The sequence below is a fragment of the Salinibacterium amurskyense genome (assembly GCF_002797685.1).
In the GTDB taxonomy this organism is placed as follows: domain Bacteria; phylum Actinomycetota; class Actinomycetes; order Actinomycetales; family Microbacteriaceae; genus Rhodoglobus; species Rhodoglobus amurskyensis.
Genome location: NZ_PGFH01000001.1, coordinates 228089 through 341336 on the forward strand (window position 1 = coordinate 228089; position 113248 = coordinate 341336).

The following is a 113248-nucleotide window of genomic DNA, read 5'->3' on the forward strand; positions in this document are numbered from 1 at the left end:
GCCTGTCGCCTCACTCGGCAGCTGGAACATTCTTGTTGGCTTCGGCATCCTCTTCATCGGATTCCTCATGACAACACGGTGGCGTTAGAAATTACACGCGTGTAGTTATACCCAGTGTTAATAAACCTGTGGATAACTTTTAGTCACCTATAGAACGAAGATCCGCACGAGGGTCAGGCTGATGAGAGCCGCGACGACGAGCGCGACTAGAGCGATCTCCGGGTTGGCGGAGGGCTTGTTGCGCTGTCGCAGGAACACGAGTGCGAGCACGGCTCCCGTGATGAGCCCGCCGAGGTGAGCTTGCCAGGAAATACCGGAACCGGGGATGAACCCGATTACTAGGTTCGCGGCCAGCACGATAAGCAGCAGGCGGTTATTCACACCCATGCGGCGCTGAATGACAAAGAACGCCGCGGCCAAGCCGAACACCGCACCGGATGCTCCGATTACGACCGATTGCGGCGCAAGCAGCAGAACGGCGACCGAGCCACCGAGCGCGCTGATCAGATAGAGCGCAATAAACCTCGCTCTGCCGAGAGGCAGCTCCAGTGCGCGCCCAAAGATGAAGAGGGTGAACATATTGAACAGCAAATGAAAGATGCTGCTCTGAGAGTGCAGGAACGCAGAGGTAATCATGCGCCACGGCTGCTCAGCCGTGAACGGCGGGTAATACGCGAGAGCTTGGTACACCCGACCGTCAGACACCAGCTGCAATAAATACATCAGGACAGTTATCCCGATGAGGGTGTAAGTGACTACTGGCTTTCCCCGCGAGGCGCGGGATGCGCGAACCAAGACTGGTTTGCGCTTTGGCCCATTGGCTCGAGCCTCTTTGATGCATTCGGGGCAATGTACGCCCACAGCTGCCTGCGTTTGGCAGCTGGGGCATACAGTGCGCCCACATCGCTGGCAGAGAGTGAAACTTTGCCGGTCAGGATGCCGGTAGCAGTAGTTACCGCTGGCATCCGGCGATGTGGTCACGAAGGTTAGACCTCGTCGATCGTGACGCTCTCGATGACAACGTCGGTGAGGGGCTTGTCGCTACCGTCGGTGTCGACTGCCTCGATGGCGTCGACGACCTTCTTCGACTCGTCGTCAGCAACCGCACCGAAGATGGTGTGCTTGCCCTGGAGCCAAGGAGTAGCGACTGTGGTGATGAAGAACTGCGAACCGTTGGTTCCCTTACCCGCGCGCGTGCCGGCGTTTGCCATGGCGAGGATGTAGGGGGCCGAGAAGTCGAGCTCGGGGTGGATTTCGTCGTCGAAGTTGTAGCCGGGGCCGCCGATGCCCTTACCCAGGGGATCTCCACCCTGAAGCATGAACTGCTTGATGATGCGGTGGAAGATTACGCCGTCGTAAAGAGGCGCGGTGGTCTTCTGACCGGTGGCGGGGTGGGTCCATTCGATATCGCCCTTGGCGAGACCGACGAAGTTAGCAACGGTCTTCGGCGCGTGGTTGCCGAAGAGGTTGAGACGGATTTCTCCGAGGTTTGTCTTGATCGTGGCAACTGCGGTGTGTTGAGACATAGCGTCAATTCTTACATAGCCAACCTGAGCCTCAGATACCAGTTATTCAGCCTGCTCACAGGCAAAGCAGTGCGGACTCGGAAGGCACCGTGGCAGTATGGAGTCACCGTTCGACCATCTTTGGAGGTTTCCCGTGGCACTAACTCGCAAACGCCGGAAAGAACTCAAGCGCTTGAAAGGTCAAGCTGAAGACCTTTGGCATGACCAGAAAGAGCTGCTCGACCACGCATCTGCCGTAGTACGTGAGGCAAGCCAACAGGCTGCCAACTACGCGCGTGAAGAAGTCAGCCCCAAGATTCACAACACAATCGACTCTCGGGTGAAGCCCGTTGTCTCCTCGTCAGTCGCTGGCGCGCGCTCAGCGGCTGAAAGCACCAAGTCGAAGATCAAGGGCGACGTACTGCCTGCGGTCACCTCGGCGCTCGGTACAGCTCTCGCAGCGCTCGAAGTAGCTAAGAACCAGCAGGTTCGGGATGCCTTCGCTCGCGTCTCCGGACTCGCGGCAACCGCGGGCGAAAAGACTGGCCTTGTTAAGCCTCAGCCGAAGTCGGCTGGCTTTGGCCGCTACATCCTCATCGGTGTCGGCGTGGTAGCTGCAGTCGGCGTTGCGTACGCCGCCTGGCAGACCCTTCGCGCAGACGATGACCTGTGGATTGACGACGAAGCAGAGACTGCTTAACTTCTCTCTGCTGCTCACCGCCAGCGGTGTAGCCACAACCTCTTAAACAGTTCTGGCCCGGTTCTTGCGAATCGGGCCAGAACTGTTTCGTCGTTGAAGGACGGGGCTAGGCAAGCCCGCCGTTAGCGAAAACTACCTGCCCGTTCATCCACCGCGCAGGGCCCGCCAGGAATGCCACAACCTCAGCGATGTCCTCAGGCCTCCCGAGTCGCTCGAGCGGAGTCGCCTTCGCGAGCCGTTCGATCGTCGCGTCATCCTTGCCGTCAAGAAAGAGGCTGGTTGCCGTCGGCCCGGGAGCCACCGCATTAACCGTCACGTCTCGGCCGCGAAGCTCCCGTGCCAGCGTCAAGGTCAGGCTTTCCACCGCCGCCTTGCTCGCCGAGTATGCCCCGTAGTTGGGAAACTGCGTGCGGGTGACCGAGGTAGAAAAGTTGATGATGGCTCCCCCGGCGCGAACTCGACGGGCGGCCTGCTGCGAGACGACGAACGTTCCGCGAACATTTGTGCGGTGCATCCGATCGAAGTCATCAAGGCTGAGCTCGGCAATTGGCGCCAGGGTCATGATGCCGGCAGTGTTCACGACCACGTCGACTCCGCCGAATTCCGCTTCGACGGCAGTGAACGCGCCAGCTACGTCGCGGTCGTCTGCGACGTCACCGCTTACCGCGAGAGCGCGACCACCCGAAGCAATGATCTCTTTCACCATGTCGAGGGCTCCGATCTCATTCCCGCTGTAATGAACGGCCACTGCCATGCCATCGTGCGCAAGACGCAACGCCACCGCGCGACCGATACCGCCGGAACCACCGAACACGAGCGCAACCCGCTCCGAGGACTCCCGGTCGGTCTGGAGAGCATCCGCTGTCGCGTGCTCCCGGCTGTGCCTGTTTTCCGCGTTGTATGTCATGAGTGTGCTCCTTCGACTGTCGAAACGGTGTCGTCTGTGTTGAATCGGGCGAGCCACTCATCGAGGAGCGTTTGCTCGGCGCCGGTAAAGATCGGCGCATCCAGCCGGGCTAGCGCCGCACGCAGCGTGATCGCCGCGGCCACGACCGCCTCTGAGTTGGAGCCAGATGCACCCTCAGCCTTCGCAGCCAGCGCAGCGGTGGTCGATGGCTCACCCGCTCCCCCACCGACAAGGATCGAATGGATGACGCTCTCCCGCATCCGCTCGGAGAGCCGCGGGTCGTCGCTCTGCTCCGGTCGCAGAATCATGGCAAGCGCTACACCGCTGTTTGCGGCCATCACGTGCTGCGCGGCGACCTCGGGTGTCACCCGCAGGCGTCCTTGGGCCGCCAGACGCTCTAGGACGCCCTGCAGGAGCCGAACAGCCTCGGTGCCAGACTCTGCCCGCGCAACCGCGTTTGAGCCGAAGAGCAGCCTGTAGGCGTTCGGATTGGCGAGCGCAAAGGCGGTGTGGCCATCCCAGCCCCGGCGAAGATCGGCAAGCGGGTCACTCGAGGCCTCCGCTGCCCGCTTCATGCTCAGATATTTGTTCCACACGTGATCAACAGTTGCTTCAAGCAGGGCGGCTTTATCGCCGAAGATTCGATACAAGGCGGGTTGTTGAATCCCGGATGCCTCACACACCGCCCGTGTGGAGATATCGCCGTCGGCAGACTGAGCCAGCAATCGCGCTGCGGCCTCGATGATCGTGAGTTTCGCATCCATGATAGCGACGCTAACATTAATATGTAATCAACGCTATCGCGGAGTTGGCTCAGAGCTCGGTGCAAGGGCTTGGCGAACGCGACGGCGGAGCGCGGATACGCAAAAACCCCGACCAGAAAACTGGCCGGGGTTTTTGTTGTCGTGCTGTGGAGCCTAGGGGAATCGAACCCCTGACCTCCTGCTTGCAAAGCAGGCGCTCTACCAATTGAGCTAAGGCCCCGTTTAAGGAATTTCTTGTGGAAATTCCAGTGGGGGTACGTGGACTTGAACCACGGACCTCTTCGTTATCAGCGAAGCGCTCTAACCGCCTGAGCTATACCCCCGTTGGGCAGATACGAGAGTACCGCATTCTGCCCGTTTGGCGTAATCGACTAGTTGTTAGTGAAACCCACGAGGATTCCACCGGTCAGTCGCACGCTGAAGTTATAAAGCATACTCGCAATTGCGCCGAGTGCAGTACCCACCAAAACGTTGAGAATTGCCACGACAAACGAGAATCCTGCGACCTGTCCCAGCGAGAAACTTGTCGCAACGCTGAAGGACTCGTCGCTCAAAACATCGCGCAAAATCTCATCGAGCTTTCCAAAGATTCCCGTGGAGTTAAGCACGATCCAGATCAGGAGCGATGCCACCACCAGAACGATTCCGAGCGACACTGCCACGAGGAACGAGAACTTAACGGCCGACCAGAAGTCGATGTACACCAGCTTGAGGCGAACCTGTTTGACTGATGTTTGGCGCTGCGACTTGCGCTGCAGCTTCTCTGCGACACTACTCATCTACCGACTCGTCCTTCCCAGCAGGGGCATCTTCACTCGGAACACTATCGTCCCCAGCTTCAAGTTCTTTGTTGTCTAGATTTCGTTCGCTATTTCGTGCGATTGCAATGATCTTGTCTTCCGCTGCAAAACGGGCGAAAACTACGCCCATCGTGTCACGGCCCTTGGCCGGAACCTCAGCGACAGAAGAGCGTACCACCTTGCCACTGGCAAGAACCACAAGAACTTCGTCCTCATCCCCGACCATCAAAGCACCCGCCAAATCGCCGCGAGTTCCGTCGAGTTTGGCGACCTTGATACCCAAACCACCACGTCCCTGGACGCGGTACTGATCAGCGGCAGTGCGCTTCGCGAAGCCACCCTCGGTGACTACAAAGACGAAGCCGCTCTCGGGTACAACGCTGGCACTCAGCAACTGGTCGTCTTCACGGAAGCTCATGCCCATCACACCCGAGGTCGAACGCCCCATAGGACGCAGGGCCTCATCGGATGCCGTAAAGCGAATCGACATTCCCTTGCGAGATACGAGCAAGACATCGTCTGTGTTCTCCACGAGCATTGCCGAAACGAGTTCGTCGCCCTCGCGCAGGTTCACGGCGATGATTCCACCGCTGCGGTTGGTGTCGTACTCCGCCATCGCGGTCTTCTTGACGAGACCGTTACGGGTAGCGAGTACCAAGTAGGTGGACTGCTCGTAGTCACGAATGTCGAGAATCTGAGCGATTTCTTCACCCGGCTGCAGTGCCAAGAAGTTGGCAACGTGCTGCCCCTTCGCGTCGCGGCCACCCTCTTGCAGCTCGTAAGCCTTGGCACGGTACACGCGACCCGTGTTGGTGAAGAACAGCAACCAGTGATGAGTGGTGGTGACGAACAAGTGGTCGACCACGTCATCCGCACGCAGCTGGGCACCCTTGACGCCCTTGCCGCCGCGGTGCTGGCTGCGGTAGTTGTCGCTGCGCGTGCGCTTGACGTAACCGCCGCGCGTGACTGTGACCACCATCTCCTCTTCGGGGATGAGGTCTTCCATGCTCATGTCGCCGTCGAAACCCATCATGATTTCGGTGCGGCGGTCATCGCCATACTTAGCGAGGAGTTCGGTCAGTTCTTCACTGACGATGTTGCTCTGACGCTCCTTGCTTGCAATGATCGCCTTGAAATCAACGATCTCGCGCTCGATCTCGTCGTGCTCGTCAATGATCTTCTGGCGCTCAAGAGCGGCAAGTCGACGCAACTGCATATCGAGAATCGCGCGAGCTTGAATTTCGTCGATGTCGAGCAGCTCGATGAGGCCGTTGCGGGCATCTTCGACGGTGGGCGAACGACGGATGAGCGCGATGACCTCGTCGAGAGCATCCAGAGCCTTAAGGTAACCACGCAAAATGTGGGCACGCTCTTCGGCCTTGCGCAAACGGAACTCGGTGCGGCGAACGATAACTTCGATCTGGTGGGTAGCCCACTCGGTGATGAAACCGTCGATCGAGAGCGTGCGAGGAATGCCGTCAACGATCGCGAGCATGTTTGCGCCGAAGTTTTCCTGCAGCTGCGTGTGCTTGTACAGGTTGTTGAGAACAACCTTGGCAACGGCGTCGCGCTTGAGCACGATGACGAGGCGCTGGCCGGTACGACCCGACGTCTCATCACGGATGTCGGCAATGCCGGCAAGCTTGCCATCCTTAACGAGGTCGGCAATTTTCAACGCCAGATTGTCGGGGTTGACTTGGTACGGCAGCTCGGTGACGACGAGGCACGTACGCCCCTGCAGCTCTTCGACGTTAACCACGGCACGCATTGTGATCGAGCCACGACCCGTGCGGTACGCATCCTGAATTCCCTTAACGCCGAGAATCTGGGCGCCGGTCGGAAAGTCCGGCCCCTTGATGCGCTGAATGAGCGCCTCAACAAGTTCTTCCTTCGACGCGTCAGGGTTGGCGAGGTGCCAGAGGGCACCCTCTCCCACTTCACGCAGGTTGTGCGGCGGAATGTTCGTGGCCATACCGACCGCGATACCGACCGAACCGTTGACGAGAAGGTTGGGGAAACGGCTCGGCAGAACCGTGGGTTCCTGCGTGCGACCGTCGTAGTTGTCTTGGAAGTCGACGGTGTCTTCTTCAATGTCCCGAACCATTTCCATGGCGAGCTGAGCCATTTTGGTTTCGGTGTAACGGTGGGCAGCAGCGCCGTCGTTTCCGGGAGAACCGAAGTTTCCCTGGCCCAGAGCCAGTGGGTAGCGAAGGCTCCACGGCTGAACCAAACGAACAAGAGCGTCGTAGACCGACGAGTCACCGTGCGGGTGGAACTGGCCCATCACGTCACCGATGACTCGGGTGCACTTGGAGAACCCCTTGTCGGGACGGTAGCCACCGTCATACATCGCGTAGATCACGCGACGGTGCACGGGCTTGAGACCATCACGCACTTCAGGAAGCGCACGCCCCACGATGACGCTCATGGCGTAGTCGAGGTAGGAGCGCTGCATCTCCAGTTGAAGATCAACCTGGTTGATCTTGTCGTGACGGTCGTCTACGGGTGCGTCTTCGAAGGTCTTCTTCGGAGTTTCTTCGTCAGCCATTAAATTTCAGTTCCAGTCTGTATCTGTCGCGAGTGCGGGCGCCGAGAGCTCGGTGAGAGCTAGATGTCCAAGAAGCGGACGTCTTTGGCGTTGCGCTGGATGAAGTTTCGGCGAGACTCAACGTCTTCACCCATGAGAGTCGAGAAGATTTCGTCGGCCGCGGCAGCGTCATCCAAGGTGACTTGAAGCAGCGTGCGAGTGGCGGGGTCCATCGTGGTTTCCCACAACTCCTTGTAGTCCATCTCACCAAGACCCTTGTAGCGCTGGATGCCGTTGTCCTTGGGCATGCGCTTACCTTCTGAAAGTCCCAGTTCGGTTAGCGCATCGCGCTCAGCGTCGCTGTAGACGTATTGGTGCTGCGCGTTGCTCCACTTCAGGCGGTACAGCGGCGGCTGAGCCAAGTAGACGTAACCGAGATCGATAAGCGGACGCATGTAGCGGAACAGCAGGGTCAGCAGCAGCGTGGTGATGTGCTGGCCGTCGACATCAGCATCGGCCATCAAGACGATCTTGTGGTACCGAGCCTTCTCGGGGTCGAAGTCTTCGCCGACTCCCGCACCGAAGGCGGTGATCATGGCTTGAACTTCGGCATTGCCGAGGGCACGGTCAAGACGCGCCTTCTCGACGTTGAGGATCTTGCCCCGCAGCGGAAGAATTGCCTGGAACTCAGGGTTACGGCCCTGAACGGCGGAGCCGCCAGCCGAGTCACCCTCAACCATGAAGATCTCGGAGAGCGAAGGATCCTTGCTCGAGCAGTCCCGCAGCTTTCCGGGCATTCCGCTCGACTCAAGGAGTCCCTTGCGTCGGGTCTGCTCGCGAGCCTTGCGAGCAGCGAGTCGAGCTTGCGATGCCTGGATCGCCTTGCGAATTACGTCGCGGGCCTGAGTGGGGTTGCGATCGAACCAGTCACCGAGCTGCTGACCGGCGATGCGCTGAACAAAGGCCTTCGCTTCGGTGTTACCGAGCTTGGTCTTGGTCTGGCCTTCGAACTGAGGTTCACCGAGCTTGATGGAAATAACGGCGGTCAAACCCTCGCGAACGTCGTCGCCGGAGAGGTTGTCGTCCTTCTCCTTGATGATGTTCTTTTCGCGGGCGTAGCGGTTGACGAGAGTGGTTAATGCAGCCCGGAAGCCCTCTTCATGGGTTCCACCCTCGTGAGTGTTGATGGTGTTTGCGTAGGTGTGAACACTCTCGGAGTATCCACCGGTCCACTGCATCGCTACTTCGAGTGAGATCTTCTTCTCGGTGTCTTCAGATTCGAAAGCGATGACATCCGGATGAATGAGCTCGTTCTTCTTGGTCTTGTTCAAGTACTCGACGTAGTCAACAAGGCCACGCTCGTACATGTAGCTCTCAGTGACTTCTTCTTCGCCACGCTCATCGGAGATCGTGATGCGCAGACCCTTGTTGAGGAAGGCCATCTGCTGGAAGCGGGCGCGGAGCGTCTCGAAATCGAACTCGACAGTTTCGAAAGTTTCTTTGCTCGGCCAGAAAGTTTGTTGGGTTCCGGTTTCTTCAGAGCTTTCGCCCTGTGCCAGCGGTCCTGTCGGAACACCGTTTTCGAATCCGATGCGCCACACGTGGCCCTGGCGGTGAACTTCGGTTTCAACTTTCTCCGACAGCGCGTTAACAACAGAGATACCCACACCGTGGAGTCCACCCGATACGGCGTAGCCGCCACCGCCGAATTTTCCACCAGCGTGCAGAATTGTCATGACGACTTCAACCGTCGACTTCTGCTCTTGTTGGTTCAGGTCGACGGGGATGCCGCGGCCGTTGTCACGGACTCGTACGGAACCATCTTTGCGAATCCACACATTGATGGTGTCGCAGTAGCCGGCGAGGGCTTCATCAACAGAGTTGTCGACGACTTCATAAACCAGGTGGTGCAAACCGCGAGGACCGGTGGAACCGATGTACATACCGGGGCGCTTGCGCACAGCTTCAAGACCCTCAAGGATCTGAATCTGATCGGCGCCATAACTATCAGCGGCAACATGACCGTTGGCAATGATCTGGCTCTCGGGCACGTCGTTTTCGGGCGTCGATGTCATCTGAAGTTAGGCTCCTGCCGCTAGTTCACACAGGCCATTCAGAGCGGATAACTCCATAAGGAGGTGCGTCCGACGGCTCTTGAGATTCTAACAAATTCCGAGCGGTCGCGGCGGTCAAATCGCGTTCTACGGGAGTTTCTTTAGCGGCGTGACCTATTTTGTCTCCCTAACCGTAAGTATCGCGCGGGCCCCTACCTGGAATTGATCTGGGGCCTCTTTTCCACGAAGGGGCGTTGGGGCCTTCAAAGCGCACAGTTTCCACACCCGCTTCTGGATGCTGCTGAGCAATCGTCGTGGTGATGTGTCCGCGCATAAGTCGCAGCTGTGTTGCCCACGCTGTGGAATCGCAACGAATGGTGAGCACGCCTTCTTCAATTCCCACCGGCTCGGAGTGTTCGGCTGTTTCAGCGCCGACGATCGTGGTCCACGCCAGAATGAGTTCCGAGCGAGCGAGCGGGGACTTCCATCCCATATTGGAAGTGAGGCTGTCCATCACATCGCCCAATCCGTGCGGATCACGGCCTGGGGCAAAGGGAACGCTGGTCCCCGGCTCTTTCTTGTTCCGCTTTCGCGCCATGTACGAACGTTTCGTGGCGTCGCCAAAGACATCGCGAAATCGCAGATACACGGCAACGTGTTCGTCAACGTTGGGATCACGATCATTCACCGACGATCACCTCGCCAGCTTTGATGCGCACGACGTTCGCTGCAAGTTCCTCCGGAACATCTCCAAATACCGCGGCTGTAATCAAAACTTGCTCGAACCCGGAGATCGAACTCGCTAACCGCTCGCGGCGTGACTGGTCGAGTTCGGCGAAAACATCATCCAGAATCAGCACCGGGTCGCCTGCTGATGAATCACGACGCAGCAGCTCAGCGGATGCCAATTTGAGCGCCAGCGCAAACGACCACGATTCACCATGGCTGGCGTAGCCTCGCGCCGGCAACCCGTTGAGCCCGAAAATCAAGTCATCGCGGTGCGGGCCGACCAGCGTAATCGCACGATCGCGTTCAGCTTTTCGCACGGAAGCGAGGGCCGCCGTGAATGCTGTCGTCGCGTCAGCGACCGAAATTATTTCGCCGACGGCATTGGTGGCAACAGCGTTGTCCGGGTCATCCTGTCGCGAAATAATGCTCAATGAATTAGCAAGCGATGCACCATGATCTGCGCCGACGATCTGTTCGTACGCACGAGCCACTTCAGGGGTGAGATCGGCGATGAGCGCGCTTCGAGCACTGATGATCTCTGCACCAAAAGCCACGAGCCGTTCATCCCACACATCGAGCGTGCTCAATTGAGTGTCACGGACCCCGGATGCGCGAGCCGATTTAAGCAGCATGTTGCGTTGTTTCACAACGCGCTCGTAGTCACTCATTACTCCGCTAAAGCGCGGCGACCGCAACACCAGTAAGTCATCGATGAAACGTCGGCGTCCAGACGGTTCGCCGCGAACGAGAGCGAGATCTTCGGGAGCGAAGAGAACGCTGGAGAAGTACCGTGGCAGTTCTCGAGTGCGGATGACGGAACGATTAATCTGAGCACGATTGGCCCCGGAGCGATTGATCTGCACTTCCGCCAAAAACTTACGATCATTGTGCTCAAGACGCACCCGCACGATCGCGGCATCCATTGCCTGGCGCACCATCGCATGATCGGTGGAGACTCGATGCGATCCGAGGGTGCTCAGAAACCCGAGCGCCTCGACCAAATTTGTTTTGCCCTGACCATTCGATCCGACAATCAGAGTCGGCCCAGCACCGAGCTCGAGAGTGAGCTCCTTGTAATTGCGAAAATCTTTAAGTTCGACGTGAGTTACGCGCATTGCGGCAGAGCTTAGCTCTTGCGGACGCTATGCCCGCCGAACTGATTACGGAGAGCAGCGACAGCCTTCATTGAGGGCGAGTCTTCTTGACGAGAGACAAAGCGCGCGAAGATTGCTGCGCTGATAGTGGGAACCGCAACCGCCTGGTTGAGCGCTTCGTGCACCGTCCACCGGCCCTCCCCCGAATCTTCGACGTAGCCGGCGATGTCAGCAAACTCGGGATCTTCTTCCAGTGCTTTCACGAGGAGTTCAAGCAGCCATGATCGAACGACTGTTCCGCGTTGCCATGCCTTGAATGTTCCGGGAACATCTTCAATGAGATCTTTGCGGCTAACGAGCAGTTCAAATCCTTCGGCCCAGGCCTGCATCAACGCATATTCGATGCCGTTGTGGACCATTTTCGCGTAATGTCCGGCACCTACAGGGCCAGCATGCACGAATCCTTCATCGCGAGGACCTTCAGGACGAAGCGCGTCGAATATCGGCATCGCGCGCTCAATGTCACTTTTTTCGCCGCCGGCCATCAGCCCGTAACCGTTTTCGAGGCCCCAAATTCCCCCCGAAACTCCAACATCAACGAAGTCAAGCTTCAATTCAGCTAGCTGGTCTCGGTGAAGTTGGTCATCGGTGAAGCGCGTGTTTCCGCCATCGATGACGAGGTCGCCCGGCTCAAGAAGTGCTGCAACGTCGCTAATCACCGAGTCGGTAATTGGCCCCGAGGGAACCATGACCCACACGATTCGCGGGGTGGGCAATGCATCCACTAAGTCAGATAGTTCGGCAACATCGGAGACCTCGGCGTTCGGGTCATAGCCGGTGACCGTAAGACCGGCAGCTCGCATGCGCTCGCGCATGTTGCCGCCCATTTTTCCGAGTCCGATGATTCCGACGTGCGTGGTGTCTGCCATGAACTACCTCAACAACAGGTTGGGCTGGAGAAGGTACTTGTAGTTGTCGCTGCCCGGCTGGTCTTTTGACGATTGGCTAGTGATCAACACGGGGCCTGGCTTGTTCGGGTTTTCCGTCTTGGTAAACGAAATGCGCACGAACTCGGAGTGCACGGAACTCAATCCATCGATGAGGAACTGTGGCTTCAGCGAAACCACAGTGTCGTCACCGGTCAAGAACGCATCGATGGTCTCGGATGCCTGAGCCTGCTCAGATCCGATCGCCTCAAGAGTGACTCCCTCTTCGGTGAATGTGAAGCGCAATGCGGCTTCGCGTTCGAGCACCAGAGAGACACGACGAACAGCTTCGATCAACTCTCCCGTGTTCATGACTGCGAAGTTATCCACAGTCTCGGGAAAAAGTCGGCGAACCGGTGGAAAATTGCCCTTGATGAGCAACGACGTCACAGTTTTCTTGTCCGCTTGGAAGGCGATGAGCTCGCGCTCATCGGTGCTCGTGATGGCCACGGAAATTTCTCCGCTGTTCCCGAAGGTCTTTCCGACTTCCATCAGCGTCTTCGCCGGCACGAGAGCGGTCGCGGTTTCAACACCCGAGGCGCCGGCATCCCATTCGATGTCGCGAACGGCAACGCGGTAGCGGTCAGTGGCGACGAGCGAAATGTTGTTTTCAGAAACTTCGAGCTGCACACCGGTGATGACCGGAGTGACATCGTCACGCGAAGCCGCAACGGCGACCTGCGAAATGGCGGCCGAGAACAGATCCGCTTTCAGAGTTCCCACCTTGTCGGAAATCTGGGGAAGGCTTGGATACTCCTCGACGGGCATGCTCGACAATGTGAAATGACCGGTGCCACAGGCAACGATGATCTTGTTCTCTTCAGTGCTAAAACGCACGGGAGCATTGGGAAGTCGGCTTGCAATGTCGGCGAGAAGCTTGCCCGAAACGAGGATGCGACCAGGCTCTTCAACCTCAGCAACGATCTGAGTGCGAGCCGAAACCTCGTAGTCAAATGACGACAGTGTCAGACCCTCATCGGTGGCTTCAATCAAGACTCCACTCAAAATGGGCAGCGTTGTGCGCTGCGGCAGCAGTTTGACCGCAAACGAAACCGCCTCGCTGAAGACGTCACGATTGACCTGAAACTTCATGAACTACCCCTAACCGGATCACGCTCTGGCCGTTAATACTGGCACAGCCGATCCACTTGCGAACTACAGGTTATTTGGGATTCAAATTTCATTCTTTAAAGGTCACACTCTTAACCGCTGTGGATTGTGTGTATAACTCGTCGAAATTCTTGTAATTGCTGGAAACTACATCCGTGTGACTTGTTGACGAGCCGTGGAGAACAGTCGCACTCTCCGTGGAAACTCGAGTTACAAGAATTTCCAATTCCACAGAAAGATTCTTGTGATCAACAATCTTTCCGGCGAGTTGGAGAGGTTATCCCCAAGTTATCCCCAAGTGGGAAAACCTACTTTTGAGTGAATCGGTGGTTTTGTTTGATGCGACTGGTCAGTTCAGTGACCTGGTTATAGATCGAACGACGCTCTTTCATTAGCTCCGTGATCTTCTTATTCGCGTACATCACGGTGGTGTGGTCCCGGTTGCCGAAGAGCTGACCGATCTTCGGCAGCGACAGATTCGTCATTTCACGGCAGAGATACATTGCGATCTGCCGAGCAGTTGCTACCGCCTGGGAACGGGAAGACCCGTAGAGGTCGTCGACCGTGAGCTTGAAGTAGTCGGCAGTGTGATTAATGATGTCGACCGGTGCGATGACGTTGTCTTCATCCAGAGTGATGAGATCCTTCAGCACTGTTTGAACCAGTGCCATATCTACCTCGGTGCGATTGAGGCTCGCAAAAGCGGTAACGCGGATTAGCGTGCCTTCGAGCTCGCGGATGTTCGACGACACCTTCGACGCCATGAACTCCAGGATGTCGTTGCCCACTTGCATCTTCTCGCTCTGCGCTTTCTTGCGAAGAATGGCGATGCGCGTCTCGAGATCAGGCGCCTGCACGTCGGTAATCAGACCCCACTCGAAGCGTGACCGCATCCGGTCTTCGAAACCGGTGAGGTGCTTCGGAGGTAGGTCGCTCGTGATGACCACTTGCTTGTTGTGGTCGTGAAGAGTGTTGAAGGTGTGGAAGAACGCCTCTTGAGTGGAGTCCTTGCCCTGCAAGAACTGGATGTCATCGATGAGCAGAATGTCGATCTCGCGATAGCGCGACTGAAATACCGAGGCGCGGTTGTTAGCGATCGAGTTGATGAAGTCGTTCGTGAATTCTTCTGAACTCACATAGCGAACACGGATCCCGGGATAGAGGCTCTCGGCGTAGTGGCCGATTGCGTGCAAGAGGTGAGTTTTACCGAGACCCGATCCTCCATAGATGAAGAGCGGGTTGTAAGCCTTGGCGGGAGCTTCGGCTACGGCAACTGCTGCAGCATGGGCGAACCGGTTTGAGCCACCGATAACGAAGTTGTCGAAGCTGTATTTGGGGTTGAGCCGTGAGTCACTGCGGCGAGGGGAGGACGCTTTTTCCACGGGAGCCGGAGGAGTGGGCTCAATGTAGGGCTGCTCGGTATGAGGAAGATCCTGGGAAAGGGCATCCTGTTGGATCTCTGGATTCACGACTGTCGCAAAGTTGGTGACCCCGTGCGAATCGTCGAGGGCAGCGATTGCATCAATGAAGGGTTGTCGGAGTCGCTGTTCCAGCATGCCGCGGGTGAGTTCATTCGGAACCTCGAGATAGAGGGTTCCAGCCATCACACCTTTAGGTTCAACCAGATTCACGAAGCCCTGCAATTGCGGGGTAATTCGCTCGTCTCCGTTGAGGTGCGTCAGAACTACTTGCCATAGTCCCTTAGTCGGGTCGGGTGTTTCCGACATTCTTTTCCCATCCCTCTGCAGTAATTACTCACAGGCTTATCCACTGGTGAGTACAGCTATTCTCGCTGAAATACTGTGATCTTTTGGCCGTTATGCACCGATAGTCACCTTAGTTGTCCACAGCATGTCGTTACCAATACCGATGTATTCTGTGTGGATAATGCGGCGTTGTTCACATTGCGGTTTGACCGCATCCGTTTAACGCCGTAGTTTTAATCAGTTGACTTCCGGCCTTAGGGCCTACCAATTCTTCCCGGCTGCTAGAGCTGGGCCTTGGAGATATAGCTATGAGCAAGAGAACTTTTCAGCCGAACAACCGTCGCCGCGCGAAGGTTCACGGTTTCCGCCTTCGCATGCGTACCCGTGCCGGCCGCGCGATCTTGAGCGCGCGTCGTCGTAAGGGACGCACCGAACTCTCCGCGTAATCTCGTCCGGTGCTGTCTAAGGCGAACCGCGTCGCGTTACCAAGCGATTTTCGTTTGGCTGTTCGTCGGGGTCGCCGTTTTACAGCACCGCACTGCGTTGTCCACATTGTGAACAACGAGAGGTCTCAGGGCGTGCGCTTTGGATTCATTGTTTCCAAGGCAGTAGGCAACGCGGTTGTACGTAACCGGGTTCGTCGTCGACTCCGGGCGGCGGCAGCTCAGTTGCTCCCGGATGTGCACGCGAATGCGGATATCGTTGTTCGGGCTCTGGCAGGTTCCGCGCAAGCGGAGTGGACTACGCTACAGGCTGAGATCTCAGAAGGGATTGACCGCATCGTGGTGAAGGTATGAACGCCGTCGTTACGTTCGCGCTGCTCATTCCGCGAAACCTCTGTGTGTTTATCCTGCGCATTTATCGTGCAGTAATTTCTCCGCTGTATGGAGATGTTTGCCGGTATTACCCGTCGTGCTCTCACTACACTCTTCAAGCTATTCAGCAGCACGGTGTTATCCGTGGTGTGTGGCTTGGCTCTCGTCGACTCCTTCGCTGCCACCCTTGGGCAGAGGGCGGTATCGATGACATCCCGGCTCGCCGGCATGACCGCTACCAGATCACCCGGTTCGGCTTTGTTATAGCCGCAAGCCACGAAAGGGGCTAACCACTTCATGGATCTTTTTGCTTTCTTTGGCAATCTGCTTTGGCCAATCAAGTGGGTAATCGAGGCAATCCTCGTCGCCTTTCACGAAATCCTTACCTTCTTCGGTATGGATGCGGATGCTGGCCTGACCTGGGTTCTTTCGATCGTCGGCCTCGTCCTCGTTGTGCGCGCAGCCTTGATTCCAGTCTTCGTGCGCCAGATCAAGAGCCAGCGTCGCATGATGGAAGTCGCGCCTCAGCTCAAGAAGATCCAGGACAAGTACAAGGGCAAGAAAGATCAGTTCTCTCGTGAGGCAATGTCTCGCGAAACGATGGCGATGTACAAGAACGCGGGTACCAACCCGTTTAGTTCCTGCCTTCCTCTTCTTCTGCAGATGCCGATCTTCTTCGGTCTCTTTTCAGTACTGCGTAACGCACAGCTCGAGGGAAATGCCCCGGGTGTTGGACTCCTCAACGCCGAGCTCTCAGAATCCTTCGGTACCTCGTCGCTGTTTGACATCGCTCCCCTGCACCTCGCGATCAGCACGGCAGAGGGCAACGTAGCGGTCATCATTACTGCGGTCATCATGGTCATCCTGATGACTGGATCGCAGTTCATCACGCAACTTCAGATCATGTCGAAGAATCAGTCGGCAGAGATGAAGGCTAGCCCCATGTACCGCCAGCAGCGGATCATGTTGTACCTACTCCCCCTCGTCTTCGCCTTCTCGGGATTCACGTTCCCACTTGGCGTGATGTTCTACTGGCTGGTGTCGAACTTCTGGACCATGGGTCAGCAGTTCCTCGTTATTCGCAACATGCCCACCCCTGGCAGTGAAGCAGCACTCGCTCGAGAAGCGCGCCTTGCTAAGCGCAACCAGCGCAAGGGCATCGTCGAAGAAACTCCCGATGCCGGCACGATCGTGATCGAAGAACCTAAGAACCCGCAGCGGGAACAACCCGTTAGCAAAAACCGTGCGAAGAAGAAGCAGGGAAAGAAGAAATGACGAACGTTTCTGACACCGAGACCACCGCTGTCGAGTCCGCTCCCGTGGACGATCGCGAAGACCGTACTACCGCGCAACTCGAAGAAGAGGGCGATATTGCGGCTGACTACATCGAGGAGCTGCTCGATATTGCAGACCTCGATGGCGACATCGAGATCGATGCGCGGGCCGGTCGCTCCTATGTATCGGTAACGTCGAGCGAAGACACTAACCTTCGTCTGCTTTCCAAGCCTGACACTGTCACAGCACTTCAGGAGCTCACCCGAATTGCGGTTCAGAACAAGACCGGAGCGTTCTCGCGTCTCATTTTGGACATCGGTGGCTCGCGTGAAGCTCGTGCTGCGGAACTCTCGAAGCTTGTCGATGCGGCAGTTGCGCGCATCGAAGCGGGATCTGATTCTGCCGCACTCCCCCCGATGTCATCGTACGAGCGCAAGCTCGTTCACGATGTTGTGGCTGAGCGCGGTTTCGTGTCGCAGTCCAGCGGTGAAGGCCGCGACCGTCACACCGTCATTACTCGTTCATAGTTTCACGTGAAACATTGACCGACGGAGTAGTGCTCGAACAAGAGCCTGAGATTGCGGCTGAGCTATTTGGCTCGCGTATTGACCTGGCGCGCGCGTACACCGAGAGCTTGGCTCTTCGAGGTGAAGAGCTTGGTCTTATCGGTCCCCTAGAGGTTCCCCGTCTGTGGTCGCGTCATATTGTGAATTGCGTGCTTGTCGCTCCCCTGCTTCGACCGGGGCTCGTTGGTGACATTGGCAGTGGCGCGGGTCTTCCTGGTCTAGTTCTAGCAATCGCTCGCCCCGATGTGAACTTCGTTCTTATCGAACCCATGGAACGCCGAGTTGACTGGCTCAATGCTGAAGTTGATCGCCTCGGGTTGTCGAATGTCGTTGTCGACCGCTCTCGTTCACAGGATGCTCCTTATGCTGAGGCTCTCACGCAGATCACTGCGCGTGCTGTCACTGCGCTTTCTAAGTTGATCCCCTCCACAGAGCACCTCCTTGCCCCCGGCGGCGAGATGGTGTTTATGAAGGGTGCGCGCATCGATGAAGAGATAGAGGCCGCTGCGAAGGTCATTCGCAAGGCCCGCCTCAAGGATGTGGAGTCTCTCGTTCTAGGTGAAGGCATCACGCCGGAGATCACAAGGGTCTTTCGGGCTAGAGTGGACTAATTCGGCAGTCACTATCGCCGCTACCAGTCTTCCCCGTTTTTACAGCAGTCTGAGAGAAAGTTTCACGTGAAACATCCCGAAAGCGAAGTCAACGAACAAGGTAAGTCGTTCGATGAAACCACGCCGCTTGCGCGGGAGATTGCGGATCTCACTCGTCGTCGACAGGCTGTTGCATCAGCCTCCCTACCCCTTCCCTCTTCGCCACGCGTTTTCACGGTTGCTAACCAAAAGGGCGGGGTTGGAAAGACCACATCCACGGTTAACTTGGCTGCTGCTCTTGCACGCACAGGTGCCCGCGTTCTTGTGATCGATCTCGATCCTCAGGGAAATGCGTCCACTGCCGTGGGTGTCGAGCATCGTTCGGAGACGTCAAGCGTCTACGACGTCATGATCAACGACGTGCCGATGGCAGATGTCGTACAGAAGAGTCCTGAATTCGACGCACTGTACTGCGTGCCGGCTACGATCCACCTGGCTGGTGCCGAGATCGAGCTCGTTTCTCTCGTTGCCCGCGAACAACGGCTTCGCTCAGCGCTCGATACGTTCCTTTCGGAGACTCCCGAGCCGTTCCATTATGTCTTCATCGACTGCCCGCCGTCACTGGGCCTTCTCACCATCAACGCTTTCGTTGCGGCTCAAGAAGTTCTCATTCCAATTCAGTGCGAGTACTACGCGCTTGAGGGTCTGAGTCAACTTCTCAACAACATCAAACTGATCGAGCGTCATCTGAACCCGCGACTGCGAGTGTCCACGATCTTAATGACCATGTACGACTCTCGCACTAATCTTGCTAATCAGGTGGTCGATGATGTGCGTGCTCACTTCCCCAAGCAGGTGCTGACTACTCTCATCCCCCGCTCGGTTCGGATTTCTGAGGCACCTAGCTACGGCCAGAGTGTGATCAGCTACGACCAGAACTCCCCTGGATCGCTTTCCTATCTTGAAGCGGCAGCGGAGATCGCACATCGAGGAGCACCCAAATAATGGCAGCACCAAAACGAACTGGTTTGGGTCGGGGAATTGGCGCGCTGATTCCCTCCGCGGATGAGAACCAAGAGCGTCCTGTCGACGTATTCTTTCCCGGCGGCGAGATCGCTCCCGAGCGGCTGCGCTCCGTTCCGGGTGCGCGCCTCGCGAGCCTGTCCCCTCTCGACATCGTTCCCAACTCGCGTCAACCGCGTAGTGAGTTCCGTCAGGAAGAGCTAGAGGAACTGATTGTTTCCATCCGCGAGATCGGTGTTCTTCAGCCGATCGTGGTTCGCCCTCTTGTCGGTGCGGTCGAAGGTGGGCCGCAGTATGAACTGATCATGGGTGAACGTCGCCTTCGCGCGACCAAGCACCTCGGGCTTGCAAGCATTCCGGCTGTCATCAAGAGCACTGCTGATGAAGACATGCTTCGCGACGCTCTTCTCGAGAACCTCCACCGCGCTAACCTGAATCCTTTGGAAGAAGCATCCGCCTACCAGCAGCTTCTCGCCGATTTTGGGATCACCCAGGAACAGCTTGCGGAGCGAATTGGCCGTTCTCGCCCGCAAATTACGAACACAATGCGTCTTTTGCGCCTTCCAGAAAGCGTTCAGCGCCGAGTAGCGGCTGGAGTTCTCACCGCAGGACACGCTCGAGCGCTCCTATCGCTTCCTGACAGCGCCGGAATGGAGCGTTTGGCGGAGAAAATCGTCAATGAAGAGCTCTCCGTGCGCGCAGCCGAAGCCGCGGCAGGATCGCTTTCAACCAAGCCCCCTCGCGCTAAGCCGTCACGCGGCAAGAAGCAGGGCCATCTCGATGAGATTGCTGAGCGCTTAGGCGACCGACTGAACACCCGGGTGAAAGTAACCCTCGGAGCCAGTAAGGGCCAAGTCGTCATCGACTTCGCTACCGTGGCTGACCTCAACCGCATCCTCGAAGAACTGGGCGACACGGGCTTCAGCTCCTAGAGAGCATTCAGGACCACTCCCCCGTGGGAGTGCGTTAGCTAAGTGCACTGCTGTCCAGGATGGCGGTGAGCCGTGGGGCGAGGAATGCGTGCGGTCTGCGGATTGTGATCGCAGCGAACCTTAGCGCCAGCACGAGAAACGGTGAACGCACGGCTTACGCGCGACTCAAAGCCTCGCTCCCTGTATTGGTAGATGGGTCTCGTCGTGGCAGCCACGTTGAACGCCCCGGCAATCTGTGTCGTGGGATTTCGTCGACCTGGATGTCACTGAGAGAGTCGCGGCTGACTCCCCGGGCTCAGTGGTTGGCACCGCTTGTATTTGCACAGGCGCTCGCACTGGTAGACGGCAGGCGGCAGCCGGCACTTTCACTGGCAGCTGGGAGCGACCGCTCGCGGTTGGTTGTGTGGAATGTCGAGCATGCGCCTGTCTGCAAACGAGGTTTGCATCGAGCATGTTTCACGTGAAACTTCGCTAGTCGCTAGTCGCTAGTCGCTAGTCGCTAGTCGCTAGTCGCTAGTCGCTAGTCGCTAGTCGCTAGTCGCTAGTCGCTAGTCGCGAGACGCGAGACGCGAGACGCGAGACGCGAGACGCGAGACGCGAGACGCGAGACGCGGCGCACTGAAGTCGGCGCGGCCGAGTGTGCGCAGGGTGTGCACTACCTGTGGATAACGGGGCCTCACCCTTGCTATGTTCCACGTGAAACATGGCATCTACCGCTGTGGATAGGCCTGTGTATAACAGCGCGCTAGCATGCGGACGAGTCTTCAACGAGGAGCGCCGCTGGAAGCCAACTCTGCAATGCTGCTTGCTCCGTGGGGCTTGCTGAGGTGCTCTAGTTCTCCATCGCGATGTCGGCAAGGGCAGCGTAAACCCAGCCGAGATCGTGGCCTGCCGCCACCAAAGCCTGCGGCAGAATCGAAGTTTCGGTGAGGCCGGGCAGCACGTTTGCCTCGAGAAACCAGGGCGTTCCGGCGCGATCCACGATGAGGTCTACGCGCGACAAGTGACGAAGTCCGAGAGCGGAATGTGCTGCGAGTGCTGCTTCAGCGGCGCGATCCGCGTGCTCCTGCGATATACGAGCCGGGGTGTAAAAGCGTGTCTGACCAGCGTTATACCGAGCCTCGAAAGTGTAGGCCCCTTCGACCGGATCGATCTCCACGGCGGGAAGCGCGACTGGACCCATTCCGCTGTCGAGGATGCCGATAGCGATCTCGACTCCGGTAATGCGTTGTTCGATGAGAGCTACGTCGCAATAGTTGTAAGCGTTGACCATGGCGCTCGGAAGATCGGCACGGTCCGTCACGATGGAAACGCCCTGCGCTGATCCACCCTGCGCTGGCTTCACAACCAACTCCCCCGACAATTCATCGGCAAGCTCGTCCAAGATGCTGTGAGCACCCAGTTCGCGGAAGGAATCGCGAGACAAAGCGATCGACAATGGGGTGCGAACTCCAACACGAGAGACAAGCGACTTGGCGGTGGGCTTATCCCATGCCAAACGCGCTGCGTCCGCTCGCGATCCTACGTAGGGAATGCCGATCAGGTCGAGGAGTCCGCGCAGGGCGCCGTCTTCTCCACTTGCGCCGTGGAGTGCAGGCCAGACAACGTCCGGCTTAGCCTCACGCAGGTAGGGCAGCAACGACGCATCCGGGTCTCGGAGTTCGACGATCTTGCCTTGAGCGCGGAGGCCATCAGCGACACGGCGACCGGAACGCAGCGAAACGTCCCGTTCATGCGAGATTCCGCCAGCTAGAACGAGTACGCGGGTGGGTGAATCGTTCATGATGTTCCTAGCTGAGGTTGGCTGGAGGGTTGATCATCGATGGCGCAGGGGGCGACACCGTCAAAGGAGCTGTCTGCGAGAAGGTGTTGAGAAGCTCGAGTTCACCGTTGATCACAGTAGAAAGCCGGCGAATGCCCTCGCGAATGAAATCGGGGGTCGGATAGCAGAACGACAGACGCATATTGCTGCGCCCATTTCCATCCGCGTAGAAGGCGGTGCCAGGGGTGTAGGCGACGAGTTCCTTCACGGCACGAGGCAACATCGCCTTGGAATCAAGGTTGTCGGGCAGCGTGACCCAGATGTAGAACCCACCGTTGGGCACTGTCCACTCAAGATCGGGGAGGTAATCGCCGAGGGCGCCCAACATGGCGTCACGACGTTCGCGGTAGACGCCGCGGAAGGTATCGATCTGACCCTTCCAGTCGGCGACGCTCATGTACTCGCTAATGATGTTCTGGGTGAACGAACTCGGCGACAACACCGCAGCCTCATTCGCTAAAATGAGTTTCTCTCTAATTGCGTGGGGCGCGAGGACCCAGCCCACGCGGAAGCCCGGGGCGAGAGTCTTGGAGAACGTGCCGAGGTAGATGACGCCATCTTCTTCGACGGAACGCATTGCGTGGGGCGGAGGACCATCGAAATAGAGGAGTCCATAAGGGTTATCTTCGAGAACGAGGATGCCGTTTTCACGCGCGATCTCGAGAACTTCGAGCCGACGTTGCCAGCTCAAGGTGACACCGGCAGGGTTGCTAAAGGTGGGAACCGTATAGAGGAATTTGATCGTCTTACCCGCGGCACGTACCGAGGCGATGTGAGCGCGGAGTGAATCGGGAACGAGCCCGAATTCATCCATCTCCACGTGGGTGATCTCCGCCTGGAACGACTTGAAGACAACCATGGCCGTGACGTAGCTCGGCCCCTCGGCGATGACGACGTCACCGGGGTTGATGAAAAGCTTTGTGACGAGCTCAAGAGCGTGCTGAGAGCCCGTAGTGACAACGACATCATCGACGCTGGCACGGATGCCCTCGAGTGCCATCACGTCGAGGATCTGCTCACGTAGCGCGGGGAGACCCTGCCCTGAGCCGTACTGGAGAGCGGCCGGCCCACGATCGCGCATCACGCGGTCGATTGACTCTGTGACGAGGTCCTGGGGCAGCGCTGAGACGTACGGCATGCCGCCAGCAAGCGAGACAACTTCGGGTCGTGAGGCCACGGCAAACAACGCTCGTACTTCAGAGGCGGCGAGTCCTGAGGCGCGATCGGCGTAGTGGTCGAACCACTGGTCGAGGTTGTTTGGCTGTGTTGTCATGGGTAGTCCCGTTCGGTTGACTTTAAACAATAGGCGTTCGAGGGTTCTGACCCGAAACTGAGCCTTCGTTTCGAAGTGCGCGCGCACAATCTATGGCGGCCGCGGCTCCGAATCACCTTCGCAGCACCATCCACGGAATTCGTTGACGAGCTCCGCGGTTCTACAGTGAGCAGAGCGGCAAATTGTCTACGGCCTCCCCTGTCTCACTCCTCTATATCCCTACGAAAGTTGACGATGAACGCTCGCACCAACTGGACCGAAGCCGACCTCGGAGATCTCTCTGGAAAAGTAGCGATTGTGACGGGTGCCAACTCGGGGCTCGGGCTAGAGACGAGTCGTGCGTTGCTCAAAGCCGGCGCCCATGTCGTGATGACTATGCGCAGCGAGGCTAAGGCTCAATCGACTGTGGCCACATTGCAGGCGGACCTGGGCGACGTCTCCCTCGAGACCATGCTTCTCGATCTTGCAGACTTGGAATCGGTGCGACGTTTTAGCGAGATGTTTCACGGGAAACATTCACGTCTTGACCTGCTGATCAACAACGCCGGAATCATGATGACGGATGCCCAGCTCACGATCGATGGCTTCGAATCGCAGCTCGGCACCAACCATCTCGGGCACTTCGCTCTCACCGGGCACCTGCTCGACCTCATCCGAGCCACCCCCGGCGCACGTGTCGTGAGTCTGTCGAGCGTTGCCCACCGCTGGGGATTCATGGAGTTCGGGAACCTGATGTTTCAGAACGGCTCCTACACTCCCCGTGCTGCGTACGGCCGTTCTAAACTCGCCAATCTGCTCTTCGCCTACGAGCTGCAGCGCCTCTTCGAGGCAGCCGATGTCGACGCGATTTCGGTAGCCGCGCATCCGGGAACCGCCGGAACCGGGCTCGCCGACCACTTGTTCAACCGCTGGTATTTGCGCCCGCTGAAGCCGTTGGTATTCCTGGGGATCCAGACCCCCAAGCAGGGCGCTCGCCCGTCGCTGCGGGCTGCGACAGACCCGCAGGCGAAGGGTGGCGACTACTTCGGCCCCGGTGGCCGCAAGGAATACCGCGGCGCCCCTGTGCTGGTCGAGTCGAACGCTGCTTCGCACTCGGAGGTCGACGCTCGTAAGCTCTGGGTTGAATCCGAACGCTTGACTGGCGTTAACTACGAAAGCCTCCGTACACCCACCGAATAGTGGATGCCGGAGGCTCTCGGCGGAGACTGAGCTTTACGCCAGGAACTCTGCGAGGTCTGCTTCAATCGCGGGCTTCGGCTTGGCGCCGATAACCGTCTTGACAACCTCGCCACCCTTGAAGACCTTCATCGCGGGGATGGAGGTGATCTGGTACTTCATGGCCATCTGCGGGTTGTCGTCAACGTTGAGCTTGACGATCTTGATCTTGTCGGAGTTTTCCGCAGCGATCTGATCGAGGATGGGGCCAACCTGGCGACAGGGACCACACCACTCGGCCCAGAAGTCGACCATGATGGTCTCCCCTGAGTTGATGACGATCTCTTCGAAGTTAGCGTCGGTTACATCTGTTGCTGAAGACATGTTGTGTTCCTTTGTTCGGTGAAACGATTAGACGGTGGCGGCGACGGGCGCTGCGGGTTCTGGGGGCTGTACTGCGCTGGCGACGAGTTCGCGCGGCAGCGATGCGAGGTAGTGCTCCGCATCGAGCGCAGCAACAGTGCCGGAACCGGCGGCTGTGACTGCTTGACGGTAAGTCGGGTCGATGACGTCGCCGGCTGCGAAAACTCCGGTGATGTTGGTGCGAGAGGAACGACCATCCACGGCCACTGTTCCGTCAGCGTTGATGTCGAGCTGACCGTGCACGAGGTGTGTGCGGGGGTCGGCGCCGATAGCAATGAAAAGACCGCTGACATCGAGGTGAGAAGTGGAACCATCAACGGTGTCCGTGAGGTCGATACCGTCCACGAGGTCGGAACCGGTAATGCCGGTTACAGCCTTGTTCCAGACGAATTCGATCTTCGGATCGCTGAAGGCACGCTCCTGCATGGCCTTGGAGGCACGCAGCTCATCCTTGCGGTGAACAACGTAAACCTTCTCGGCAAATTTGGTGAGGAAGGTTGCTTCTTCCATGGCCGAGTCTCCCCCGCCGACAACCGCAATCGTCTTCTGGCGGAAGAAGAAGCCGTCGCACGTGGCGCACCACGACACTCCATAGCCGCTGAGGCGCTCTTCGTCAGCAAGGCCGAGCTTGCGGTAGGCAGAACCGGTCGCGAACACGACAGCAAGCGCTTCGTGGACGTCGCCGTTGCCGAGGGTGACCTTCTTGACCTGGCCTTCGAGCTGGAGGTCGGTCACGTCGTCGAGAACGATCTCGGCGCCGAAGCGTTCGGCCTGCTTCTGCATTTCGAGCATGAGGTCAGGGCCCTGGATGCCGTTGGCGAATCCGGGGTAGTTCTCGATCTCGGTGGTCTTCATGAGCTCACCACCGGCCTCGACTGAACTAGCAATCACCAGCGGCGCGAGGTTTGCGCGCGCCGCATAGATCGCAGCGGTGTAGCCGGCCGGGCCGGATCCGATGATGATGAGTTGGCGCACTTTTCGTGTCTCCTTGGGATTGTGATTACCCGGTTCAACACATCCTAGCTACGGAGTATTCCGAGTGGCTGTGGCGTGCGGGCTAGCTACAGAATGTTCGTAGCCGAGACACTTTTAGTTCGCTTTCGTTCGCTAGGAGGCTGCGTTACGCGAAGCGGAGCGGAGCCGTCTGCGCGCCCGTTAGCGACGAGTGAGTCGCGCCATGATCGGGCGCACGAAGGCAAAGAACTCATCGTTCTTGGTGAGAGCGAGTACCGCTGCGTATACAGCGAGCATTGCTGTACCCGTAATGGCGATGGAAGCGAAGCCGCCTGCGAAGCCGGAGACGACGAACGAGCCCTCACCGAATCCGCCCAGCAGCATCAGGATGCCGTAGCCGACTCCGGCGGCCGGAATCATGGCTGCGGCAAACCACAGAATGCGACGCAGCAGAGGAAGCAGCTCGAAGCCAGGTACGCGTTTGCGAATCACGAAGAGAGCCACCGTGGTCTGGATTGTTCCGGAAATCGTGATCGCTGTCGCGAGCCCCATCGCAATGCGCTCCACGGGGAGTGTGGAGACGAACAGGGCACCACAAATGTAGAGAACCACTTGGAAGCTCTGTAGAAAGAAGGGAGTGCGGGTGTCTTCGAAGGAGTAGAACACGCGCTGTAGCACGTACATCATGCTGAATGGCACGAGACCGACGAGGTAGATCATGAGCACGCCAGAGAGCGAGACGACCTGATCGTGATCGTTGCCGAAGAGGGCGCTGAACGGGAAAGCAATAACGATCAGACCAATTGCGGCAAACACGAGCAACATCAGGATGGAGCGGAGTGCTCCTGACACGTCGGTACGCATCGCAACGAGGTCTTGATCTCTCGCATGCCCGCTCATCCGCGTGAAGTAAGCCATGCCGATTGAGACGGCGATGACCGAATGCGGGAGCATGAAAATGAGCCATGCAGTACTCATGGCAAACACCGAAGCGTTGTCAGACGCTGAGGCCAGTGACGCGACATTTGTTTCCACGACCGCACCGACCTGGGTGACCAAGATCATGCCGAAGGTCCACGCTGCCGCCTTGCCTGCATTGCCGAGGCCTACGCCTCGCCACTGGAACTCGGGGCGGTAGCGCAGGCCGGCGCGGTGCCAGAAGTACCCCAGCAGGGTGGCCTGTACAACGATGCCGAGCGTGGCACTGCCGGCGAGCAGCGCAATCATGTCGGGGGTCCACTCGGTCGAGGCGAGACCGTCGGCACTGCCAAAAATGAATTGGAAGATGACCAGGCCGGTAACCATGACCACGTTGTTGGCGACAGGAGCCCAGGTAAATGGCCCGAACTTGCCACGGGCGTTCAGTACCTCACCGAGAAGCGAATACAACGCGTAAAAGAGGATCTGAGGCAGGCACCAATAGGCAAACGCCGTGGCGAGGGCCATTTCTTCAGCACCAAAAGTTTCGCTGCTTTGGGTGTAGAGGTCGACCAACAGCGGAGCGCTGAAAGTTGCTGCGATAGTCACTGCGACGAAAATGACAATGCCGAGAGTTACGAGACGGTTGATAAATTTTTGGCCGCCATCTTTGTGGATGGCCGCGCGAACGATCTGCGGCACGATAACCGCGCTCAACATGCCCCCCGCAACGATCGCGTAGACGCTCTTGGGCAACTGGTTGGCAATGCCGTAAGCGTCTGCACCCGTACCGGTGATGCCCAGTGTGCGGGCAAGCAGCAGTGCGCTCAGAAACCCCAGAATTCGCGAGACGAAAGTTCCCGAGGCAAGCAGAGCGCTCGCCCGGCCGATCGTCGACGGCTTCTGATCAGGGAGTCCCACCGAGGCGGAGGGCACGCCTGGTTCTGGCTCGGCTTCGGGACCGGGCTGATTAGTCATCTTCTGGCTTTCTGCGGCGAACGATGCTGCGAACAAGGCCGACAGCAAAGATCACGACGACTATCGCGGCGAACGAGAGCACAATGGGTGTCTCCCAACCGGCTTGCACGTTGATCTCACTGACCGTGGTCGACCCGATGGTTGTGCCATTGCTGCTAGTCAGGCTGATCTCGACATCCACGACACCGTTGGAGAGCGATTGAACCGGGATCTCACCTTTGGCTTGGGAGTTCGCTTCGATGCGGAGTTCTACAAGCTCATCTCCCACCGCGAGGAGTCCGGTGCGGGGATCAACCGTGATGTAGACGGTGACAGCTTGGTTGAGGTCGTTGCTCACGGAGACAGGCAGGTAGCCGTTGTCAGCGACGAGCAGGAAGTTGCTGGCCTCCACCACGGTCACCGCGTTGCGAAGGTCACGGGAGTCGACCAGAAAGCGGTTCACTTGAGTGAGCCAGTCAGAAGGGTCCTCCGTGGGCATAGTGCCCAAGACGTCCAGCAGAGCGAGGCGACGTTCGGCTGCGAGCGAGTCGGGGTCTTCGGCGACAGAGAAGAAGGAGCGTTCGGCTCGGGCCGCATTGAACAAGCGAGTCACATCGCCGATGCGTGATTCCGACTGCGGCATGTCCGCGATCGTGGCTGCCGTTGGCGTTCCGCTGGCCAACTCCGTTAGGGAGATCATCGTGATGGAGGGGCTTGCCGTGAGGGTGGCGAGTGCCGCGTCGAGACGCGCAGAGCTCACTTCGAGCGAGTGATCGATGGCGATGAGGACGGATGCCGTTCCCGCCGTTTGAGCCGCACCAGCATCCAGTACAGCTTCACTGAGCGCTGTGTCTGCGGCGGTGACATCGCGGTCGAGAGTGGAACCGAGGGCGTTGTCCATTGCCGCGGATGCGGTGGCGTCGGAAATGAGCGCCGTGACACCGTCGATGGTGGTTACAGCGCCAGCGCCTGTTTTTCGTGAAACATTCGTGGACGACAACACGATGGTGCTGAAGCCACTTTCAGTGAAGGCGGTGAGGTCGCTTGCGATGACAGTGTCTGTGCGTGGGCGAAGGAAACCATCGATCGCGTAGTCCCAGTCGAGAAGCTGTTCGGTCGTGGGGTAACCGGTAATCGTGGTTACAGCGGCATCCGCTTCAGCCTCGGCGAAATTCGCTTCATCGAGCGCAAAGTCGAAGGAAATGGGGTCGGGAGTTGACTCGAGACCACTCTGAGTAGCGAGCGTGACATCCGCATGCGCATAGGGCAGCGGAACGACGTCGTTGCTGATGAGCGAGAGGCGCTCCAACCAAGAACGAGCTGACTCAGGAGCACTCGTGCCCAGGACGCGAATGGAGGCCAGAATCATCGGATCAATAGCGATCGCAACGGGCTTACCGGCTACGGCATCCAATTGACGAGTGAGTAAGCCAAGAGGTTCGGTGTACTCGGCGAGAGTTTCCGCATCGAGGATGCCACCATTGCCCGCGGGCACCGTCATCGGCGCCATGACCGCGACGTTGGTCTCCGCGGATGCCGTAGTAACCGCCGCAACGTCGCTGACGGCGGGTGCGGCACTGGCTCCGCTCGCGGCGAGCGTGAGCCCGAGACCGAGCGCGATGGCGGCGCTAAAGACTCTTATAGGCAAGGGGAAACCCCGTACTCTCGCTCGGCCAGCATGGTGTGAGTTTATTCGTCCTTGCCTGAGTGGTGGGTGCTTTGATGTTAACCGAGCAAACTTCACCCGATGTCCGTGCAAAACTAGTCGCACCATGGAGAGTGTTGCCCACGCGATTAAGAGTCTCGACAAACTTGCCGACTCTAAGCCAGTAGCCACCCTAGCGGCGCGATTCGCTGCTGAGGGTTTTGAACTCGCGCTTGTGGGCGGACCGGTTCGGGATGCGTTCCTGGGCCGTAAGGTCACCGACCTTGATTTCGCCACGAATGCCAACCCGGACGACATCATGCGGTTGGTAAAGCCGATCTCGGATGCCCAGTGGGACATCGGACGGGATTTCGGCACCATCGCCGCGCGTATTCATGGCGAGACCGTGGAGATCACGACGTATCGTGCGGATAGCTACGACGGCGCAACCCGCAAGCCGGTCGTTGTGTTCGGCGACTCGCTTGAGAAAGATCTTGAGCGCCGCGACTTCAGCGTCAACGCCATGGCATTGCGCCTACCGGAACGTGTTCTCGTCGACCCCTGGGGAGGAGTAGAGCACCTTCTTACTAAAACGATCAGCACACCGGGCTCCCCCGAGGTGTCGTTCGGCGATGACCCGCTGCGGATGATGCGGGCTGCACGTTTCACCTCGCAGCTGGGTTTCACCGTTGACCCCGCGACGGTGGCGGCGATGACGGAACTGGCTCCGCGCCTCAGCATCGTGAGTGTTGAGCGCGTGAGCGATGAGTTGACGAAACTCTTGAAGACAGACGACCCGGTTCCGGGCATCCGCCTCATGGTGGAGACGGGGCTCGCCGAGCAGGTTCTCCCCGAGATTCCTGCCCTGAAGCTTGAAGTGGATGAGCACGCTCACCATAAGGACGTCTACGAGCACTCCCTGACGGTGTTGCGTCAGGCGATCGATCTCGAGAAGAGTCGGCCAGGCATTGAGGGCCCCGACCTCATCCTGCGCATCGCGGCGCTGCTGCACGACATTGGTAAGCCATCCACGCGCAAGATCGAACGCGGTGGAGTGGTGACCTTCCACCACCACGATGTTGTGGGCGCCAAGCTCGCGACCAAGCGACTGCGGGCTCTGCGCTTCGACAAGGAAACCATTAACTCTGTTGCGCGCCTGGTGGAGCTTCACCTGCGCTTCTTCGGCTACACCGAGGGCGCGTGGACTGACTCGGCCGTACGTCGCTATGTTCGGGATGCCGGCGATCAGCTCGAGCGCCTGCACATCATTACCCGGGCGGATGTCACTACGCGCAACGTACGCAAGGCCGATCGGTTGGCTTTTGCCTACGACGACCTCGAAGACCGCATCGCTGCCATCGCCGAGGCCGAAGGTATCGCGGCAGTACGCCCCGACCTCGATGGCGAAGAGATCATGGCGATCTTGGACCTCAAGCCGAGTCGTGAGGTAGGAGAGGCCTACAAGTTCTTGCTCGACCTGCGCCTCGACGAAGGCCCGCTGGGCGCCGACGAAGCCGAAAGACGGCTACGGATGTGGTGGGCCGAGCGCTCCTGAGCCTCGCTTTAATCTCCACCTTGAGTATTGCCCCGCGTAACAACTACACTAGGCAGGTTGTCTGACTGCTTTCGTGTGGTCGGATGAACGTCAACACCCTCCTGTTACAGACCGTCTGTAACCGTTTAAGTCCGAAGGAGGTGGGTTTGTGACGCATCAGTACGAACTCATGGTTATCCTCGATCCAGAGATCGACGAACGTACCGTGGCTCCCAGTCTCGACAAGTTCCTCAATGTCATCCGCAATGACGGTGGCACCATCGATAACATCGATATTTGGGGTCGCCGTCGTTTGGCCTACGAGATCAACAAGAAGACCGAAGGCATCTACGCCGTCGTCAACTTCACCGCAGAGAGCAAGTCGACAGACGAGCTCGACCGCCAACTCTCACTCAGCGAAGCTGTCATGCGCACCAAGGTGCTGCGTGCAGAAGCTGGGTTCGCTCAGGTAGCTGCTGCCAAGAAGGTTGCTGAAGAGAAGGCTGCTCGCAAGGCTGCTGCTCCGGCAAAGACTCCTGCTGCAGACGCTAAGGCTCCTGCAGCTCCTGCTGCTCCCGCTGCTGAAACTAAGGCTCCCGCGGCTCCTGCTGCAGAAGCCAAGGCTGAAGCGGAAGCTAAGTAACCGTGGCCGGCGAAACAGTCATTACGGTCGTGGGAAACCTCACGGCAGATCCCGAACTGCGTTACACGCAGGGTGGACTTGCCGTAGCTAACTTCACCATTGCCTCTACGCCGCGCACCTTCGATCGAGCATCCAACGAGTGGAAAGACGGAGAAGCACTATTCCTCCGCGCTTCCTGCTGGCGTGAATTCGCCGAGCACGTTGCCAGCTCACTGACTAAGGGAACCCGCGTTGTTGCGCAGGGTCGCCTCCGTCAGCGTTCCTACGAAACCAAAGAGGGCGAAAAGCGCACGAGCATGGAACTGGAGATCGACGAGATCGGTCCCAGCCTCCGCTATGCAACGACGCAGATCACCCGCGCCCCCCGTGACAGCTCAGCTCCTCGTGGAGTTCAGCAGAACAACGGCGGCGGCCAGTCAAACGAAGAGCCGTGGGCAGCTAGCGCTCCTGCAGCATCCTCGGGCGACGTGTGGAACACCCCTGGCAACTACTCCGACGAGACGCCTTTCTAGGCCCTCGGCGCTCAGTCTTAAATACAGAAAGAAGTAACACTCATGGCAGGAAAGAGCAGCGGCGACCGCCGCAAGCCCATCCGCAAAGGCAAGGACGGCAAGAACGCCGCACCCGCCAAGTCGATCCGCGTAGGCGTCATCGACTACAAGGATGTCGCAACGCTTCGTAAGTTCATCTCCGAGCGTGGAAAGATCCGCGCCCGTCGTATCACCGGTGTTTCCGTTCAGGAGCAGCGTCTCATCGCCACGGCCGTCAAGAACGCCCGTGAGATGGCATTGCTGCCCTACGCCGGCGCAGGCCGTTAAGGAGCCACCGACATGTCAAAGCTCATCCTCACTCACGAAGTGACCGGTCTCGGCGCGCCTGGCGACGTTGTAGACGTAAAGAACGGCTTCGCTCGTAACTACCTCATCCCCCAGGGCTTCGCCGTGGCGTGGACTCGCGGTGGCGAAAAGCAGGTTGAATCCATCAAGGCAGCACGCGCATCGCGCGAGCACGCCACTCTCGAAGAAGCGCAGGACCTCAAGGCTCGCCTCCAGGCGACCAAGGTCAAGCTCACCGTGACCGCTGGTCAGGGTGGACGTCTGTTCGGTTCGGTCAAGCCCGCACACGTAGCAGATGCTGTTGCCGCTGCAGGACTTGGCGACATCGACAAGCGCAAGATCGAGATCACCTCGGCAATCAAGATTGTTGGAGATCACGAAGCTACGATCCGTCTGCGTGACGACATTGTTGCCACGATCACCCTTCAGGTGGTTGCTAGCAAGTAACTGTTTTAGAACAAGGACGACGGGCCGTTTGGCTCGTCGTCCTTGTGGTTTAAGGGCCGTTGTCAAGGGTTTTGTACACAGGATTTGGAAAAATGCGGAACCCTCAAGCACGACTTTAGGTATGTTTCTACACACCGTGTGTGAAAAGTAAAAGTGCTGGTCAAGCGTCTATTTCAGTCATTACTCACTGTTGTTTCCACAGGAGTTTCCACAGCTTGTTCACACGGTCCCCGGCGTTTCGCCGGAGTTGTGCACAACGTTATCCACAGCCCCAGTTGTGGGTAGTTGATTCTGGTTCGTAAGGTGAAGCAGCCTTGAAGCGGGACTCGCTCTGAAGCTAGCCCGAGTGTCGGGGGTTGCCCGTATAACTAGGGCTGCCCCACTAGGAGGAAAACTATGTCGATTGCGCATCTAGGCCTTGCTGGCGACGATCGCCAATCCGGCGAATCTCGCGGCGGCTCGCGAGGAGACCGCGTTCCTCCCCACGACCTTCTCGCTGAACAGAGCGCCATCGGTGGAATGCTCCTGAGCAAGGATGCCGTAGCCGACGTCATCGAAACCGTGCGCGGTGTGGACTTCTATGTCCCCAAGCACGAAACGATCTTCAACGCGGTGCTCACCCTCTACTCGCACGGTGAACCGACGGATGTCATTGCCGTCACCGACGAACTCACCAAAACGGGTGAACTCTCTCGCGCGGGTGGAGTCGAATACCTCCACACGCTGACAGGACTTGTTCCTACCGCGGCCAACGCCGGCTTCTACGCGACCATCGTTACGGAGAAAGCTGTACTGCGTCGCCTTGTCGAGGCAGGTACCCGCATCGTTCAGATGGGCTATGCCAGCGAAGGTGAAGTTCTCGACCTCGTCAACAACGCCCAGGCCGAGATCTACTCGGTGACCGGCGGCGTCGAAACCGAAGACTACGTTCCCCTCACGATGGCCGTCGAAAGCGCCATCGACGAGATCGAAGCAGCGCGCGGCCGCGACGGGCAGATGATCGGTGTTCCCACCGGCTTCGCTGAGCTCGATGAACTCACCAACGGACTACACCCCGGTCAGCTGATCATTTTGGCCGCGCGACCAGCTATCGGTAAGTCGACTCTTGGTTTGGACTTTGCTCGCGCAGCATCCATCCACAATGACCTGCCCTCGATCGTGTTCTCGCTCGAAATGGGTCGAAGCGAAATCGCTATGCGTTTGTTGTCGGCAGAAGCCAGTGTTCCTCTGCAGCACATGCGTAAGGGCTCGGTGCATGCGAACGACTGGACCACGATCGCTCAGACCCGTGGTCGCATCAACGATGCACCGCTCTATATCGACGACAGCCCCAACATGACCCTGGTTGAGATTCGCGCCAAGTGCCGTCGACTCAAGCAAAAGGTTGGCCTGCGCATGGTCATCATCGACTACCTGCAGCTCATGACGAGCGGTAAGAAAGTTGAATCGCGTCAGCAAGAGGTTAGTGAGTTCTCGCGTGCTCTCAAGCTTCTCGCTAAGGAGCTCGAAGTTCCCGTTATTGCTATCTCTCAGCTGAACCGTGGTCCTGAGCAGCGAGCCGACAAGAAGCCTGCGCTCTCCGACCTTCGTGAATCAGGATCGCTCGAGCAAGACGCCGACATGGTGATCCTGCTGCACCGTGAGAGCGCCTACGAAGCAGATAGCCCGCGCGCCGGTGAAGCTGACCTGATCATTGCCAAGCACCGTAACGGACCGACACGCACCGTCACCGTGGGCTTCCACGGTCACTTCTCGCGCTTCGTCGACCTTCCGCCCGGCTCCTAAGCACCAGGGCAAGAGATCGTTGCAAGCGGCCTAGACTAGAAGCACCCGCTTGTTCAGAAAGAAGGCGATCGCTTGACTAGTGCTCACACCGAGCCGCTGCCTGCATCTACTGCGTGGTACGTGCCCTTAGCTCGCGCCATCCCCGCGCTGATTCTCGCTGTTGTCATCACGTTCTCGGCTGACCACTCGTCGCGCCTTGGGCTTGTCACGCTGGCCAGCTACACGCTTATCGTCGGCGCCGTGCTGTTGACTGCGAGCGTGCTCTCCACGCACCGTGGAATCGGGCGCAACCTCACGATTGCTCAGGGCGTGCTTTCGATCGCTACCGCCATCGCCGCCTTCATCGCGTCGAACGGTGGGCAAGCCTACTTCGTCTTCCTGCTGACTGCGTTCGCCGCGATCACCGGATTCATCGAGCTCTATCTCGGGCTGCGCAGCCGCGGCCGCGACGCATCATCGCGCGACTGGGTATTTGTTGGCAGCCTCACCGCGCTGCTCGCCCTCGTAGTGCTGCTCGTGCCGCCGGGATTCAGCCAACCCTTTACTGGGCCGGATGGAATCGACCGTGAACTCACGGCATCCATCGTGGTGGTCGGACTTCTCGGAGCCTATTGGGCCATCCTTGGTGTGTACCTAGTGATTGCTGCACTCTCGCTCAAGTGGAGCACAACCGATCATGATGCTGTTACGGCAGCCGTGCAAGAGAAAGAGGACCAGTGACTACCCCAGACAAGCGTGACCGCACGCGCCCCGCAGAGATGCTCGGCCTCTCCGCAGTTTTCGGGCTGTTCACGGGACTGGTGGTTTTCATGGCTACCCGCGACCTGATGCTCGGCCTCATCTTTGCTGGTGTTGCATTCATCGTGTCGCTGGTCGTTATTGCGATGCTCACGCTCGCGGTGCGCCCCGACAAGAACGAGCTCCTCGATCTCGATGAGCAAGATCGCGAAGCCGGGCACTAGCCTCCTCCCGTTCTGACCAGCCGCCGAGAGGTGGCCCAGCGCGGCAATAATTGCGGCGCGCCCGGGGTTCACAATTTCGCCCGAGGCTCTTTGACTCTCAGTCTTTATTAAGGTTAGGCTTACCTAAGCAACGCTCGCTGCAGCGGGTGTTGCGTTTTTACGCCCGACCGCTTTCGGTCATCCGAAATAACTAAGGACACCATGAACTTTTCACGAACCCGGCACGGAGTACTCGTTGGAGTGCTGGCGCTCGCTCTTGCTGCCTGCAGCACTGCGACGCCTGAAACTGCAGATTCAGACGGAGCTGAAGCATCCGTTCAGTTCGAGGACAACAACGGCAGCCAGACCGTAGCGACTCCGTTCACTTCGGTCGTTGCCACTGACAACCTCACTTTCGAGACGCTCGACTCGTGGGGTATCGAACTCAGCGCCGCCGCTGTCGCCCTAATGCCCAGCACGATTTCGTACACGCAGGACGACTCGATAATCGACCTCGGCAACCACGGCGAGCCCGACCTCGAGGCTGTCGTTGCAGTTCAGCCCGACCTGATCATCAACGGCCAGCGCTTCACGCAGTACTACGATGACTTCGCCAAGCTCGTTCCCGATGCTGTGATTGTGTCGCTGGACCCGCGCGAGGGTGAGCCCTTCGACGCCGAGCTCAAGCGCCAGATCACTGTTCTCGGTGAGATCTTCGGCAAGCAGGCAGAGGCCGAGCAGTTGAATGCTGACTTCGACGCCTCCATCGAGCGAGTGAACGCGGCTTACAACGGCGAAGACTCCGTGATGGCCGTCATCACCTCCGGCGGAGAGATCGGATACTCGGCTCCGAGCGTCGGTCGTACCCTCGGTCCGCTCTTCGACATCTTCGACTTCACCGCCGCACTGGCTGTCGATGACAGCAGCGAAGACCACCAGGGTGACGACATCTCGGTAGAGGCAATCGCTGATTCCAACCCCGACTGGATTCTGGTCATGGACCGTGACGCCGCAATTCTCGCTGACGACCCCACCTACGTACCGGGCAGCGAAGTTCTTGAGAACTCCGAAGCACTCTCGGGCGTTACCGCGGTTCAGGAAAGCAACCTCGTATACATGCCGGCTGACACGTACCTGAACGAAGGTATCCAGACGTACACCGAGTTCTTCAACGCACTCGCTGACGCGCTAGAAGCCAAGAACTAGCGTTACTCACGCCGTTCGGTGCTGAAGCTTGCCCCCGGGCGAGTTCCAGCACCGAACGGTTCTGGCCTTCAATCAGAAACCCTCACTCACGGATGACGTCAACACTGGCCCGACGGCGGCCCGCCAACACGACCACCCTCTTCGACTGGAAACTCCTACTCGCGACGGTGGGCGTTGTTCTGCTGCTGATCGCCTCCCTGTTCACGGGTGTTTACGACATTTTCGGGGCGGATGACGGCCAAAGAATGTTCGGCATCACGCGTGTTCCGCGAACGATCGCCCTGGTGCTCGCGGGCGCCGCGATGGCGATGAGCGGCTTGGTCATGCAGCTGTTGACGCAAAACCGTTTCGTGGAACCGACCACGACGGGCACCACCGAGTGGGCAGGTCTTGGCCTGCTCACCGTCATGATCCTCTTTCCGGGAGCCAGCATCCTCGCCCGCATGAGCGGTGCGGTCGTAGCCGCGTTCATTGGAACCGGAATCTTCTTCCTCTTCTTGCGCCGCGTCACGCTGCGTTCCTCGCTGATCGTGCCGATCGTCGGCATCATGCTCGGCTCGGTGGTCGGCGCCATCTCCACCTACATCGCTCTCTCGACGGACATGCTTCAAAGCCTCTCCGTGTGGTTCGCCGGCAGCTTCACCTCGGTGATGCGCGGGCAATACGAATTGCTCTGGATCGTTGCGCTCGTGGTCGTCGTGATCTTCTTGTTCGCCGATCGACTCACCGTGGCGGGACTCGGCCAAGACATTGCGACGAACGTCGGCGTGAACTACAACCAGATTTTGCTCATTGGCACCGCGCTCATCGCCGTGGCGACCGGAGTGGTGACGGTTGTCGTGGGTAATCTGCCGTTCCTCGGCCTGATCGTTCCCAACATCGTGTCGATGTTCCGTGGCGACGACCTGCGCAGCAACCTGCCCTGGGTGTGTTTACTGGGCATCGCGATTGTGACGGTGTGCGACATCGTCGGCCGCACGATCATCATGCCGTTCGAAGTTCCCGTGTCGCTCATCTTGGGTGTCGTGGGCGCGATCGTCTTCATTGCCCTTCTGTTGAAGCAGCGCCGTCGTGCATAGCCCCGTGGATGCGCAGGAGACGCCGATCGTCGCGGTCGGGTCGGCGGCAAACTCGGAGACGAGTATTCAGAGCCCGAAGAAACCCAGGTTTGTGAAGCTGTCGAAGGCGCCCAAGAAGCCGAAGCCCGCGAAAGCCGCAAAGACGGCGGCTGGCTCGCCCGGCGTGACGGGGCCGTTCCCCACGGTGCAGGCGCGACGCCGCTACTGGACGCTCCTCAGCATCCTGAGTGTGCTCGCTGTGGCGATCGGGTTCGGCCTGCTCGCCTGGAACAACCCGATGCCGGTGGGCACAGAAGGGTTCTGGCTCATCGCTGAGCTGCGCGCCACCAACGTGATCGTGATTGCCGTCGTGGCCTTCTGCCAGGCGATTGCAACCGTGAGTTTTCAGACGGTGACAAATAACCGGATTCTCACGCCATCCATCATGGGTTTCGAGTCGCTGTACGTGGCCGTTCAAACCTCTGCGGTGTACTTCTTGGGCATCAGCGGCATCGTCGCCCTGCAGGGCCTCCCCCAGTTCTTGCTTCAGATCGCCCTGATGGTCGGGCTCTCACTGCTGCTGTACGGCTGGTTGCTTTCCGGAAAGTACGGCAACCTGCAGATCATGCTGCTCGTGGGCATCATCATCGGCGGCGGGCTGGGAGCAGTGTCGACGTTCATGCAGCGCCTGCTTACGCCCAGTGAGTTCGACATCCTGACGGCCCGCCTGTTCGGCTCCATCTCCAATGCGGATGCCAGCTACCTGCCCATCTCGCTCGTGCTCTGTCTGGTGGCCGGCACCGTGCTGCTCGCACAGGGCCGGCGCCTCAACATCATTGCGCTGGGTTCAGACACCGCCACGAATCTAGGAATCAGCTACCGCTTCGAGATCATGCGCGTGCTGTTCTTCGTATCGATTCTGATGGCTGTCTCGACGTCGCTCGTCGGCCCGATGACCTTCTTCGGGTTCTTGGTCGCCACGCTCGCCTACCAATTCGCGGACACCTACGACCATCGCCACATCTTCCCGATCGCGGTATTGGCCGGGTTTGTGGTGCTGGGCGGAGCGTACTTCGTGATGAAGAACCTGTTCTACGCGCAAGGAGTCGTCTCGATCATCGTTGAACTTGTCGGAGGAACCGTCTTCCTCATCGTCATTCTGAGAAAGGGACGACTGTGATCACCCTGAGCAATGTGGGCAAAAGCTATGGGCACGACGTGACCATCGGGCCCGTCGATCTTACGATCCCCGAGGGCGGCATCACCGCGCTCGTAGGGCCGAACGGTGCGGGCAAATCCACGCTGCTGACCATGATTGGCCGCCTGCTTGGGATCGACTCCGGCCACATCGAAGTCGCAGGCTACGACGTCGCGAAGACTAAGTCGAAAGACCTCGCCAAGATCATCGCGATCCTGCGGCAAGAAAACCACTTCATCGCCCGCCTCACGGTGCGTCAACTCGTGGGATTCAGCCGCTTTCCGTATTCGCAAGGTCGACTGACCGAAGCGGATGAGGTGGCGATCAACAACTCCATCACCTTTCTGAACCTTGAAGGCCTGCAAGACCGCTATCTTGACGAGCTCTCAGGCGGACAGCGCCAACGCGCCTACGTTGCCATGGTGCTCGCGCAAGACACCGAATATGTGCTTCTGGATGAGCCCCTCAACAACCTCGACATGAAGCACTCGGTTCAGATGATGCGCCACCTGAAGCGCGCCGCCCAAGAACTCGGTCGCACCATCATCATCGTGCTCCACGACATCAACTTTGCCGGGCACTACGCCGACCACATCTGCGCCGTCAAAGACGGCCAAGTCACCGAGTTCGGAACGCCCGCTGAGATCTTGACCGATGACGTGCTCACCCGAATCTTTGACACACCCGTTCACGTCATCGACGGCCCTAACGGTGCCCTCGCTGTGTACTACTAGCGCTGCCTCACGGCGACACCGTTAGCTCCGGCGGCCGTCCCGTCCCAGCGGGCCGCACCCCTGCAGGTAATGTCGTGAGTATTCATCGCCTGCAACGACGAGAAGGGGTTCCGATGTTTCAAACGAACGGTTCGTCGACGGAAATGGCAGACTCCGAGCGGGGGCTCAGCTGGCGGGTGGTCGGTCGGATAGAGCAAGGCTTAGTGATAATCGTTGCGATCACCGTCAATGGGTTAGAGATTCCCTATGAGTACTCCGTGCGAGAGAAGCGAACAGAATCCGGGTCTTGGTTCGATATAGAAATCGGAGCTTTCGGAACCAGCCCGATAGGGCAGCTGAAATTGGGCCTGAGCCCGGTCTACTTTGATTCTGCGCAAGACCGTGATCCGGTAGTCCTGCTTGCGATTGAGGCGGTTCTCGCTTGGGAGCCCCATGGAGCTGGGATGCGCAGGGGCGACGGCTACAACCGCTGCACCTTTAAAGGCGTGCAGTACCGATTGAGTGACTTTGGTCCGTATTTTGACGATGAGGGGCGCTGATGTTTCAGCTGAGTGAGTCAGATACGAGGATGACGGACCCTGATAGGAGAATCACCTGGCGCCATGTAGGCAACATCGAGCAGGGTTTGGTGAGTATTGCCGCGATAACGGTCAACGGAGTGGAGATTCCTTACGAATACCGGGTCGAGCAGGAGCTCGACAAATCTGACCCTTGGTACAACATTCAGCTTGGAGCTTTTGGTACAAGCCCGATAGGTCAGCTCGAGATGGGCCTGAGCCCGGTCTACTTTGATTCTGCGCAAGACCGTGATCCGATAGTGCTTTTAGCGATTGAAGCGGTTCTCGCGTGGAGCCCGTACGGGCTTGGCATGCGCAGGGGCGACGGTTACAACCGCTGCACGTTCAAGGGCGTGCAGTACCGATTGAGTGACTTTGGTCCGTATTTTGACGATGAGGGGCGCTGATGTTTCAGACAAATGGGTCAAAGACGGAAATGACGGACTCCGAAAGGGGGCTCAGCTGGCGACTTGTCGGAGTAATCGACCAAAATACAGTGACTATCGCTGCGATCACCGTCGATGGGGTGGAGATTCCCTATGAGTACTACGTGCAAGAGAAGCGGAACGAGTCCGAGCCTTGGTTTGACATAGAAATCGGAGCTTTTGGCACTAGTCCTACTGGCCAACTCACACTGGGCCTCAGCCCGGTCTACTTTGGTTCTGCAACAGAACGCGATCCTGTAGTTCTCCTCGCGATTGAAGCGGTTCTCGCTTGGGAGCCCCATGGAGCTGGGATGCGCAGGGGCGACGGTTACAACCGCTGCACGTTCAAGGGCGTGCAGTACCGATTGAGTGACTTTGGTCCGTATTTTTCAGAGGCGCCCGATGCGCTGTAGGGCATCCACCGCCTGAATGGTGTGGCCCAATCGCACCTGTCGAACAGAATGATCACGGGTGGAAACACTAAAGGCCGGCCTCACGAAGAGACCGGCCTTCCATAGAGCGTGAACTACTTGGTGTCGCCGAGGTAGTCGACGAGCGAGCTGGCAAGGCCGACATAGGTGGCCGGCGTCAGCGCCTGCAAACGGGCTTTGGCATCCGCACCAATGTCGAGCCCTGAGATGAACTCGGTGAGGTCGACGGAGTTGATGCGCTTGCCGCGCGTGAGTTCCTTGAGGATGGCGTAGGGGTCGCTGATGGTGCTGCGGCCCGCGGTGACCTCGGCGCGAATGACCGTCTGGATGGCCTCGCCGAGGATCTCCCAGTTGCTGTCGAGATCAGCGTCGAGAGCCACCGGGTCAAGGGCGATCTCCTTGAGGCCGCGCTCGATGTTGTCGAGAGCGAGCAGCGAGTGACCGTAGGCGACGCCCACGTTGCGCTGCGTCGTGGAGTCGGTGAGGTCGCGCTGGAGTCGTGAAGTCACGAGAGTCTGAGCGAGCGACTCGAGAAGAGCGCTCGAGAGCTCGAGGTTGGCCTCAGCGTTTTCGAAGCGGATCGGGTTGATCTTGTGCGGCATTGTCGACGAACCGGTTGCGCCCGCCTGCGGAATCTGGCGGAAGTAGCCCATCGAAATGTATGACCACACGTCGGTGCAGAGGTTGTGCAGCACGCGGTTCGCGTGACTGGTGGCCTGGTACAGCTCGACTTGCCAGTCGTGCGATTCGATTTGCGTGGTCAGCGGGTTCCAGTCGAGCCCGAGGGACTCCACGAACTCCTTCGAGAGGGCTGGCCAGTTCTGCTCGGGGTCTGCAGCGAGGTGGGCGGCGAACGTGCCAGTCGCTCCGCTGAACTTGCCGAGGTAGCTAATGCCCTCAACGCGAGTCAGGATGCGGTCAAGACGGTACACGAAGACCGCGAATTCCTTACCCATGGTGGTCGGCGTCGCCGGCTGACCGTGGGTGTGAGCGAGCATCGCGTTGTCGCGCATGAGCTCGGACTGCGCGCGAAGCGCAGCCAGCACGGTACGGAACTTGGGCAGCCAGACTTCGCGTACGGCATCCGAAATGGTGAGCGCGTAGGAGAGGTTGTTGATGTCTTCGCTCGTGGCGGCGAAGTGAGTGAGTTCAGCGATTGCGGTGAGGCCGAGCTCGTCGAGCTTGGCGCGCACGAGGTACTCGACGGCCTTGACGTCGTGGCGGGTGGTGGCTTCGAGGCGAGCGAGCTCATCGATCTGCTCTTGGCCAAAATCGGTGGCGAAGGCGCGCAGGGCGGTGACCTGTTCGGCGCTCATCGGGCTCGAACCAAACAGGCTCTTGCTCGTGAGGAAAATCAGCCATTCGACTTCAACGTGCACGCGGGCCCGGTTGAGGCCTGCCTCGGAGAGGTGCTCGCCCAGAGCCGAAACGGCGGGACGGTAGCGACCATCGAGGGGACTCAGTGGTTGAACGGGCAACGGGCTCATGGGGCTCCCTAGTTGTTTGCGGTGGATGCCGAGATACCTGGCGTGATCTGACGAAATAGTGAGCCGCAAGCCTGCTCAATCATGCCGAGGACATGATCAAAAAGTGCGGCATCCGAATAGTAGGGGTCTGGCACGTCAATGAGCGGAGCGAGTTCGCTGTCAAAGCTCAACATGGGCTGCACTTTCGATCGGTCTTGATCGTTGGGTGCCCACGTGCGCAGAATTCGTTCCTGTCCTCGATCGAACGCGACAATGAGGTCGAACTTGTCAAACCATTCGGGGTCGAACTGGCGGGCGCGATGCCCAGAACCATTGTAGCCGCGTGCTGCAAGGGCGTTAATGGTGCGGTCGTCGGCAGCTTCACCCACATGCCAATCGCCGGTTCCTGCTGACGTGACGGCGATGTAGTGCTCGAGACCGGCCTGAGCGACGAGGTCTCGGAAGACCGCTTCGGCCATCGGCGACCGGCAGATGTTTCCGGTGCACACGAAACAGATCCGGAAGGCAGTCGAGTCAGAGAGTGCTCGCTCGAAGGTCATGCCTCATTGTGTCGCAGTTTCGCCTCCTCAACAGCGACGGTCGCGGGATTCTCATCCCCGATACCTGTCGGTCACCGATCTGTGGGGCGCTGTTTAGCGAGAGTTGGAGCCGCGAAAGGTAGAACATGACAACTCCCCCGAATGCGATGGCTCGTGATGCCCTCGACTTTCAAGCGCAACAACTCCGCATGATTCTCGAACGACTGACCTATGTGAGGAGCCTCTTGCCCGAGGCCAGCATCGACTGGCGTGGCCCTGCCCAGCAGCTCTTCGACGCCGGGGTTGGAGAGTTGCATCGCGACCTTGCCTGCGTTCGCAGGTTGATCGAGGCTGCGGAAAATCGAACCGTGATGGCCGCCAGTCAGATGGGTTCCTATGTCGGATAGTCTCACCATCTCGGGAGGCGGCAGTGTCTCCGTCGCCACCACTGAAATGCTCGTCAGCGCGAGTGCGCTTCACCGCGCTGCGAGTATGTCGCGAGACATCGCGGGCGCGGTTTCGATGGTGGATGCTCGGCTCACAACGAATCAGCTCGTGACGTTGGGCATCCCCACCGCTGCCGCACTCGCGGAGAACGATCTCGATTGCGCGTTCGCTGAGCTTCAGTCGGTCGCGCAGCGCGCGGAGAGGCTGAGCAGCTTGGTGCGATTTGCCGCGGAAAGCTACGGCATGGCGGAGGCCGTTGCCGAGGGGCTGAGTCGGAGGTTCACCGCCGAAGCCGCTGCGCTGTTCGGATTCTTGTTCCCGAAACACCTTCTGGTGTGGGGGGCCACCCTTGTTGGCTTGCCGATACTGTTCGGCTTCACAGCAGCAGCGTTGGTGACAGGGCGCCAACCCGCAGAGTTGCTGGGTGATAAGGAACTCATGGCGGGGCTCAACGCCCTGATTTCTGACCCACTCTTCGTGCAAACTGTGCGCTTGGGCGTGATGAATGTCGATGAGATTGTTGCCGGGGCAAGCGGGTTACCGCCGTCGCTCGTGGCGTTGCTGAGCGCTGCAGGACTGATTGGGTTGTCGTCATCAGCGGCGGGCGTCGGACGCTTGGCAGGAGTAGCGGGGATGATGGCCGAAACTCCCGTAGCGCTCGTGAGTAGAACCGACACGACACCAGTGAAGCCAGCACAGACCGTGGGCGAGCGGGCCGAGCGAATTCCGCAGCACACCGAAGAGAGTCCCTTTCAAGTGCGCGTCGAAAAGACCTCGCGCCCCGGAGAGGAAGACACCTTCGAGGTCTATATCGGCGGCACTGTGGACTTCGCATTTGGAGACTCCGCGCAGCCTTTTGATGGTTCAAGCAACGTCAACCTCGCTGCCGGTCAGGAGGCGGCGGCGATGAAGGCCGTGCTGATGGCGATGGAGGAGGCTGGGATCACGGCCGAAAGCGAGGTGATGCTCAACGGTTACTCGCAGGGTGGTGCCGTTGCCGCGATGATCGCGGCGACCGGCGACTACAACGTCACGGGAGTTCTGTCATTCGGGGGTAATACCGGCCAAATTCCTATTCCGGTCGGCGTGGATGCCGTACTTGTCGAGCATGAGGACGACATCGTTCCCGCTGCAGGCGGCGCCCAAGACAACCAGCACGCAACGATCGTGACCCGCGAAGCCTTCGGAGGAAGACAGTTACCCGAGGGGGTTCTTGCTCCCGCGCATCAATTGAACGAATACCGCGACACGGCACAACTCATGGATGTCGACGCGAGCGATGAACTTCGGGCGGCGATCGCACGCATTACGCCGAAGACTTACGACGATGCCTCGACGACGGTCACGAGCTACGAGTTCGAGCGGGTGCAGCCCTAGCGGTTCTTGCCGACAATCGGGCGAACCAAGATGCCGATGAACCAGCTGATGAGACCGAGCACGAGAGCGCCGAGAACGCCCCACCAGAAGCCATTGACGACGAGCCCGAAGCCGAACAGGCTCGAGATCCAGCTCGTGAGCAGAAGGAGAAGACCATTCACCACGAGGGCAAGCAGGCCGAGGGTCAGAACATACAGCGGGAAGGCAACGATACGAATGAGGTTGCCCAGCACGCCATTGACGATTCCAAAGACAGCCGCGACGAGCAAGAAGGTCAGCACGACCTCAAGAGTTCCCCCAGGGGAGAAAGGAACAATCTCAACCCCGGCGACAACCACCGTAGTAAGCCACAAAGCAAGAGCATTGATCAGCAAGCGCACGATGATTCTCATGCGTTAACTATGCACCCCGAATTTAGGAAGCCGCAATGGTTGCTCGCCTCTAGGCTGGTGACGTGACCAGCAACCGAGTACAGCTCCGCCCCGAAATCGCCGCCATCGTGCCCTACCGTCAGGGCGCGCCCGCCGCAGCGGATGCCTTCAAGCTGTCCTCCAACGAAAACCCCTACGAGCCATTGCCCTCGGTGCTGGCGCAATTGTCGACGCACTCGATCAACCGCTACCCCGACGCATCCGCCCTCGAATTGCGCACGCAACTGGCAGAACGCTTCGGCGTCACCGCCGACAGCGTTCAAGTAGGAGCCGGTTCCGTTGCCGTGCTCGCCCAACTCGTCAGCGCCGCCGCCGCCCCCGGTGACGAAGTCATCTACGCCTGGCGTAGCTTCGAGGCCTACCCGCTGCTGGTTTCCTCGGCAGGCGCCACGAGCGTGCAGGTCGCGGACCAGGCCGACCACCGGCACGACCTTGCGGCTATGAGTGCCGCAATTACGGCATCCACTCGCGTGGTGATCGTGTGCAGCCCCAATAACCCCACCAGCACCGTCGTCACGGATGCCGAATTCCGTGACTTCATGGCCACCGTTCCCGAGAACGTCCTTGTAGTTCTCGACGAGGCCTACCGCGAGTTCGTGACAGACCCCGAGGCCGTGCGGGGGGAAACCCTGGTGGACCAGTACCCCAACCTCGTATTGCTGCGCACCTTCTCCAAGGCTTACGGCCTGGCCGGCCTGCGCATTGGGTACGCCATTGGCCCCGAATACGTGATGGATGCGGCGCGAGCGGTAGCGATTCCGCTCTCGGTCACGGAGCTTGCTCAGAAAGCTGCCACCGCATCCCTCGAACATGAAAATGAATTGTTAGAGCGAGTCAGCCGTATTAACGAGGTACGCGAGCAGATCGTGGCAGGGCTTCGCGAGCAGGGCTGGGCGGTACCAACGCCCAACGGCAACTTCGTCTGGTTGCCCACCGGGGCAGCAACCGACTGGGCTGCCGAGGTTTTCCGCAGCCACGGCATCGTCGTTCGAGCCCTAGGCGAGGGCCTGCGAATCAGTGTTGGCGAAGCCGAATCTGTGGAGAAACTCCTAAGGGCAGCCCAAGAGGTTGTCGCTTCACGGAAAACGAACTGACCCGAGCCGCGTTAGATTAGTCGAATGTCTTATACCGCCGCGACGGTTCAGCTGCTGTCTCCCGAGGGCACGCTCGTTCACAGCGATGCCAGCGAACAGTACCTCCCGCATGTAGACAAGCTCAGTGACGATGCTCTTCAGGAGTTCCACCGCCACATGGTGGTGATGCGCCGCTTCGATATCGAAGCCGCCAACCTGCAGCGTCAAGGTCAACTTGCCCTCTGGGTGCCGAGTCACGGCCAAGAAGCTGCTCAAGTGGGTTCGGCACTGGCCGCGAGGCCGCAAGATCACCTCTTTCCCTCGTACCGTGAACACGTCATCGCTCTCATGCGCGGCGTTGACCCGATCACGATCCTCTCGATGTTCCGCGGCCTCAGCCACGGTGGCTGGGATCCGAAAGAGCACGACAACTTCCACCTCTACACGCTCGTCATCGGCTCGCAGACTCTGCACGCCACGGGCTACGCAATGGGAATGGGCCTCGACGGCCGCAGCGGAACCGGTGACCCCGAGAAGGACGCCGCCGTGATGGTCTACTTCGGCGACGGCTCAACGAGCCAGGGTGATGTGAGCGAAGCAATGGTCTTCGCCGCCAGCTACCAAACCCCGCAAGTCTTCTTCTTGCAGAACAACCACTGGGCAATCTCGGTTCCCGTGTCACGCCAGTCGCGCACCCCGCTGTACCTGCGCGGCGAAGGCTTCGGCATCCCGAGCGTTCAAATCGACGGCAACGACGTTCTTGCGAGCTTCGCCGTAACCCAAGCCAACTTGGATGCCGCCCGCGCAGGCGAGGGACCCCGCTTCATTGAGGCCCTCACCTACCGCATGGGTGCCCACACCACGAGCGACGACCCCTCGAAGTACCGCGACAACAGCGAGCTCGAGTTCTGGGCCCAACGTGACCCCATCACTCGATTCGAGACGTATCTGCGGGCCCGCGGCGCGAGCCAAAGCTTCTTTGACGAACTCGCAACGGAAGGCGACGACCTCGCCGCCGACATCCGCAAGCGCATTCTCGAGCTGCCCACCCCGGCTACCTCCACCCTCTTTGACCACGTCTATTCCGACCCTCACCCCGTAATGGATGCGCAGCGTCAAGCGCTCGCCGACTTCGAGGCATCGTTTGAGGAGGGCAACTAATGACTGAAACCATGACAATGGCGAAGGCTCTCAACGAGGGTCTGCGTGCCGCCATGGGCGCCAACGACCGCGTTCTCCTGATGGGTGAAGACATTGGTCCGCTCGGCGGCGTCTTCCGTGTCACCGAGGGACTGCAGTCCGAATTCGGCGACAAGCGCGTTCTTGATACTCCGCTGGCTGAGTCCGGCATCGTGGGTACCGCGATCGGGCTGGCGATGGGCGGATTCCGTCCCGTGTGCGAGATTCAGTTCGACGGTTTTATTTTTCCCGGCTTCGACCAGATCACGTCGCAACTGGCCAAGCTGACTGCGCGCCACGAGGGCACGCTGCAAATGCCCGTCGTGATTCGTGTTCCCTACGGCGGTCACATCGGCGCGGTTGAGCATCACCAGGAAAGCCCGGAGGCGTACTTTGCGCACACTCCGGGTCTGCGCCTGCTGAGCCCGGCCACCCCGCACGATGCGTACTGGCTCATTCAAGAAGCCATCGCCAGCAATGACCCCGTCATGTTCTTCGAGCCCAAGTCGCGTTACTGGCAGAAGGGCGAGGTCGACCGCGATTCGAGCGGCATCGCCACTCACGCCAGCCGTGTGGTTCGCGAAGGCACCGAAGTGACGCTCGTGGGTCACGGCGCTATCGTCTCCACCCTGCTGCAGGCGGCAGAACTCGCTGCTGAAGAAGGCACGAGCGTCGAGGTTGTTGACCTTCGATCGCTCTCCCCCATCGACTACGACCCGATTGTGGCATCCGCCCAAAAAACGGGCCGCGTCGTTGTTGTTCAAGAGGCACCCGGGAATGTCAGCGTGGGCTCAGAGGTTGCCGCCACGGTAACCGAGCGCGCGTTCTACTCACTCGAAGCACCTGTGCTGCGCGTGAGCGGCTACGACCTCCCGTTCCCTCCCGCCAAGCTGGAATCCGTGTACTTGCCCAGTGTTGACCGCATCTTGGATGCTGTCGACCGGGCATTGGCCTACTGACGAAGGAGGCCCCCGTGGCCGTATCTGAATTTCCTCTCCCCGATGTGGGCGAGGGGCTGACTGAAGCCGAGATCGTCTCCTGGAAGGTTGCGCCCGGTGACGAGATCACCGTCAACCAGGTTCTCGTCGAGATCGAGACCGCGAAGTCGCTCGTAGAACTGCCATCGCCGTTCGCCGGCACCGTGCAGAAGCTTCTGGTGGAGGAGGGCGCGACCGTTGAGGTCGGCACCCCGATCATCAGCGTGCAGTCCGTCGGGGGCTCGGTTGAGCTGACCGCACCGGGCTCGGGCGAAGACGAGAGCCACGGCATGATGTCCGACGTCGGTACTGAGAGCAGTGCAGCGGATGACGCTGCCGCTGCTGTCGCTGACACGGCATCCACCATTGCTAACGAAGACGACAAGCCCGGAGCCGTGCTCGTGGGCTACGGCACTGGCGGACACGTGAGCTCGCGTCGCCGCAAGGGTGGGCAACCGGCCAAGGCTGAGACTGCCGCCGCTGCAGCGAAGCCGCGCCCGGCATCCGTGCCCGCGTCGTTCGCTAGCCCGATCATTGCCAAGCCGCCGATTCGCAAGCTGGCCAAGGACCTCGGGGTTGAACTCGCTGAGGTTGCTGCCACCGGGCTCGCTGGAGAGACCACGCGCGAAGATGTGATTCGTCATGCTTCGCAGGCGAGCGTCTTCCGCAACATCGAAACTCCCGCGTGGGGCGACGAGCGCGAAGAGCGCATTCCCGTAAAGGGCGTGCGCAAGGCCATCGCTAAGGCCATGGTGCACAGTGCTTTCACTGCGCCGCACGTGAGCGTCTTTACCGACGTGGATGCCACGCGAACCATGGAGTTCGTGAAGCGCCTCAAGAACTCCCCCGACTTCGCTGGCGTGCGCGTGAGCCCGCTGCTGATCATGGCCAAGGCCGTGAACTGGGCCGTGCGCCGCAACCCCACCGTGAACTCCAGCTGGACCGACAAAGAGATCATCGTTCACCACTACGTGAACCTCGGTATCGCCGCGGCAACCCCGCGCGGCCTTATCGTGCCGAACATCAAGGACGCTCAAGACTTGAGCCTCTTCGATCTCGCCAAAGCCCTTGAACAGCTCACGCTCACCGCGCGCGACGGCAAGACGCAGCCCGCCGAAATGTCGAACGGCACGATCACGATTACCAACATCGGTTCGTACGGCATGGATACGGGTACGCCGATCATCAACCCGGGCGAGGCTGCGATTGTGGCTCTTGGCTCGATCAAGCAGAAGCCGTGGGTTGTCGATGGAGAAGTACGCGCCCGCTACGTGACGACCGTGAGCGCAAGCTTCGACCACCGCATCGTCGATGGGGATGTCGCTAGCCGCTTCGTCGCCGACCTCGCGAGTGTGCTCGAAGAGCCTGCGCTGCTGCTCGACTAACAACCGAGCATTCGCCACTAACACCCCGACGTTGCACCGCTTTCGGCGCAACGGTGGGTAATGTGGCCGCATGGTCACGAAGAAGAAATCGTCTGCAGCGGCGTCTGCATCCGAAGCGAAGCGCCCCGGAATCCACGAACTGTGGACCGACCGCTTAGGCGCCTGGTCCATTCGGGCGCTGCAAGTTCTCTTGCTGCTGACGCTTGTTTCGGTGATCGTTTTTGCTCTTACGCAGATCAAGCTCGTCGTCATTCCGGTACTGATCGCGCTGATCTTCGCCGCGGCCGCGAGCCCGATCGTGGTGTGGATGCGCCGCCGCGGGGTGGGCCGAGCGCTGTCGACTTGGATCGCACTACTGGGCGGAATCGCCCTGTTCGGTGGCTTGGTCACTGCCGTGGTGTTCGCGGTAGAAGACCAGTGGTCCGAGCTATCTGACTCGGCTGTTGAAGGCTTCGAACAGCTCAAGAACTTCGCACTCGATGGCCCCTTCCCCATTGACCAGACCGCCCTCGACGATGCCTGGAACGCGGTAATCGACTTTGTCACGAGCGCGACCTTCGGTCTCGGCGCTATTCAGGGAGTCTCGGCAGCAGCTCAGGTCGTCACCGGAATCTTGCTCGGCCTGGTCATCCTGTTCTTCTTCCTCAAGGATGGCGACCGCATTTGGGAGTTCTTCCTTCGCCCGATGTCAGGCGAACGTCTAGCGCGAGGCCACCGCATCGGTCACACCGCCGTTCGCACTCTCGGCGGCTATGTTCGCGGAACCGCAACGGTGGCTGCCGTTGACGCCCTCGGCATCGGCATCGGACTCGCGATCTTGCAGGTGCCGCTTGCGTTGCCCCTCTCGGTAATCGTCTTCTTGGGCGCCTTCATCCCGCTCGTCGGTGCGACCGTCGCCGGCATCCTCGCCGCCGTTGTCGCTCTCGTGACGAACGGCTGGGTCGTAGCTCTCATCGTTCTCGGCATCGTCGTGTTGGTCAACCAGCTCGAGGGCAACTTCCTCCAGCCCGTCGTGATGGCTCAGTCCCTGAGCATCCACCCGCTCGTGATCTTGGTGGCATTGACCGCCGGAACGATTCTGGGCGGCATCGTCGGTGCCGTACTGGCCGTGCCGATCGCCGCCGTGGGCTGGTCGATTCTCAAGACCTGGAACGAAAAGGGCCACAAGCCCGACCTCGACCCTGCTCCCGAGAAGGCCAAGAAGAAATAGCGCGCTAGCGGGGCCCGAGGGTTCGTTCGAGGAACGGATTCCAGAACTTGCCGTGCGGGTCGTACTCTCGCTGCAGCGCGACGAACTCGGTGCTCCGCGGGAAGCGTTCACGGATGACGTCAGCCCCGTAGTGAAACAGCTTGCCCCAGTGCTGGCGCGGCGCGAAAGGCGCCAGAGCCTCTTCGATGATGGGCAGTAGCGCTGCGACCTCGGCCTGATGCTTAGCCCACGTAAAGCCAATGCAGAGAACGTCGCGCTCGTACGCGGGGCTCATCCACAGCGCGTCGGCGGCGGCAGTGCGGATCTCGGAGATCAGCAGGTGGGGCGAGATGTGGGCGCCCAGGGTTCGCAGCGCCTCCAGCGCCTCAACGCCGTGCTCCCGCGCCACGTAGTACTCGCTCTGCAACTCGTCACCGCCGTTGGAGGGCTGGCCGTCGAGGCGAAAGTGCGGCATCCGCTCTGACCACGGGCCGGGCACGCTTGCACGCGGGTTCACATTCTCGGGATTGAGCTCGTCAGCGTCGTCATACCAGGAACCACCGAACAGAGCGGATGCCAAGGGCGGCTCAGCGCCGTCAGCGAGGCGCGTCTTGAGCCAAATCTGCGCCACGGTGGGGCTCGCGAAGTCAGCAAGAAGGCTCACGCTGTAGGCGCTCGCCATCACCTCATCCAGTTGAGCCAGCACGGTCTCCCACGGGGCGAACCGGTACACGTCTTGACGAACGACATAACTGGGTTGGATGTCGAGGCTCACGCGCGTGATGATGCCAAACGCACCGAGGCCCACAGCCAGCGCTGGCAGGTCGTCGCTGGAGCGATCGACCCTCACGAGCGTGCCGTCGGCCGTGACGAGTTCGACCTCAGCGATGGCCGTGGAGAGGATGCCGTTGCCGTCTCCGGAGCCGTGGGTGCCCGTTGCGGTCGCGCCGGCGACCGAGATGTGCGGCAGCGACCCCGTGTTGTGGAGGGCGAACCCGTGGCGTTGCAATTCATCGATCAGGATGCCGAAGCTGGTGCCCCCGGTGACGCTGACGGTCATCGATGCCGCATCGATTCGGATGTCAGGGTCAAGCCCAGCCAGGCTAACGAGCGCTCCGGGCGTATCCGCAATATCGGTGAAGGAGTGCCGGGTGCCGAGCGCTCGCACGCGCGGCCAGCGGGCCACAAGTTCTTGCACTTCGGCCGCTGTGGTCGGCTGCAGGATCGCTTCGGCGCCGTAGGCGAGGTTGCCCGCCCAATTGGTGGTGGTCGACATGGTGGTCCTCTCGCGGCAAGACCCCGCCCACGGCAGCGCAGTGTTAGTTGCGCTTGGGCATGGCCCACTTCGCGGAAAGCGTCACGATGATGACGAGAAAAGCCAGCTCGACCCCGCTCGCAAGCACATAGTATCCCCACTCTCCGATAGCGGCCCCGACGATCGTCAGGGCAAAGAGGGGCGCCACGATGAGGTTCGTGAGGCGGTTTGAGCGGTGGGGCAGCAGCACGCTCAGCGCGATCATCAGTGTTGGGATCGTCACGTACATGATGATCCCGAGCATGAAGGGTTGACCGATGTCGAACACGAAGACCCGCCCGGCCTCGATCTGTTCGCGATAGTCGGGCCGGTAGAAGCCGAAAATGTCGACGAAGGCCACGAGCACCATCGTTGCGGTCCAGAGAGCAGCGAGCCGGATGCGCACATCGAGCGGTGTGAGGGGTGAAGTGTCAGTGGTCACGGTGAGTGCCTTTCGGGTGTTGTTGGTTCTGTGATCATTCGGAGTATAGGCTTACACCTGTAAGGGGCGCAACAATAGGGACATGAGCGTACGAGGAACGTTGAGTCGTGAGCGGATCGTGGATGCTGCTGCTGCGGTTGCAGATCGAGACGGTCTCGCAAGCGTCAGCATGCGCACCGTCGGGGCGGAACTGAAGGTTCAGGCCATGTCGCTGTACCATCACGTCTCCAACAAGGAAGCACTGCTCAATGAGCTTGCGGAGTGGGTGTTCTCGCAAATTGAACTGCCCGAGATCGATGCACCCTGGCGTGAGCAAATGGTGCGACGAGCGCAGTCTGCGCGGCAGGTGTTGCGCGCTCACCCCTGGGGTTTGGGGATGCTCGAATCTCGGCCGGTTCCCGGTCCAGCGCTGTTGCGTCACCACGATCGGGTCATGGGGTGCCTCATGGCGCATGGCTTTTCGGCGGCCCTCGCGACGCACGCGTTTTCGACGATTGATGCGTTCGTCTATGGCTTCGTGCTGACGGAATCCGGCCTTCCCTTCGCTCCTGGCGAGGGCGCGGAGGCTGAATTTGCGGCCGAGGTCGCGCCGTCAGCCGAGGAGTATCCGCACCTTGCTCGCGCGCTCGCCGAACTCTTCGGCGCCGGTGAGTATGCCTTTGAGAACGAGTTTGGCGACGGCCTCACGCTCATTCTGGATGGCCTGGAGTTGCAGCTCTCCGGTACGAACATTCGCTAGGGAACGACCGTCTCGTCGCAAGGCCGCCCATCATCATGTACTCTATTGATAACGAATCTCATTACCGGTATCACTCACAGTCTTAGAAGGACAGCTCGATGTCTCGCTTTACCGCTCCACTTTTTGCCCGTCACCGCCCCCGCACTCTCACAGCCGGAGCCGTGCTCGCGGTCTCCGCGCTCACCCTCGCCGGCTGCTCCACGAGCGAGCCCGCCGAGGAGGATGGCACCCTTTCCGTTGTTGCCTCCACGATCGTTTACGGAAACATCGCTGCAACTCTCGGCGGTGACGCTGTCACTGTCACGAGCCTCATCGATAATCCAGCGCAAGACCCGCACAGCTACGAAGCGTCTGCCCGCGACCAGCTCGCAGTCTCTGAAGCAGACCTCGTCATTATCAATGGCGGAGGCTACGACCCCTTCGCCGAAGCCCTCTACGAAGCGGCAGGCGCCGACGCTATCCTCCTCAATGCCGTCGAAGCATCCGGCCTTCTCGAAGACGCCGACGAGCACGCTGACGAAGACCATGCTGATGAAGATCACGCGGATGAAGATCACGCGGATGAAGACCATGCTGAAGACGAGGCCGACGATGACCACGCCGACCACGACCATATCGAAGGCTTTAACGAGCACATTTGGTACAGCTTCCACGCGATCGAACATGTCGCTGAGCACATCGCGGAGGAGCTCACGGAATTGAGCCCTGAGAACAGCGATGCCTTTGAAACGAACCTCGACACTTTCCTGGGCGAGCTCGAAGGCCTCGAAGAGCAGGCTGACACGATCGCAGAGACAACTGAGGGCCAAGGCGCTGCCGTAACGGAGCCTGTGGCCGTATACCTGCTCGAAGCAGTGGGCCTGCACGATGACACTTCGCCAGAGTTCACCGAAGCGATCGAAGAAGGTTCTGACGTTCCTCCGGCAGCTCTCCTCGAGGTTCTTGAGTTGGTTGCGTCGGATCATGCGGCACTCTTGGCCTACAACGAGCAGACCTCGAGCCCCGAGACTGAGCGTGTGCGTGAAGCCGCCGAAGAGGCAGGTCTCCCCGTGGTGTCATTTACTGAGACGCTGCCCGAGGGTGCAGACTACATCGAATGGATGTCTTCAAACTTGGATGCACTCGCGGTCGTTCTTGTCCCGTAGTGGGGCGAACCCTGTGAGCGCTTCACCCGCAACTGCTGCGGACGCTTCGGCGTCCGCAGCAGTTCCCGTGCTCAGCATCCGTGATGGGGTGCTGGGCTTCGGCGCGCGCACCCTCTGGTCGGGGCTCGACCTCAATGTTGCGCCCGGCGAGTTCGTGGCGGTGCTTGGCTCGAATGGTTCCGGAAAGTCGAGCCTGCTGAAAGCGATACTGGGGCAACAGAAGCTTGACTCGGGCACGATCACGGTGGCCGGGCATCCGGTTCGCCGGGGTGATCGCTGCATCGGCTACATTCCGCAGCAGAAGCTCGCGGCGCCAGGAACACCCTTGCGGGGCCGCGATCTCGTGACCCTCGGCGTGAACGGACATCGCTTCGGTGTGCCAACTCTCCCCCGCGCTGTAAAGACGCGGGTGGATGAACTCATCGCAGACGTGGGCGCCACCGACTACGCCAGCCAACCGCTCGGTTCGCTGTCCGGTGGTGAGCAACAACGCTTGCGGGTCGCGCAATCTCTGGCCGCAGATCCTGTTCTATTGCTCTGCGATGAGCCGCTTCTCAGCCTCGACCTGCAGCATCAGCGCGGAGTCTCTGAACTCATCGACCGGCGACGACGCGAACACAACACCGCCGTACTTTTTGTGACCCACGATGTGAACCCCATCCTGAGCATGGTCGACCGAGTGCTCTACCTGGCCGGGGGCAAGTTCACGATCGGCACACCGGACGAAGTCTTGCGCAGCGATGTGCTGACCGAGCTCTACGGCACTCCCGTCGAAGTTGTGCGAGTGGGTGGTCGCGTAATCGTGGCCGGCACGCCGCACGGCGATCACCACCACGAAGAGGAGATCGCGTGACTTTCGACGAATTTTGGGGCCAGGTCGTGAACTTCAGCGACTATGGCGAATTGCTTAACCTTGTGCGCTTCTCCCTCATCGCGGCCGCGGTGCTCGGCATCGCGGGCGGCCTCATTGGCGTCTTCGTCATGCAACGAGACATGGCGTTCGCGGTGCACGGCATCAGCGAACTCTCCTTTGCCGGAGCCGCTGCTGCGCTGCTGTTCGGTGCCAACGTGGTGGCGGGCTCAATCGTCGGTTCGCTCGTGGCAGCGATCTTGATCGGGATGCTCGGGGCGAAGGCTCGCGATCGAAACTCGATAATTGGCGTGCTCATGCCGTTCGGTATGGGTTTGGGCATCCTGTTTCTGGCCCTCTACCCCGGACGCAGCGGAAACAAGTTCGGGCTCCTCACCGGCCAAATCATTTCGGTGGATGGCGAACAGCTCGGCCTATTGATAGTGATCAGTGTCGTCGTACTGGCCGCTCTGTTCGTGGTCTGGCGCCCCCTCACCTTCGACAGCCTCGACCCCGAGGTCGCTGCCGCGCGCGGCGTTCCCTCACGCGCACTCTCGCTCGGCTTCATGGTGCTGCTGGGCCTCATGGTCGCCGTTGCTGTGCAAATCATTGGCGCCCTGCTCGTGATGGCCCTGCTGGTGACACCGGCCGCGGCCGCAATGCGAGTGTCGTCGTCACCGCGGCTTGTGCCCGTGCTCAGCATGATCTTCGGGTTTGTCTCGGCGACGGGTGGCGTCTTGCTCGCGATCGGCGGCTCGTTGCCGATCAGTCCGTACATCACAACGATTTCGTTCCTGATCTACTTGGTCTGCCGGGTGATCGGCGCGCGGCGCGGGAGTAGCCGCAAGCCCAGCGTGAGCCGCGCATCCACAACTGAACTCACCCCTGTTTCACGGGCGGGTAAAAGTTAGAATGGTGACCATGAAGCGCAATACGTGGCAGCGAGAAGCGGTGCGGGATGCTCTGACTCAGTCAGAGGGCTTCGTGAGCGCTCAATCGCTGCACAGTGCGTTGCGCGATGCCGGCAGCTCCATCGGTCTCGCCACTGTCTATCGCGCCCTGGGCGACCTCGCCGGAGCGGGCGACGCCGACTCGCTGCAGCAAGACGGCGAGAGCCTGTTTCGGGCCTGCACGCCAGACTCGCACCACCACCATTTGATCTGCCGCGAATGCGGAACAACCGTGGAAATCAAAGCGGATGCCGTTGAACAGTGGGCCAAAAGTGTGGCTGCAGAACATGGCTTTACTGACCCGCACCACATTGTTGACGTCTTCGGCTTGTGCCGAGCGTGCTCTAGCACGTAATATATACCGTTGATCGAGCGGTATCTTCCGCTCTCGCAGACACATCCCACCCTGATTGAAACCGCGTGAAAATGCGGCTCGAGAAGAATGCAGTGTGTGTGCCGACAAGTGATCTTGGGTAAGGCTTAGTCCTTACGGTAACTAGAACAGGAGTATCACCATGGCAGCAACCTGCCAAGTGACCGGCGCCATTCCCGGCTTCGGACACAACATCTCGCACTCGCACCGTCGCACCAAGCGCCGCTTCGACCCGAACATCCAGAAGAAGACGTACTACGTACCGTCGCTTCGCCGCAACGTAACTCTTCAGTTGTCCGCAAAGGGCATCAAGGTAATTGACGCTCGTGGCATCGAATCCGTTGTCAAGGACCTCCTTGCACGTGGGGAGAAAATCTAATGGCAAAGGCACAGGACGTACGTCCGATCATCAAGCTCCGTTCAACTGCTGGAACGGGCTACACCTATGTGACGCGCAAGAACCGTCGCAACAACCCCGACCGCCTCGTACTCAAGAAGTACGACCCGGTGGTTCGCAAGCACGTTGAATTCCGCGAGGAGCGCTAAACATGGCTAAGAAGAGCAAGATTGCAAAGAACGAACAGCGCAAAGTTATCGTTGCGCGTTACGCTGAGCGTCGTCTCGAGCTGAAGAAGGCTCTCGTCGACCCCAACGGAACTGACGAGTCGCGCGAGGCTGCACGCCTCGGACTTCAGAAGCTCCCCCGCGATGCTTCGCCGATCCGTGTACGCGGTCGCGACGCCATCGATGGACGTCCCCGTGGATTCCTCAACCAGTTTGGTGTTTCCCGTGTTCGCTTCCGTGAAATGGCTCACCGGGGCGAGTTGCCCGGAATTACCAAGTCAAGCTGGTAGATTCCAAGCGGTTCCGACGTTTTCTAACGTTTCGGAACAACTAACTGCACTACGTCCGAGGAGGACCACCTTATGGCTGACAAGTCGCTAAACCGTACTGAATTCGTAGCGGCGGTTGCCGCAGAGTCTGGCCAGAGCCAGGCTGCCGTTTCCGGCGTCGTTGACGCTTTCTTCTCCGTTCTGTCCAAGTCGGTCGGCGAAGGAACCAAGGTTTCGATCCCCGGATGGATGGCTGCAGAGCGTACCTTCCGCGAGGCTCGCACCGGCCGTAACCCGCAGACGGGTGAAGCTATCGAGATCAAGGCCAGCCACGGCGTCAAGCTCAGTGCAGGCAGCAAGCTCAAGGCAGCAGCCAAGGGCTAAGTAGCAACTTTGAAAAGGGCGGCATCCTCCGGGATGTCGCCCTTTTTGCATTCCCGGTCGGCGAACGCCGTCGCCACGGCCGCTGGGCACACTCCCGGATAACCGCGAGTACTCTTGAGGAGTGTTACGAATCAGCCGGATAGCCGGTCCCGCGCTGCTGATCGTCATTGCCTTTGTTGTGGTCGTGACGGGCCTGCGCTTCGGTGGCGGAGCAGAAGCTCCGATCTTGCTCGACCCCGGTGCCGTCGTGCGGTGGGGCTTGCCCATCTCCAAGCTGTTCGTAAACCTCGGCCTCTCTGCCACGATCGGCGCGCTCATGATCGCGATCTTTGCGATGAGCCCCAAGCGGGACGAATTCACCCTCACTCTCGACTTCGCTGCCGCCGGTGCCGCCGTGTGGGCTGTGGCATCCGCCTTTACGGGCTTTTTCACCTTCCTGGCCGTGCGCAACCAGCCGATCGACCTCTCTAGCGCCTTCGGCGACGTTCTCGCCAGCTTTCTGACGGTCACCGAACTCGGTCAAGCCTGGCTCGCCACGGTGCTCATAGCGGCCGCTGTGACCGTTCTGTGCTTCGCGGTGCGCAAAATGAGCGCCCTCGTGTTCGTTCTTGTTCTCGCCGTTGCCGGTCTCATCCCCATGGCGCTTCAAGGGCACAGCGGTGGAACCGAAGACCACGACGCCGCCACGAGCGCCATCTACCTGCACCTCGTATTCGCTGCCCTCTGGCTTGGCGGGCTTCTCGCGATCGCGATCGCCCGCTCCGCCCTCGGCAAGGAGCGCCTCGCAATCGTGCTGCGCCGCTATTCCAGCATCGCGCTCGTGAGCTTTATCGTGGTGGCGGCCTCGGGCTATGTGAGTGCAGAAATTCGTGTCGAAAACCTGACGAACCTGCTGTCGCCGTACGGCATCCTCGTGCTCGTCAAAGTCTTTGCCTTGATCGTGATGGGCCTCTTCGGGGCTGTGTACCGCAACTATGCGATCGGCCGGCTCGAAGCCAGTCCTCGCAAGGAACGCGGATGGTTCTGGTGGATTGTCACCGCCGAGCTCGGTTTCATGGGCCTAGCTTCGGGCGCCGCTGCCGCTCTGGCTGCGACCCCCACTCCCGTTCCCGAGATCGTGGCAGCCGATTTGCCCGACTCCTCCCCCGCTGCCTACCTCACGGGCTCGCCCTTGCCGCCGCCCGTCACCGCCGGCAACCTCTTCACGATGTGGAGCTTCGACCTCATTTGGGTACTCATTTGTGCCTTCGCGATCTTCTTCTACCTCGCGGGCGTCTGGCGCTTGCACAAGCGCGGCGACAGCTGGCCCGTGCACCGCACTGTGTTCTGGGTGCTCGGGATGCTGCTGCTGTTCTACATCACCAACGGTGGCGTCAACGTGTACGAGGGCTACCTTTTCTCGATGCACATGCTCGGGCACATGACGCTCGGCATGATGATCCCCGTGCTGCTGGTTCCGGGAGCTCCTGTCACGCTCGCGATGCGCGCGATCGCCAAGCGCACCGACGGCAGCCGCGGAGCGCGCGAGTGGATTCTGCTGATCGTGCACTCGCGGTATCTGGCCGTGATCGGGCATCCGCTCATCGCCGCAGGCATCTTCGTGGTCTCGCTCTGGGTGTTCTACTACACCCCGCTGTTCCGCTGGGCGACGACCGACCATGTGGGGCACGAGTGGATGATCATCCACTTCCTCGCCTCGGGCTACCTGTTCGTGCAGGCCCTCATCGGCGTCGACCCGACTCCGCACCGCACGTCGTATCCGATTCGCTTGTTGCTCTTGCTGGGCACGATGGCCTTCCACGCGTTCTTCGGCCTGGCGCTCATGACCGGCTCCGGGCTGCTGCTGGCCGACTGGTACGGGGCGATGGGCTGGGACACCGGCGTAAGTGCGCTCGAGGACCAGCGCATCGGAGGCGGGATTGCCTGGAGCGTGGGAGAGATCCCCACGATTGCTCTCGCGATTGCAGTTGCCATTATGTGGCGCCGCAGCGATGGCCGTGCCTCAGTGCGTTACGACCGCAAGGCCGAGCGCGACGGGGATGCCGAACTCGACGCCTACAACGACATGCTCGCTAAGCGCTAGAAGCGCAATCGTCGCGGCTAGCCACCCGCTACGCCGTAGCGTCGCTCGCCTCTGCGATCGGCAAGCTCACGGTGAACGTGCTCCCCTCGCCGACGACTGACGTTACAGCCACCGAACCCAAGTGCTTGTTCACGAGCCCTTGCACCAGGGGGAGGCCGAGGCCGGTTCCAGTGATTCCGCGCTCTTCGGCATCCGGTGCACGGTAGAAGCGCTCGAAAATGTGCTCGATTGTCTCGGGGCTCATCCCGAAGCCGGTGTCAGCAATGTTGATCACCGCCTGCGTTTCTGTGCGGGCGAACGACACCGCTACGCTTCCACCCGCAGGGGTGAACTTGATGGCGTTGTTGATGACGTTCGTGAGGATTCGATCAAGCTCAATGGCCGGTAACGCTGCCAGCAGCGGTTCACTCTGTTCGACCTGGAGCTCTACGCCGCTGCTCTCGGCAGAGGGGGAAAGGCTGCGCACCACATCGTCGGCGGTGTGAACGACATCGGTGGAGGCTACAACGGTCGAGGGGTCGCGCGGGCGCCCCAGCTCCAAGAGACTCTCGACGAGGTCTGCAAGTCGACGCGCATTGCGGGCAATGGTCTCGACCGACTTTCGCTGGAAGTCATCCAATTCCTCTTCTTCGAGGAGTTCGACGTAGCCGATGATGCTCGTGATTGGCGTGCGCAGTTCGTGGCTGGCCGAGGCCACGAATTCCTCTTTCTGCCGGTTCAATTCCGTTACCCGTGCGGTGGCCTTTTGCTCGTTCTCTAGTGCGAGCTGCTGTGCTTCGGCGGTGCGGCGGGCGGCAGAAACATCCACGAATTGGATGCTGTAGCGCTGCAGCGAGGCGGGTTTCTGTGCCGTGATGAGAACATCAATATCGGAGCGAACCCCGTTGACTCCGGCCTGCCAGCTGACGTGGTCAACACGTTGCCGTACGGCTACTTTGATCTTTTGAGCGAGCGGGCCGTGCCAGAGAACCACTGAGCTGCCATCGTCGCCCTGACGTTCTTCGCGTTCTGGCGCAATGACCGCGGAGGCGATCTCATTGGATTCCAACACAACGAACCCTTGCGGGTACGTCTCGACGATGAGGAGACCGACTCGTGAACCCACGAAACCGCCTCGAAGCACACTCTCACGGTCTCTGAGCTGTGCTGCAACCAAACGGTTCTCGTTTTGAGACGAGGTCGCCAACAGCACGAACGACGCCACGGAAAGCAAGAAGATCTGAATCAGCGTGGACGGATCCCCGCCAAGGTTCACCGCTTGGTCAAACGGTCCGCCGCCAGCGGTCGTCAACCACGACACTGCTAGCGCGATGCCGACGATCTCGAAAAGTACGACGCGCGTGGGAAAGCGAAAGGCCGCCCACGCAATGACGGGTAGCGGCAGGAAGGACAGGGGCAGTTCGCCGCCTGGTCCGAACACGTAGAGCAGGGCCGCGCCGAGAATGACAACTTGAGCCGCAATCTCCCCCGGGTAAACGCGCGTAAGGCGAGTGGAAGGCAGCAGCGCGAAAGGAACGATGATGAGCACTGCGGTAGCGTGTGCGGCGCTCACCCCGATCAGAGTGTCGATGAGCGAACCGCCGTCGAACACAGCAACGGTGACGCCGGCAAGAAAACCAATCAGAATGGCGCCAGCCGCTACCGAAGCGCAGAGTCGATAGGCGAAGGCGAGGCTGTCGAGAACGGGTCGAGTGCGGCCGCCTTTCGTCAGAATGAAAGCCACAAGCCAGGCTTCGGCACTATTGGCGATACCGAAGCAAATAGCCACCAGTAATTCGCGCCCGCCAACCATGTTCGACAAGGTCGTGACCACAATCACGGCCAGAGCCCCCCACAGACGTTGTGAGCGATGGAGCCTCAGCACCAGCAATACGCTCACTCCAGCGGCAGGCCACCACGCCGCTACGTGAGAGCCCGGCGGTGAGAATGCTACGAAGCCCCACCCCAGGAGGAATACAAGCGCGAGCAAGATGAGGGTGGATGGCGAGGTCACCGTGACCCGTCGAACATCCCCCGGATTAGTCAACTGCGATCCTGCCATTGCGGCCCCCAGACTCCGACTAATGACAGACTAGTGCCGGGGGTCGGTGTAAACCGATCATGATTGTGGCCTTTCGGGAGGCAGAGCTATGGCAATTGTGTTGATCGTCGAAGACGACGAAGACGTACGTGCGCTCGTTGTGCACCGCCTCAAACAAGCCGGCCACGACGTGCTAGTCGAAGCTGACGGTGAGGCTGGCCTCGCGGCTGCACGGCAGTCAGTGCCCGACCTCGTCATTCTCGACTGGATGATGCCTCGGCGCAACGGACTCGAAGTCTGCTTCGAGTTGCGAGCAGATGAAGCGTTTGCCAACACGCGCATCCTTATGCTCACAGCCAAGGCGCAGGAGCAAGACATCGAACGCGCGCTCTCTGCAGGAGCAGACGATTACGTTGTGAAGCCATTCTCTTCTCGCGAATTAATAGCGAGAGCCACGGCTCTGCTTTCGCGATGATCGGAACGATTGAGGCGCTGCCTTCAATTCCCGGGCTGATGATGGCGCTCTTGCTCACTTCGGCCACCGTCTGTGCGCTCATCGGAGTCACGGTGGTGCTCACCCGCGTAGCTCGCACGATCGCGCATGCTCGCGAGCACAAGCAGCGAGAGAAGGTGCGCCCGCTGCTGCTCGATATATTCGACGGGAACGCGAACTTCACACTCCCACGCGCTGAACTGCGGGCGCTCATCCGCCTCGCCGCAGAAAGTGCCACTCAGGTTCGGGGAGAAGACCGGGACGCGTTGACAAGCTGGCTGACAGCCCAACAGTTTCACCGTGAGTGCCTCAGGCGCATGAAGTCTCCGTTCGCCCTGACGAGAGCGCGAGCGCTCGATCGCTTCGCTCCGATCGCGTCGCTCGCTCCCGGAGCAATTGAGCGAATGCTCTCTGATCGAGATCCGCGTGTGCGTAGTCTCGCAGCGCAAGTCGCGGGCCGTTCAGGAATGAAGTCACTCGTGCCTGCCCTGTTGCACAGTGCAGAGGCGCCGCGAAGTATCCCGGCCCGCATCGTATTGATGGCGGTGCTGAGAGCTGCACCCTCGACCATCGCCGATTTCGGCGGCACCCCCGTCGATGGCAACGACAGAGTGCGCGCGATGGCTCTCGACCTTGCCGGGCAACTCAACCTGGTGGATGCGCGGCGCGCGATCGAGGCGGGGCTCGACTCCCCCAGCGAATTTGTGCGCTTGGCTAGCATCCGCTCGATTCAACGCCTTGGTTCTCCCCTCTCCCTGCCGGCCTTGCAGAAAATGTCGACCTACAGCGCCTACGAGCACTCGCACGCTCAAGTAGCGATCTATGAATTGCAGGTCGGTTGATGATCGAAGTTCTCACGCATGTCACGTACTGGGTTACCTGGATGTTGATCGTCTATTACTCGATCTACAACGGCATTTTCCTCGTCGTCTTACTTCGCGGGGCGCTCGAAGTCTCCCGCGAAGTCAACTGGCCGTCGTCGATGTCACTCTCCGAGATCTTCGCGAACCCGCTCACTCCTGGCATTTCTGTGATCGTGCCGGCGCATAACGAAGAGTCGGGCATCGTGGATGCGGTGCTCGCGCTGCGCAATCTTCGCTACCCCCTGACGCGCATCATCGTCGTCGACGACGGTTCAACGGACTCCACCTTCGAGAAGCTCAAAGACAACTTTGATCTGCGGCCCTCTACCCGAGAGATCGCCAATGCCCCACATCACGAAGGCAAGATCATCGACATGTGGGCATCTCGCAGCGGCGATCTCACTGTGGTGCGTAAAGAGAGCGTGCGATTGCGCTCGGATGCGGTCAATGTAGGGCTTCGCGTTGCCGATCAAGAAATCGTCTGCATGATCGATGCCGATTCGCTGCTCGAGAGGGACGCCCTGCTGCACATCGCGGCCCCCTTCGTTGCCGACCCGACAGTGCTCGGTGTGGGTGGCGTCATTCGTCCCGCCAACGGAGTGAGCGTGTCCCGCGGGGCCGTGACCAAGGTGGAGATGCCCAAAAAGTGGGTCGAGCGCATCCAAGTTGTGGAGTACTTGCGAGCGTTTCTCGTAGGGCGCACCGGGTGGGCATCCATCAAGGGGCTCATGATCATTTCAGGGGCGTTCGGAGCATTTCGGCGTGATGCTGTTCTTGAAGTCGGCGGCCTTGACATCACGTCACTTGCCGAGGATGCCGACCTCGTGGTCTCGATCACCAAGAAGGCTCGAGACGAGAAGCGGCCCTATCGCATCGCTTTCGTTGCCGAACCCGTGTGCTGGACCGAGGTGCCGAACACCTTTAAGGCGCTCAGTACCCAGCGCCGCCGCTGGTCTCAGGGGCTGGGCGAACTCATCGCTAAGCAACGAAAGATGATCCTGAACCCACGGTACGGAGTGCTGGGGATGCTCACCCTCCCCTACTTCGTGCTCTTCGAGTTCTACGGTCCCATCTTCGGCATCATTGGAGCGTTCATTGCGCTCGCTGGCGCCATCACCGGGCTCATCACGTGGCAACTCTTTGCGCTCGCGTTCTTCGTCTCCGTGGGTCTGTCGCTCATCTCGTCGCTGGCCTCGGTGCTCATCGAAGAGAACGCTTACCACCGCTACTCGCGGCTGCGCGATGTCATCACGCTATTGCTCACCACCATCGCGGAACTCCTGGGCTTCCACGTCGTGCACACCTGGTGGCGGCTGCAGGGCGTTTATCGCGCGCTGTTCAATCGACCGAGTGAGTGGGGAACCATTGCTCGATCTGGCTTCGACCAAGAGCAGAGTGAGCAACCGAGTGGTCACGTTAGCGGTCAGCCCCGAACGCAGTCCTAGCCACAGCTGAAGCGGGCGGATGCTCGCTAGTTGGGGTACTGCGCGGTGATGAGCAACTCATCCTCCGGCATAAACGTCACGAGGTAGCTCGCGGTGAAGTCGACGTCTTTATCAAAGGTGGAGACCGAGCCATCGAAAATGGAACGGACATCGACCTTGAGGTGTGCCGCGGCATCCGTAGCGGGCATAAGCCAACTTCCGGCAGAAGCACCGGGAACGAGCGTGACCTCGGGGTAGGTTGCCATGCTCCACTCGGGCGTCGTGACGATGCGGTTAGCCATGGGCTGGCCGAACGGGCATCCGGTGGGCAAGAGAACCACCTGAGTGGCGCACTCGTCGAGGTAGTCGTTCACTTCGCGCTGAACCTGCGCGACCATGGCGTCGTTGGCGACAACCTCGAGGCGCGCACGCACGGTATCGCCGGGGGTGACGGCGGAAACCCGGATGGGGTCTGCAGTGAGGAACGTTGAGGTGTGGCTGATCTCGAAGCTGCTGGGGGTGAGAACGACGTACGGCGCGGGAGTGTCTTGCGCCGGAGCCACAAACTCGGCGCCATTGGCGGTGAAGCTCTGGGCGTTGGCGACGGTGAGGCGCACGATGGTCAGCGGAGTACTGACGAACTTCCAGTCGGCGAAGACTCCGAAGCGGGTGCCGTCGCGTTCCACCGTGAAAGCTGAGCTGGTGGTGTTGCCGTCGAGGTCATAGACGAAGGTGACCGTCTCGGTACCGTTTGCGTTGACCTTGCGGTCGGCGAGTGCGATGTTTTCGATCGTGCTGAGCGCGGACGGGCGAAGCAAGTCGTGGGATCCGGCCAGCAGCATCGACCCTGCACCGGTGGTGTCGATCGGGGTTGCACCCGAGCCGTCGTCAGAGGCGACAGCGTGATCGTCAGCCAAGTGGATGTCGGCAATCTGCAGTGCCGATGCCATGTCGTGGCGGGCGAGAGCGCCGAGATAGCTGCGCACGAAACCATTGGCACTGAAGAGCGTGGAATTCACGATCAAGACAGTCGTGATGAAGGCAGCAATGATCAGCCCGAGCACGATAGACCAGGTGACAAGCTCGCGACGCATTCACACATCCTAAACCGCTGAGGTGAGAGATACGCCGCACACAGAATGCGGCGCGCAGGCACAGTCGAGACCACGAGCAGCATTAGGGTGATTGAGTGTCCGAAATAACCCTCTCGCCCGAGCAAGCAGCCGTCTTCGCTGCGATCGAGACGACGCGCGAGAACCTGTTCGTTACGGGGCGAGCCGGCACGGGTAAATCGACGCTCCTCAATCACTTGGCGCACAACACGTCGAAGCAGATTGTGATCTGTGCGCCCACCGGTGTTGCCGCTCTCAACGTGGGCGGGCAAACCATCCATTCGCTGTTTCGGCTGCCGATCGGCGTTATTGCCGACCACGAGCTCGAGCAGACCGACCAACTGCGCAAACTACTCAACACAATCGAGACCCTCGTTATCGACGAAGTATCGATGGTCAACGCCGACCTTCTCGATGCGATTGACCGCAGTCTGCGTCAGGCTCGGCAGCGCAAGAAAGAGCCCTTCGGTGGCGTGCAGGTCGTGCTGTTTGGCGACCCGTACCAGCTTGCTCCGGTTCCGGGAGATCCGGATGAGCGGGCGTACTTCGAAGACCGCTACCGCTCTATCTGGTTCTTCGATGCCCTCGTGTGGCAAGAGACCGACCTGACGATTTACGAACTCACGAGCATCCATCGCCAGCATGAGGATGAGTTCAAATACATGCTCAACGCCGTTCGTCACAACGGTGTCACCGCTGAGATCGCGGGCCGCCTCAATGCGGTAGGTGCTCGCCCCGCGCCCAACGACGGCACCATCACGCTCGCGACGACGAACAGCACTGTGACGCGCATCAACGCTTCGGCACTCGCCCGGCTGCCCGGCCGAGTGCTCACGGCGAAAGCTGAAATCTCGGGAGAGTTTGGCGGGCGCGCCTACCCGGCTGATGAGGCGCTCGAGCTCAAGGTCGGCGCGCAAGTGATGTTCTTGCGCAACGACACTCAAGAGGGCGGCACTCAGCGCTGGGTCAACGGCAGCGTCGGCACCGTCGTGAAGATCGCTGACACCGTCTGGGTCGAGGTCGATGGGCGCGACTACGAAGTGAAGCCCGCCGTCTGGGAGAAGTTCAAATACTCCTACTCAGCGCGCACGAAAGCGCTGCGCAAGGATGTCGTGGCCGAGTTCACGCAGTTTCCGCTGCGCCTGGCGTGGGCCGTCACGATCCACAAGTCGCAGGGCAAAACCTACGACAGTGCGATCGTGGATCTCGGGCCTCGCTCGTTCGCTCCTGGTCAGACCTACGTGGCGCTCAGTCGTATCAGCCGCCTTGAAGGGCTGTACCTCACGCGGCCGTTGCGCCCGAGCGACATCATCGTGGATGAGAACGTGGTGCGCTTCATGTCGCGCTCAAAGCCCATTCCCGCGATTCAGGCGTAGAGGTTTGGCCTGCGCTCCCCCATGTTGGGATCGCACTCCCCTGCTGCGACTGCCGCAGATTTACGCTGCCGCTACTCCACTCTCCCTCTACTTCACGCTGCCGGCCGTGATGCCTTCCACGATCTGCTTGTTGAAGACGATATAGATCACGATCATGGGCAGTGTCACGATCGAGAGCGCCGAGAACAGGAGTCCATAGTCGGTTACATACCGGCTGGAGAATGCAAGCAAGCCGGTCGGAATCGTCTTGAGCGCGTCATCCTGAATGTAGAGCAGCGCGAGCAAGAACTCGTTCCAGCTCGAGAGCGCCGAGAAGATCGCCACTGTCGCCAGACCGGGGCGAAGGAGCGGGAGCGCGATCGATCCGAAGACGCGCAAGTCACTCGCTCCGTCGATGCGCGCAGCTTCGAAGAGTTCGTTGGGCACGGCATCCAAGTAGACCTTGAGCAGGTACACGGCCAGCGGTAGCCCCATGGCGGTGTAGGGGATGATGAGTGCCCACCGCGTATCGGTAATGGCCAGCTGGGTGAACATCGTTGACTGGGCGATGAAGTACGACTGCAACGGCAGCAGAAGCCCGAGAGCAAGTAACCCCATAAGCAGGTTACGGCCGCGGAAGCGATACCGACTGAACGCGAAGGCGGCGGCCGCCCCAAACAGCAGGATGCCCAGAACAGAAGTCCCCGTGACGATGATGCTGTTGAGCGCGTACTGGCCGATGTGGCCGATCTCGAAGGCCTCCACCCAGCGCCCAAAGTCGATCTCGGTCGGAAGGGCGAACGGGGTCGCAAAAATGGCGGAGTTCGACTTGAAGCTGGAGAACACCATCCAGAGCATCGGGAAGAAGAACACGACGGCGATGACCGCGAGGGCGCCAGTGAAGAGCACATCGGGAATGCGCAGGGGAGTTTTGCGTCCCGCGTGATGCTTGCTGCCTGACGCTCGCTGCGAGGATGGCGCTTTACGTTCGGTCAGGCTCATGAGCGCACGTCCTCTGGCTTCTCACGATTGACTCGCGTGAAGACTAGGCCCAGCGCCACAACAACAGCCGTGAGCACGACCGCCATGGCGGAGCCGTAGCCAACATTCTGGAAAGTGAATACTGATTTCACAAGGTAGGTCGTCGGGATCTCGGTGGCACCGTAAGGCCCGCCGTTGGTCATGACGTAGAAGAGGTCAAAGCCTTGGAAACCGCCGGTGATGCAGAGCAGTAGGGCGACGGTAATCGCATTGCGGATCATCGGCACCTTGATGCGGCGAAATAGCTGCCATTCGTTCGCACCATCGAGCCGAGCCGCCTCGATAACCTCCGTAGGCACCTGGTTGAAGGCCGCGTAGAAGATGGTCATGTAGAAACCGGCATATACCCAGCCGGAGACCACGCTGACAGCGAGGAGCGCGGTTGCCGGATCGCCGAGCCACACTCGCTGAAGGCTGTCGAGACCGAGGGATTGCAGCGCTGCGTTGAGAAGACCGAAGTCATTGTTGTAAACGAAGGCCCACAACACGGCAACGACGACCATCGGCAACATGACCGGCGTGAAGATTGCCACGCGGAACCAGAGCGAGCCGCGCCGGTGCACGCTCACAAGTCCGGCAAGAACGAGGCCCACTACGACCTCCAACACGATCGTGATGGCGATGTAAATGAGCACGTGCACGAAGGAGTCGCGGAATAATACGTCGTTTGCGGCCTTGATGTAGTTGTCGATGCCGACAAACACCATGGTGCCGTAGCCATTCCATTCCGTGAAGCTGTAGGCGAAGGTCATGATCACGGGGAAGAGCACAGCGAAGCCGAAGACCGCCATGGCGGGCACCAAGAACAGATACGGGGTGGCCGTACGGTTCGCCTTCATCGGTGGATCCCTTCGAAAGAAAGAACTGGTCGTCCGCCTTCGGGTGACGGACGACCAGCAGTGTGGCTAACTAGCGAGGAGTGCTAGCCCAGCTTTTGATCTATGCCTGCAACGGCATCCGCCGGAGAGGTCTGACCGCCGAGCACTTCAGCAAGCGCTGCGTAGAGAGCGTTAGCGGTCTCAAGGTCGTAACCAGTGTCGGGCGGCAGAACAATTGCGGGAGCGGACTCCAGCATGTTGATGAGGCCAGCACTGCGCGAGTCGATCTCCTCACCCGAGGATGCGGAGAGAGCCATCGGAGTGAGCTCAGCACCGATGAACGCCTGAACGTTCTCCTCGTTGTTGAGCAGGGCGAGGAACTCCGCAGCGAGGTCTTGCTTGTTGCTCTTCGCGTTGACGACGTAGCCGGTAACGACACCGATCACGCTCTCCTGGTTGCCCTCACCGGGCATCGTCGGAAGGTTTACGTAATCGAAGTTGAGGTCAGGCGCCTCGTCGATGGCCCAGCTCACGAGCCATGAGCCGATGGCGTGCATGGCGGCTTTGCCTTGGAAGAAGAGCTGAGCACCCTCGTTGTCGTCGACAGCGTTCGCGCTTTCGTTGACGCAATTGTGGTCAGCGAGCTCTTCGACGTAGCCAAAGGCTTCAACCCACTCAGGAGTGTCGAAGTCTGCCTCGCCCGACAGTGCCGCGCTGTAAGCCTCTTCGCCAACAACGCGCGAGGTCAAGTGGGCGAGCCAGTTACCCGCGGCCCACAGATCCTTGTTGCCGGAAGCGATCGGGATGATGCCTTCTGCATCAAGGGCGTCACACGTGGCGAGCAGCTCATCCCAGGTGGTGGGAGGCGTGAGCCCGGCATCCGCAAAAATGTCTTCGTTGTACCAGAGCACATTGGCAACGTCGGCCGCGTGCGGCACCATGACGATCTCGCCGTCAACGGTGAGCGAACCGAACACTTCGTCATCGAACAACCCGGCAATGGGGCCGGATGTCACAGCATCGCTGAGGTCGGCAGCGAAGCCATCAGCGGCGCGTTGCTCGAGTCGAGCACCGGCCCACTCGAAGTAAATGTCGGGAGCATTGCGCCCGTTGAGCAGGTTCGGGAGCCCAATGGTTTGGTACAGGTCGTCGTCTTGATAATTCATCTCGACGGTCAGATCGGGGTTCGCAGCCTCGAACTGAGCCGCCACGTCATCCCAGACACGGATCTGAGCTTCACCAGGGGAGCCCATCGCGATGCGGAGAACGTTGTCGTCGGAACCTCCTCCGCCGGCTGAACAACCGGTGAGGATCAGGGCTGAGGCGCTGAGAGCAGCGACAGCAGCGAGAGTCTTCTTTCTCGTGACGGGCATGATCATTCCTTTGCTGTAGGTGATGCAGTGTCGGGTGATGCAGTGCGGGGTCGTGCGGGTGGAGCAGGTGATTCGGGTGGTGAACCCCCGGCGGAAACGAGCTCCGCCAAAGTCATATCGAGCAGATCGCCGAAAACTCGGCGGCGAGCGGCGCGCAGCGCATCGAGGAAGGGACGAAGCCGCGACGGGCCATCGGTGGCGAGCCGGCCTGAAGCGGCGAGCTGCGCGACCTCCACGAGGGCGTGGGCGCCCACACGGAACGACTCGAGCCACGGGCGAACTTCGTCAATGAGCTTCTGGTTGGTCACCGGGCCATCAAGCAGCCGATCAGCGCTGCGCACCATCGAATCTGCAATCGTGAGCAACTCGGATGCCGCGGCGGCGGGATCGCCGTACTCCGACTCAAAAGTAAAGCGCTCGAGGGCCTCGCCCAGGGCGGGAGCGTCGTCAGCCGAGAGGCACGAGGAACGAACCGTGTCGGCGAACATGCTGAAGTCTTCGGCGTTCTCGGGACCAACGACATCCAGAATCGCTTGCTTCCAGCTGGCCTCGGGGTCGTAGCCCGCGGGGTCGCGCAGATAGTCGGCGATCGTAGCGAAGGGAATCTTGGAGGACTCGAAGAGTTCCATGCCGTTGGCGATGATGCCGGTCGAGAAGCGGTGCAACTGCGGATCACGGCCGCGATAAGGCCCGATGTGCAGCTCATGGCCCATCGCGACATCGTTCACGGGATAGTTATCCCAGTAAGTAGCGGGGCGACCAGTGGCGCGGGCAAAAACAGCGGCATCGGCGAGATCGAGCGTGGCTGAGCAAATGGCGCGACCCGTCCAGAAAAGGTCGATGCGCGGGTCAATGCCGAGCCCGAGCCGGCTGATGTACTCCTCATCGCCGCAACCCCAGTACTGCGTGGGGCACACGGTGAGCTGAGTACTTGCGTCGAACTGGGCAAACACGCGGCCAATGACTGACTGGTGAGCGGTGACGAGATCGGGGAAGGTAGCTCGGTCGGCTGGATGCTGCAGCCGGGCCGGAATGTCATCCAGCAACAGTCCGAAGCTGGTGACGCCCAATTCGCGCACGGAGTCGAACTTGGCGAGCAGCATCGCGATGTCGTCATCGCTGGAGTACTTCATCGTGAGCCCGGGGGAGAGGCAGTACATGAACGTCATGTCGTGCGTGGTGCAGCGCGCGATGAGTTCGGCCATACGGGCGAGTTCGGCACCCTCGTAGGCAGTGCGCCAGTCGTGCCGTACGAGCGGGTCGTCTTTGGGGGAGTACACGAAGGTGTTCATACCGCGTTCGCCGAGAAAATCGATCAGGTCGAGGCGTTGCTCGTGGCTCCAGGGCGCGCCGTAGAAGCCCTCGATGACGCCGCGGACGGCGAAAGGCGAGGGCGTGGCGCTGACCCGGGAGTGAGTGGTCATGGTGTCGTTATCCGGCCAATGAATCGGTGGTTGCTGACATCGCCGCTGGAGGTATTGCTGCTCTCGTAGATGTCGGGGATCACTCCGGCATCCACAGAAAGCTGAATGGCTTCGGCCATCACGGCGTTGAGAATTGCTGCTCCCACCACAGTAGAGGTCGCAGACACCCGGCTGCTGAGGCCAGCGATGTCCACGGCCGCATCGCCGACGGCGCCACCGTTGTCGATCACGACGGTCGCGAGTTCATGGAGTCGCGGCAGGCTCGTGGGGCGGGCATCGGGGGAGGTGGCGTGAGTGAGGCTCGTGATGGCAATAACGGGAGTTCCGTTCGCCATTGCCAACTGCACGAGCTCTGAGGTCACGGCGTTGCTGCCGGAATTGGATGCCACGATCAGCACGTCATCCGGGGCGATGGGGTGATCGCGCAACAGTGCCTCCGCGAGGCCGGGAAGACGTTCGAGGGAGGTGCTGAGCAGCGCGCTCGTGTGAAGCATCAGTCCTTCAAATAGGAGAGGCTTCACGTTCACGAGGCCGCCTGCGCGGTAGTACAACTCTTCCGCCAACATGTGGGAGTGGCCGGTGCCAAAGATGTGAATGGTGCGCTGCGCGACCAGGGCATCGGCGATGATGCGGGCGGCGGCGAGAATGTTGGCACCCTCGGTGGTGCGCAGCCGATCAACGAGATCGGCTGCCAGTCCCAAGTAACGCGCGGCGGGGGAGTGCGCGTCGAGAGTGGTCGGGGTCGGGTGGGTCATGCGGGGTTTCCTTCTTTCCACACGTGGATGAGGCTGCGATAAAGGTTGTCGGCGTCGCCCGAGCCGATCAGCAGGGCGCCTTCCAGAGCCGAACCGTCGGCGGGCCGGAACGACATACCTTCGGAGGCGAGGTGCTCGACGAGGCGAGCGAAAAGCAGAGTGTTGGGGCCGAGCAGTTTGCCGCCCAGCGCGAGCGGAGCATCCGCTGCCACCCAGGCCACGGCCACTCGAGCGGTGAGAAACAGCTCGTGGGCGGCGTTCTCCACGATGGAGTTGGCAACAGCGTCGCCGTCGCTTGCTGCGGCGAGAACAGAACGCGCGAACTGAGAAATGCGATTGACCGGGCGGTGAGCGCTATGAAGTCGGGCCGCCAAATTGTCGAGCCCCTCAAACTGTTCGGCAGCGCGCGTGGTGAGAGAGGTCGTCTCGCCGCGGCCATCGAGGGCGCGGAGCACCGCTGAGATTCCTCGGCTGCCGAGCCAGAACCCGCCGCCGGAGTCGCCCAAGAGGTAGCCATCGCCATCAACGGTGCGCGTCTCGCCGTTCTCGCGGACCGCAAGGCAGGCCACGCCAGTTCCGGTGTTGAGCGAGACGCCCGCCTCGGCAGAAAGAGCGCCGGCGTGAGAGGTCGCAGTGTCGTTGGCGATCCACACCTCGCTGGCGCCCGTGGTGGCCGACACGAGTTCGGCTAGGCGTGAGAAGGAGGCGGTATCGGCGGGAACAGTCGTGAGCCCCATGATCACACGGTCCACGGGGGCAAACTTGCCGTGGTTCCACGCGGTAGCAACGGCACCAGCAACGGAGCGCATGGTGTCACCTTCGAGACGGCTGACGCCATCCACTTCTACGGTTCCGGGCTGTGCACTGCTCTTGAGTCGGATGCCAGATTGGCCGCCGTCGACAGCGAGCACGCGAAGCATTAGCTGTTCCGAGCCGGATCTGGAGAGAAGGCGCCGCCCGAGACCTGAGCGGTGAGCTGGTACTTGTCGCCGCGGTAGAAGCAATTGGCGATCATGATGATGTTTCCGCGCGCGTCAGAGTCGACCATCCGGATGCGCAAGCAGGCCTGGTTCTCACTAATGGTGAGCAACTCGCGCACTCGTTCGTCGGGCAAAACCGGTTCGATTGACACGTTCGCGGCGCCGGGGGAGACGCGGTAGCGGCTGCTGAGTAGCTCGTACAGGGAACCACCGAGGTCGCTGCCGTTGATTCCGGGAACGAGCGCTTGGGGAATCCAGACGGTTTCGACGGCCATGGCTTCGCCGCTACCGAGGCGCAAGCGCGTGAAGCTGACGACAGGGTCGCCGGGCGCGATCTGAAGTTGGGTGGCCATCGCGGCATCGGCGGGGGCGACGCGGTAGGCGAGCAAGCGTGCGCTGGGCTCGAGGCCGCGATCGCGCATATCTTGTGAAAAAGAGGTGAGCCCGAGCAGTCGCACGAAGGGTTGTGGAGTGACGTAGGTGCCAGAACCGTGGCGGCGTTCAACCAGGCCCTCGGCGACGAGCGCGTCAACGGCGCGGCGGATCGTCATGCGGGCGACACCCCAGCGGGCACTCAAGTCGCGTTCGCTGGGCAGGCTCTTGCCCACCTCTGTCGACGCTACGAGTTCTCGCAATCGCGCACGAAGGGTGTGCCGGGTGGACTCCTCTACGACTGTCACCCTCACATTGAAGCCCATTTTCGCAGCCCAGGTAAAGGGGGTAGTAGACCATTCCGGGGTACATTGTGCCGTAATCTAACCGAAACATTCCCGGTATTACTGCTTAGTTTCGCGATGAATGCGGGGCTAATGACGTGCCATCTAGACCACTATCGATTCAGCGCGGAAGCCACAATGTAGACCAGTTGACGCGACCGATATGGTGATTCCATGAGCAACATTCGGCCCGCGGGACTCTTCGACCTTCCGGGCACGTATCGTGTGTGTCTTCAGACCGCGGATGCCGGGGCCGATGGGAGCGCTCTCTTCACGAATCCTGACCTCCTGGGCCACATTTACGTGGGCCCGTATCTCGTGGGTGCCCCCGATCTCGCGTTCGTCATCGCGGACGAACTCGGAGTCGCCGGCTATGTTCTCGGCGCCGCCGATACCCGTGAGTTTGAACAGTGGCAAGAGCGGGAGTGGTGGCCGGTGTTGCGCGAGCAGTACCCCGCGACTTCCGGCAGCTCGCTTGACGACGAGTTGATTTCTCACCTCCACTCGCCAGTGACAGCACCAGCTGCGGCGGTCGAGAATCATCCCGCCCACCTCCACATCGACCTCCTGCCGCGCGTGCAAGGTACGGGCGCGGGGCGAGCAATGATGGAGACACTCTTTACGGCATTGCGCGCTCGCGGAGTACGCGGGGTTCACCTCGATGTTGGCGATGACAACCACAATGCGATCTCGTTCTACCGCCACCTCGGCTTCGTTGAGTTGGCCCGCGGAGCAGACTCGATCTACCTCGGAATGGAACTCTCGTGATTCTGCCTAACTCCACCGCTACGCCACTTCGAGGCGGCCCCACGCTGCGCTGGGGCGTGCTCGCTCCCGGCGGCATCGCCACCGACTGGGTGGCGGCGATGCACGCCAACACCGACCAGCTGGTTGTGGCCGTGGCGTCGCGTTCGGCCGATCGCGCGGCAGAATTCGCTCAGAAGCACGGCATCGAGCGCAGCTACGGCAGCTACGAGCAGCTCGTTGCCGACCCTGACGTCGACATCGTCTACATCGCAGCGCCCAACGTGTTCCACCAACCGCTGGCGCTGCTCGCGATCGCTGCGGGCAAGCATGTCTTGATCGAGAAGCCCCTCGGCATCGACGCCGCTGACGCCCAAGTCATTGTGGATGCCGCGCGGGCTGCGGGCGTCTTTGCCATGGAAGCCATGTGGACCCGCTTCTTGCCGCAAACCACGATCATCGCGCAGCTCTTGGCCCACGGCGAGCTCGGAGACGTGGCGATGGTCACGGCAGATTTCGGCGCCAACTTTGGGGAACCATCCGGTCAACCTGTCTTCGACCCCGCGATGGGCGGTGGCTCTCTGCGCGACATCGGCATTTACCCGGTGTGGTTCTCGCAGTTCGTGCTCGGTGCCCCCAGCGCGGCTGTGACAACGGGGCGGATGCTCGCGAGCGGTGTTGATGCGCAGGCGGCCATGATTCTCGACCACGCCACCGGTGCCCAGGCCGTGTTGCACACGACGATGCTGGCCGACACCCCCACGGAGGCCCGCATCAGCGGCACGCGCGCTCGCGTTGAGGTGCGCACTCCGTTCTACGCGCCGAATGGCTTTGCTTTCGTGCGCGACGAAGAACGCATCGAGTTCACTGACGGCACGGGATTGCGCGGCCGCGAAGGGCTCGCTTTTCAGACGACGGCGATTGCCCAGCACATTGCAGCGGGGCGAACGGAAGCGCCCGAGCATCCACTCGATACGTCGCTCACGGTGTTGCGCACACTCGACGGCTTGCGCGAGCAGATTGAAGCACAGGGCTAACTTTCTCCGGCTTACTCCCGCAATCGCGGGGCTGTAGTGGAGAATTGACGAATGGAATTCTCCTTCGCCTTTACTCCTGACCTCATCGCGGTCTTTCTCACACTCTTCGTTCTCGAAATTGTGCTCGGCGTTGACAACGTCATCTTCATTTCGATCCTCGCATCGAAACTGCCGAAGGATCAGCAGGCGAAGGCTCGCAACCTAGGTCTCACTCTCGCGATGCTCATGCGCATCGTGCTCGTGCTGTTTGCGGGCTGGATCATCACGTTGAAGGACGAAATCTTCGTCGTCGGCGAGCTGGGCTTCTCGTGGAAAGACCTCATCCTTATCGCGGGTGGTGTCTTCCTCGTCTACAAGGCCGTCACCGAAATACACCACAAACTTGAAGGCGACGAAGAGCACAGTTCAGGCGGTGGCAAGAAAGCGGCCACTTTTGGGTCGGTCATCGCGCAGATTCTGGTGCTCGACCTCGTCTTTTCTCTCGACTCCGTCATCACGGCCGTCGGTATGACAGAAAACCTCGTCGTGATCATCACCGTGGTTGTGCTGTCGTTCGGCATCATGCTCTTCGCGGCGCGCTTTATCTTCACCTTCGTCAACAAGCATCCGACAGTGAAGATGCTGGCCCTGTCGTTCTTGCTCCTCATCGGAGTCTTCTTGATCGCCGAGGGATTCGGCGTCTACATCGACAAGGCCCTCATCTACGCGCCGATGGCGTTCGCGATTCTGGTCGAAGCTCTCAACCTGATCGTGGCGGCCCGACGAGCGAAGCGCGAAGAGCGTAAGCGACGCCCTGTGGGATTGCGCCCGCGGTACGCCGATGTCGACGAATTGATCGCAGTGCACACTGCGCTCACGGGTCGTTCCGGCGCCGGGTCGGTAGGGCTGTCGAAGAAGCCTGTTGAGGGAGCTGCGGATTCCGAAGCTGACGGCGCTCGCGAAGAGCGCGCGGGGCTCGGATAACCCTGCCCAAGGCGGGCCGTGCCGGTTCGGCGACACGACCCGCGCGGCAGGCTAGGCGGCCGCTTTCGCGCGCGACAGGTCGATGAACAGGTCGGTGTTAAACTGGTACGCGGCGAGCACTTCTTCAATGACTCGGTCGCGTTCAGCGTCATCCCACTCGACAGCATCGAGCTGGTCGCGGTACGTGTTTTTGAACTCTTTGGGCTTCGCGATCTCGTCGAACAGGTAGAAGCCGACGCCGTTGGTTTCGAAACCGAACTGGCGTTGCATGATGGTGCGGATGATCTGACCGCCCGAGAGATCGCCGAGGTAGCGGGTGTAGTGGTGGGCGATGAAACCGCCAGCCCAGTTCTGGGCAGCGATTTCGCGCACGCGAGCGGCGTAGGCGGCTGCGGTGGGCAGCGCGGTGATCTGATCGCGCCAGTTGGCACCGATCAAGAACTCGAGGTCGGCTTCGATCGCGGGAAGGCGCGTGAGCTGTGACGTGATGAACGGCGCCGCTACGGGGTCTGTGGAGAACTGCTCGGCGGCCGCTTCGATTGCTTCGTAGATGAAGTAGTGCTGAGCGACGAGGGCGATGTAGTCATCGCGGGTTCCCTTGCCCGTCATGAGGTCTTTCATGAAGTCGGCGCCCTCGCTGTCGCCGTGGCTTGACCAGGTGCGCTCGCGAAGAGCCTGCGAGAACGGAATGACGGCCACGGGGTCTCCTAGCGAAAGCGGGGTTAGGTAACCCTCACTCTAGCGAAGCCGAATTGGGCGAAACATCATCCGAAAGTTGGGTATTCCGCGGGACTGTATCGTGAGCACGTGAGTGCAACTGAACAGCCCCGGGTGATGGCAACGACTAAGCAGTGGTTCGCGCTGGGTGTGCTGATGCTGCCGACGCTGTTGGTGTCGATTGACAACACCGTGCTGAGCTTTGCCCTGCCGAGCATCGCCCGCGATCTGCGCCCGAGCGCGGTTGCCCAACTCTGGATTGTTGACGTTTATCCGCTGGTATTGGCCGCGTTGCTGGTCGGGATGGGCAACCTTGGCGATCGCTTTGGCCGTCGTCGTCTGCTGCTCATCGGTGCCTCAGGATTCGGAATCGTTTCGGTGCTCGCGGCGTTCGCTCCCGACGCCACCTCGCTTGTTCTCGCCCGCATTCTGTTGGGCGTCTTTGGCGCGATGCTCATGCCCTCCACGCTGTCGTTGCTTCGCTCGCTGTTTGCGGATCGCCGTCAGCGGCGCCTCGCGATTGCGATTTGGGCCGCAGGGTTCTCAGCGGGTTCCGCCATTGGGCCGCTCGTCGGGGGAGTGCTGCTGGAGAACTTCTGGTGGGGATCGGTGTTTCTCGTCGCTGTGCCGTTCCTACTGCCGCTGCTGATCTTCGCGCCCGTCTTGATTCCCGAGTCGAAGGATCCCACCCCCGGACCGTTTGACCTGGGCAGCATACTGTTGTCGATTCTCACGCTCGGCCCGGCGGTGTACGCGATCAAAGAACTCGCGACCGAGGGTGTGGGAGTGCTGCCCGTTGTCCTGTTAGTAATTGCGGCGCTGTCCGGCATTTTCTTTGTGCGCCGGCTGCTCGGGCAAGCCAATCCGATGCTCGATATGCAACTCTTTCGCGTGCCCTCCTTCAGCGGTGCCGTGCTCGTGAACCTCGTAAGCGTGTTCTCGTTGCTCGGCCTGCTTTTCTTCCTCACCCAGCACCTTCAGCTGGTGGAAGGGCTGAGCCCGTTCGACGCTGCTCTTGCTCTGACGCCCGGAATTCTCGTGATCATTGTGGCGGGGCTCGTGGTGGTGCCACTCGTGCGTTTCGTGCGACCGGGCTACCTGATGGCGGGCGGACTCACGCTGTCACTGCTCGCGTATGGCTCCATTGCACTGACCGGTAGCGATGCCACGGTGCTGAGCTACATCGTGGCGTTCTGTGTTCTTGGGGCCGGCATCGGTTCGGCCGAGACCCTCTCGAACGACCTCATCATTTCGAGCGTGACTCCAGACAAAGCGGGAGCGGCATCCGGAGTCTCAGAGACCGCTTACGAGCTCGGCGCAGTGCTGGGAACCGCGGTACTAGGGAGCATCCTGACCGCGTCGTACCGCTCGACGATCGACATTCCTCAGGGCTTGAATGCGGTGGATGCCACCGCCGCGCGAGAAACGTTGGGCGGTGCCGTAGAAGTTGCGTCCACGCTTCCGGGTGGTCTCGGCGTGGAACTGTTGGAGTCGGCGCGACACGCTTTTGATTCGGGAGTCGTCACCACGTCGTGGGTGGCCGTAGCGCTGATGGCGGTCGCGATCACGATCACACTAGTGACCTTGAGGTCAGTGCGGAGCTAGTGACCGTCGTGGCCGGGAAGGTTGAACATGCCGTCAACGCCCTCGCCAATGCCCTCGTCAGTGCCCTCGTCAGTGGGAACGTCGCGCTGGGGAGTGAACGAGCCATCGTGTTCGCCATGGGGTTGGGCGTAGATGCCAGCCTCCGTGGCGGCGAGAGCGGGGGTCGTGAGGGCGGCGACGGCAAGGGCGCCAACCGTGAGGGCGATGAGGTAGCGTCCAGCGCTGGGCGCTGACGCAGTGGCGCTCGTGCCTTCACGAGCTCGACGAGAGTGGAATGCGAGCGTGCCCGCCACAAAAAGTTGGAACAGGGCAGCGATTCCCCACGGCACGACATCCAAGGAAGCACCCAACGCCGGGTTCTGGAAAACGGATGCGGCGGTCATCAGCAGAGCCCAGGCAACAAGCGGCGCCACCGCGACGACCATGGCGACGCGAGCAAACGGCAGTGTGTCGCGGGTGAAGGCCAGAATGCCCCACCCGAACTCGACGGCACCAAGAATTGCCAGAGGGATGCCCAGAGCGAGAGGAGAACCGATCACGAGGGCAACGTGGATCAGGCCGGTGCCTACTGCGGCAAAAGCGATCCAGGTTCTGGTTATTGCGGACATGACGGTTCTCCTCTCGGGAAGTGATCTGGGACTTGTGGTGCGCGTTAGGCGGTAACGCCAGCTGCACGCTTATCGGCGCCGAGGCCAACAGCAAGCAAGACGGCGGCGCTGGCAAAGTGCAGCACGTTGTCAGCAGCGTTCAGGGCCAAAATGTTCAGCGCTGACCCTACGAGGAAGAGACCGAGGAAGCCGAGCGCCAGGTAAGCGAAACCGATTACGGAGTTCACGGTGCGGGCGGCCTTCACGTTGGAGAGGCCGGCTAGCAGCAGGGCGGCTCCAATGATGAGGTGGGCCACGTTGTGGAAGATGTTCACTTCGAACAGGCCCAGCAGCAGTCCGCCCTCGGTGGCGAAGAAACCAACGCCGTTCGTGACGGTGAAGCCGAGCAGTCCGACGAGAATGTAGACCGCGCCGAAAACTGTTCCCAGCAGGCGGTTAGGTGATTTAGTCATTAAAGTGCCTCCTCTGCGCAAACCCAGTGCTCGCGCGGTTGACTCTTATTCGTACCCCTCGCCCCAGTGGTTTGGAGTGCGTATTAGTGAGTCGTGGCGGCGTGAGGACGTACCGCCCATTTGGCGAGGGCTAGACGCTCACGCCAGTGGCGCGGCTGTCGGCGCCGATGCCGACGAGCAGTAGTACGACGGCAGCCGCAAAGTGCAGAACGTTGTCGGCGGCATTGAGCGCTAGCACGTTGAATTCTGAGCCGATAAGCAGCAGTCCGGCGAACCCGAGCACGAGCAGGGCAAAGCCAAGTCCGGAGTTAACGGCGCGCGCTGCGGCACGGTTTGCGAGTGCTGCGAGCACCAGCGCCGCACCAATTAAGATGTGGATAACGTTGTGGAAAACGTTCACTTGGAACACGTCGGCAAGCATTCCGCCCTCGGTCGCGAAGAAGCCAACACCCCCGGTGACGGTGAAGCCGAGCAGGCCGATGAGTACAAAGAATCCGCCGACAATGGCCCCGAGCATGCGGTTGGGTGATCGAGTCATAGTTACTTCCCCCTTGTGCGCACACTAGGTGAGTGCGCAATGCTGCTTCTTATTCGTACTCCTCTTTCCTAGCGTTTGGCTAGGGCAGGGGAGGGTGAAAGTTGCTCAGTTCACCGCAGTGGTGGATGCCGCAGCGACCCTAGCTGTGCGGTCGAGCTTCGACGCCCAACTTTTCACACGCAGCATCGTAAAGCTTCACGATCTCATGGCGGATCTCCGCGCGCTCGGTGATCTCCGTGCTCCAGGGCACGGTCACGTGGTGTTCGATGCCGTCGACATCCGAATACTGCCAGGTGCCCTCGACGCCATCGAGTGACACCATGGCCGCGGAGATGGCGGCTGATTCCGCGAACGCACGAACGATGAGCAGATTGTCATCATTGTGGTCGCTATTCATGTGGGCGAGAACTGCGGACACGATTTCTTCACTGAAGGTGGTCACGGCTCTACGGTAGCTGGGAGTTGAGTTCTTTGGGTTGAGCCATACCCTCTAGGGGTATAGCGTGGCGCTCATGGATGGAATGACCGAGCACGACACGCACGCCTCCCACAAGCAAAGCTCTGGCCACTCGGGCCATGGCGATCATGTCGCGCAGTTCCGCCGCCTGTTCTGGATCATGCTCGTCATGGCAATTCCAGTCGCCGGTTTCAGCATGATGTTCGCGCAGATCCTGGGGTACTCGCTGCCCGATGTCGCGTTCCTTCACTGGATCTCGCCGGTTCTCGGCACCGTCATGTACTTCTGGGGTGGCAAGCCGTTCCTCACGGGAGGCTTCTCTGAGCTGAAAGCCCGCAAACCGGGAATGATGCTGTTGATCTCACTGGCGATCACGGTCGCCTTCGTTGCATCGTGGGCATCCACTCTCGGCCTCATTGCGAACGAGCTCGACTTCTGGTGGGAGCTTGCGCTGCTCATCGTCGTGATGCTGCTCGGCCACTGGGTCGAAATGCGGTCGCTGGCTCAGACCTCCAGCGCGCTCGACTCTCTTGCCGCTTTACTTCCGGATGAAGCGGAGAAGGTTGAGGGCGATGACTTCGTTACCGTGCCGCCGTCTGATCTCGTTGTTGGCGATGTCGTCATCGTGCGCCCCGGCGGACGCGTACCCGCCGACGGCGAAGTGATTGACGGTTCAGCCGAGGTGGATGAGTCGATGATCACGGGAGAGTCGCAGCCGGTTGAGCGGGGCGTGGGCGACCGCGTTGTGGCGGGAACCGTTGCAACTGACAACTCGATCCGGGTGAAGGTCACAGCGATTGGCGATGACACCACGCTCGCGGGAATCACCAAGCTCGTCGAAACGGCGCAGAACTCGTCGTCACCCGCGCAACGCATCGCCGACACCGCGGCGGGCTGGCTGTTCTGGTTCGCGCTCGGCGCCGCAGCGATCACTGCCACCGTGTGGACCCTCGCGGGCAGCCCGGATGACGCGATCGTGCGCACCATCACGGTGCTCGTCATTGCGTGCCCGCACGCTCTCGGTCTCGCAATCCCGCTTGTCGTCTCGATTTCGACGGAGCGCGCGGCTCGTGCCGGAGTGCTCGTGAAAGACCGCCTCGCTCTCGAAACGATGCGCAAGGTCGACACCGTTCTCTTCGACAAGACGGGAACGCTCACGAAGGGCGAGCCCGCCGTCACGCACGTTGCGGCGGTTGGGGATGCGAGTGAAGATGACGTTCTTCGACTCGCAGCGGCAGCGGAGAACGACAGTGAGCATCCGCTGGCCAAGGCGATTGTGACCGCCGCGAAGGATCGCGAACTCGAACGAGTAGGCGCCTCCAACTTCAGTTCGTCGAGCGGTGTTGGCGTCGAAGCTTCTGTTGATGGTGCGACGATCAGCGTGGGCGGGCCGAGCATGTTGCGCCAGCACGACCAGCAGCCCATCGATGTAACGGCCGAGTGGGCGGATGCCGGCGCGATCATTTTGCACGTGCTGGCCGACGGTCACGTGATCGGTGCAATCGGGCTCGCGGATGAAGTGCGCGAAGACTCGCGCCAGGCGATCGATGCGCTGCACGCGCAGGGCGTCACGGTGGTGATGATCACGGGAGATGCGGATGCCGTGGCACAGTCGGTAGCCGCTGAACTCGGCATCGACCGGGTGTTCTCGGGCGTGCATCCGGAAGACAAAGCCAGCAAGGTTGCCGAACTGCAGAAGGCGGGCGGCACCGTCGCGATGGTCGGTGACGGCGTGAACGATGCGCCAGCGCTCGCCCAGGCGGATGTCGGAATTGCGATCGGCGCCGGAACAGACGTGGCCATCGCCTCGGCCGGTGTTGTGCTCGCCAGCGACGACCCGCGCTCGGTCCTTGCCGTGTTCGAACTCTCGCGCCGCAGCTACGCCAAAATGCGCCAAAACCTGTGGTGGGCTGCCGGCTACAACCTGATCTCGGTGCCCCTCGCTGCGGGAATCCTTGCCCCCATCGGGTTCGTGCTGCCGATCTCCGTCGGTGCGCTGCTCATGTCGGCCTCGACCGTTGTCGTTGCAGCAAACGCGCAGCTGCTGCACCGCCTCGACCTGCGGCCCGAAGCGGTTATCGCCAAGGACTAGCGCTCGAGCCAGCCGCTATCCACGTTGAGGATGGCGCCCGAGACGTAGTCGGAGGAGCGTGACGCGAGGAACACGGTGGCACCCGCGAGGTCGCTGCCGACTCCCCAACGACCGGCCGGGATGCGGTCGAGGATCGACTTCGAGCGGTCGGGGTCGTCTTGCAACGCCTTGGTGTTGTCGGTGGCGATGTAGCACTTCTTCCGTGATCTACGCTCCCCTTGGCAACCGGGGGTGGACGACAACGTGAACGGGCCTTGCGTCAGTACTTCCCGAACGGCACCGATCTGAGCATCCGCAGCGCTAGGCACCTCCTCGATGTCGCCACCGAACTCAACGAGGGACCTCCCAGAAAACTCGAACGAAGAACGCCGGCTGGTCTGCTCAGCGAGCTGCTCTCGACGACCGAGAGAGCCCCTGTTGCCCCCACTGCCTGAGGCCGCCCATGGGCTGTGACATTCGCGGCACAGAAGAGCCGCCCCTGCCCGGTCGCTCGCGAGATCAGTCATGCGTTGGACGGGGGGGTGATGTGGCGTGGCGACCTGAGCTAATCAGCAGTTAAGCCATACTCGAGTAATGCAGCCGGTCTTGGGGGCTCCCCTTTTCGTTGAATACAAAGAAGTTACGGTCACGGACCCTCTACGCCAAGGCGACGTTATTGAAGCTGTCGACGAAAACGCGACGAAATGGCAACGCCATCTACTTATTCTTACGGCCGATTGTGATTTTGCTAACGATAAAAATCAAGGTCGAGTAACTTGCGTGCCCTTGCTCACCCAGGACGAGTACATCCTTGAATTCCAAATTCCCCGTCTTTGTGAAAAAGTCATAAAGAAGTGCGTCGAGGCGCTCCAGATGATTCTCTCGAAAGCAGACGGCCCACATATATCTGCCGAACGTCTTCGAGAGTGGCCTCTCGAGCAGGCGCCAGCCGACATCGTTAGTGCATTGCACCTAGAAATGGCCGCATCGCAAAGCGCCGAGAAACTCATCGATGCCATCAGGAAGGTCAGCCTCCCTACAGGCAACCTTGATCATGCCGTTCAGCGTCTCGTTTCTGCGTCCGTAGACGTGCCGAACGGCAAGAGTCTCGGGAACGCGAAAAGGGATGTGGTTAGCGCATTGAGATCGCACTATGCGAATCCCCCGGGAGATGCACTCTTCCTCTCTGCCATCGCTCCTGCCGTACAGGATGGATACTTCGTTTACCTACGCCACCTCGAACAAGTCAGGCAGCAAGACATTGCTCTGGCCCCAACGCACAGTCCCACGAGCTATCGGCGACTCGCGCGGCTGAATGATCGCTTTATTCATGCTGTCTCGCAGCAATTCGCGTCAGTGTTCATGGCAATTGGGTTGCCGAACGACTATGAAGAAATGCGCGAAATTCATTCTGAACTGCTGGGAGAGAGATACAAGTGAAGCCGCTAATCACGACTGTCAAGGCAATAAGCGAACTCGCTAGTGGCTTATCGCCTGAGGCGATCAGTTCCTCTCCCGTGCTTTTCCTTCATAGCGGATCTGATGTTGACGTGTTGCTGTCGGCGGAAGACACCATTGATCAGCAACGCGTAATCCTGCTCCGCGCTCAGCATGTGCAGGAGTCCTTCGTCCCAGACCAGCTTTCGAGTCTCCGCCGCGAGGTATTGGGGCGCGTGGCCTCCTTCGCGGAAAGAGCAAGAGCTGCGGGAATTCTGTCGCTGCCGCGCGGCTGGCATCAGTACAAGCACAACACCCTTATTTCATTCTTCGCGGTACCTGGCGGCGATTCCAAAGCAAGTCGATGGGTTGCTGAAGTCAATGGAGGAGTACGGCATGACGTGATCTTCTGGGCCTTAACGACATCGAGCGAGAAAGAAGCGCTGCAAGAATTCGATCGCGCACGCTCACTACCGGCTATCGACTTCGACGCAGCATGGTCCAGTGGGTTTGCAGCTGCCATGTCGTATTTTCAGGCTGGTCGTGACGAGCCCAAGGCGGACGTGGAAATGTCCCTCCCGCGACTTGCATCCGGGTCGACTAAGGGGTGGACCTATGACCAATGGCTACGTGAGATCAGCAATGACCAGCGACTCTTTGTAGAAGCCCCGACTGAAAAGTCGATTCGTCTACGGGGGCCTGCTGGCTCTGGTAAGACGCTTGCTCTCACCTTGAAAGCACTGCGAGGGGTGATTGCAGCGCGCGAAGCAGGCGAAGAGATCCGCGTCCTGATAGTGACCCACAGTTGGTCTTTGGCGACGGAGGTTGCGGATTCCCTGACGGCGATGGGCATGGGGCTGGTCCCTGAGATCGATGTGTTCCCACTCCTCGAAATTGCCCAGTCGATCTCGCCCCAGTATGTTCGCGACGACACAGGCTTCAGCCTCATCGGAACTGACAGCCTCAGCGGAAAACAGGCGCAGCTTCTTGAGATCTCGGATCTGCTAAGTGAATTTGTCGAAGGTGACTGGGTCACGTTCCGCGCTGGTGTATCGTCCGAATTTGCTGCTCGATTCGATGCGCACGGCCCTGATGAACGGCTTGCTCTGGCGTGGGATCTGCTGATCGAGTTTGGCTCGGTAATCGGAGCAGCGGCAATTTTCCCGGGCGCGGGTGCGGAAAGCAAATATGCGCAGCTGTCGAGAGCTAGCTGGATGATGCCCATGAAAACACGTCAAGATCTGCGAGTCGTGTTCCAGCTCTATTCGCGATACATGGCTAGCCTCGACGCCCGTTCCCTGCTGACGTCGGATCAAGTTCTCGCGGACCTTTTGAACCATCTCGAGACGCACGCCTGGAATCGCGCACGCAAGTTCCAGGGGTATGACCTAATCTTTGTGGACGAGTTCCACTTGTTTAGTCCGCTTGAGCGCCAGGTGCTTCATTACCTGTCTAGAGATGTCACAAAGTATCCCAGCGTGTTCATGGCTGTAGACCCGCGGCAATCGCCGTCGGAGGCATTCATTGGGCTCGCCTCAGATGACACGCACTCTGGGCCTGCAATTCACGACGATGAGCTCGGCGAAATTGATAACTTTGAACTGACGACAGTTCATCGTTTTACTCCACAGATTCTTGATCTCATCAAGCATGTTCATCATCTTTTTCCCACGCTCGATCTCGGACAACCGTGGGATATTAATTTTTCTGCGGTTAAATCGGCTCAGAGCGACGGGCCTATTCCTAAACTCGTACTTGCCGCGTCGCAAGAGGGCGAACTTCTCGACATCAACTCAGCAGTTCAAGAACTTTACGCTGGAGGGCGGATGGCCCTCGCTGTTGTGGATCCACGTCAGTGGGGTCGATTTAGCCGCTTAGCTGCTCAAATCGGCACTTCCGGTAAGTTTCACGTGTCTACAATCTCCGGGCGCTCCGACGTCGAGGGATTGGGATACAGGAAGAAAGGCTTAGTTGTTGGTCCCGCCGAATATTTGGCCGGACTTCAGTTCGAGACTGTTCTCGTTGCGGGCATACCAGACTTACAGTCCACGGCAACGATCAACGATCGCACGCGCTTTCTCTCGCTTCTTTACCTCGCCATCAGTCGCGCCGAACACACGGTTCGACTTTTCGTCAACGACGAAGACGGTGCGGTTCCGGAACTTTTGCAACAAGCGCTCGCTTCGAAGGTGGTCTCCTTCACCCGGGGAAGTCTCACCTAAAACTGCGACCTCCGCAGGCCTCGACAATCCCAGGTTCTTCGCCGACCCGCAAGGTCTATTGCATCTAGGCTCTACATGCGCATGACGACGAGTGAAACCTCGCCCAGGTGCCATTATTTGTGCGTCTTGTTGCCCAAGAAGAGCTGCGAGGGTTATCGCCGCATCAGCATCGTTGTGTTCTATCTCATGAGTGGCAAATTCACCCGATTTGGCACAGCATAATTACGAGACGGGTACATTCTGCTGCGCCGTCGCGGTGACCGGGACTTCCCGCAGCCGGTGAATGGACCAGGATCGTTACGGTTGGATCGAGTCTGTCAGCTGAATAGAGCTGCGGTGAGTCAAAATCCGATGTTCCTCGCAAAGACAATACCGCTTTGGCTAAGTCGTGTCCGGACTGATTACATTGACCGTCGGCTAGCGACGCATTGAAGCGGGCGGCTTATGCAGTGGCATCCTCATCCGCAATCGAGTCTGAGCGGCCAATCGCGAACGACGTGATTTTCTCTGCAGGACGTTCCGCTTGCGGTGTTGACAAGCACGCGTGCAGAACAACCAGAAGGGGCGGTTCATGTACGCCCCTCAAAGCTGAAGTAAACGCATCTGCTGTGACAACGGCACCATGGTTTTGTGATTCGGTATCTTGCTCGAATACGACGAATGCCTCGGTGCCGTGGCTCGAAAAATGAACAATGTGCGGGCGGCCTTGCGCGAGCCCGTTCAGAAGGTCCTCTCCGGTTACGGCCGGTCGAAGATCCAATACGATGGATTCCCGGCCCGAAGCGAAGCGGACGGCATCGAAAATTCGCTTTTGCTCACGGCCGACCCGCAGGTCGCCGGCCCCGGATGAGGCCAGCATCAAGAGCCGTAGTTTTTCCTCGCGCGGCTGACGGAGCAGAGACAACTCACGCTCGTGGTCGTTGATCTGGGCTGTTAGGCGTACGTGGAGTCCGGCTGTGGCTCGTGCATCGTTCAGGGCCCGATGTTCGAGCTCCTTTTCGATAGCCGCTGCTTGCTGTAGACGCATCTTCTCCGCGGCCTCCCACTTACTGTGTTCCCCCTTGCGCTCGGACTGCTCGGCGTCGGCAAGGCGCTTACTCAGAGCCGTCTCTTCCTTGAGATAGGCGGATGCTTCGGCCGGCCGGTTAGCCGACTCTTTCGCATGGGCATTTGCCACTGACTCGTGCCGGACAGCGTCTCGCAATTTCGAGAAACTCAGCTGGAACGAGCACGATGGCGAGCAAACCGGTCAACAGCAGAGGAAACGACACGGCAAGCGCCCACCCGTAGGCGCGCCGCGATCCCCATGACACCCCTATGCGCATCAGCGCCGACCGGACGGATCGCTCCGACCCCCTCGACTGAACCAGGGCGTAACAGGTAGCAGGTGCGCAGAATAAGACGAACTCAGCCATTGCCCTCACGCTAGCGCGCGAAGGCATGATGAGGACGTTCGCCATGTCGCTGTGAACACCCGCTCCACTTCAGCCGACGCGCCCGCCTAGGGATAGGAGTTGCCTCGTTACGCGGGGATTAGTCGGTAGGGGTAGTTTTGCGACGCTGCAGCACACGGCAAGTCTTGTAACTATGCAGCGGGACCTGACGCTTGAATCTGAGTGCTCGAGGTCGGTTGCGAGACGCTCTAAAAAAACTTGGTGGTGAGGCCGCTTCGGCATCTCGTATGCCGTTGGCCATTCCACAAACGGGATCACTTCTAGCCGATATCGCGAGATCGGTACGCCCTGCCTTAAAGCGCTCCGGCAATCCCGTAGAGCGAATCTGGATTGAAATCTCGAAAGGGTTCTCTAAATGGTTCCACAAAGCAGCGCCATTAGTTGCTGACTCTGATGCTGCCGAAAGATTGGTCATGCCCAGAAAGAACTGTTGGCACCCACCGACGAGGGTGGATGCCAACAGCGTGCGCGGGAGCTCTAGCGGCCGAGCCAGCCGCCATCCACGTTGAGGATGGCGCCCGAGACGTAGTCGGAGGAGCGCGAGGCGAGGAACACGGTGGCACCCGCGAGGTCGCTGCCGACGCCCCAGCGACCGGCGGGGATACGGTCGAGGATTGCCTTCGAGCGGTCGGGGTCGTCTTGAAGTGCCTGGGTGTTGTCGGTGGCGATGTAGCCGGGGGCGATCGCGTTCACGGTGATGCCCTTGCTGGCCCATTCGTTGGAGAGTGCCTTGGTGAGCCCGGCGATGCCCGACTTCGCTGCCGTGTAGCCGGGAACGTTGATGCCGCCCTGGAAGCTGAGCAGTGATGCCGTGAAGATGATCTTGCCGCGGCCGCGCTCAATCATCGAGCGAGCGATGGCCTGCGTGAGCGTGAACTGGCTCGACAGGTTCACCTGAAGCACGCGATCCCACAGCTCAGTGGGGTGCTCGGCGGCGGGGGCGCGCTCGATGGTTCCGGCGTTGTTGACGAGGATGTCCACGGTGCGGGTCGAGAGTGTCTCGCCCAGCGCGGCTACGGCATCCGGGTCGGCAAAGTCACACGCGATGCCCTCGAAGGTGCGGCCATACGAGGTGACCGCCTTCTCGATGTCGCTGCCCGAGGCCTCGATAGAGGCGCTCACGCCGATGATGTTCGCGCCGGCAGCGGCGAGTGCCTCGGCCATGGCGAAGCCGATTCCACGACGTGCGCCGGTGACGACCGCGGTGGTGCCGGTGAGGTCGAACATGCCGGTCAACGGGTTGCCCTTCTCGTCCGCGCTCACTTCTGGCCCGCGACATCCACGAGAATTTTCATCGCTTTGCCGGCGGCAAGGTCAGCAAAAGCTTCGCTGGTTTGCGACAGCGGCACAATGCGCGTGATGAGCAGCTCGGCCGGGATGACGCCGCTATCGATCAGCTCGATGGCCTTTTCGAAGTCGGTGCGCTGGTAAACGCGCGCTCCCATAATGGTGAGCTCGCGCCAGAAGACGCGCTGCAGGTTGATCTCGCGAGGCGTGGGGTGAATAGCGACCACCACGAGAGTTCCACGCACCTTCGCGAGGTCGGTGGCGCCAAGCACGGCAGCCGCAGCACCCGAGACTTCAAAGACCACGTCGGCACCGGCATCCGCGGTCCACTCGTTGACCCAGGCAACCTGGTCGACCTCGAGCGGGCTGATGGTCGTGAAGCCAAGCGCTTCGATTTGAGCGCGACGACCGGCGTCGATCTCGATGACCGCTACCTCAGCGCCAAATTCGCGGGCGACGGATGCGATGAGCACCCCAATCGGACCACCACCGATAATCACAGCCTTGTCTCCGGGCACCAAGCCCGAACGGCGAACATCATGCACCGCAACCGCAGCAGGCTCCACGAGCGCGGCATGATCGAGGCGCAGCTCGGGCGGCAACGCTACGAGAGTTTCGGCGGGAACATTCCACTTGCCCTGCAGGGCGCCGGGGGAGTCGATGCCGATGAAGTCGAGGTTTTGGCAGATGTGCTGGTTGCCGGCGAGGCAGGCGGGGCACGTGTTGTCCCACCAGAGCGGCATGACGGTGACGTGGTCTCCCACATTCCAACCATCGACGCCGTTGCCGAGAGCGGAAATGGTGCCGCTCATCTCGTGACCGAAGGTCAAAGGCAGCTGCACGCGGGCATCCATATTGCCGTGCAGGATGTGCATATCGGTGCCGCACAGTCCGTTGTAGGCGACGGCGATTTGAACCTCACCGGCGGCCGGAGGCTTCGGTTCGTACTCTTTGACCTCAAGGCGTTGCTCGCCTACGTAACTCACGCTCAGCACTGGTGCGCTCCTTTGCGATTAGTGGACACGAAGGGCGGATGAGGGGCAACGACGGTGCTCGGCACCGGATGTCGCGGCCTGGTTCCCTTGCGTGTATTTCTGCGTCATACTAGCATGATCAAACGATTGTTCACGAGGATCAACAGAAGGCTGAACAGCAATGACTGACGATAACGGCGCACCAACGGAGTCTGCGCCAATGGACCGCCCCCTCGAGGGCATCTTGGTGCTCGACTTCAGCCAATTCTTGGCCGGACCGGTCGCCGCGATGCGTCTCGCAGACCTCGGCGCCCGCGTCATTAAGGTCGAACGCCCCGGCACGGGAGACATCGGCCGCACCCTCGCTTTCGCCGGTCGAGAGTTCGACGGCGACACCGTCTCCTTCCACGCGATGAACCGCAACAAAGAGTCGATCACGGCAGACCTCAAGGTCGCTGACGACCTCGCCTACGTGAAAGAACTCGTCGAGCGTGCCGACGTGATCATCCAGAACTTCCGCCCCGGCGTGATGGAACGCATCGGGCTCGACTTCGAATCGGTGCGCGCCATCAACCCCGGCATCGTCTACGCCAGCGCGACCGGCTATGGCGAAGAGGGCCCGTGGAAGGATCGCCCCGGGCAAGACCTGCTCGCTCAGTCGATGTCGGGCATCCCGTGGCTCAATGGTTCGAAGACCGACGGCCCCGTGCCGGTCGGGCTTTCAATTGCCGACCACCTGATGAGCTGCCACATTGCCCAGGGAGTGACGGCGCTTCTCGTGCGCAAGTTCCGCACCGGCAAGGGTGGGCTCGTGCAGACCAGCCTGCTCGAAGCGATGCTCGACCTGCAGTTCGAACTGCTGAGCACCAAGCTCAACGACGACACCATCACGGTGCAACGTCACGGCGAACACTCGGCCCACGCCTTCCTGGCGGCGCCCTATGGCACGTATCCCACCACTGATGGTTACATCGCGATGGCTATGAACGCGCTGCCCAAGATCGGTGATCTGCTCAGCATCGCCGAGCTCAGCGAAATGCACGACCCGCAACTCGCGTGGGATCGCCAAGAGTACGTCGAAGACCTGCTCGCCGCGCGCTTTGCCACCGGCACTACCCAACAGTGGCTCGACATTCTCGATGCCGGCGACGTGTGGTGCGCTCCGGTGCTCACGCTCGACGAACTACTTGCCTCGGGCGGCTTCGAAGCGATTCGGATGACGCAGCCTGTCACCCGCGGAGGCAACGAACTGCTCACGACCCGCAGTCCCATCCGCGTTGACGGCCACATTCTCACGAGCACTAAAGCGGCCCCGACTCTCGGAGAAGACAACGCTCGAGTGCGGGCCGAGTTCCCGTCGCGCGCTGCCGCAACCGCCCCCGGTGCCGCACCTGCAGGCGCCCCCGCAGCCCAGGAGGCCTCCGCATGAGCCCGATGATCATCAAGGGAATGACCTGGGAACACGAGCGCGGCTACGGCAGCGTCGTGAAGGCCGCCGAAGCGTATCGCTCGGTTGCTCCCGATGTTGAGGTGCAGTGGGAGTACCGCTCGCTACAGGCTTTTGCCGACCAAGATCTGGAGAGTCTGGTCGAGCAATACGATCTGCTCGTGATCGATCATCCGCACATTCCGATTGCGGCAGAAGACAAACTCTTTACGCCGCTGAACGGTCGCGGGTTCGACGCCGAACTCGAGACGCTGGCCACTCAGTCGGTCGGTCGTTCGCACGAGTCGTACCAGCACCTCGGGCAGCAGTGGGGCCTCGCGCTCGATGCTGCCGCGCAGGTCGCCGCGTATCGCCCCGACCTTCTCGAGTCGCCGCCCCGCAACTGGGATGAGGTGATGGCGCTCGCCGAAGAGGGTCGCGTGCTGTGGCCGTTCAAGCCCGTCGACTCGTACTCAAGCCTCATCACGATCGCGGCCGGACTCGGCGAAGACCCGATGGCGACGCCCGGTGTCTTTCTCTCCGAAGACGTGCTGACTCGGGCGATGGAACTGCTCACGCGCCTGGCCCGCTTAGTGCCGGCCGACAACGCTGGCTTCAACCCGATTCAGGTCGCCGATGTGCTGGCCGAGAGCGACACCTTCGCGTACTCGCCACTGCTCTTCGGGTACACGAACTACTCGCGTGCTGGCTACCGGCCGAACCGCGTGCAGTACATCGACATCCCGAGCTCGACTCGTGGCGTTGCCGGTTCACTGCTCGGTGGTGCTGGTATCGCAGTGTCGTCCCGCAGTCAGGTGATGGATGCCGCGATCGCGCACGCCTTCTGGCTCGCGTCGGGCCCCGTGCAAGAGGGTTCGTACTACGACGGTGGTGGCCAGCCCGGCAACGCCGTCGCGTGGGAGAGTGCGCGCACCAACGCCGACAGCCTCGACTTCTTCACCGGAACGCGCGCGACTCTCGAAGGCGCCTACATGCGCCCTCGCTTCGCGACCTACATCGAACTCCAAAATGCGGTCTCCCCGCTCGTGACCTCGGCACTCTTGGGCGAGATCACAATCGCTGAACTACGCGAACGCCTCGATGCGGGCGTCGCAGAATGGCTGGTGCGCTGATGCTCACGAAAGACCGCTGGTACGACGACCACGAAGTAGGGGAGCGCCGCGAAACCGTCGGCCGCACCATCACCGAAGCCGACATCGTGCTGCACGCTGGCCAGACCGGCGACTTCTTTCCGCACCACATGGATGCCGAATGGATGGCAACGCAGCCCGCCGGTCAGCGCATCGCCCACGGCACCCTCATCCTCTCCGTCGCGGTGGGAATGACGGCCGGCGACATCAACCCGCAGGCCATGAGTTATGGCTATGACCGCATCCGCTTCATCCGCCCCGTCTTCATTGGGGACACTATTCGGGTTACGGCAGAGATCAACGAGATGTCGTTGCATGCCAAGCGCCCGGATGAGGCGGGCTACCTGCACGAGCTGGTGACGGTAACCAACCAACATGGTGACACCGTGATGGTGCTCACGCATCTCTATCTGGTCAATCGACGTACCAAAGACTAGTTGCCCGAATACACTGGCAACCATGGCTACTTTGAGTGATGTTGCAACCCGCGCCGGAGTTTCGGTGTCGGCAGTCTCGCGTGTGCTGAGTGAAAAACCCGGCGTGCGCGTGAGCGTGGCAACGCGGCAACGTATTCACGACGCTGCGAAAGAGCTCAACTATCGCCCCAACTTCACCGCGCGGGCGCTCAAGTCGTCGCGCACTCATGCCGTTGGCCTTGTGGTGCCCGGTGTCACGAACGCCATCTTCGCCGAGCTGATGCGCGGCGTCGAAGAAGAAGCCAGAACGAAGGACTACATGGTGCTGATCGCGAGCACCGAACGCCTGCCCGAGGGAGAAGAGTCGATCCCGCGCCTCATGGGTGAGGGGCGCGTCGACGGTGTTCTCGTGCAGTTCGGTGACCACTTGAGCGGTGACGATCTGCGCACCGTGACCGACAGCGGCCTGCCCGTGATCTCGATCAACACGATCAACCCCGGCAGCGGTGGCTCTGTTCGTCTAGAAGATGAGGCCGGGATGCGCCTCGCCACTGAGCACCTCATCGAACTCGGTCACACCCGCATCGGGTATGCCGGCGGTGTGCCCACTTCGGAATCGGGCCAGCGTCGACTCGCCGGATTCCTCGAGGCGATGACTGCGGCGAAGCTGACGGTCGAACCCGAACTCGTTACTGACTTTGGCTACTACCCCAAGCAGGGCGCTCAGGCTCTGGATGCGATGGCCGAGCTGTCGACGCCTCCCACTGCGGTGGTCGTGGCGAACATCAACGCCGCTCACGGTGTGCTCTCTGAGGCACGACGGTTGGGCATCCGCGTTCCTGAAGACCTGTCGATCGTGGCCATGCACGACACCTGGACGGCCGAAATTGCGTGGCCGCCGCTCACCTGCGTGCGCCTGCCGCTCTACGAACTGGGCCGCGCCGCGATGGCGAGCCTGTGGGACAACATCAACTCCGGCACCGCCGAAGACCGCGTTATCGCCGACCCAGCACCGCAGCTGATCGTGCGCGAATCGACTGCGCCACCGGCGCGCTAACACTTCTTGGAGAGAGCAACAGTGAAGACCAGATCAACTCAGCGCGGACTTGAACTGACAGAGATCGGCCTCGGTGCCGCCCAGCTCGGCAACCTGTACCGCGAAACCACCGACGCTGAAGTGGAAGAGGGCGTTGCTGCCGCGTGGGATGCCGGAGTTCGTTACTTCGACACCGCGCCGCACTACGGTCTGGGACTCTCAGAGCGACGCCTTGGCGCACAGTTGCGTACCCATCCGCGCGACGAATACGTGATCTCGAGCAAGGTCGGCAAGCTCCTCGTGCCTAACCCCGGTGGAGAAGACCGAATGGATGACCAGGGCTTCGCCGTGCCCGCCGTCACCAAGCGCCAATGGGATTTCAGTCGCGACGGCATCTTTCGCTCGGTCGAAGAATCTCTCGCCCGCACCGGCCTCGACCACTTCGACGTGCTCTACATGCACGACCCCGACGACCACTTCGAGCAAGCCTCGACCGAGGGAATCAGCGCGCTCATCGAGCTGCGTGAGCAGGGCGTCGTGAAAGCAGTCGGTGCCGGGATGAACCATGCCGCGCCGCTCGCGGAACTGATTCGTCGCGCCGACGTTGACCTCCTCATGTGTGCCGGCCGCTTCACCCTCATCGACGACGAAGCGGTCAGTGACCTGCTGCCCCTCGCGCTCGAACGCAACGTCGGCATCGTTGTCGCCGGCGTCTACAATTCCGGACTCTTGGGCCGCAACCGCCCCAGCCCTGACGCGACCTTCGACTATGAGCCGGTTCCGCCCGCCATTCTGGAGCGCGCCAATCGCGTGGCTGACGCGTGCGAAGCGCACGGCGTCACACTGCCCGAAGCGGCTATTGCTTACGTGCTGCGGCATCCGGCAGTCGTCTCGGTGGTGGTCGGCGCTCGCGGTGGCGACCAGGTGCGGTCGAACATTGAGCGCTACGCGGCCACGATGCCCGAGGGCCTGTGGAGTGACCTCGAGGCTGCCGGGCTGGTTGCTGCGCTCTAGAAGGGCGTGACTCGCAGGGCAGAGTCGCAGACGGGCGCCGGGCTCTCGAGCTGTTAACGAAGTGAGGGGTCGAGCCAACAGGCCCGACCCCTCATCGTTTATCGTATGAGCGCTACTTGACGGTGACGCTCACCGGTTTCGACGCAGTCTCCCCGTGAGCATTCACGAAGATGACCACGAGGTCATGCTTTCCCGCGTCGACGTTGGAAAGCTCCACAGCCACGTATTGCGCGAGCGGTGTCTGTGCCGTGAGTTCTCCCTCGGCCACGACAACACCATCGAGCTCGAAGCGGTACTCCGTGGCATTCGTGCCCCACCAGAGATTCGCGAACGCCGTGAACGTCGACGACTTCGCCCAGTTGTTGTGGCTCGCCGTGGGACGACCGGGGTCAGCAGACGTGACCGTCACCGTTGTGGTGGAGGTTGACCGCACGCCCTGCGAGTTCACGAGCTCACCCGTGTACACGTACGTTCCATTCGGCTTATTGGTGAAGTCGACACTGGTCTTTTGCGCGTAGACCGAAGTCGATTCCGGCAGCATCGTTTTCACCAGCTCGCCATTCTCATAGAGACGGAAAACACTGCCCTGGGTGCCCCACCACATGTTCATCTCTACGCGGTAGTTGCCGTCGTGCAAGCCATAGGCCCACCCGCTGGTGTTGGAGAGTGTTCCGCGCGACGGCAGTTGAGTTGCCCCATCGTCGAAGGGAAGCACCGTGAGGGCTACCGATTCTTCGGTGACCAGTCCATCTCCGTTCGTTGCTGTTGCCGTGAGTACGACATCCGTTCCCACGAGCGCAGCAAGTTCGTCAGCAGAGATCGTTGCATCTGCCGCTACAGCTTCCCCGTTGAACGTGACGGCAAGCGACTGGATGCCGCTCTCTGCGTCGCTGGCCGTGACGCCCAGCTCAAGGGCGGCATCCGCAAAGATGATCCCGGATGGCAATCCGGCGAGAACGGGAGCCGTCTCGTCGGTGGCAATCGTCGGCTCGCAGAGCGCGGTGAGGTAGTCGTCAGAAGCGACATCCGGGTCGGTGGAGACGGTGACAGCCTGGCAACCCGCGCCCACGTTGGGGAGCGTGGCGTACCCGCCAGCAACATCAACAGCGGTGCGCGTTCCGTTGAGGTACACCGCGGTAGTTCCCTCAGGTGCCGGCACGACCAGATCGGCCGTCGTGTTTCCGGGAATCTCCGCGACGAGACGAATTGTGCCGTCTTCTGCATGGTTGAAGACTGCACCGATCTGACCCTTGACGGTCGGAACGGTAATGCGCGCCTCGTCAACTCCACCCGGCTGCGGCTTCACTTGGAAGGTTTCGTAACCCACCTCGATCGGCTCGATGCCGAAGAGGCCTGCAGGCACATGGAATGCCGGTGAGGCAGCCCAGGGGTGCGAGTAGGTGAGGTTGTTCTTCTGCGAGGGGTCCCACGCTTCCATCGTTGCGCCAGCACCGAGGTTGATCATGTTCATCCAGCTCGACGTACCTTCATCGGTGAGGAGGCCAACTGCGGCATCCGCAGCTCCACCATCGAAGAGGCCCGAGATCGAGAAGCCGGCGCAATACACGCTGCACGCCATGCCCTTTGAGGCGACAAAGTCGGCAACCTGCGCAGACTCGTCATTCTCCGGAACTCCGAACGAGAGAGCGAAAGCACTCGCGTGCAGTGAGTAGTGACCGGTGAGGACGCCGTCGGCATCCATTCCGTCGTCGTAGCTGCCGGTGTCTTCGTTGTAGAGCAACTCGTTCATGGCGTCACGCATACGCTCGGCCTGAGCGGTGTACGTTGCCGCATCGTCATTGAGACCGAGTGCATCTGCCATAGCGGCCATGTCGACGAGCGAGCGGTACGCCAAGGCATTAATCACCGTGTTGTACTCGCGGAACTCGTAGTTGTCACGCTGGCTAGTGGGCCAGTCGACGATGTCGCAATCGGTGCGGCTAGCGCAGCCGTCTGACCCGGAGGACTTGAATACAAGGCCCGTTTCGGAATCGATCCATTTTGTCGGCATCTTGTCGACGAGCGAGTCGTACGAGGTCTCGACCTGTTCGAGATTGCCAGTCTGGCGCCAGGCATCATGGACCGCCAGCACCACGTACATCGGCCATTCGGTAGGCCACGTGCGGTTGTTCGCGAAGTAGTCCATCGAGTAGCGGCCGAGCGAGAGATCTTCCATGAGGTAAAGCGACGACTTGAGCTGAAGGTAGCCGTCTGCTTCATAGTTGATGCGCTCGCGAGTCCAGGAATCGGTGTAGAAGTTCGCATTGAGCGCTTCGATCGAATTCTTCGACAGCGAATAGACCTGGTTGAGGTTGTCATCGGATGACGTGAAGGTCGATGCCTCTTCGTTGAACGGATAGACGAGTGCCAGCGCCTGAAGGTTCTCAGCGGTCACGGGCTCGGGAGCGTCCAGAATCTCGAGGTAGCGGAACACTCGCATGCCCCACGTTTCGATCGTCTGCTCACCGTCGGTGAGTGTTGCGACATCCCGGTACTCGTTAGTGTTCGTGGTGAGCTTGTACTTCACCGTGTTCTCGGCCGAGGTGATTTCACCGAAGCGAAGTTCGACGGTGTCGCCCGCGGTGCCACCGGCAATGTCGTAACTGACGCCACCGATCCAGGTGCGACCGAAGTCAACGAAGTAGTTTCCGTCGCCCTTATCGACGATAGAGATGGGGTCGTGAAGCTGCTGCTCGACCTTGGCGATGGGCGTCGCTTGCAGATCAGGGAAGGCGGGCTTCTCTACTGCGCCCGACCACTCCGAGTCGTCGAAGCCGACTGTGCTGTACCCGGTGGGAAACTCGCGAAGGTCGAGGTTCTCCTTGGGGGCGGTGTAGCGCGACGAGCTGATCGATCCGGCATCCGGAAGCACTGGCGAACCAGGAAGAGCGGTCCACGATTCGTCGCTGCCGAAGGTTTCAGTCGAGCCATCCGCATAGGTCACAACGAGCTCACCGATGAACTTCTGAAGAGAAGCATTTGCCGAATAGGCCTGGATGCCGATTGCGTTCAGGGCGCCCTGATCGAGCAGCGCGGTGACATCGAAGCCGTCGTAGCGGTTCTCCGAGCCGATGCGGTTCGTCGGGCCGAGGCCGACAAACTCGCCATTGACGTACGCCTTGAAGGCGAACTGGCTGTGCGTGCGGAAGTCTCCAGCCGTGGCGAAGAGCGTTGCTCCGGTGATGGCCTGGTCGCTGAGTTCAACCTCGGTGCGCAGGAACGCCCAGTTGGTCGTGATCGTTCGCGCTCCGGGAACGGAAAGGAGGCAGGCGCTGGACTTGCCCACCGTGATAACCCCTTTGTCGAGAGAGCCACACGCGAGTGGGCTAGAGCCAGCCGGGTCAAAAGTGAACAGTTCTTCGCCATCCGGTGCAGTGACCGTGAGGGCGCTGACCGTTCCGCCTTCGGAACCGCCGGTGCGGAAGCCGACGCCGCCGGAAGCGAATGCAGTATCGGTTCGCTCGTCAACTTGCACGCCGGCGACCGAAGTGGTGATGGTCGAACCCGACACGACGATCTGAACATCGACCGGAACGTCTGGCGTGATGGAACCGCTCGGAAGCGACACGGCGGGAAGCGCGACGTACTTGCCGTTGGTCAGGGTGTGAGGAACGAGCTGGTTCTTGTCGGCTCGGAACTGCCACATGTAGGCGTTGGAGCCATCGACGCCGCGCACGAAGATTCCGAGGGCAACGGTCGTGCTGATCGTGGTGTCGAGGGTGTAGTCAACCCACGGAGCAGAGGCGCCAGGGTACTCGGAAGAAGCCCAGATAGGTTCTGCGTCCCAGTCGCTGCCGACGGCGGTGCCGAACCAGGTCGGAGTGGCCGGGGCCGATTCAGCATCGGCGGAATCCCACGTGGTGACACTCCAGAAGTAGCGAGTGGCGGCGGCGAGAGGTTCTCCGCCGTAGACGACATCAGTTTGGTCGCTGGAAGAGACCTTGCCGGAATCCCAGATGTCACCGTTGCCGTTCGCTGCGGCATCCGCGGTGCTAGACACTCGAATTTGGTACGCAGACTGAACGATCGTGTTGACGTACCACGAGAATGTAGGGTCTTGGAGGTCATCGAGATCGGCGGGCTTCTCGAGCCCGTTGATGCGCAAGCCGGTGGGGGCTGTTGTTGCGGCGGCGGCCTGAGCAAATGTTGCGGTGCTGAGCACCAAGGAGGTGATCAGGAGCAGGAAAGCCAACGCGGCGGCGACTGCTCGGGATGGACGGAGGACTCTTGGCGACATTGCCAGTTTCATCGGCTTCCTTGCCTGTGTAGCGGCCACGACATCGTGACACGGTGGAACCAGTCTCTGAATCGATTCAATAGTGACGGACTCGTCTACCCCTGTCAAGGGGCAATAAAAACGATTCAGCCCCATTGTTGTGTGGCCGATTTCTTCGCCGCAGCCGAGGCTCAATCGGGCTCAATGTTGTGATCCCGCGCCGTGCGTAGCAGTTGATCGATCGACGATGCTTGTGATCAAACGTTTGATCAGATATCGTAACCACTATCGCTCGCTAGTAGAAACGAGGCGCCCTTCACATGGGACTCACTGACACAGCCCTAACCATTACCGCCGTGCGCGCAGTGTTGCTTTCGCACCGGTACCAGCCCGGAGAAGAACTCACCTGGGTAGGTGGCACCATTTGGTCATGGGATGCCGCCCTCGTTGAAGTAACCCTCTCAGATGGAACCACCGGAGTCGGGGAGGCGGGAGCCGGCATCATGGCCGCCGCCGCCGTGCCCGGAATCGTGGATGCCTTCCGCCCCTACGTTCTCGACCACGAGTTCGCGCACCCCCTCGAAGTCGCCGACCACCTCCGCGCCTACACCGCTTTCTGGGCGCGGGGCGGAATGCTCAACGGCGTTGCCGGAGCGATCGAAACCGCGGCCGTGGATGCCGTCGGCAAGCGCCTCGGCGTTCCCGCCTACGAAGTGCTCGGTGGCCTCAAGCGCGACTGGATCGAGTCGTACGCCAGTGGCGGACTCGGCACCACGTTCGGCGAGGTTTCCGATTGGGCCGCCGCCCAGATCGAAGCTGGCTTTGGCACCGTGAAGTTCCGCGCCATGACCGACCCCGACACCACCATCAAACTGCTCGACCACGTGACCGCGCTGCTGCCCGAGGGCATCCAGTTCGTCATCGACGCGGTGCAGGCCTGTGCCTCTGACCCGTGGCCCGTCGACGAAGCGATTCGTGTCGGCAAGAAGGCCGCCGAGCTCGGTGCCCGCTGGTACGAAGAACCCTGCCAAGCGGATGACGTGGCTGGCTACGCCGCCGTGCGTGCCGCCGTGAACGTGCCGATCTCCGGTGTCGAATCCAACGGAACCGTGCGGGACTTCGCCCAACTGCTCGACGCGAACGCGCTCGATGTTGCCCAGCCCGACGTCACTTTCGTCGGCGGCCCCAAAGCTTTCGCGCAGGTCGCCGAGCTTGCTCACGCCACCGGCGTGAAGACGGTTCCCCACGTGTGGGGCAGTGGCGTCACCTTCGCCGCGAACCTGCACACCGTGCTCGCCAACCCCTACGTTGAGCTCTTCGAGTACTGCACCCTGCCCAATCCGTTGCGAGACGCGATGCGGGTCGAAGAGGTCGACTTCAAGGATGGCGGCATCGTCGCTCCGAAGGCGCCAGGCCTCGGCATCCAGCTCACGCCAGAGATCGAAGCCCAGTTTCCGTTCAGCCCCGGAGGTGGACATGTCATCCGCTAACCCAGGTTTCACGCCGTTGCCCGGCGACGAGCGCCTCACGACCGCGATTCTCAGCGATTCGTGCGACGAATCGGGCCTGCGCAACCAGGTGCTGAAGCAGCGCCTCGCTCCGATCACTCCGGGCTCGCGCGCGTTCGGCCGCGCCCGCACGGTGCGCTTCGCTCCGGCGCTCGAGTCAGATCTCGATGACCCCTACAAGGAGTCGATCGACTTCATCGACGGCATCGGTGCTGGCCAGATGATTGTGATCGCCACCGACAACAGCAACGACTCCGGCTTCTGGGGAGAGCTGTTCAGCGCGGCGGCTCTGGGCGCGAAAGCCTCCGGCGTCATCACTGATGGCAACCTGCGCGACACCGACAAGATCGCCGAACTCGGCTTTCCGTCGTTCTCACGTTCGCGCCGCCCCATCGACTTTCGGGCTCGGATGCGCGTGATCGCCTCCGACGTTGTCGTCGAGCTGGGCGGAGTGCTGATTGCGCCCGGCGATCTCGTGATGGCCGATGACGACGGAGCAGTAGTGATCCCGCAGTCTCACGAAGACGAAGTGCTAACCCGCGCCCGCACGCGCGCGGCCAACGAATCAACGGTCTTGGCAGAACTGCTGGCCGGAGACTCGCTGCGCACCGTGTGGGAACGGCACGGCATTCTCTAAACTGGCCATCGGAGAAGGGACTACATCGTGGTTTTTCCAATCATCGACGCTCACCAGCACATCTGGAACCCGAACCGGGCCCACTATGACTGGCTCGACGAATCACTGGCACCCATTGATCAGGTGATGACCCTCGATCTACTCCTTCCCGAGTTGCGGGATGCTGGTGTCGATTACACGGTTCAAGTGCAGTCGGCCGACAACTCCGATGACACTCGCTTGATGACGGAGTGCGCGGTCGCCAACCACGAGGTCGCGGCGATTGTGGGTTACGCGCCCATCGACCGTCCGGAGCAGGCAGCGCGCACGATCGAGGCGTGGGAAGGCGACACCCGCATGGTCGGGGTGCGCACTCTCATCCACAATCAAGAAGATCCGGAATGGTTGCTGCGACCCAACGTTGACGAGGGGCTCACGGTGCTGGAGCGCGCCGGGCTCACCTTCGACGTGGTTGCCGTTCTTCCGGAGCACTTAGCGATCGTTCCGGAATTGTCGCGGCGGCATCCCGAGCTTCGTATGGTCATCGATCACTTGGCCAAGCCACCGATCGGGCTCGAGGAGCGCGAGCCCTGGTGGTCGGCCATCGAAGTAGCCGCCGAGAACCCCAACGTGTACGCCAAGGTCAGCGGCCTGTATTCGGCAGCCGGTGACCCGCAGCAGTGGACCACGGAATATGTGCGGCCGTTCTTTGAGCGAGCCCTCGAGGTATTCGGCCCTTCGCGCCTGATGTATGGCGGCGACTGGCCTATTTCGGTGCTCGCCGGCGGCTACACGCGGGTGTGGCAGGGCCTTCAACCCCTCTTCGACAGCGTGGATGCCGCAGACCGCGAACAGTTGCTTGGCCGTACCGCTGCGGAGTTCTACCGCATCGATCCCGCACGCATTGGCTACTAAAGGGTCGAGTGCGCACGGCTAGATAACAGTTGAAAAACCTTTGATCAAACGTTTGCACAACTTCCGCGGTTGGTATAACGTTTGAGCACCGGAGAATTCGAGCCGTTCCAGCGGGTTGTCTCTCTCCACTACGAAGCAGTAGTAACCCCACCAAGGAGTGTCAATGAAGACGAAGAGGTTCCTTTCCGCCAGTGCAGGAGTGGCAATGATTTCCGCCGCTGCACTCGTTCTATCCGGTTGTTCAGCTGACGGAGGCGCTAACGCCCCCGAGCAGACTGACTCGGGTGGAAAAATCACGGTGTGGGTTGACCCGCCCCGCGTTCCCGCCGCAGAAGCTTTCCAGGAAGCTCACCCCGAGATCGAAATCGACGTTGTTCAGATTGACGGAACCGTTGGTGGCCAGACGGTGAAGCAGGCTTTCGCTAACTTCGACTCCGCAGGTTCAGGATGGCCTGACGCCATCTTCTTCCCCTCCAACGACGACATCGCGTGGGCAACCGGCGCAGCCAGCAACTACGCAGCCGACCTCACCGATCTGCTTCCCGATGTCATCGATGGTTACGACCCCGCAGTGCTTTCGTTCTGCGACATCGATGGTCAGATCCGTTGCCTCCGCAACGACGCTGCTCCCGACGTGTTCTGGTACAACAAGGCGTTCTTCGACGAGAACGGCTACACGCTGCCCACCACGTGGGAAGGCTACGGTGACCTCGCCGTACAGATCGCTGCAGAGCACCCCGACAAGATCAGCGGATTCCTCGGCGACGCGTATGCCGTAAACCGCTACCTTCAGGCGGCCGACTGCCCCACGAACGACCGCCTCTCGGAGTCGGAAGTTCACATCAACCTCGATGACCCGAACTGTGTTCGTGCCAACGAACTGCTCACGCAGATGTACGAAGGTGGCGCACTCACCACCCAGGGCATCTTCGACGGCGACGCCGCTGCTGCTGGTGTCAACTTGGTCATGAGCCCCGGTGCTGTCTGGTGGGGTAACTACCTCTTCCGCGACACCTGGAAGATCCCGGCCGAGCAGATGAGCGCAAGCGCACCGCTGACCTGGGAAGGCGAATCAAGCCCGACCGCCGGTAACGAAGGTGGCGGCCTCTGGGGCGTTTCCTCTCACATCACCGGAAAGCAGCTCGAAAACACGCTGACTTTCGCAACCTTCGTTGCGACTGACCCGGCATGGCAGGTTGAGCTTTCAACCGGTCTCCCCGGTTACGGCCCGATTCAGGATGCTTGGCTCGAGAAGCTCGAAGCTGACGGCTACTTCGCCGATGTTGCCGGTGTTCAGCAGGCATTCAAGGATGCCGCCGGCGCCGTAGCTCCGTACTCGTACATGCTCTACGACACCGGTGCGGCCTGGACCGAAACGGTCAGCCCCACGCTGATCGCCGACGGCTCCATCAGCGACGCACTCAGCACCTTCGGTACTGAACTCGTGAACCGCGCCAACTCGGTCGGCTACACGGTCACCGCCGAATAGAAGTAACCAGCTAGGCACAGCATGTGTGGGGGTTTCAGATCCTTGAGGCCCCCACACTCTGTTCCACTCCCCAATTCAGAGGCGAGGAATACATGAGCAGCTCAACGCTAGCCACGAAACGCACGGAGCCTCCGGCTGCCGGCGGCCGTGCATCCACCACACCCCGGCGTCACCGCACACGCCACGCAGAGTCGCGCGGCGCATGGATCTTGCTCGCCCCGTACCTCGCGCTCTTTCTCGTCGCAGCCGCGATCCCCATCGGCTACGCCTTCTGGATCGCCCTGCAAAAAGCACCAACCCTCGTCAACCCGGCAAGCGGGTTTGGCGGCCTTGACTCGTTCATCACGGTAATCACCGACTACCGGTTCTCCGGAACGTTCATCAACATCTTCTCCGTCATGATCGTGTGGTTGCCGCTCATGATGCTCGGCATCGTTGGCCTAGCCCTGTTGGTTCATGCCAGCCCCGGTCGCTTCGGCTCCACGATGCGCTTCTTCTACTTCATCCCGGGCGCGTTGAGCGGTATTGCCAACTTCGTGCTCTGGGTTTACCTGCTGCACCCCACGCAGTCGCCCCTCGCGCCGCTCTGGCAAGAGGTCGGATTCGGATCGCTGAAAGAGATCGTCACCGACGGCAACATGCCGATGATCCTCACGGGCATGCTCTTCTTTCAGGGCGTGGGTACGTGGATCATCGTCGTCAACGGTGGCCTCAACGGCATCCCCGACGAGATCTTCGAAGCCGCCAAGATTGACGGCGCCAACGCGTGGGACCTTGCGTGGCACATCAAGCTGCCGCTCATCCGCCCCTGGATTGGCTATGCGGCCCTCATGAACTTGGCCTACGGTTTTCAGCTCTTCCTCGAGCCGTACCTGCTGCGACAGATTTCGTCCGGAGCTATTGCCGGAGAGTGGGCGCCAACTCAGTTGGGCTACGCCTTCGCCTTCACTAACCGAAACTTCCCGGCCGCGGCCGCACTATCAATCATCCTGCTCGTGATCACCCTGAGCATCGGAGTCGTCATCGTGATGAAGAGCGGACTCTTCGGCGACGAAAAGGAGAAAAAGCGATGAGCAACAGCGCTCCCGGCGTCGTTGGCGCCAAACACTGGACCGTAGGTCGCATTGCCCGCATCACCGTCATGGTGATCATCGCTGCCGCGTTCATCCTGCCCATCATCGGCTTCATCGCAATGGCCTTCCGCAGCCAAGAAGGCGTGTTGGCCGGAACCGACGGCTTCCTCGGCCTCGGTGGAATGTCGTGGGACAACGTCGTGTTCAGCTGGAGCCAGATCAATGGCTTCGGTCCTGGCGGTGGAGGCCTCTTCACCCGCTGGGTAGGCAACTCGCTCGTGGTCGCCGTCATCGGTGGAATACTCGCCCTCGTAGCCGCACTGCCTGCAGGCTACGCACTGTCTCGACTGCGGTTCCGTGGTCGCAAGGTGTTGCTCTTCGCCACACTGCTCGCGATGGTGATGCCCAACACAGTGCTCGTCATCCCGCTGTTCCTCGAAGTGAACGCCATCGGAGCCGTCGGCCAACTCTGGCCCGTTGCGGTCATCATGGGGTTCTTCCCCTTCGGCACGTACCTCGTCTACATCCACTTCATGACAACGATGCCGCAAGAGCTCGTCGAGGCAGCTCGCATCGACGGACTGAGCGAAATCGCAACCTTCTTCTACGTGGCACTTCCCATCTCGAAGCAGGTCATTGCGCTCGTCGCCTTCTTCTCCTTCGTGGCCAACTGGACGAACTTCTTCCTGCCGCTGGCACTGCTCACCTCGAACCAGGAGAACAAGACGATCTCGATCGGCATCCAAGAACTCATCGGAGCCAGCCCGCTGTTCAACGCCACCGTTGCAGCCGGTCTCGACGTGAAGCTCTACATGCCGCAGCTCGCGCTCGCCACGTTCCTCTCGATGATCCCGCTGCTCATCGTGTTCCTCACGGCGCAGCGCTTCCTAATTCGTGGACAAACCGTTGGCGCGGTGAAGGGATAACAATGAAGCGAGTAGCCCAGGTCATCGGCCTCCCACCCGAGAACCGCGAAGAGTACGAGCGATACCACGCCGCTGTGTGGCCAACGATTCTTGAACGACTCGCGGCCAGCAACATCCACAACTATTCGATCTATCGCCACGGCGACCTGCTGTTCTCGTACTTCGAGTACACGGGTGACGACTACGAAGCCGACCAAGCCGCCATCGCGGCTGACCCAGAAACTCAGCGCTGGTGGGCTCTGCAAGAGCCGCTGCAGCAGCCGCTGGATGACCGGGCTGAGGGCGAGTGGTGGAAAGAGCTGCCCGAGGTCTTCCACGTTGACTAGCTGACATCGCGACCCACACGCACTACCGCGCACCGCAGCGCACCCAGACGCGCCTCACCCGCGCACATACCTTTTATCGGTTCTGAGCAAGGAGAACTCTTCAGCATGACTACTATCACCAGCGTTGACGTCTATGACGTGCGTTTTCCGACGTCGCTCACCGCCGACGGCTCAGACGCCATGAACAAGGATGGCGACTACTCGGCCGCCTACGTTGTACTCCGCACTGACGAAGAGGGCGTCGCGGGCTACGGCTTCACCTTCACCATTGGCCGAGGAAACGACATTTGCGCACTCGCTGCCGAACAGCGTGCCGAACCGCTCGTGGGCCGGGATGTCGATGAGATCGTCGGCGACCTCGGTGGCATTTACCGCGAGCTGAAGTCTGACTCGCAACTGCGCTGGCTTGGGCCAGAAAAGGGTGTCGAGCACCTCGCGATGGCCGCCGTGATGAACGCCGTGTGGGATCTCGCCGCTCGTCGGGCAAACAAACCACTCTGGCGCCTGCTCACCGACATGACCCCCGAGCAGCTCGTTGACACCGCCGACCTGAAGTACTTGAGCGACGCCATCACTCGTGACGAAGCCATCGCGCTCCTCACCGAGCTCGCCGACAGCAAAGAGCAGCGCATCGCCGAGCTCACCGAGACGGGCTACCCCTGCTACACGACGAGTGCCGGTTGGTTGGGTTACTCCGACGAGAAGCTTCGCCGTCTCTGCCAGGAGGCTGTGGATGCTGGCTACCGCCACATTAAGCTGAAGGTCGGCGCGAACCTCGACGAGGACATCCGTCGCTGCCGCATCGCCCGCGAAGTAATCGGCGACGACGCCAAGCTCATGATCGACGCCAACCAAGTGTGGGATGTCGACGAGGCAATCGACTGGGTGAAGGCGCTCGCCGAATTCAAGCCGCTGTGGATCGAAGAGCCGACGAGCCCGGATGACGTGCTCGGCCACGCAGCCATCCGCAAGGCTGTTGCCCCGATCGGCGTCGCCACGGGAGAGCACGGCATGAACCGGGTGCTCTTCAAGCAGATGTTCCAGGCCGAAGCCATCGACTTTTGCCAGCTCGACTCTGCCCGCCTCGCCGGCCCGAACGAGATCATTGCCGTCTACCTGATGGCCAAGAAGTTTGGCGTTCCGGTCTGCCCGCACGCGGGTGGCGTTGGCCTTTGCGAGCTTGTGCAGCACCTCTCGATCTTCGACTACGTCGCCGTATCGGGCACGCTCGAGAACCGGGTAACCGAGTTCGTCGACCACCTGCACGAGCACTTCGTTGACCCCTGCATCGTCGAGAACGGCGCCTACCGGGTGCCGATGGCACCGGGCTACTCGGCCCAAATGCACGAGTCGTCGCTCGCCGAGTTCTCGTTCCCGGCAGGGAGCTACTGGGCGGGTGTCGCAGCGTCCGTCGCGTCGTAGTTTTATTCGTCGATGGTGGTCTGCCTGGGATGAGGTAGACCACTTTCGCATTTCCCCGGGGAGTGAGGGGAAGCGCCTTCTCTGTGAACGCTGGTGGTTGCGCGCGATATGCGCCCACATCCCAGTGAAGGCGGGCGTTTTCTTACGGCAACACAAAACCCAAGCGCTAGCCGACACGCCGCCTGACCCCCAAACTGGGGGTAACACATTGCAGGCGGAGGCGAGTAGCTTCACCACTACCCCCATTGGGGGGACAAACCCCGCATAGTGAAAACCCGCCCCGCAGAGCACTAACCCCGCACTGCATCGTATCCAACCGCAGAGCACCCACCCGCGCTCGCGTGCCTTCGGCGCGCACCCCACCCGACACCCGAAATGTCGTGATCACCTTGCACGTACGTATTTCGCCCCCGAGTTCACGTACCGGCCTCAGCACCACCTGCCCCATCAACGGCCCGCGTACCTCCCGCCCGCTGCGAGCAGAGCGATGAGCCAGCTTCGCAAACTGCCCGCCCTTCCCCCGACCGAGCTTGAACGCGGCCACCTTCGCCTCGTCGAAGATGCCGAATTTCAGCCCCAGCACGTCACCGCTCCGCATCCCGATTCTGGCATTGTGTGGACCAAGTCCTATCAAAAACGACTACTCGTTTCGGATGCCGTGGTCATCCTGGGCACGATTCTGATCGCCCTGCTGATGCGCGCCGATCCCGCTCGCCTCCCGGAGTTCTTCGCTGGTATCAACCCCCTCATGTGGTTGGGCCTGCTCGCGATCGTGGTCGTCTGGGTGCTGCTGCTCGAAGTGTTCCGCTCTCGCGACCGCCGCGTCATCGGCGTCGGACCCACCGAATACAAACGTGTGGTGACCGCCTGCATGACCGCCTTTGGTCTGCTTTCGATCATCCTGTTGGTGCTAGAAATCGGCTTCCCGGGAAAGCGCGCCGTGCTCGCGATGGCGGCAGGCGTACTCGCACTCCTCGCGACGCGCTGGGTCTGGCGACGCTGGCTCAATCGACAGAGACGCTTTGGGCACGCCCTTTCGCGCACGGTCGTCGTAGGCACTCAGGACGAGGTCGACTACGTTGTCGACAAAGTGCAGGGATGCCTGCGCGCGAATTTCGACGTTGTCGGCGTTGTCATCGAGCCAGATCGCCACGCTGAAGCAAAGCACCGTTTCGGGTCTCAAGCGCACGGCACTGAGCAGGATGCAGAGCAACCGGGCCCGCAGTTCGGCCCGGAGCAGGTTGTGCAGACTGCCTCGTCGCTGGGGGCCGACACCGTCATCATCGCGGGAGAGCACGGGTGCGGCAACGACTTCATCCGCCATCTCGCGTGGCAGCTGGAGGGCACGGCGGCCGAGCTGATTCTCGCCTCGCGCCTCACCAATGTGGCCGGCCCGCGCATCCACTTTCGTCCCGTGGAGGGTCTTCCCCTTATTCACGTTGAGATCCCGCAGTTCGAAGGCGGAAAACATGTCATTAAACGGGGGCTCGACATTGCGGTCTCCGGGCTCGCTCTCTTTCTGCTGTCACCGCTCTTTCTCTTGCTCACGATCCTCATCCGCCTCGATAGTCCAGGCGGTGCCTTTTACAGCCAAGTTCGTGTTGGTCGAAACCTTGAGACCTTCCGCATGTTCAAGTTCCGCTCCATGGTGGTGGATGCCGACCAGAAGTTGGCTGATCTCACTAAGGAGAACGAAGGCTCGGGAGTGCTCTTCAAGCTCAAGAATGATCCCCGTGTCACGCGCTTGGGCCGCTTCATTCGCAAGTATTCACTCGACGAGTTTCCTCAGCTGTGGAACGTGCTGAAGGGCGACATGAGCCTGGTGGGGCCCCGCCCGCCGCTACCGAGCGAGGTGCTCGCGTACAAGGGCAAGGTGAATCGTCGCATGTACATCAAGCCAGGGCTCACCGGCATGTGGCAGATCAACGGACGATCTGACCTCAACTGGGAAGACAGCATGCGTCTCGACCTGTACTACGTGGAGAACTGGTCGGTCGTCGGCGACCTCGTCATCATGTGGCGAACCTTCAAAGTGCTCATTAACCCCGTGGGCGCCTACTAACCATGCACAACCGAATCGAGGACCTTATGCCGCCGCATGAATCGGATTGAAGAACTTCCAGCGTCTCCTCTGTGCGCGTGAACACCCTCACCATTCACATCGGGTGGTCGGTGAGGGTAGACCCGTCGCTGATGCGCAGCCAGAAGAAGGCAACTTCTCCGCCCTGCGTAGTTGCTCGATCGAGAAGCTAGTTCGCAAACCGCCAGCGGAAATCTCGGGGATCCGCGAGGGCGTGCGACGGCTGCTGAGCAGCGTGGATTCGTCCGCCCACGTGGGTGTCGCGGACGAAGCTGTCAGCGGCGGGCCGCCCCACACGCGCGAACAAACGAGGCGCTCTGAAGACCTGTTGCGTAGTGCGCCCTATTAAGAGGTAGCGCCTGCGTTTTTTGGCGTGCCGTCAGTCGCTGTTCGCGCCGGAGATTGTGGCGCGCAGTGCGCGCACGCTGGCTCCCCAGGAATACCCCAAATCAGCGTGGGCCTCGCGCTCGTCGCGGTGCGTTGAAGCGTCGTCAACCGCGCTCGCGATTGAGGGGCGAGCGGGGGAATCGGTGATTGCTCGCGCCATCGCGGCAACGTCATCCGGGTTGGCAAAAGTGCCACGCTCACCCAAGATCTCGCGAAAGACGGCGAGGTCGCTGGCGACCACGGGCGCACCACAGTGGTGGGCCTCGAGCACGGGTAGGCCGAATCCTTCGTCGCGCGTGAAGAACAACAGCGCTGCGGTGTTGGCATAGAGCCACGCGAGTTCGGCATCGTCAATGAACCCGAGAAAGCGGATGACGCCACGCTCGGCAGCGTCGGCGACCGCGGCGGGGAGATCGGCGCTTTTGCCCTGCGGCTCTCCGACGATCACGAGCGGGGCCTCGGCGCTGATCCTGCCGGACTGCAGGGCGGCCGCGATCGTGTTGGCCAGGTTCTTGCGAGCATTGAGACGCCCGACGCACAGCAGAAAGTCACCCGTCACGTCAGCGAGTTCGTCAGGCTTGCGCGGGGCAGCGTTGGCGAGGGAACTGCCCACGGCGAGACCGATGGGAGTCACGGGGCGACCCTGGCTCAGCCGGCTGATGCGGGCAGCTTCAGTGGCGGAGGAACCGAACAGCCACGTCGCCCGTCGAGAGCTCAGCGGCATCAGAGCGAAGTACGCGCGCTCCTTGAGCGTGAACCACTCGGGCGACGTGAGGAACATGTAGTCGTGAATGAAGACCGCCGACCTGCCGAACGCAGGGGTGAAGTTGTGGGTGATGGTGACATCCGCCCGCAGCCGTCGAGCGATGAAAGGCAGCTCCAGAATCGCGCTGACGCCTTGAGGTCGCAGGCGCGTGCCGACCACGGTCACTTGCTCGGCGAGCTCTGACCGCGCTGTGGCGAGCGCCCCGTGCGGCACCGCGACCACAACTTCGTCGGTGGGAAACTCGCGCACCCACGCCCACACAAATTCGCGCAGCACTTGGCGGTTCGAGGCTGGACCTCGAGCCCACCAAAAGCCGTCAAAGAGAACGCGCATGCCTCCATGCTAGCCCCGGCGTTTTTGGCGCCCACCGGAGGAGAACCCTCGACCCAGCCCGGAGCGTGGGGCTATGGTGAAACATGACCGCCACCGGGGAAAGCCCAGAAGTGCCGGAAACATTCGGTGCGATTGTCCGCTCGCTCGCGTCTGCTCAGAAGCCCGGGCGGGGTGCCCCGCCCTACTCGCGCTGGATCAACCGTCGTCTCGGCCGGCTGCTCGCGGCCGCCGCGTATCTCGCAGGGCGTACGCCCAATCAAGTCACTGGCCTCAGCGCGCTGATGACCGCGATCGCCCTCGTGCTCGTAGCCACGGTGCGGCCTGCTCTGTGGTTCGGCATTCTCGTAGCATTCCTGCTGCTGCTCGGCTACGCCCTCGACTCCGCCGACGGGCAGCTAGCTCGCCTGCGGGGCGGCGGAACGAAAGCGGGAGAGTGGCTCGACCACGTTGTTGACGCCTTCAAGATCGTGATCTTTCACGGCGTCATCCTGATCTCGCTGTACCGATTCGACACCGGCTGGACCGACACCATCTTGCTGATTCCGCTCGGGTTCATCGTGGTGTCGTCGGTGTTCTTCTTCGCGATGATCCTCACCGATCAACTGCGCCGCATCGCCTCGGCCGAGCGCGGACGCACCTACGCCAAGCCCAGTGGCGGCGGTGGCTGGGTGCAGACCATCGTCGCGATCCCCACCGACTACGCCGTGCTCTGCCTCAGCTTTGTTCTCTTTGGCTGGATGGACGGTTTCGTGATTTTCTACGGCCTGCTGTTTCTCGCCAACGCGCTCATTCTGCTCGCGGTTCTCGGGCGCTGGTTTCGCCAGCTGCGCGCGATCGACGCAAGCTAGCGCAGCGGGAGAACGGTCTAGCGCTCGAACTCCCGCACGAGTGCCACGGTGCTCTCGATGTGAGAGCGACTGGATGCCCCGAACACGATCGACTCAATGCCGGGCTGCGCATAGATCCACTCGAGTGCCTCGCGCGGCGGAATAGCTCCCGAGGCGAAGACCGACATCGCGACCGCGCG

At 60.6% G+C, this 113248-nt stretch carries 112 protein-coding genes, 2 tRNA genes and 1 pseudogene (2 of these 115 cut by a window edge); 69 read left to right on the top strand and 46 right to left on the bottom strand.

The window, feature by feature from the left end; genetic code table 11:
* A protein-coding gene (locus tag CLV85_RS01065) for a cell division protein CrgA (RefSeq protein WP_100387768.1) crosses the window boundary here: on the top strand, positions 1–88 show its 3' portion. 143 nt of this gene lie to the left of the window's left edge; only the last 88 of its 231 coding nucleotides appear in the window; the start codon falls outside the window, past its left edge; the stop codon is at positions 86–88.
* A gap of 59 nt (positions 89–147) precedes the next feature.
* Here CLV85_RS01065 and CLV85_RS01070 read toward each other — a convergent pair whose 3' ends face one another.
* Positions 148–723, bottom strand: a complete 576-nt coding sequence (locus CLV85_RS01070; protein ID WP_308430447.1) for a rhomboid family intramembrane serine protease — start codon at positions 721–723, stop codon at positions 148–150.
* Positions 724–986: 263 nt separating this feature from the next.
* Positions 987–1526, bottom strand: coding sequence for a peptidylprolyl isomerase (locus CLV85_RS01075; RefSeq protein ID WP_100387770.1), 540 nt, complete (start codon positions 1524–1526; stop codon positions 987–989).
* Positions 1527–1659: 133 nt separating this feature from the next.
* Between CLV85_RS01075 and CLV85_RS01080 the strand changes: the two genes are divergently transcribed.
* Positions 1660–2205: a hypothetical protein gene (locus CLV85_RS01080; protein WP_100387771.1), complete on the top strand. Its 546-nt coding sequence runs from the start codon at positions 1660–1662 to the stop codon at positions 2203–2205.
* Positions 2206–2311: 106 nt separating this feature from the next.
* On the opposite strand, the gene CLV85_RS01085 is transcribed toward CLV85_RS01080, so the two are convergent.
* The 12 genes from CLV85_RS01085 to dnaA all read right to left on the bottom strand — a co-directional run bounded on the left by CLV85_RS01085 (position 2312) and on the right by dnaA (position 14903).
* Complete coding sequence (locus tag CLV85_RS01085; protein ID WP_100387772.1) at positions 2312–3112, bottom strand: SDR family oxidoreductase; 801 nt, start codon at positions 3110–3112, stop codon at positions 2312–2314.
* Positions 3109–3876 (bottom strand): TetR/AcrR family transcriptional regulator, encoded by a 768-nt coding sequence (locus CLV85_RS01090; RefSeq protein ID WP_100387773.1) that lies wholly within the window; start codon positions 3874–3876, stop codon positions 3109–3111. The genes CLV85_RS01085 and CLV85_RS01090 overlap by 4 nt, the downstream gene beginning before the upstream one ends.
* 147 nt (positions 3877–4023) lie before the next feature.
* A tRNA-Ala gene (locus tag CLV85_RS01095) sits at positions 4024–4096 on the bottom strand.
* 29 nt (positions 4097–4125) lie between these two features.
* Positions 4126–4199: transfer RNA gene (locus CLV85_RS01100), tRNA-Ile, on the bottom strand.
* Positions 4200–4247: 48 nt separating this feature from the next.
* Positions 4248–4655, bottom strand: a complete 408-nt coding sequence (locus CLV85_RS01105) for a DUF3566 domain-containing protein (RefSeq protein WP_100387774.1) — start codon at positions 4653–4655, stop codon at positions 4248–4250.
* Complete coding sequence (gyrA, locus tag CLV85_RS01110; RefSeq protein WP_100387775.1) at positions 4648–7224, bottom strand: DNA gyrase subunit A; 2577 nt, start codon at positions 7222–7224, stop codon at positions 4648–4650. Before gyrA ends, CLV85_RS01105 begins: the two co-directional genes overlap by 8 nt.
* A 59-nt stretch (positions 7225–7283) precedes the next feature.
* Positions 7284–9278, bottom strand: a complete 1995-nt coding sequence (gyrB, locus tag CLV85_RS01115; protein WP_100387776.1) for a DNA topoisomerase (ATP-hydrolyzing) subunit B — start codon at positions 9276–9278, stop codon at positions 7284–7286.
* 166 nt (positions 9279–9444) lie between these two features.
* Positions 9445–9945: a DciA family protein gene (locus CLV85_RS01120; protein WP_100387777.1), complete on the bottom strand. Its 501-nt coding sequence runs from the start codon at positions 9943–9945 to the stop codon at positions 9445–9447.
* Positions 9938–11101, bottom strand: coding sequence for a DNA replication/repair protein RecF (gene recF / locus CLV85_RS01125; RefSeq protein WP_100387778.1), 1164 nt, complete (start codon positions 11099–11101; stop codon positions 9938–9940). Before recF ends, CLV85_RS01120 begins: the two co-directional genes overlap by 8 nt.
* Positions 11102–11112: 11 nt before the next feature.
* Positions 11113–12009 carry a phosphogluconate dehydrogenase (NAD(+)-dependent, decarboxylating) gene (gene gnd / locus CLV85_RS01130; protein ID WP_100387779.1) on the bottom strand — a complete coding sequence of 299 codons (897 nt, stop codon included), beginning with the start codon at positions 12007–12009 and terminating at the stop codon, positions 11113–11115.
* A gap of 3 nt (positions 12010–12012) precedes the next feature.
* Positions 12013–13158, bottom strand: coding sequence for a DNA polymerase III subunit beta (dnaN, locus tag CLV85_RS01135; RefSeq protein WP_100387780.1), 1146 nt, complete (start codon positions 13156–13158; stop codon positions 12013–12015).
* 326 nt (positions 13159–13484) lie between these two features.
* Complete coding sequence (dnaA, locus tag CLV85_RS01140) at positions 13485–14903, bottom strand: chromosomal replication initiator protein DnaA (protein WP_100387781.1); 1419 nt, start codon at positions 14901–14903, stop codon at positions 13485–13487.
* 287 nt (positions 14904–15190) lie between these two features.
* Here dnaA and rpmH point away from each other — a divergent pair, with 287 nt between their 5' ends.
* The 8 genes from rpmH to CLV85_RS01180 all read left to right on the top strand — a co-directional run bounded on the left by rpmH (position 15191) and on the right by CLV85_RS01180 (position 20083).
* Positions 15191–15328, top strand: coding sequence for a 50S ribosomal protein L34 (gene rpmH / locus CLV85_RS01145; protein ID WP_022895130.1), 138 nt, complete (start codon positions 15191–15193; stop codon positions 15326–15328).
* Between the two features lie 9 nt (positions 15329–15337).
* Positions 15338–15679, top strand: coding sequence for a ribonuclease P protein component (gene rnpA, locus CLV85_RS13635; protein WP_205030304.1), 342 nt, complete (start codon positions 15338–15340; stop codon positions 15677–15679).
* The gene (gene yidD, locus CLV85_RS01155) at positions 15676–15987 is read left to right on the top strand and encodes a membrane protein insertion efficiency factor YidD (protein WP_100387782.1); all 312 of its coding nucleotides are present in this window, start codon (positions 15676–15678) and stop codon (positions 15985–15987) included. Before rnpA ends, yidD begins: the two co-directional genes overlap by 4 nt.
* 7 nt (positions 15988–15994) lie before the next feature.
* The gene (gene yidC, locus CLV85_RS01160; protein ID WP_100387783.1) at positions 15995–16972 is read left to right on the top strand and encodes a membrane protein insertase YidC; all 978 of its coding nucleotides are present in this window, start codon (positions 15995–15997) and stop codon (positions 16970–16972) included.
* Positions 16969–17499 carry a Jag family protein gene (locus tag CLV85_RS01165; RefSeq protein ID WP_100387784.1) on the top strand — a complete coding sequence of 177 codons (531 nt, stop codon included), beginning with the start codon at positions 16969–16971 and terminating at the stop codon, positions 17497–17499. Before yidC ends, CLV85_RS01165 begins: the two co-directional genes overlap by 4 nt.
* 14 nt (positions 17500–17513) lie before the next feature.
* A complete protein-coding gene (rsmG, locus tag CLV85_RS01170; RefSeq protein WP_100387785.1) occupies positions 17514–18149 on the top strand; it encodes a 16S rRNA (guanine(527)-N(7))-methyltransferase RsmG in 636 nt (211 codons plus the stop codon).
* A 66-nt stretch (positions 18150–18215) separates the two neighbouring features.
* Positions 18216–19133: a ParA family protein gene (locus CLV85_RS01175; protein WP_100387786.1), complete on the top strand. Its 918-nt coding sequence runs from the start codon at positions 18216–18218 to the stop codon at positions 19131–19133.
* Complete coding sequence (locus tag CLV85_RS01180) at positions 19133–20083, top strand: ParB/RepB/Spo0J family partition protein (RefSeq protein WP_100387787.1); 951 nt, start codon at positions 19133–19135, stop codon at positions 20081–20083. Before CLV85_RS01175 ends, CLV85_RS01180 begins: the two co-directional genes overlap by 1 nt.
* A gap of 832 nt (positions 20084–20915) precedes the next feature.
* Here CLV85_RS01180 and CLV85_RS01185 read toward each other — a convergent pair.
* Both CLV85_RS01185 and CLV85_RS01190 read right to left on the bottom strand, forming a co-directional pair.
* Positions 20916–21866: a D-alanine--D-alanine ligase family protein gene (locus tag CLV85_RS01185; protein WP_100387788.1), complete on the bottom strand. Its 951-nt coding sequence runs from the start codon at positions 21864–21866 to the stop codon at positions 20916–20918.
* 7 nt (positions 21867–21873) lie between these two features.
* Positions 21874–23178 (bottom strand): aminotransferase-like domain-containing protein, encoded by a 1305-nt coding sequence (locus CLV85_RS01190; protein ID WP_100387789.1) that lies wholly within the window; start codon positions 23176–23178, stop codon positions 21874–21876.
* Between the two features lie 234 nt (positions 23179–23412).
* Between CLV85_RS01190 and CLV85_RS01195 the strand changes: the two genes are divergently transcribed.
* Positions 23413–24357, top strand: coding sequence for an oxidoreductase (locus CLV85_RS01195; RefSeq protein WP_100387790.1), 945 nt, complete (start codon positions 23413–23415; stop codon positions 24355–24357).
* 33 nt (positions 24358–24390) lie between these two features.
* Here the strand turns inward: CLV85_RS01195 and trxA are convergent, their stop codons facing one another.
* From trxA to CLV85_RS01215, 4 genes are all read right to left on the bottom strand, one after another.
* A complete protein-coding gene (gene trxA, locus CLV85_RS01200; RefSeq protein ID WP_100387791.1) occupies positions 24391–24717 on the bottom strand; it encodes a thioredoxin in 327 nt (108 codons plus the stop codon).
* A gap of 27 nt (positions 24718–24744) precedes the next feature.
* The gene (gene trxB, locus CLV85_RS01205) at positions 24745–25731 is read right to left on the bottom strand and encodes a thioredoxin-disulfide reductase (RefSeq protein ID WP_100387792.1); all 987 of its coding nucleotides are present in this window, start codon (positions 25729–25731) and stop codon (positions 24745–24747) included.
* Between the two features lie 180 nt (positions 25732–25911).
* Positions 25912–27606 (bottom strand): murein biosynthesis integral membrane protein MurJ, encoded by a 1695-nt coding sequence (gene murJ, locus CLV85_RS01210; protein ID WP_100387793.1) that lies wholly within the window; start codon positions 27604–27606, stop codon positions 25912–25914.
* The gene (locus CLV85_RS01215) at positions 27599–29233 is read right to left on the bottom strand and encodes a DUF6049 family protein (RefSeq protein ID WP_100387794.1); all 1635 of its coding nucleotides are present in this window, start codon (positions 29231–29233) and stop codon (positions 27599–27601) included. The genes murJ and CLV85_RS01215 overlap by 8 nt, the downstream gene beginning before the upstream one ends.
* 124 nt (positions 29234–29357) lie before the next feature.
* Between CLV85_RS01215 and CLV85_RS01220 the strand changes: the two genes are divergently transcribed.
* From CLV85_RS01220 to CLV85_RS01290, 15 genes and pseudogenes are all read left to right on the top strand, one after another.
* Positions 29358–30785, top strand: a complete 1428-nt coding sequence (locus CLV85_RS01220; RefSeq protein ID WP_100387795.1) for a CCA tRNA nucleotidyltransferase — start codon at positions 29358–29360, stop codon at positions 30783–30785.
* Between the two features lie 169 nt (positions 30786–30954).
* Positions 30955–31296 (top strand): annotated as a pseudogene (rpsF, locus tag CLV85_RS01225) (30S ribosomal protein S6); the annotation flags it as partial.
* A 113-nt stretch (positions 31297–31409) separates the two neighbouring features.
* Positions 31410–31919 carry a single-stranded DNA-binding protein gene (locus CLV85_RS01230; RefSeq protein ID WP_100387797.1) on the top strand — a complete coding sequence of 170 codons (510 nt, stop codon included), beginning with the start codon at positions 31410–31412 and terminating at the stop codon, positions 31917–31919.
* Positions 31920–31961: 42 nt separating this feature from the next.
* Positions 31962–32225: a 30S ribosomal protein S18 gene (gene rpsR, locus CLV85_RS01235; protein WP_009773575.1), complete on the top strand. Its 264-nt coding sequence runs from the start codon at positions 31962–31964 to the stop codon at positions 32223–32225.
* Between the two features lie 12 nt (positions 32226–32237).
* Positions 32238–32690, top strand: coding sequence for a 50S ribosomal protein L9 (gene rplI / locus CLV85_RS01240; protein WP_100387798.1), 453 nt, complete (start codon positions 32238–32240; stop codon positions 32688–32690).
* Positions 32691–33086: 396 nt separating this feature from the next.
* Positions 33087–34475 carry a replicative DNA helicase gene (gene dnaB / locus CLV85_RS01245; protein ID WP_100387799.1) on the top strand — a complete coding sequence of 463 codons (1389 nt, stop codon included), beginning with the start codon at positions 33087–33089 and terminating at the stop codon, positions 34473–34475.
* Positions 34476–34547: 72 nt separating this feature from the next.
* Positions 34548–35195 carry a DUF308 domain-containing protein gene (locus CLV85_RS01250; protein WP_100387800.1) on the top strand — a complete coding sequence of 216 codons (648 nt, stop codon included), beginning with the start codon at positions 34548–34550 and terminating at the stop codon, positions 35193–35195.
* Complete coding sequence (locus CLV85_RS01255; protein ID WP_100387801.1) at positions 35192–35437, top strand: FXYD domain-containing ion transport regulator; 246 nt, start codon at positions 35192–35194, stop codon at positions 35435–35437. The genes CLV85_RS01250 and CLV85_RS01255 overlap by 4 nt, the downstream gene beginning before the upstream one ends.
* Before the next feature lie 201 nt (positions 35438–35638).
* Positions 35639–36622, top strand: coding sequence for a siderophore ABC transporter substrate-binding protein (locus tag CLV85_RS01260; RefSeq protein WP_100387802.1), 984 nt, complete (start codon positions 35639–35641; stop codon positions 36620–36622).
* Between the two features lie 92 nt (positions 36623–36714).
* Complete coding sequence (locus CLV85_RS01265; RefSeq protein WP_100387803.1) at positions 36715–37701, top strand: ABC transporter permease; 987 nt, start codon at positions 36715–36717, stop codon at positions 37699–37701.
* 163 nt (positions 37702–37864) lie between these two features.
* Positions 37865–38860 (top strand): iron chelate uptake ABC transporter family permease subunit, encoded by a 996-nt coding sequence (locus CLV85_RS01270; protein ID WP_229820515.1) that lies wholly within the window; start codon positions 37865–37867, stop codon positions 38858–38860.
* Complete coding sequence (locus tag CLV85_RS01275; protein ID WP_100387805.1) at positions 38857–39612, top strand: iron ABC transporter ATP-binding protein; 756 nt, start codon at positions 38857–38859, stop codon at positions 39610–39612. The genes CLV85_RS01270 and CLV85_RS01275 overlap by 4 nt, the downstream gene beginning before the upstream one ends.
* Before the next feature lie 74 nt (positions 39613–39686).
* Complete coding sequence (locus tag CLV85_RS01280) at positions 39687–40151, top strand: hypothetical protein (protein ID WP_147433328.1); 465 nt, start codon at positions 39687–39689, stop codon at positions 40149–40151.
* Positions 40152–40180: 29 nt separating this feature from the next.
* Positions 40181–40576: a hypothetical protein gene (locus CLV85_RS01285; protein ID WP_147433329.1), complete on the top strand. Its 396-nt coding sequence runs from the start codon at positions 40181–40183 to the stop codon at positions 40574–40576.
* Complete coding sequence (locus CLV85_RS01290) at positions 40576–41007, top strand: hypothetical protein (RefSeq protein ID WP_100387808.1); 432 nt, start codon at positions 40576–40578, stop codon at positions 41005–41007. Before CLV85_RS01285 ends, CLV85_RS01290 begins: the two co-directional genes overlap by 1 nt.
* Before the next feature lie 113 nt (positions 41008–41120).
* Here the strand turns inward: CLV85_RS01290 and purB are convergent, their stop codons facing one another.
* A complete protein-coding gene (gene purB, locus CLV85_RS01295; RefSeq protein ID WP_100387809.1) occupies positions 41121–42512 on the bottom strand; it encodes an adenylosuccinate lyase in 1392 nt (463 codons plus the stop codon).
* An 8-nt stretch (positions 42513–42520) separates the two neighbouring features.
* Positions 42521–43051 (bottom strand): low molecular weight protein-tyrosine-phosphatase, encoded by a 531-nt coding sequence (locus CLV85_RS01300; protein WP_100387810.1) that lies wholly within the window; start codon positions 43049–43051, stop codon positions 42521–42523.
* A gap of 125 nt (positions 43052–43176) precedes the next feature.
* Between CLV85_RS01300 and CLV85_RS01305 the strand changes: the two genes are divergently transcribed.
* Positions 43177–43437 carry a hypothetical protein gene (locus CLV85_RS01305; protein WP_100387811.1) on the top strand — a complete coding sequence of 87 codons (261 nt, stop codon included), beginning with the start codon at positions 43177–43179 and terminating at the stop codon, positions 43435–43437.
* Positions 43427–44854: a hypothetical protein gene (locus CLV85_RS01310; RefSeq protein WP_100387812.1), complete on the top strand. Its 1428-nt coding sequence runs from the start codon at positions 43427–43429 to the stop codon at positions 44852–44854. Before CLV85_RS01305 ends, CLV85_RS01310 begins: the two co-directional genes overlap by 11 nt.
* Here CLV85_RS01310 and CLV85_RS01315 read toward each other — a convergent pair.
* Positions 44851–45246 carry a phage holin family protein gene (locus CLV85_RS01315; protein WP_100387813.1) on the bottom strand — a complete coding sequence of 132 codons (396 nt, stop codon included), beginning with the start codon at positions 45244–45246 and terminating at the stop codon, positions 44851–44853. The two genes, CLV85_RS01310 and CLV85_RS01315, sit on opposite strands and share 4 nt — an antisense overlap.
* A gap of 62 nt (positions 45247–45308) precedes the next feature.
* Here CLV85_RS01315 and CLV85_RS01320 point away from each other — a divergent pair, with 62 nt between their 5' ends.
* From CLV85_RS01320 to CLV85_RS01340, 5 genes are all read left to right on the top strand, one after another.
* Positions 45309–46379 carry a histidinol-phosphate transaminase gene (locus CLV85_RS01320; protein ID WP_100387814.1) on the top strand — a complete coding sequence of 357 codons (1071 nt, stop codon included), beginning with the start codon at positions 45309–45311 and terminating at the stop codon, positions 46377–46379.
* Positions 46380–46403: 24 nt separating this feature from the next.
* The gene (pdhA, locus tag CLV85_RS01325) at positions 46404–47519 is read left to right on the top strand and encodes a pyruvate dehydrogenase (acetyl-transferring) E1 component subunit alpha (RefSeq protein ID WP_100387815.1); all 1116 of its coding nucleotides are present in this window, start codon (positions 46404–46406) and stop codon (positions 47517–47519) included.
* Entirely contained in the window at positions 47519–48496 is a 978-nt protein-coding gene (locus CLV85_RS01330; RefSeq protein ID WP_100387816.1) for an alpha-ketoacid dehydrogenase subunit beta, read from the top strand. Before pdhA ends, CLV85_RS01330 begins: the two co-directional genes overlap by 1 nt.
* 14 nt (positions 48497–48510) lie before the next feature.
* Positions 48511–49899, top strand: a complete 1389-nt coding sequence (locus CLV85_RS01335) for a dihydrolipoamide acetyltransferase family protein (protein ID WP_100387817.1) — start codon at positions 48511–48513, stop codon at positions 49897–49899.
* A 70-nt stretch (positions 49900–49969) separates the two neighbouring features.
* The gene (locus CLV85_RS01340) at positions 49970–51109 is read left to right on the top strand and encodes an AI-2E family transporter (protein WP_100387818.1); all 1140 of its coding nucleotides are present in this window, start codon (positions 49970–49972) and stop codon (positions 51107–51109) included.
* A gap of 4 nt (positions 51110–51113) precedes the next feature.
* On the opposite strand, the gene CLV85_RS01345 is transcribed toward CLV85_RS01340, so the two are convergent.
* Both CLV85_RS01345 and CLV85_RS01350 read right to left on the bottom strand, forming a co-directional pair.
* Positions 51114–52364, bottom strand: coding sequence for an FAD-binding protein (locus CLV85_RS01345; RefSeq protein WP_100387819.1), 1251 nt, complete (start codon positions 52362–52364; stop codon positions 51114–51116).
* Between the two features lie 43 nt (positions 52365–52407).
* Positions 52408–52824, bottom strand: coding sequence for a DUF6326 family protein (locus tag CLV85_RS01350; RefSeq protein WP_100387820.1), 417 nt, complete (start codon positions 52822–52824; stop codon positions 52408–52410).
* An 82-nt stretch (positions 52825–52906) separates the two neighbouring features.
* On the opposite strand from CLV85_RS01350, the gene CLV85_RS01355 reads away from it, so the two are divergent.
* The 10 genes from CLV85_RS01355 (at position 52907) to CLV85_RS01400 (ending at position 60181) form a co-directional block, all read left to right on the top strand.
* Complete coding sequence (locus tag CLV85_RS01355) at positions 52907–53563, top strand: TetR/AcrR family transcriptional regulator C-terminal domain-containing protein (protein ID WP_100387821.1); 657 nt, start codon at positions 52907–52909, stop codon at positions 53561–53563.
* A gap of 98 nt (positions 53564–53661) precedes the next feature.
* Positions 53662–54708, top strand: coding sequence for a metal ABC transporter solute-binding protein, Zn/Mn family (locus CLV85_RS01360; RefSeq protein WP_100387822.1), 1047 nt, complete (start codon positions 53662–53664; stop codon positions 54706–54708).
* A 13-nt stretch (positions 54709–54721) separates the two neighbouring features.
* Positions 54722–55561, top strand: coding sequence for a metal ABC transporter ATP-binding protein (locus CLV85_RS01365; protein ID WP_100387823.1), 840 nt, complete (start codon positions 54722–54724; stop codon positions 55559–55561).
* A complete protein-coding gene (locus tag CLV85_RS01370) occupies positions 55558–56469 on the top strand; it encodes a metal ABC transporter permease (protein ID WP_100387824.1) in 912 nt (303 codons plus the stop codon). Before CLV85_RS01365 ends, CLV85_RS01370 begins: the two co-directional genes overlap by 4 nt.
* A gap of 10 nt (positions 56470–56479) precedes the next feature.
* Positions 56480–56863, top strand: a complete 384-nt coding sequence (locus CLV85_RS01375; protein ID WP_100389219.1) for a Fur family transcriptional regulator — start codon at positions 56480–56482, stop codon at positions 56861–56863.
* A gap of 160 nt (positions 56864–57023) precedes the next feature.
* Positions 57024–57260, top strand: coding sequence for a 50S ribosomal protein L28 (gene rpmB / locus CLV85_RS01380; RefSeq protein ID WP_022885355.1), 237 nt, complete (start codon positions 57024–57026; stop codon positions 57258–57260).
* The gene (rpmG, locus tag CLV85_RS01385; RefSeq protein WP_009773536.1) at positions 57260–57427 is read left to right on the top strand and encodes a 50S ribosomal protein L33; all 168 of its coding nucleotides are present in this window, start codon (positions 57260–57262) and stop codon (positions 57425–57427) included. Before rpmB ends, rpmG begins: the two co-directional genes overlap by 1 nt.
* Before the next feature lie 2 nt (positions 57428–57429).
* The gene (rpsN, locus tag CLV85_RS01390; protein ID WP_100387825.1) at positions 57430–57735 is read left to right on the top strand and encodes a 30S ribosomal protein S14; all 306 of its coding nucleotides are present in this window, start codon (positions 57430–57432) and stop codon (positions 57733–57735) included.
* A gap of 72 nt (positions 57736–57807) precedes the next feature.
* Positions 57808–58098, top strand: coding sequence for an HU family DNA-binding protein (locus CLV85_RS01395; RefSeq protein WP_100387826.1), 291 nt, complete (start codon positions 57808–57810; stop codon positions 58096–58098).
* A gap of 121 nt (positions 58099–58219) precedes the next feature.
* Positions 58220–60181 (top strand): bifunctional copper resistance protein CopD/cytochrome c oxidase assembly protein, encoded by a 1962-nt coding sequence (locus CLV85_RS01400; protein ID WP_205030305.1) that lies wholly within the window; start codon positions 58220–58222, stop codon positions 60179–60181.
* 28 nt (positions 60182–60209) lie between these two features.
* Here the strand turns inward: CLV85_RS01400 and CLV85_RS01405 are convergent, their stop codons facing one another.
* The gene (locus tag CLV85_RS01405; protein ID WP_158592984.1) at positions 60210–62207 is read right to left on the bottom strand and encodes an ATP-binding protein; all 1998 of its coding nucleotides are present in this window, start codon (positions 62205–62207) and stop codon (positions 60210–60212) included.
* Positions 62208–62310: 103 nt separating this feature from the next.
* Between CLV85_RS01405 and CLV85_RS01410 the strand changes: the two genes are divergently transcribed.
* Genes CLV85_RS01410 through CLV85_RS01420 form a run of 3 tightly spaced genes read left to right on the top strand, consistent with a single transcriptional unit; the run spans position 62311 to position 65002 of the window.
* The gene (locus CLV85_RS01410) at positions 62311–62676 is read left to right on the top strand and encodes a response regulator transcription factor (protein ID WP_100387828.1); all 366 of its coding nucleotides are present in this window, start codon (positions 62311–62313) and stop codon (positions 62674–62676) included.
* Positions 62673–63536: a HEAT repeat domain-containing protein gene (locus CLV85_RS01415; RefSeq protein WP_100387829.1), complete on the top strand. Its 864-nt coding sequence runs from the start codon at positions 62673–62675 to the stop codon at positions 63534–63536. The genes CLV85_RS01410 and CLV85_RS01415 overlap by 4 nt, the downstream gene beginning before the upstream one ends.
* Positions 63536–65002: a glycosyltransferase family 2 protein gene (locus CLV85_RS01420; RefSeq protein WP_100387830.1), complete on the top strand. Its 1467-nt coding sequence runs from the start codon at positions 63536–63538 to the stop codon at positions 65000–65002. The genes CLV85_RS01415 and CLV85_RS01420 overlap by 1 nt, the downstream gene beginning before the upstream one ends.
* Before the next feature lie 26 nt (positions 65003–65028).
* Here the strand turns inward: CLV85_RS01420 and CLV85_RS01425 are convergent, their stop codons facing one another.
* Entirely contained in the window at positions 65029–66075 is a 1047-nt protein-coding gene (locus CLV85_RS01425; RefSeq protein WP_100387831.1) for a hypothetical protein, read from the bottom strand.
* Positions 66076–66170: 95 nt separating this feature from the next.
* Here CLV85_RS01425 and CLV85_RS01430 point away from each other — a divergent pair, with 95 nt between their 5' ends.
* On the top strand, positions 66171–67469 hold the full coding sequence (locus CLV85_RS01430) for an ATP-dependent DNA helicase (RefSeq protein WP_100387832.1): 1299 nt from the start codon (positions 66171–66173) through the stop codon (positions 67467–67469).
* An 87-nt stretch (positions 67470–67556) separates the two neighbouring features.
* On the opposite strand, the gene CLV85_RS01435 is transcribed toward CLV85_RS01430, so the two are convergent.
* The 7 genes from CLV85_RS01435 to CLV85_RS01465 form a co-directional block, all read right to left on the bottom strand.
* A complete protein-coding gene (locus CLV85_RS01435) occupies positions 67557–68450 on the bottom strand; it encodes a carbohydrate ABC transporter permease (RefSeq protein ID WP_229820410.1) in 894 nt (297 codons plus the stop codon).
* Positions 68447–69328 carry a carbohydrate ABC transporter permease gene (locus tag CLV85_RS01440; RefSeq protein WP_100387833.1) on the bottom strand — a complete coding sequence of 294 codons (882 nt, stop codon included), beginning with the start codon at positions 69326–69328 and terminating at the stop codon, positions 68447–68449. The genes CLV85_RS01435 and CLV85_RS01440 overlap by 4 nt, the downstream gene beginning before the upstream one ends.
* Before the next feature lie 83 nt (positions 69329–69411).
* Positions 69412–70680, bottom strand: a complete 1269-nt coding sequence (locus tag CLV85_RS01445; protein WP_100387834.1) for an ABC transporter substrate-binding protein — start codon at positions 70678–70680, stop codon at positions 69412–69414.
* Between the two features lie 2 nt (positions 70681–70682).
* Positions 70683–72104 carry a protein O-GlcNAcase gene (locus CLV85_RS01450; protein WP_100387835.1) on the bottom strand — a complete coding sequence of 474 codons (1422 nt, stop codon included), beginning with the start codon at positions 72102–72104 and terminating at the stop codon, positions 70683–70685.
* Positions 72101–72859, bottom strand: coding sequence for a sugar isomerase domain-containing protein (locus tag CLV85_RS01455; RefSeq protein ID WP_100387836.1), 759 nt, complete (start codon positions 72857–72859; stop codon positions 72101–72103). The genes CLV85_RS01450 and CLV85_RS01455 overlap by 4 nt, the downstream gene beginning before the upstream one ends.
* The gene (locus CLV85_RS01460; protein WP_100387837.1) at positions 72856–73779 is read right to left on the bottom strand and encodes an N-acetylglucosamine kinase; all 924 of its coding nucleotides are present in this window, start codon (positions 73777–73779) and stop codon (positions 72856–72858) included. Before CLV85_RS01460 ends, CLV85_RS01455 begins: the two co-directional genes overlap by 4 nt.
* Positions 73779–74519, bottom strand: a complete 741-nt coding sequence (locus tag CLV85_RS01465) for a GntR family transcriptional regulator (protein WP_229820407.1) — start codon at positions 74517–74519, stop codon at positions 73779–73781. Before CLV85_RS01465 ends, CLV85_RS01460 begins: the two co-directional genes overlap by 1 nt.
* A 210-nt stretch (positions 74520–74729) precedes the next feature.
* Here CLV85_RS01465 and CLV85_RS01470 point away from each other — a divergent pair, with 210 nt between their 5' ends.
* The 3 genes from CLV85_RS01470 to CLV85_RS01480 are packed head-to-tail and all read left to right on the top strand — an operon-like array spanning position 74730 to position 77299.
* Entirely contained in the window at positions 74730–75323 is a 594-nt protein-coding gene (locus CLV85_RS01470; protein ID WP_100387838.1) for a GNAT family N-acetyltransferase, read from the top strand.
* On the top strand, positions 75320–76336 hold the full coding sequence (locus CLV85_RS01475; RefSeq protein WP_100387839.1) for a Gfo/Idh/MocA family protein: 1017 nt from the start codon (positions 75320–75322) through the stop codon (positions 76334–76336). The genes CLV85_RS01470 and CLV85_RS01475 overlap by 4 nt, the downstream gene beginning before the upstream one ends.
* A 51-nt stretch (positions 76337–76387) precedes the next feature.
* Positions 76388–77299 (top strand): TerC family protein, encoded by a 912-nt coding sequence (locus CLV85_RS01480; protein ID WP_100387840.1) that lies wholly within the window; start codon positions 76388–76390, stop codon positions 77297–77299.
* A gap of 51 nt (positions 77300–77350) precedes the next feature.
* Here the strand turns inward: CLV85_RS01480 and CLV85_RS01485 are convergent, their stop codons facing one another.
* Positions 77351–77998: a biliverdin-producing heme oxygenase gene (locus tag CLV85_RS01485; protein ID WP_100387841.1), complete on the bottom strand. Its 648-nt coding sequence runs from the start codon at positions 77996–77998 to the stop codon at positions 77351–77353.
* 135 nt (positions 77999–78133) lie between these two features.
* Between CLV85_RS01485 and CLV85_RS01490 the strand changes: the two genes are divergently transcribed.
* Positions 78134–79621, top strand: a complete 1488-nt coding sequence (locus tag CLV85_RS01490) for an MFS transporter (RefSeq protein WP_100387842.1) — start codon at positions 78134–78136, stop codon at positions 79619–79621.
* On the opposite strand, the gene CLV85_RS01495 is transcribed toward CLV85_RS01490, so the two are convergent.
* The 4 genes from CLV85_RS01495 to CLV85_RS01510 form a co-directional block, all read right to left on the bottom strand.
* Entirely contained in the window at positions 79618–80229 is a 612-nt protein-coding gene (locus CLV85_RS01495) for a hypothetical protein (protein WP_100387843.1), read from the bottom strand. The genes CLV85_RS01490 and CLV85_RS01495 overlap by 4 nt on opposite strands.
* A gap of 44 nt (positions 80230–80273) precedes the next feature.
* Positions 80274–80681 (bottom strand): DUF4383 domain-containing protein, encoded by a 408-nt coding sequence (locus CLV85_RS01500; protein WP_100387844.1) that lies wholly within the window; start codon positions 80679–80681, stop codon positions 80274–80276.
* 130 nt (positions 80682–80811) lie between these two features.
* A complete protein-coding gene (locus tag CLV85_RS01505) occupies positions 80812–81219 on the bottom strand; it encodes a DUF4383 domain-containing protein (RefSeq protein ID WP_100387845.1) in 408 nt (135 codons plus the stop codon).
* 139 nt (positions 81220–81358) lie between these two features.
* On the bottom strand, positions 81359–81661 hold the full coding sequence (locus CLV85_RS01510; protein ID WP_100387846.1) for a DUF2470 domain-containing protein: 303 nt from the start codon (positions 81659–81661) through the stop codon (positions 81359–81361).
* Positions 81662–81731: 70 nt separating this feature from the next.
* On the opposite strand from CLV85_RS01510, the gene CLV85_RS01515 reads away from it, so the two are divergent.
* The gene (locus CLV85_RS01515) at positions 81732–83768 is read left to right on the top strand and encodes a heavy metal translocating P-type ATPase (protein WP_100387847.1); all 2037 of its coding nucleotides are present in this window, start codon (positions 81732–81734) and stop codon (positions 83766–83768) included.
* On the opposite strand, the gene CLV85_RS13640 is transcribed toward CLV85_RS01515, so the two are convergent.
* On the bottom strand, positions 83765–84076 hold the full coding sequence (locus CLV85_RS13640) for an SDR family oxidoreductase (RefSeq protein WP_373296757.1): 312 nt from the start codon (positions 84074–84076) through the stop codon (positions 83765–83767). The genes CLV85_RS01515 and CLV85_RS13640 overlap by 4 nt on opposite strands.
* Before the next feature lie 265 nt (positions 84077–84341).
* Here CLV85_RS13640 and CLV85_RS01525 point away from each other — a divergent pair, with 265 nt between their 5' ends.
* Both CLV85_RS01525 and CLV85_RS01530 read left to right on the top strand, forming a co-directional pair.
* Entirely contained in the window at positions 84342–85187 is an 846-nt protein-coding gene (locus CLV85_RS01525) for a hypothetical protein (RefSeq protein ID WP_100387848.1), read from the top strand.
* A complete protein-coding gene (locus CLV85_RS01530) occupies positions 85184–87406 on the top strand; it encodes a DEAD/DEAH box helicase (protein WP_100387849.1) in 2223 nt (740 codons plus the stop codon). The genes CLV85_RS01525 and CLV85_RS01530 overlap by 4 nt, the downstream gene beginning before the upstream one ends.
* Positions 87407–87848: 442 nt before the next feature.
* Here CLV85_RS01530 and CLV85_RS01535 read toward each other — a convergent pair whose 3' ends face one another.
* The 3 genes from CLV85_RS01535 to CLV85_RS01545 form a co-directional block, all read right to left on the bottom strand.
* A complete protein-coding gene (locus tag CLV85_RS01535; RefSeq protein ID WP_100387850.1) occupies positions 87849–88583 on the bottom strand; it encodes a CHAT domain-containing protein in 735 nt (244 codons plus the stop codon).
* Positions 88584–89337: 754 nt separating this feature from the next.
* Entirely contained in the window at positions 89338–90087 is a 750-nt protein-coding gene (locus tag CLV85_RS01540) for an SDR family oxidoreductase (RefSeq protein WP_100389223.1), read from the bottom strand.
* 32 nt (positions 90088–90119) lie between these two features.
* Positions 90120–91142 (bottom strand): zinc-dependent alcohol dehydrogenase, encoded by a 1023-nt coding sequence (locus tag CLV85_RS01545; protein WP_100387851.1) that lies wholly within the window; start codon positions 91140–91142, stop codon positions 90120–90122.
* Positions 91143–91302: 160 nt separating this feature from the next.
* Between CLV85_RS01545 and CLV85_RS01550 the strand changes: the two genes are divergently transcribed.
* From CLV85_RS01550 to CLV85_RS01570, 5 genes are read left to right on the top strand one after another with little or no spacing between them, the layout of a single operon-like run.
* A complete protein-coding gene (locus tag CLV85_RS01550) occupies positions 91303–92550 on the top strand; it encodes a CaiB/BaiF CoA transferase family protein (RefSeq protein ID WP_100387852.1) in 1248 nt (415 codons plus the stop codon).
* Complete coding sequence (locus tag CLV85_RS01555; protein WP_100387853.1) at positions 92547–93680, top strand: extracellular solute-binding protein; 1134 nt, start codon at positions 92547–92549, stop codon at positions 93678–93680. Before CLV85_RS01550 ends, CLV85_RS01555 begins: the two co-directional genes overlap by 4 nt.
* The gene (locus tag CLV85_RS01560; protein WP_100387854.1) at positions 93665–94135 is read left to right on the top strand and encodes a MaoC family dehydratase; all 471 of its coding nucleotides are present in this window, start codon (positions 93665–93667) and stop codon (positions 94133–94135) included. The genes CLV85_RS01555 and CLV85_RS01560 overlap by 16 nt, the downstream gene beginning before the upstream one ends.
* Before the next feature lie 22 nt (positions 94136–94157).
* A complete protein-coding gene (locus tag CLV85_RS01565; RefSeq protein ID WP_100387855.1) occupies positions 94158–95171 on the top strand; it encodes a LacI family DNA-binding transcriptional regulator in 1014 nt (337 codons plus the stop codon).
* A gap of 21 nt (positions 95172–95192) precedes the next feature.
* Positions 95193–96164 carry an aldo/keto reductase gene (locus tag CLV85_RS01570; RefSeq protein WP_100387856.1) on the top strand — a complete coding sequence of 324 codons (972 nt, stop codon included), beginning with the start codon at positions 95193–95195 and terminating at the stop codon, positions 96162–96164.
* A gap of 112 nt (positions 96165–96276) precedes the next feature.
* On the opposite strand, the gene CLV85_RS01575 is transcribed toward CLV85_RS01570, so the two are convergent.
* The gene (locus CLV85_RS01575; RefSeq protein WP_158592985.1) at positions 96277–100401 is read right to left on the bottom strand and encodes a family 78 glycoside hydrolase catalytic domain; all 4125 of its coding nucleotides are present in this window, start codon (positions 100399–100401) and stop codon (positions 96277–96279) included.
* A gap of 299 nt (positions 100402–100700) precedes the next feature.
* Here CLV85_RS01575 and CLV85_RS01580 point away from each other — a divergent pair, with 299 nt between their 5' ends.
* The 9 genes from CLV85_RS01580 to CLV85_RS01620 all read left to right on the top strand — a co-directional run bounded on the left by CLV85_RS01580 (position 100701) and on the right by CLV85_RS01620 (position 110717).
* Entirely contained in the window at positions 100701–101870 is a 1170-nt protein-coding gene (locus CLV85_RS01580) for a mandelate racemase/muconate lactonizing enzyme family protein (RefSeq protein ID WP_100387858.1), read from the top strand.
* Positions 101857–102525, top strand: a complete 669-nt coding sequence (locus CLV85_RS01585; protein ID WP_100387859.1) for an RraA family protein — start codon at positions 101857–101859, stop codon at positions 102523–102525. The genes CLV85_RS01580 and CLV85_RS01585 overlap by 14 nt, the downstream gene beginning before the upstream one ends.
* Positions 102526–102552: 27 nt before the next feature.
* The gene (locus CLV85_RS01590) at positions 102553–103419 is read left to right on the top strand and encodes an amidohydrolase family protein (RefSeq protein ID WP_100387860.1); all 867 of its coding nucleotides are present in this window, start codon (positions 102553–102555) and stop codon (positions 103417–103419) included.
* A gap of 163 nt (positions 103420–103582) precedes the next feature.
* On the top strand, positions 103583–104908 hold the full coding sequence (locus CLV85_RS01595) for an ABC transporter substrate-binding protein (protein ID WP_100387861.1): 1326 nt from the start codon (positions 103583–103585) through the stop codon (positions 104906–104908).
* Between the two features lie 92 nt (positions 104909–105000).
* Entirely contained in the window at positions 105001–105981 is a 981-nt protein-coding gene (locus CLV85_RS01600) for a carbohydrate ABC transporter permease (RefSeq protein ID WP_100387862.1), read from the top strand.
* Positions 105978–106907, top strand: a complete 930-nt coding sequence (locus CLV85_RS01605) for a carbohydrate ABC transporter permease (RefSeq protein WP_100387863.1) — start codon at positions 105978–105980, stop codon at positions 106905–106907. The genes CLV85_RS01600 and CLV85_RS01605 overlap by 4 nt, the downstream gene beginning before the upstream one ends.
* Before the next feature lie 2 nt (positions 106908–106909).
* Positions 106910–107233: an L-rhamnose mutarotase gene (locus tag CLV85_RS01610; RefSeq protein ID WP_100387864.1), complete on the top strand. Its 324-nt coding sequence runs from the start codon at positions 106910–106912 to the stop codon at positions 107231–107233.
* A 105-nt stretch (positions 107234–107338) separates the two neighbouring features.
* Positions 107339–108655, top strand: a complete 1317-nt coding sequence (locus CLV85_RS01615) for an L-fuconate dehydratase (protein WP_100387865.1) — start codon at positions 107339–107341, stop codon at positions 108653–108655.
* A gap of 487 nt (positions 108656–109142) precedes the next feature.
* Positions 109143–110717, top strand: coding sequence for a sugar transferase (locus tag CLV85_RS01620; protein ID WP_100387866.1), 1575 nt, complete (start codon positions 109143–109145; stop codon positions 110715–110717).
* 397 nt (positions 110718–111114) lie between these two features.
* Here CLV85_RS01620 and CLV85_RS01625 read toward each other — a convergent pair whose 3' ends face one another.
* Positions 111115–112221, bottom strand: a complete 1107-nt coding sequence (locus tag CLV85_RS01625) for a glycosyltransferase family 4 protein (RefSeq protein WP_100387867.1) — start codon at positions 112219–112221, stop codon at positions 111115–111117.
* 83 nt (positions 112222–112304) lie between these two features.
* On the opposite strand from CLV85_RS01625, the gene CLV85_RS01630 reads away from it, so the two are divergent.
* Positions 112305–113069: a CDP-alcohol phosphatidyltransferase family protein gene (locus CLV85_RS01630; RefSeq protein ID WP_100387868.1), complete on the top strand. Its 765-nt coding sequence runs from the start codon at positions 112305–112307 to the stop codon at positions 113067–113069.
* Positions 113070–113086: 17 nt separating this feature from the next.
* Here the strand turns inward: CLV85_RS01630 and CLV85_RS01635 are convergent, their stop codons facing one another.
* Positions 113087–113248, bottom strand: the 3' portion of a protein-coding gene (locus CLV85_RS01635; protein WP_205030307.1) for a hypothetical protein. 765 nt of this gene lie beyond the right edge of the window; 162 of the gene's 927 nt are visible here — the last part of the coding sequence; its start codon lies beyond the right edge, outside the window; it ends in the stop codon at positions 113087–113089.

What these genes read in the sequence shown, in the direction of transcription:
- rpmB (WP_022885355.1), top strand. Translation starts at nt 57,024, where the DNA reads ATGGCAGCAACCTGCCAAGTGACCGGCGCCATTCCCGGCTTCGGACAC.
- CLV85_RS01560 (WP_100387854.1), top strand. Translation starts at nt 93,665, where the DNA reads ATGGCTGGTGCGCTGATGCTCACGAAAGACCGCTGGTACGACGACCAC.
- purB (WP_100387809.1), bottom strand. Translation starts at nt 42,512, where the DNA reads ATGAGCCCGTTGCCCGTTCAACCACTGAGTCCCCTCGATGGTCGCTAC.
- CLV85_RS01340 (WP_100387818.1), top strand. Translation starts at nt 49,970, where the DNA reads ATGGTCACGAAGAAGAAATCGTCTGCAGCGGCGTCTGCATCCGAAGCG.
- CLV85_RS01190 (WP_100387789.1), bottom strand. Translation starts at nt 23,178, where the DNA reads ATGACAACACAGCCAAACAACCTCGACCAGTGGTTCGACCACTACGCC.
- rplI (WP_100387798.1), top strand. Translation starts at nt 32,238, where the DNA reads ATGTCAAAGCTCATCCTCACTCACGAAGTGACCGGTCTCGGCGCGCCT.
- CLV85_RS01290 (WP_100387808.1), top strand. Translation starts at nt 40,576, where the DNA reads ATGTTTCAGACAAATGGGTCAAAGACGGAAATGACGGACTCCGAAAGG.
- CLV85_RS01435 (WP_229820410.1), bottom strand. Translation starts at nt 68,450, where the DNA reads ATGAGCCTGACCGAACGTAAAGCGCCATCCTCGCAGCGAGCGTCAGGC.
- rpsN (WP_100387825.1), top strand. Translation starts at nt 57,430, where the DNA reads ATGGCTAAGAAGAGCAAGATTGCAAAGAACGAACAGCGCAAAGTTATC.
- rpmG (WP_009773536.1), top strand. Translation starts at nt 57,260, where the DNA reads ATGGCAAAGGCACAGGACGTACGTCCGATCATCAAGCTCCGTTCAACT.
- CLV85_RS01500 (WP_100387844.1), bottom strand. Translation starts at nt 80,681, where the DNA reads ATGACTAAATCACCTAACCGCCTGCTGGGAACAGTTTTCGGCGCGGTC.
- murJ (WP_100387793.1), bottom strand. Translation starts at nt 27,606, where the DNA reads ATGACTAATCAGCCCGGTCCCGAAGCCGAGCCAGAACCAGGCGTGCCC.
- dnaA (WP_100387781.1), bottom strand. Translation starts at nt 14,903, where the DNA reads ATGTCGGAAACACCCGACCCGACTAAGGGACTATGGCAAGTAGTTCTG.
- trxA (WP_100387791.1), bottom strand. Translation starts at nt 24,717, where the DNA reads ATGTCTTCAGCAACAGATGTAACCGACGCTAACTTCGAAGAGATCGTC.
- pdhA (WP_100387815.1), top strand. Translation starts at nt 46,404, where the DNA reads ATGTCTTATACCGCCGCGACGGTTCAGCTGCTGTCTCCCGAGGGCACG.
- CLV85_RS01580 (WP_100387858.1), top strand. Translation starts at nt 100,701, where the DNA reads ATGGGACTCACTGACACAGCCCTAACCATTACCGCCGTGCGCGCAGTG.
- CLV85_RS01595 (WP_100387861.1), top strand. Translation starts at nt 103,583, where the DNA reads ATGAAGACGAAGAGGTTCCTTTCCGCCAGTGCAGGAGTGGCAATGATT.
- CLV85_RS01585 (WP_100387859.1), top strand. Translation starts at nt 101,857, where the DNA reads ATGTCATCCGCTAACCCAGGTTTCACGCCGTTGCCCGGCGACGAGCGC.
- dnaB (WP_100387799.1), top strand. Translation starts at nt 33,087, where the DNA reads ATGTCGATTGCGCATCTAGGCCTTGCTGGCGACGATCGCCAATCCGGC.
- CLV85_RS01425 (WP_100387831.1), bottom strand. Translation starts at nt 66,075, where the DNA reads ATGCGTCGCGAGCTTGTCACCTGGTCTATCGTGCTCGGGCTGATCATT.
- CLV85_RS01180 (WP_100387787.1), top strand. Translation starts at nt 19,133, where the DNA reads ATGGCAGCACCAAAACGAACTGGTTTGGGTCGGGGAATTGGCGCGCTG.
- CLV85_RS01495 (WP_100387843.1), bottom strand. Translation starts at nt 80,229, where the DNA reads ATGTCCGCAATAACCAGAACCTGGATCGCTTTTGCCGCAGTAGGCACC.
- CLV85_RS01265 (WP_100387803.1), top strand. Translation starts at nt 36,715, where the DNA reads ATGACGTCAACACTGGCCCGACGGCGGCCCGCCAACACGACCACCCTC.
- CLV85_RS01395 (WP_100387826.1), top strand. Translation starts at nt 57,808, where the DNA reads ATGGCTGACAAGTCGCTAAACCGTACTGAATTCGTAGCGGCGGTTGCC.
- CLV85_RS01085 (WP_100387772.1), bottom strand. Translation starts at nt 3,112, where the DNA reads ATGACATACAACGCGGAAAACAGGCACAGCCGGGAGCACGCGACAGCG.
- CLV85_RS01075 (WP_100387770.1), bottom strand. Translation starts at nt 1,526, where the DNA reads ATGTCTCAACACACCGCAGTTGCCACGATCAAGACAAACCTCGGAGAA.
- CLV85_RS01470 (WP_100387838.1), top strand. Translation starts at nt 74,730, where the DNA reads ATGAGCAACATTCGGCCCGCGGGACTCTTCGACCTTCCGGGCACGTAT.
- CLV85_RS01285 (WP_147433329.1), top strand. Translation starts at nt 40,181, where the DNA reads ATGACGGACCCTGATAGGAGAATCACCTGGCGCCATGTAGGCAACATC.
- rpsR (WP_009773575.1), top strand. Translation starts at nt 31,962, where the DNA reads ATGGCAGGAAAGAGCAGCGGCGACCGCCGCAAGCCCATCCGCAAAGGC.
- CLV85_RS01615 (WP_100387865.1), top strand. Translation starts at nt 107,339, where the DNA reads ATGACTACTATCACCAGCGTTGACGTCTATGACGTGCGTTTTCCGACG.
- gyrB (WP_100387776.1), bottom strand. Translation starts at nt 9,278, where the DNA reads ATGACATCGACGCCCGAAAACGACGTGCCCGAGAGCCAGATCATTGCC.
- CLV85_RS01480 (WP_100387840.1), top strand. Translation starts at nt 76,388, where the DNA reads ATGGAATTCTCCTTCGCCTTTACTCCTGACCTCATCGCGGTCTTTCTC.
- CLV85_RS01260 (WP_100387802.1), top strand. Translation starts at nt 35,639, where the DNA reads ATGAACTTTTCACGAACCCGGCACGGAGTACTCGTTGGAGTGCTGGCG.
- CLV85_RS01505 (WP_100387845.1), bottom strand. Translation starts at nt 81,219, where the DNA reads ATGACTCGATCACCCAACCGCATGCTCGGGGCCATTGTCGGCGGATTC.
- CLV85_RS01610 (WP_100387864.1), top strand. Translation starts at nt 106,910, where the DNA reads ATGAAGCGAGTAGCCCAGGTCATCGGCCTCCCACCCGAGAACCGCGAA.
- CLV85_RS01105 (WP_100387774.1), bottom strand. Translation starts at nt 4,655, where the DNA reads ATGAGTAGTGTCGCAGAGAAGCTGCAGCGCAAGTCGCAGCGCCAAACA.
- CLV85_RS01410 (WP_100387828.1), top strand. Translation starts at nt 62,311, where the DNA reads ATGGCAATTGTGTTGATCGTCGAAGACGACGAAGACGTACGTGCGCTC.
- CLV85_RS01195 (WP_100387790.1), top strand. Translation starts at nt 23,413, where the DNA reads ATGAACGCTCGCACCAACTGGACCGAAGCCGACCTCGGAGATCTCTCT.
- CLV85_RS01445 (WP_100387834.1), bottom strand. Translation starts at nt 70,680, where the DNA reads ATGCCCGTCACGAGAAAGAAGACTCTCGCTGCTGTCGCTGCTCTCAGC.
- CLV85_RS01165 (WP_100387784.1), top strand. Translation starts at nt 16,969, where the DNA reads ATGACGAACGTTTCTGACACCGAGACCACCGCTGTCGAGTCCGCTCCC.
- CLV85_RS01185 (WP_100387788.1), bottom strand. Translation starts at nt 21,866, where the DNA reads ATGAACGATTCACCCACCCGCGTACTCGTTCTAGCTGGCGGAATCTCG.
- dnaN (WP_100387780.1), bottom strand. Translation starts at nt 13,158, where the DNA reads ATGAAGTTTCAGGTCAATCGTGACGTCTTCAGCGAGGCGGTTTCGTTT.
- rpmH (WP_022895130.1), top strand. Translation starts at nt 15,191, where the DNA reads ATGAGCAAGAGAACTTTTCAGCCGAACAACCGTCGCCGCGCGAAGGTT.
- CLV85_RS01420 (WP_100387830.1), top strand. Translation starts at nt 63,536, where the DNA reads ATGATCGAAGTTCTCACGCATGTCACGTACTGGGTTACCTGGATGTTG.
- CLV85_RS01440 (WP_100387833.1), bottom strand. Translation starts at nt 69,328, where the DNA reads ATGAAGGCGAACCGTACGGCCACCCCGTATCTGTTCTTGGTGCCCGCC.
- CLV85_RS01345 (WP_100387819.1), bottom strand. Translation starts at nt 52,364, where the DNA reads ATGTCGACCACCACCAATTGGGCGGGCAACCTCGCCTACGGCGCCGAA.
- CLV85_RS01305 (WP_100387811.1), top strand. Translation starts at nt 43,177, where the DNA reads ATGACAACTCCCCCGAATGCGATGGCTCGTGATGCCCTCGACTTTCAA.
- CLV85_RS01455 (WP_100387836.1), bottom strand. Translation starts at nt 72,859, where the DNA reads ATGACCCACCCGACCCCGACCACTCTCGACGCGCACTCCCCCGCCGCG.
- CLV85_RS01220 (WP_100387795.1), top strand. Translation starts at nt 29,358, where the DNA reads ATGGAGAGTGTTGCCCACGCGATTAAGAGTCTCGACAAACTTGCCGAC.
- CLV85_RS01600 (WP_100387862.1), top strand. Translation starts at nt 105,001, where the DNA reads ATGAGCAGCTCAACGCTAGCCACGAAACGCACGGAGCCTCCGGCTGCC.
- CLV85_RS01630 (WP_100387868.1), top strand. Translation starts at nt 112,305, where the DNA reads ATGACCGCCACCGGGGAAAGCCCAGAAGTGCCGGAAACATTCGGTGCG.
- gyrA (WP_100387775.1), bottom strand. Translation starts at nt 7,224, where the DNA reads ATGGCTGACGAAGAAACTCCGAAGAAGACCTTCGAAGACGCACCCGTA.
- CLV85_RS01620 (WP_100387866.1), top strand. Translation starts at nt 109,143, where the DNA reads ATGAGCCAGCTTCGCAAACTGCCCGCCCTTCCCCCGACCGAGCTTGAA.
- CLV85_RS01355 (WP_100387821.1), top strand. Translation starts at nt 52,907, where the DNA reads ATGAGCGTACGAGGAACGTTGAGTCGTGAGCGGATCGTGGATGCTGCT.
- CLV85_RS01575 (WP_158592985.1), bottom strand. Translation starts at nt 100,401, where the DNA reads ATGTCGCCAAGAGTCCTCCGTCCATCCCGAGCAGTCGCCGCCGCGTTG.
- CLV85_RS01625 (WP_100387867.1), bottom strand. Translation starts at nt 112,221, where the DNA reads ATGCGCGTTCTCTTTGACGGCTTTTGGTGGGCTCGAGGTCCAGCCTCG.
- CLV85_RS01450 (WP_100387835.1), bottom strand. Translation starts at nt 72,104, where the DNA reads ATGACCACTCACTCCCGGGTCAGCGCCACGCCCTCGCCTTTCGCCGTC.
- CLV85_RS01605 (WP_100387863.1), top strand. Translation starts at nt 105,978, where the DNA reads ATGAGCAACAGCGCTCCCGGCGTCGTTGGCGCCAAACACTGGACCGTA.
- CLV85_RS01070 (WP_308430447.1), bottom strand. Translation starts at nt 723, where the DNA reads ATGTATTTATTGCAGCTGGTGTCTGACGGTCGGGTGTACCAAGCTCTC.
- CLV85_RS01360 (WP_100387822.1), top strand. Translation starts at nt 53,662, where the DNA reads ATGTCTCGCTTTACCGCTCCACTTTTTGCCCGTCACCGCCCCCGCACT.
- gnd (WP_100387779.1), bottom strand. Translation starts at nt 12,009, where the DNA reads ATGGCAGACACCACGCACGTCGGAATCATCGGACTCGGAAAAATGGGC.
- recF (WP_100387778.1), bottom strand. Translation starts at nt 11,101, where the DNA reads ATGCGCGTAACTCACGTCGAACTTAAAGATTTTCGCAATTACAAGGAG.
- yidC (WP_100387783.1), top strand. Translation starts at nt 15,995, where the DNA reads ATGGATCTTTTTGCTTTCTTTGGCAATCTGCTTTGGCCAATCAAGTGG.
- CLV85_RS01550 (WP_100387852.1), top strand. Translation starts at nt 91,303, where the DNA reads ATGACTGACGATAACGGCGCACCAACGGAGTCTGCGCCAATGGACCGC.
- CLV85_RS01515 (WP_100387847.1), top strand. Translation starts at nt 81,732, where the DNA reads ATGGATGGAATGACCGAGCACGACACGCACGCCTCCCACAAGCAAAGC.
- CLV85_RS01525 (WP_100387848.1), top strand. Translation starts at nt 84,342, where the DNA reads ATGCAGCCGGTCTTGGGGGCTCCCCTTTTCGTTGAATACAAAGAAGTT.
- CLV85_RS01540 (WP_100389223.1), bottom strand. Translation starts at nt 90,087, where the DNA reads ATGTTCGACCTCACCGGCACCACCGCGGTCGTCACCGGCGCACGTCGT.
- CLV85_RS01090 (WP_100387773.1), bottom strand. Translation starts at nt 3,876, where the DNA reads ATGGATGCGAAACTCACGATCATCGAGGCCGCAGCGCGATTGCTGGCT.
- CLV85_RS01555 (WP_100387853.1), top strand. Translation starts at nt 92,547, where the DNA reads ATGAGCCCGATGATCATCAAGGGAATGACCTGGGAACACGAGCGCGGC.
- CLV85_RS01415 (WP_100387829.1), top strand. Translation starts at nt 62,673, where the DNA reads ATGATCGGAACGATTGAGGCGCTGCCTTCAATTCCCGGGCTGATGATG.
- CLV85_RS01490 (WP_100387842.1), top strand. Translation starts at nt 78,134, where the DNA reads ATGGCAACGACTAAGCAGTGGTTCGCGCTGGGTGTGCTGATGCTGCCG.
- CLV85_RS01300 (WP_100387810.1), bottom strand. Translation starts at nt 43,051, where the DNA reads ATGACCTTCGAGCGAGCACTCTCTGACTCGACTGCCTTCCGGATCTGT.
- CLV85_RS01375 (WP_100389219.1), top strand. Translation starts at nt 56,480, where the DNA reads ATGAAGCGCAATACGTGGCAGCGAGAAGCGGTGCGGGATGCTCTGACT.
- CLV85_RS01460 (WP_100387837.1), bottom strand. Translation starts at nt 73,779, where the DNA reads ATGCTTCGCGTGCTCGCTGTCGACGGCGGCCAATCTGGCATCCGACTC.
- CLV85_RS01310 (WP_100387812.1), top strand. Translation starts at nt 43,427, where the DNA reads ATGTCGGATAGTCTCACCATCTCGGGAGGCGGCAGTGTCTCCGTCGCC.
- CLV85_RS01315 (WP_100387813.1), bottom strand. Translation starts at nt 45,246, where the DNA reads ATGAGAATCATCGTGCGCTTGCTGATCAATGCTCTTGCTTTGTGGCTT.
- yidD (WP_100387782.1), top strand. Translation starts at nt 15,676, where the DNA reads ATGAACGCCGTCGTTACGTTCGCGCTGCTCATTCCGCGAAACCTCTGT.
- CLV85_RS01330 (WP_100387816.1), top strand. Translation starts at nt 47,519, where the DNA reads ATGACTGAAACCATGACAATGGCGAAGGCTCTCAACGAGGGTCTGCGT.
- CLV85_RS01565 (WP_100387855.1), top strand. Translation starts at nt 94,158, where the DNA reads ATGGCTACTTTGAGTGATGTTGCAACCCGCGCCGGAGTTTCGGTGTCG.